Source organism: Mycobacterium sp. IDUB_17 (assembly GCF_055419465.1).
Window position 1 is genome coordinate 57,672 of sequence record NZ_JBVAXS010000009.1, and the last position, 90,839, is coordinate 148,510.

The 90,839-nt window shown below is 66.4% G+C and carries 94 protein-coding genes and 1 tRNA gene (1 of these 95 only partly in view); 55 read left to right on the plus strand and 40 right to left on the minus strand.

From position 1 onward, the window contains the following. Together ACZYZ7_RS29765 and cobF are read right to left on the minus strand one after the other, a co-directional pair. A protein-coding gene (locus ACZYZ7_RS29765; RefSeq protein WP_358025334.1) for a phage holin family protein crosses the window boundary here: on the minus strand, positions 1–118 show its start. The gene continues 266 nt to the left of window position 1, outside the view; 118 of the gene's 384 nt are visible here — the first part of the coding sequence; its start codon is at positions 116–118; the stop codon falls past the left edge of the window. Positions 119–124: 6 nt separating this feature from the next. Continuing rightward, positions 125–895 carry a precorrin-6A synthase (deacetylating) gene (gene cobF / locus ACZYZ7_RS29770; protein WP_450072676.1) on the minus strand — a complete coding sequence of 257 codons (771 nt, stop codon included), beginning with the start codon at positions 893–895 and terminating at the stop codon, positions 125–127. A 123-nt stretch (positions 896–1,018) separates the two neighbouring features. Between cobF and ACZYZ7_RS29775 the strand changes: the two genes are divergently transcribed. Further along, positions 1,019–2,299, plus strand: a complete 1,281-nt coding sequence (locus ACZYZ7_RS29775; RefSeq protein ID WP_450072675.1) for a diiron oxygenase — start codon at positions 1,019–1,021, stop codon at positions 2,297–2,299. Here the strand turns inward: ACZYZ7_RS29775 and ACZYZ7_RS29780 are convergent. Then, entirely contained in the window at positions 2,283–3,476 is a 1,194-nt protein-coding gene (locus ACZYZ7_RS29780) for an MFS transporter (RefSeq protein WP_450072674.1), read from the minus strand. The two genes, ACZYZ7_RS29775 and ACZYZ7_RS29780, sit on opposite strands and share 17 nt — an antisense overlap. 61 nt (positions 3,477–3,537) lie before the next feature. Here ACZYZ7_RS29780 and ACZYZ7_RS29785 point away from each other — a divergent pair, with 61 nt between their 5' ends. Beyond that, the gene (locus ACZYZ7_RS29785; protein ID WP_135458049.1) at positions 3,538–4,401 is read left to right on the plus strand and encodes an LLM class flavin-dependent oxidoreductase; all 864 of its coding nucleotides are present in this window, start codon (positions 3,538–3,540) and stop codon (positions 4,399–4,401) included. A 217-nt stretch (positions 4,402–4,618) separates the two neighbouring features. After that, positions 4,619–5,830, plus strand: a complete 1,212-nt coding sequence (locus tag ACZYZ7_RS29790) for an MFS transporter (protein WP_450072673.1) — start codon at positions 4,619–4,621, stop codon at positions 5,828–5,830. Here the strand turns inward: ACZYZ7_RS29790 and ACZYZ7_RS29795 are convergent. Continuing rightward, the gene (locus tag ACZYZ7_RS29795) at positions 5,804–6,208 is read right to left on the minus strand and encodes a DUF5709 domain-containing protein (RefSeq protein WP_450072672.1); all 405 of its coding nucleotides are present in this window, start codon (positions 6,206–6,208) and stop codon (positions 5,804–5,806) included. The genes ACZYZ7_RS29790 and ACZYZ7_RS29795 overlap by 27 nt on opposite strands. A 263-nt stretch (positions 6,209–6,471) precedes the next feature. On the opposite strand from ACZYZ7_RS29795, the gene ACZYZ7_RS29800 reads away from it, so the two are divergent. From ACZYZ7_RS29800 to rnhA, 4 genes are all read left to right on the plus strand, one after another. Continuing rightward, positions 6,472–6,765 carry a hypothetical protein gene (locus ACZYZ7_RS29800; RefSeq protein ID WP_450072671.1) on the plus strand — a complete coding sequence of 98 codons (294 nt, stop codon included), beginning with the start codon at positions 6,472–6,474 and terminating at the stop codon, positions 6,763–6,765. 171 nt (positions 6,766–6,936) lie between these two features. Then, positions 6,937–7,263: a hypothetical protein gene (locus ACZYZ7_RS29805; RefSeq protein ID WP_135458057.1), complete on the plus strand. Its 327-nt coding sequence runs from the start codon at positions 6,937–6,939 to the stop codon at positions 7,261–7,263. A gap of 42 nt (positions 7,264–7,305) precedes the next feature. Beyond that, a complete protein-coding gene (locus ACZYZ7_RS29810; RefSeq protein ID WP_450072670.1) occupies positions 7,306–7,953 on the plus strand; it encodes a glyoxalase in 648 nt (215 codons plus the stop codon). A gap of 66 nt (positions 7,954–8,019) precedes the next feature. Next, positions 8,020–8,478, plus strand: coding sequence for a ribonuclease HI (rnhA, locus tag ACZYZ7_RS29815; protein ID WP_450072708.1), 459 nt, complete (start codon positions 8,020–8,022; stop codon positions 8,476–8,478). A 42-nt stretch (positions 8,479–8,520) separates the two neighbouring features. Here rnhA and ACZYZ7_RS29820 read toward each other — a convergent pair whose 3' ends face one another. Beyond that, complete coding sequence (locus ACZYZ7_RS29820; protein WP_450072669.1) at positions 8,521–8,931, minus strand: hypothetical protein; 411 nt, start codon at positions 8,929–8,931, stop codon at positions 8,521–8,523. A 155-nt stretch (positions 8,932–9,086) separates the two neighbouring features. Between ACZYZ7_RS29820 and ACZYZ7_RS29825 the strand changes: the two genes are divergently transcribed. Then, entirely contained in the window at positions 9,087–9,878 is a 792-nt protein-coding gene (locus ACZYZ7_RS29825; RefSeq protein ID WP_450072668.1) for a helix-turn-helix domain-containing protein, read from the plus strand. A gap of 29 nt (positions 9,879–9,907) precedes the next feature. Here the strand turns inward: ACZYZ7_RS29825 and ACZYZ7_RS29830 are convergent, their stop codons facing one another. Continuing rightward, the gene (locus tag ACZYZ7_RS29830) at positions 9,908–12,178 is read right to left on the minus strand and encodes an ATP-dependent DNA ligase (protein WP_463742432.1); all 2,271 of its coding nucleotides are present in this window, start codon (positions 12,176–12,178) and stop codon (positions 9,908–9,910) included. 125 nt (positions 12,179–12,303) lie between these two features. Here ACZYZ7_RS29830 and ACZYZ7_RS29835 point away from each other — a divergent pair, with 125 nt between their 5' ends. Then, positions 12,304–12,921, plus strand: coding sequence for a cutinase family protein (locus ACZYZ7_RS29835; RefSeq protein ID WP_463742433.1), 618 nt, complete (start codon positions 12,304–12,306; stop codon positions 12,919–12,921). Between the two features lie 23 nt (positions 12,922–12,944). After that, on the plus strand, positions 12,945–13,868 hold the full coding sequence (locus tag ACZYZ7_RS29840) for a carbohydrate kinase family protein (RefSeq protein WP_450072667.1): 924 nt from the start codon (positions 12,945–12,947) through the stop codon (positions 13,866–13,868). A gap of 7 nt (positions 13,869–13,875) precedes the next feature. Here the strand turns inward: ACZYZ7_RS29840 and pdxR are convergent, their stop codons facing one another. Then, on the minus strand, positions 13,876–15,303 hold the full coding sequence (gene pdxR / locus ACZYZ7_RS29845; protein WP_450072666.1) for a MocR-like pyridoxine biosynthesis transcription factor PdxR: 1,428 nt from the start codon (positions 15,301–15,303) through the stop codon (positions 13,876–13,878). A gap of 79 nt (positions 15,304–15,382) precedes the next feature. Between pdxR and ACZYZ7_RS29850 the strand changes: the two genes are divergently transcribed. Both ACZYZ7_RS29850 and ku read left to right on the plus strand, forming a co-directional pair. Further along, positions 15,383–16,018, plus strand: a complete 636-nt coding sequence (locus ACZYZ7_RS29850) for a pyridoxamine 5'-phosphate oxidase family protein (RefSeq protein WP_463742389.1) — start codon at positions 15,383–15,385, stop codon at positions 16,016–16,018. A gap of 60 nt (positions 16,019–16,078) precedes the next feature. Beyond that, positions 16,079–16,957, plus strand: coding sequence for a non-homologous end joining protein Ku (gene ku, locus ACZYZ7_RS29855; protein WP_463742390.1), 879 nt, complete (start codon positions 16,079–16,081; stop codon positions 16,955–16,957). Position 16,958: 1 nt separating this feature from the next. Here the strand turns inward: ku and ACZYZ7_RS29860 are convergent, their stop codons facing one another. Beyond that, entirely contained in the window at positions 16,959–17,282 is a 324-nt protein-coding gene (locus ACZYZ7_RS29860; protein WP_450072663.1) for a hypothetical protein, read from the minus strand. A gap of 152 nt (positions 17,283–17,434) precedes the next feature. Next, a complete protein-coding gene (locus tag ACZYZ7_RS29865) occupies positions 17,435–17,914 on the minus strand; it encodes a glucose-6-phosphate dehydrogenase (protein ID WP_463742391.1) in 480 nt (159 codons plus the stop codon). Between the two features lie 142 nt (positions 17,915–18,056). On the opposite strand from ACZYZ7_RS29865, the gene ACZYZ7_RS29870 reads away from it, so the two are divergent. The 6 genes from ACZYZ7_RS29870 to ACZYZ7_RS29895 all read left to right on the plus strand — a co-directional run bounded on the left by ACZYZ7_RS29870 (position 18,057) and on the right by ACZYZ7_RS29895 (position 22,245). Further along, the gene (locus ACZYZ7_RS29870) at positions 18,057–18,338 is read left to right on the plus strand and encodes a hypothetical protein (RefSeq protein ID WP_135458077.1); all 282 of its coding nucleotides are present in this window, start codon (positions 18,057–18,059) and stop codon (positions 18,336–18,338) included. Positions 18,339–18,471: 133 nt separating this feature from the next. Then, complete coding sequence (locus tag ACZYZ7_RS29875; protein ID WP_450072662.1) at positions 18,472–19,263, plus strand: SDR family oxidoreductase; 792 nt, start codon at positions 18,472–18,474, stop codon at positions 19,261–19,263. An 8-nt stretch (positions 19,264–19,271) separates the two neighbouring features. Further along, on the plus strand, positions 19,272–20,348 hold the full coding sequence (locus tag ACZYZ7_RS29880) for an NAD(P)H-dependent amine dehydrogenase family protein (RefSeq protein WP_450072661.1): 1,077 nt from the start codon (positions 19,272–19,274) through the stop codon (positions 20,346–20,348). A gap of 24 nt (positions 20,349–20,372) precedes the next feature. After that, positions 20,373–20,639 carry a hypothetical protein gene (locus ACZYZ7_RS29885; RefSeq protein ID WP_450072660.1) on the plus strand — a complete coding sequence of 89 codons (267 nt, stop codon included), beginning with the start codon at positions 20,373–20,375 and terminating at the stop codon, positions 20,637–20,639. Positions 20,640–20,693: 54 nt separating this feature from the next. Beyond that, the gene (locus ACZYZ7_RS29890) at positions 20,694–20,924 is read left to right on the plus strand and encodes a hypothetical protein (RefSeq protein ID WP_167857974.1); all 231 of its coding nucleotides are present in this window, start codon (positions 20,694–20,696) and stop codon (positions 20,922–20,924) included. 94 nt (positions 20,925–21,018) lie between these two features. Further along, positions 21,019–22,245, plus strand: coding sequence for an Nramp family divalent metal transporter (locus ACZYZ7_RS29895; protein ID WP_450072659.1), 1,227 nt, complete (start codon positions 21,019–21,021; stop codon positions 22,243–22,245). 49 nt (positions 22,246–22,294) lie between these two features. On the opposite strand, the gene ACZYZ7_RS29900 is transcribed toward ACZYZ7_RS29895, so the two are convergent. Then, entirely contained in the window at positions 22,295–23,392 is a 1,098-nt protein-coding gene (locus tag ACZYZ7_RS29900) for a glutamate--cysteine ligase 2 (RefSeq protein ID WP_463742392.1), read from the minus strand. A 62-nt stretch (positions 23,393–23,454) separates the two neighbouring features. Here ACZYZ7_RS29900 and ACZYZ7_RS29905 point away from each other — a divergent pair, with 62 nt between their 5' ends. The 8 genes from ACZYZ7_RS29905 to hchA all read left to right on the plus strand — a co-directional run bounded on the left by ACZYZ7_RS29905 (position 23,455) and on the right by hchA (position 30,604). Next, positions 23,455–24,270 (plus strand): LLM class F420-dependent oxidoreductase, encoded by an 816-nt coding sequence (locus ACZYZ7_RS29905; RefSeq protein WP_450072657.1) that lies wholly within the window; start codon positions 23,455–23,457, stop codon positions 24,268–24,270. Positions 24,271–24,313: 43 nt separating this feature from the next. Next, positions 24,314–25,615 (plus strand): NAD(P)/FAD-dependent oxidoreductase, encoded by a 1,302-nt coding sequence (locus ACZYZ7_RS29910; RefSeq protein WP_463742393.1) that lies wholly within the window; start codon positions 24,314–24,316, stop codon positions 25,613–25,615. After that, complete coding sequence (locus ACZYZ7_RS29915; protein WP_450072655.1) at positions 25,609–26,316, plus strand: DUF1365 domain-containing protein; 708 nt, start codon at positions 25,609–25,611, stop codon at positions 26,314–26,316. Before ACZYZ7_RS29910 ends, ACZYZ7_RS29915 begins: the two co-directional genes overlap by 7 nt. A 2-nt stretch (positions 26,317–26,318) precedes the next feature. Further along, on the plus strand, positions 26,319–27,581 hold the full coding sequence (locus ACZYZ7_RS29920) for a class I SAM-dependent methyltransferase (protein ID WP_463742434.1): 1,263 nt from the start codon (positions 26,319–26,321) through the stop codon (positions 27,579–27,581). 8 nt (positions 27,582–27,589) lie between these two features. After that, a complete protein-coding gene (locus ACZYZ7_RS29925) occupies positions 27,590–28,357 on the plus strand; it encodes a DUF1295 domain-containing protein (protein WP_463742435.1) in 768 nt (255 codons plus the stop codon). A 2-nt stretch (positions 28,358–28,359) separates the two neighbouring features. Next, positions 28,360–28,941: a sigma-70 family RNA polymerase sigma factor gene (locus tag ACZYZ7_RS29930; protein ID WP_463742394.1), complete on the plus strand. Its 582-nt coding sequence runs from the start codon at positions 28,360–28,362 to the stop codon at positions 28,939–28,941. Continuing rightward, positions 28,938–29,642 (plus strand): anti-sigma factor, encoded by a 705-nt coding sequence (locus ACZYZ7_RS29935; protein ID WP_463742395.1) that lies wholly within the window; start codon positions 28,938–28,940, stop codon positions 29,640–29,642. The genes ACZYZ7_RS29930 and ACZYZ7_RS29935 overlap by 4 nt, the downstream gene beginning before the upstream one ends. A gap of 80 nt (positions 29,643–29,722) precedes the next feature. After that, a complete protein-coding gene (hchA, locus tag ACZYZ7_RS29940) occupies positions 29,723–30,604 on the plus strand; it encodes a glyoxalase III HchA (protein WP_463742396.1) in 882 nt (293 codons plus the stop codon). A gap of 82 nt (positions 30,605–30,686) precedes the next feature. Here the strand turns inward: hchA and ACZYZ7_RS29945 are convergent, their stop codons facing one another. Then, entirely contained in the window at positions 30,687–31,064 is a 378-nt protein-coding gene (locus tag ACZYZ7_RS29945; RefSeq protein WP_463742397.1) for a DoxX family protein, read from the minus strand. 134 nt (positions 31,065–31,198) lie between these two features. Between ACZYZ7_RS29945 and ACZYZ7_RS29950 the strand changes: the two genes are divergently transcribed. From ACZYZ7_RS29950 to ACZYZ7_RS29960, 3 genes are all read left to right on the plus strand, one after another. After that, entirely contained in the window at positions 31,199–31,714 is a 516-nt protein-coding gene (locus tag ACZYZ7_RS29950) for a MarR family winged helix-turn-helix transcriptional regulator (RefSeq protein ID WP_450072649.1), read from the plus strand. A gap of 75 nt (positions 31,715–31,789) precedes the next feature. Then, the gene (locus ACZYZ7_RS29955; protein ID WP_135458097.1) at positions 31,790–32,395 is read left to right on the plus strand and encodes an NADPH-dependent F420 reductase; all 606 of its coding nucleotides are present in this window, start codon (positions 31,790–31,792) and stop codon (positions 32,393–32,395) included. Between the two features lie 25 nt (positions 32,396–32,420). Next, a complete protein-coding gene (locus ACZYZ7_RS29960; protein WP_135458098.1) occupies positions 32,421–32,876 on the plus strand; it encodes a nuclear transport factor 2 family protein in 456 nt (151 codons plus the stop codon). 77 nt (positions 32,877–32,953) lie between these two features. Here the strand turns inward: ACZYZ7_RS29960 and ACZYZ7_RS29965 are convergent, their stop codons facing one another. Next, positions 32,954–33,463 (minus strand): DinB family protein, encoded by a 510-nt coding sequence (locus ACZYZ7_RS29965; RefSeq protein ID WP_450072646.1) that lies wholly within the window; start codon positions 33,461–33,463, stop codon positions 32,954–32,956. A gap of 130 nt (positions 33,464–33,593) precedes the next feature. On the opposite strand from ACZYZ7_RS29965, the gene ACZYZ7_RS29970 reads away from it, so the two are divergent. Both ACZYZ7_RS29970 and ACZYZ7_RS29975 read left to right on the plus strand, forming a co-directional pair. Continuing rightward, the gene (locus ACZYZ7_RS29970; RefSeq protein ID WP_135460264.1) at positions 33,594–34,055 is read left to right on the plus strand and encodes an SRPBCC family protein; all 462 of its coding nucleotides are present in this window, start codon (positions 33,594–33,596) and stop codon (positions 34,053–34,055) included. A 261-nt stretch (positions 34,056–34,316) separates the two neighbouring features. Then, positions 34,317–36,473 (plus strand): hypothetical protein, encoded by a 2,157-nt coding sequence (locus ACZYZ7_RS29975; RefSeq protein WP_463742398.1) that lies wholly within the window; start codon positions 34,317–34,319, stop codon positions 36,471–36,473. Positions 36,474–36,678: 205 nt separating this feature from the next. Here the strand turns inward: ACZYZ7_RS29975 and ACZYZ7_RS29980 are convergent, their stop codons facing one another. After that, a complete protein-coding gene (locus ACZYZ7_RS29980; protein ID WP_463742399.1) occupies positions 36,679–39,924 on the minus strand; it encodes an arabinosyltransferase domain-containing protein in 3,246 nt (1,081 codons plus the stop codon). A gap of 70 nt (positions 39,925–39,994) precedes the next feature. On the opposite strand from ACZYZ7_RS29980, the gene ACZYZ7_RS29985 reads away from it, so the two are divergent. The 5 genes from ACZYZ7_RS29985 (at position 39,995) to ACZYZ7_RS30005 (ending at position 43,561) form a co-directional block, all read left to right on the plus strand. After that, positions 39,995–40,597: a TetR/AcrR family transcriptional regulator gene (locus ACZYZ7_RS29985; protein WP_463742400.1), complete on the plus strand. Its 603-nt coding sequence runs from the start codon at positions 39,995–39,997 to the stop codon at positions 40,595–40,597. A 245-nt stretch (positions 40,598–40,842) separates the two neighbouring features. Then, a tRNA-Arg gene (locus tag ACZYZ7_RS29990) sits at positions 40,843–40,918 on the plus strand. 409 nt (positions 40,919–41,327) lie between these two features. After that, on the plus strand, positions 41,328–41,741 hold the full coding sequence (locus ACZYZ7_RS29995; RefSeq protein ID WP_463742401.1) for a hypothetical protein: 414 nt from the start codon (positions 41,328–41,330) through the stop codon (positions 41,739–41,741). A gap of 367 nt (positions 41,742–42,108) precedes the next feature. Next, positions 42,109–43,050, plus strand: a complete 942-nt coding sequence (locus ACZYZ7_RS30000; protein WP_463742402.1) for an oxidoreductase — start codon at positions 42,109–42,111, stop codon at positions 43,048–43,050. Further along, positions 43,037–43,561, plus strand: coding sequence for a hypothetical protein (locus tag ACZYZ7_RS30005; protein ID WP_463742403.1), 525 nt, complete (start codon positions 43,037–43,039; stop codon positions 43,559–43,561). Before ACZYZ7_RS30000 ends, ACZYZ7_RS30005 begins: the two co-directional genes overlap by 14 nt. 24 nt (positions 43,562–43,585) lie before the next feature. Here ACZYZ7_RS30005 and ACZYZ7_RS30010 read toward each other — a convergent pair whose 3' ends face one another. Beyond that, positions 43,586–44,023: a rhodanese-like domain-containing protein gene (locus ACZYZ7_RS30010; protein ID WP_463742404.1), complete on the minus strand. Its 438-nt coding sequence runs from the start codon at positions 44,021–44,023 to the stop codon at positions 43,586–43,588. A 105-nt stretch (positions 44,024–44,128) separates the two neighbouring features. Between ACZYZ7_RS30010 and ACZYZ7_RS30015 the strand changes: the two genes are divergently transcribed. Then, positions 44,129–44,848 (plus strand): DUF1326 domain-containing protein, encoded by a 720-nt coding sequence (locus ACZYZ7_RS30015; protein WP_463742405.1) that lies wholly within the window; start codon positions 44,129–44,131, stop codon positions 44,846–44,848. A gap of 56 nt (positions 44,849–44,904) precedes the next feature. On the opposite strand, the gene ACZYZ7_RS30020 is transcribed toward ACZYZ7_RS30015, so the two are convergent. After that, positions 44,905–45,723 carry a mycofactocin-coupled SDR family oxidoreductase gene (locus ACZYZ7_RS30020; RefSeq protein WP_463742406.1) on the minus strand — a complete coding sequence of 273 codons (819 nt, stop codon included), beginning with the start codon at positions 45,721–45,723 and terminating at the stop codon, positions 44,905–44,907. A gap of 650 nt (positions 45,724–46,373) precedes the next feature. Here ACZYZ7_RS30020 and ACZYZ7_RS30025 point away from each other — a divergent pair. From ACZYZ7_RS30025 to ACZYZ7_RS30035, 3 genes are read left to right on the plus strand one after another with little or no spacing between them, the layout of a single operon-like run. After that, complete coding sequence (locus ACZYZ7_RS30025) at positions 46,374–47,588, plus strand: acetyl-CoA acetyltransferase (protein WP_463742407.1); 1,215 nt, start codon at positions 46,374–46,376, stop codon at positions 47,586–47,588. Between the two features lie 2 nt (positions 47,589–47,590). Next, the gene (locus tag ACZYZ7_RS30030) at positions 47,591–49,042 is read left to right on the plus strand and encodes a carotenoid oxygenase family protein (protein ID WP_463742408.1); all 1,452 of its coding nucleotides are present in this window, start codon (positions 47,591–47,593) and stop codon (positions 49,040–49,042) included. 34 nt (positions 49,043–49,076) lie between these two features. Next, positions 49,077–49,946, plus strand: a complete 870-nt coding sequence (locus tag ACZYZ7_RS30035) for a winged helix-turn-helix transcriptional regulator (protein WP_463742436.1) — start codon at positions 49,077–49,079, stop codon at positions 49,944–49,946. Here the strand turns inward: ACZYZ7_RS30035 and ACZYZ7_RS30040 are convergent. Beyond that, on the minus strand, positions 49,912–51,084 hold the full coding sequence (locus ACZYZ7_RS30040) for a Cmx/CmrA family chloramphenicol efflux MFS transporter (RefSeq protein ID WP_463742409.1): 1,173 nt from the start codon (positions 51,082–51,084) through the stop codon (positions 49,912–49,914). The two genes, ACZYZ7_RS30035 and ACZYZ7_RS30040, sit on opposite strands and share 35 nt — an antisense overlap. A gap of 524 nt (positions 51,085–51,608) precedes the next feature. Between ACZYZ7_RS30040 and ACZYZ7_RS30045 the strand changes: the two genes are divergently transcribed. Further along, the gene (locus ACZYZ7_RS30045) at positions 51,609–52,055 is read left to right on the plus strand and encodes an Hsp20/alpha crystallin family protein (RefSeq protein WP_450072625.1); all 447 of its coding nucleotides are present in this window, start codon (positions 51,609–51,611) and stop codon (positions 52,053–52,055) included. Here ACZYZ7_RS30045 and ACZYZ7_RS30050 read toward each other — a convergent pair. Together ACZYZ7_RS30050 and ACZYZ7_RS30055 are read right to left on the minus strand one after the other, a co-directional pair. Continuing rightward, positions 52,052–52,657: a GNAT family N-acetyltransferase gene (locus tag ACZYZ7_RS30050; protein WP_450072624.1), complete on the minus strand. Its 606-nt coding sequence runs from the start codon at positions 52,655–52,657 to the stop codon at positions 52,052–52,054. The genes ACZYZ7_RS30045 and ACZYZ7_RS30050 overlap by 4 nt on opposite strands. Positions 52,658–52,660: 3 nt before the next feature. Then, positions 52,661–53,104, minus strand: a complete 444-nt coding sequence (locus ACZYZ7_RS30055; RefSeq protein WP_463742410.1) for a hypothetical protein — start codon at positions 53,102–53,104, stop codon at positions 52,661–52,663. A gap of 19 nt (positions 53,105–53,123) precedes the next feature. Here ACZYZ7_RS30055 and ACZYZ7_RS30060 point away from each other — a divergent pair, with 19 nt between their 5' ends. Continuing rightward, positions 53,124–53,567, plus strand: coding sequence for a cupin domain-containing protein (locus ACZYZ7_RS30060; protein WP_463742411.1), 444 nt, complete (start codon positions 53,124–53,126; stop codon positions 53,565–53,567). Continuing rightward, positions 53,564–54,427 carry a viomycin phosphotransferase gene (gene vph, locus ACZYZ7_RS30065; protein WP_463742412.1) on the plus strand — a complete coding sequence of 288 codons (864 nt, stop codon included), beginning with the start codon at positions 53,564–53,566 and terminating at the stop codon, positions 54,425–54,427. The genes ACZYZ7_RS30060 and vph overlap by 4 nt, the downstream gene beginning before the upstream one ends. A 38-nt stretch (positions 54,428–54,465) precedes the next feature. Here the strand turns inward: vph and ACZYZ7_RS30070 are convergent, their stop codons facing one another. From ACZYZ7_RS30070 to ACZYZ7_RS30130, 13 genes are all read right to left on the minus strand, one after another. Next, the gene (locus tag ACZYZ7_RS30070) at positions 54,466–55,239 is read right to left on the minus strand and encodes a VOC family protein (RefSeq protein WP_463742413.1); all 774 of its coding nucleotides are present in this window, start codon (positions 55,237–55,239) and stop codon (positions 54,466–54,468) included. Positions 55,240–55,311: 72 nt separating this feature from the next. Further along, positions 55,312–55,869 (minus strand): hypothetical protein, encoded by a 558-nt coding sequence (locus ACZYZ7_RS30075; RefSeq protein ID WP_463742414.1) that lies wholly within the window; start codon positions 55,867–55,869, stop codon positions 55,312–55,314. Between the two features lie 18 nt (positions 55,870–55,887). Continuing rightward, the gene (locus ACZYZ7_RS30080; RefSeq protein ID WP_463742415.1) at positions 55,888–56,922 is read right to left on the minus strand and encodes an acyl-CoA dehydrogenase family protein; all 1,035 of its coding nucleotides are present in this window, start codon (positions 56,920–56,922) and stop codon (positions 55,888–55,890) included. Continuing rightward, on the minus strand, positions 56,922–58,085 hold the full coding sequence (locus ACZYZ7_RS30085; protein ID WP_463742416.1) for an acyl-CoA dehydrogenase family protein: 1,164 nt from the start codon (positions 58,083–58,085) through the stop codon (positions 56,922–56,924). The genes ACZYZ7_RS30080 and ACZYZ7_RS30085 overlap by 1 nt, the downstream gene beginning before the upstream one ends. Beyond that, on the minus strand, positions 58,082–59,002 hold the full coding sequence (locus ACZYZ7_RS30090; RefSeq protein WP_463742437.1) for an acyl-CoA dehydrogenase family protein: 921 nt from the start codon (positions 59,000–59,002) through the stop codon (positions 58,082–58,084). The genes ACZYZ7_RS30085 and ACZYZ7_RS30090 overlap by 4 nt, the downstream gene beginning before the upstream one ends. 5 nt (positions 59,003–59,007) lie before the next feature. Continuing rightward, on the minus strand, positions 59,008–60,162 hold the full coding sequence (locus tag ACZYZ7_RS30095; RefSeq protein ID WP_135458146.1) for an acyl-CoA dehydrogenase family protein: 1,155 nt from the start codon (positions 60,160–60,162) through the stop codon (positions 59,008–59,010). Positions 60,163–60,195: 33 nt separating this feature from the next. Further along, the gene (locus ACZYZ7_RS30100; RefSeq protein ID WP_463742417.1) at positions 60,196–61,347 is read right to left on the minus strand and encodes a CaiB/BaiF CoA transferase family protein; all 1,152 of its coding nucleotides are present in this window, start codon (positions 61,345–61,347) and stop codon (positions 60,196–60,198) included. After that, positions 61,344–62,264: an SDR family NAD(P)-dependent oxidoreductase gene (locus ACZYZ7_RS30105; protein ID WP_463742418.1), complete on the minus strand. Its 921-nt coding sequence runs from the start codon at positions 62,262–62,264 to the stop codon at positions 61,344–61,346. The genes ACZYZ7_RS30100 and ACZYZ7_RS30105 overlap by 4 nt, the downstream gene beginning before the upstream one ends. Then, positions 62,261–63,103, minus strand: a complete 843-nt coding sequence (locus ACZYZ7_RS30110) for a TauD/TfdA dioxygenase family protein (protein ID WP_463742419.1) — start codon at positions 63,101–63,103, stop codon at positions 62,261–62,263. Before ACZYZ7_RS30110 ends, ACZYZ7_RS30105 begins: the two co-directional genes overlap by 4 nt. Continuing rightward, entirely contained in the window at positions 63,100–64,947 is a 1,848-nt protein-coding gene (locus tag ACZYZ7_RS30115) for a flavin-containing monooxygenase (RefSeq protein ID WP_463742420.1), read from the minus strand. The genes ACZYZ7_RS30110 and ACZYZ7_RS30115 overlap by 4 nt, the downstream gene beginning before the upstream one ends. Next, a complete protein-coding gene (locus tag ACZYZ7_RS30120) occupies positions 64,944–66,116 on the minus strand; it encodes an LLM class flavin-dependent oxidoreductase (RefSeq protein ID WP_450072611.1) in 1,173 nt (390 codons plus the stop codon). The genes ACZYZ7_RS30115 and ACZYZ7_RS30120 overlap by 4 nt, the downstream gene beginning before the upstream one ends. Positions 66,117–66,181: 65 nt before the next feature. Beyond that, positions 66,182–67,513, minus strand: coding sequence for an aromatic ring-hydroxylating oxygenase subunit alpha (locus ACZYZ7_RS30125; RefSeq protein WP_463742438.1), 1,332 nt, complete (start codon positions 67,511–67,513; stop codon positions 66,182–66,184). Between the two features lie 29 nt (positions 67,514–67,542). Beyond that, a complete protein-coding gene (locus ACZYZ7_RS30130) occupies positions 67,543–68,400 on the minus strand; it encodes an SDR family NAD(P)-dependent oxidoreductase (RefSeq protein WP_463742421.1) in 858 nt (285 codons plus the stop codon). A 162-nt stretch (positions 68,401–68,562) separates the two neighbouring features. On the opposite strand from ACZYZ7_RS30130, the gene ACZYZ7_RS30135 reads away from it, so the two are divergent. The 10 genes from ACZYZ7_RS30135 to frdD all read left to right on the plus strand — a co-directional run bounded on the left by ACZYZ7_RS30135 (position 68,563) and on the right by frdD (position 78,300). Further along, positions 68,563–70,176 carry a Vgb family protein gene (locus ACZYZ7_RS30135; protein ID WP_463742422.1) on the plus strand — a complete coding sequence of 538 codons (1,614 nt, stop codon included), beginning with the start codon at positions 68,563–68,565 and terminating at the stop codon, positions 70,174–70,176. A gap of 5 nt (positions 70,177–70,181) precedes the next feature. Next, positions 70,182–70,919 carry a GntR family transcriptional regulator gene (locus ACZYZ7_RS30140; RefSeq protein ID WP_135458163.1) on the plus strand — a complete coding sequence of 246 codons (738 nt, stop codon included), beginning with the start codon at positions 70,182–70,184 and terminating at the stop codon, positions 70,917–70,919. Between the two features lie 18 nt (positions 70,920–70,937). Next, complete coding sequence (locus tag ACZYZ7_RS30145; protein ID WP_463742439.1) at positions 70,938–72,491, plus strand: AMP-binding protein; 1,554 nt, start codon at positions 70,938–70,940, stop codon at positions 72,489–72,491. A 1-nt stretch (position 72,492) separates the two neighbouring features. Next, the gene (locus ACZYZ7_RS30150; RefSeq protein WP_450072608.1) at positions 72,493–73,278 is read left to right on the plus strand and encodes an SDR family NAD(P)-dependent oxidoreductase; all 786 of its coding nucleotides are present in this window, start codon (positions 72,493–72,495) and stop codon (positions 73,276–73,278) included. Then, positions 73,275–74,756 (plus strand): acyl-CoA synthetase, encoded by a 1,482-nt coding sequence (locus ACZYZ7_RS30155; RefSeq protein WP_463742423.1) that lies wholly within the window; start codon positions 73,275–73,277, stop codon positions 74,754–74,756. The genes ACZYZ7_RS30150 and ACZYZ7_RS30155 overlap by 4 nt, the downstream gene beginning before the upstream one ends. Positions 74,757–74,833: 77 nt before the next feature. After that, complete coding sequence (locus tag ACZYZ7_RS30160; RefSeq protein WP_135458169.1) at positions 74,834–75,076, plus strand: hypothetical protein; 243 nt, start codon at positions 74,834–74,836, stop codon at positions 75,074–75,076. A gap of 9 nt (positions 75,077–75,085) precedes the next feature. Beyond that, entirely contained in the window at positions 75,086–76,828 is a 1,743-nt protein-coding gene (frdA, locus tag ACZYZ7_RS30165; RefSeq protein WP_463742424.1) for a fumarate reductase (quinol) flavoprotein subunit, read from the plus strand. Between the two features lies 1 nt (position 76,829). Further along, a complete protein-coding gene (locus ACZYZ7_RS30170) occupies positions 76,830–77,573 on the plus strand; it encodes a succinate dehydrogenase/fumarate reductase iron-sulfur subunit (RefSeq protein WP_463742425.1) in 744 nt (247 codons plus the stop codon). Next, a complete protein-coding gene (locus tag ACZYZ7_RS30175; RefSeq protein ID WP_463742426.1) occupies positions 77,570–77,944 on the plus strand; it encodes a succinate dehydrogenase/fumarate reductase transmembrane subunit in 375 nt (124 codons plus the stop codon). The genes ACZYZ7_RS30170 and ACZYZ7_RS30175 overlap by 4 nt, the downstream gene beginning before the upstream one ends. Then, entirely contained in the window at positions 77,941–78,300 is a 360-nt protein-coding gene (gene frdD, locus ACZYZ7_RS30180) for a fumarate reductase subunit FrdD (protein WP_135458177.1), read from the plus strand. The genes ACZYZ7_RS30175 and frdD overlap by 4 nt, the downstream gene beginning before the upstream one ends. A 71-nt stretch (positions 78,301–78,371) precedes the next feature. On the opposite strand, the gene ACZYZ7_RS30185 is transcribed toward frdD, so the two are convergent. The 6 genes from ACZYZ7_RS30185 to ACZYZ7_RS30210 all read right to left on the minus strand — a co-directional run bounded on the left by ACZYZ7_RS30185 (position 78,372) and on the right by ACZYZ7_RS30210 (position 85,088). Further along, positions 78,372–78,821 carry a type II toxin-antitoxin system Rv0910 family toxin gene (locus ACZYZ7_RS30185; protein ID WP_135458179.1) on the minus strand — a complete coding sequence of 150 codons (450 nt, stop codon included), beginning with the start codon at positions 78,819–78,821 and terminating at the stop codon, positions 78,372–78,374. Between the two features lie 3 nt (positions 78,822–78,824). Continuing rightward, positions 78,825–79,004: an antitoxin gene (locus ACZYZ7_RS30190; RefSeq protein ID WP_135458181.1), complete on the minus strand. Its 180-nt coding sequence runs from the start codon at positions 79,002–79,004 to the stop codon at positions 78,825–78,827. A 68-nt stretch (positions 79,005–79,072) separates the two neighbouring features. Then, positions 79,073–81,565: a cation-translocating P-type ATPase gene (locus ACZYZ7_RS30195; protein ID WP_135458183.1), complete on the minus strand. Its 2,493-nt coding sequence runs from the start codon at positions 81,563–81,565 to the stop codon at positions 79,073–79,075. 28 nt (positions 81,566–81,593) lie between these two features. Next, the gene (locus ACZYZ7_RS30200; RefSeq protein ID WP_463742427.1) at positions 81,594–83,177 is read right to left on the minus strand and encodes a serine hydrolase; all 1,584 of its coding nucleotides are present in this window, start codon (positions 83,175–83,177) and stop codon (positions 81,594–81,596) included. 59 nt (positions 83,178–83,236) lie between these two features. Beyond that, complete coding sequence (locus tag ACZYZ7_RS30205; RefSeq protein ID WP_463742428.1) at positions 83,237–84,352, minus strand: MBL fold metallo-hydrolase; 1,116 nt, start codon at positions 84,350–84,352, stop codon at positions 83,237–83,239. Position 84,353: 1 nt separating this feature from the next. Beyond that, complete coding sequence (locus ACZYZ7_RS30210; protein WP_135458191.1) at positions 84,354–85,088, minus strand: enoyl-CoA hydratase; 735 nt, start codon at positions 85,086–85,088, stop codon at positions 84,354–84,356. A gap of 26 nt (positions 85,089–85,114) precedes the next feature. On the opposite strand from ACZYZ7_RS30210, the gene ACZYZ7_RS30215 reads away from it, so the two are divergent. Next, positions 85,115–86,584 (plus strand): carboxyl transferase domain-containing protein, encoded by a 1,470-nt coding sequence (locus tag ACZYZ7_RS30215; RefSeq protein WP_450072600.1) that lies wholly within the window; start codon positions 85,115–85,117, stop codon positions 86,582–86,584. 61 nt (positions 86,585–86,645) lie between these two features. Here ACZYZ7_RS30215 and ACZYZ7_RS30220 read toward each other — a convergent pair whose 3' ends face one another. Further along, a complete protein-coding gene (locus ACZYZ7_RS30220) occupies positions 86,646–88,640 on the minus strand; it encodes a YhgE/Pip family protein (protein ID WP_463742440.1) in 1,995 nt (664 codons plus the stop codon). 14 nt (positions 88,641–88,654) lie between these two features. Further along, entirely contained in the window at positions 88,655–89,395 is a 741-nt protein-coding gene (locus ACZYZ7_RS30225) for a P-loop NTPase family protein (RefSeq protein ID WP_463742429.1), read from the minus strand. A gap of 54 nt (positions 89,396–89,449) precedes the next feature. Here ACZYZ7_RS30225 and ACZYZ7_RS30230 point away from each other — a divergent pair, with 54 nt between their 5' ends. After that, positions 89,450–90,142 (plus strand): hypothetical protein, encoded by a 693-nt coding sequence (locus ACZYZ7_RS30230; protein WP_463742430.1) that lies wholly within the window; start codon positions 89,450–89,452, stop codon positions 90,140–90,142. On the opposite strand, the gene ACZYZ7_RS30235 is transcribed toward ACZYZ7_RS30230, so the two are convergent. After that, positions 90,143–90,640 carry a hypothetical protein gene (locus ACZYZ7_RS30235; RefSeq protein WP_463742431.1) on the minus strand — a complete coding sequence of 166 codons (498 nt, stop codon included), beginning with the start codon at positions 90,638–90,640 and terminating at the stop codon, positions 90,143–90,145. Positions 90,641–90,839 lie beyond the last annotated feature (199 nt).

A 90,839-nucleotide genomic window follows, 5' to 3' on the forward strand; every position in this document is an offset into this window, starting at 1 on the left:
TGATGCCGACCCTGGCGATGGTCGAGTCACCTCCGATGAAGTAGATCCCCGGCACGACGAGAGTGACCACCCAGAGCGCGAATCCGGTTATCGCGGCGCGCAGGAGAAATGAGCTCATGGCGGTCTAGTCTGCCGACCGCAGCAGGTATGTGTCCATGATCCAGCCGTGGCGCGTCCTCGCTTCGGCACGCGCAGCAACGATCTCGTCTCCGATCTCACCCACCGTGCCCGCATACAGCAACTCATCGGGCGTGCCCAGATAGGCACCCCACCAGATCCGGGTCTGCGGCGGGCACTGCTGAAACGAGCAGTCCGCGTCAAGCATCACCACGGCGCTACCGGTCAGCCCGTGCTCGCGCAACTGGCGCCCGGTGGTGATCAGCACCGGTTCGCCGACGTCGTTGAGCGGGATGCGATGCCGAGCCGTCAGGACCTGGATCGCAGTGATGCCGGGGATGACGTCATAGGTGAACTCGACGTGCTCGCCCACCATCTCCAGGATCCGCAGCGTGCTGTCGTACAGCGACGGATCCCCCCAGGCCAGAAAGGCTCCGACACCGTCGGGCCCGAGTTCGGATTCGATGGCCGCCGCCCAGATCCGGGCCCGCTCGGCATGCCAGTCCGCCACGACCTGGCGGTAGCCGGGTGCGTCGCCGGCCGCGGCGCGCGGCGGGTCGACCAATTCGACGAAGCGGTAGCCGGGCTTGCCGGGATCAGTACGAATGAAGCGATCGCAGATCAGCTTGCGCACCGCGACCAGATCGTCGGCCGCACCTCGGCGCGGCCCCTTGTCCATCGCGAAAAACACCTGCGTGTCATTGAGCGCGGAAATAGCCTGGGCCGTGACGAAGTCCGGATCACCGGCCCCGATTCCGATGACATGGATGCGACGCACTGTCGAAGGTTAACCGAACCGAAACCAGGTACCCCAAGTATCCGGTACCCGGGGTATTGACATCACGCATTGTCGGTACCTACCGTCGGGAAGAGGGGACCACAAACGAAGGGAACGTCAACGGTGACAACTTCGGCCAGACCCGGCGGAGGCTCGACCAACGCCGCGCGGCGGGATGCATTTTCCGAACGCCTGCTCAAGGGTTCGGTACGCAAGTCGTATGCGCCCGTGGTGGACATCGACTGGCACGCGCCGCTGGATCCGGACAAGTTCTTCCTACCGCCGAGGATCGTGTCGCTATACGGAACCCCGTTGTGGGACAGCATGTCCCGCGAGGAGCAGATCGAGCTGTCACGCCAGGAGCTGGCCAACACCCTCTCGGCGGGCATCTGGTTCGAGAACATCCTCAACCAGTCGCTGCTGCGCAAGATGATGCACCAGGACCCCACCTCGAACTCCACGCACTACGAACTCACCGAACTCGGCGACGAGACCCGCCACATGGTGATGTTCGGCAAGGCCATCGACAGGATCGGCGCGAAGCCGGTGCGCCCGCGGCTGTACCAGCGGATGATCATCAACTCGCTGCCGTTCTTCTTCCGCGGCTCGGTGCTGTGGGTGGCCGCGTTGGTCGGTGAGGAGATCTTCGATTCGCTGCAGCGGCAGATGATGGACGACCCCGACCTGCAGCCGATGGTGCAGCGCCTCATGCGTATTCACGTCACCGAGGAGGCCCGCCACATCCAGTTCGCCCGTGACGGCCTGCGTCAGCGCACGCCGTCGATGCGCTGGTACAAGCGGGTGTGGGTGGCCAACCTCAACGGTGTCGGCGGGTTCTTCTTCCGCTACCTGTTCACCAACAAGATCCAGTACGCGCGCGTCGGCCTGGACGCCCGCGTCGCGCGCCGGATGGCCCGGGCCAGCGCCCACCGTCACGAGGTGCAGATCTCCGGATTCGCCCCGCTGGCAGCCTTCCTCGAAGAGGTCGGACTGATGGGCCGAATCGGACGGCGCATGTGGCGGCGCTCCGGTTTCCTGCCGGCGAAGACGCCATCGCGCCTCACCGCGGCCGCGGTATCTGCCGCGAGTTCCGACGCCGGCGCCACCGACGAGGTGTACGACGGATTCGCCGTCCTCGACACCGGTGACGGCGATCGCCGGGTACACGTGCGGCTGGCCGGTCACCTGGATCCGATCGACGGCAAGTACCACTGGCGCGGAACGATTCTCGATGCGCCCAGCACCGTGGCCGCCGGGGCGGTGCGGCTGAGCATCGGCACCCGTACCGTCGACGCCCGCATCACCGAGCGCACCTCGCAGGGCACGCACTCGGTCTCCGGGATCGGTGAACCGCCCTTCGATCTGGACTCCGCCGACGGGCCCGAAGTCAGCGCCGCCGGCTGAACAGCGAGCGGCCGAGCAACCCGGTCGCGAACAGCGCCCCGCCGATCCCGGAGATCAGCAGCGGCAGTTGGCCGGGCTGACCTGGAACAGCAGTCCAGAGCAGCCCGGCCCATATCCCGGCGCCCAGCACGGCGAATCCGCTGAGGCCCTGGAAGACTCCCTGCGCACTGCCCTGCAGGTCGGAACCGACCAGCGAGGACACCCAGGCCTTGCTGACCCCATCGGTGCAGCCCGTGAACAGGCCGTAGGCCCCGATCAACAGCCAGGCGAGCAACGGATCGGTGGTCAACCCCAGCCCGACGTAGCCGATCGCGAAGAACACCAGGCCGATACCGAACACCGGCAACCGGCCGATCCGGTCAGCCAGCAACCCGGCCGGGAAACTGGAGATGGCGTAGACCGCGTTGTAGGTGACGTAGGCCAGGATCACCTCGACCACCGAGAAGCCGATCTCGTTGAGCCGCAACAACAACAGTGCATCGGGGAAATTCACCAGACCGAACGCCACCAGCACGGCCGTCACCCGCCAGTACTGCCCGGGCAGTTCCCGCACTCGGGCGAACACCGGCTGACGCTCTCTGACGGGCTGGAACTCCTCAGCGCGTTTCGCTGTGCCCTTTTCCGAGACCAGGAACACCAGCGCCACGCTGAGCACGGCGGGCACCACAGCCACCCACAGCAGTGGCGCGATCTGGTGGTCGAGCAGTTCATAGCCGGCCAAACCCAACAGTGGACCGACCACCGCGCCAAAAGTGTCCATGGCACGGTGGAATCCGAAAACCCGGCCGCGGGCGGCGGCGTCGGTGTCGGCGATCAGCAGGGCGTCACGTGGCGCGCCGCGGATGCCCTTGCCCAACCGGTCCACCACGCGACCCGCGAGCACGCCGGGCCACCCACCGGCGGCCGCGACCATGACCTTGCCCAGTGCCGCCATGCCGTAGCCGGTGGCGATCAAGGGCCGCTTGGAGAATCGGTCGCCGAGCGGGCCAGCGGCCAGCTTGGTCATCGCCGCCGCGCCCTCGGCGGCGCCCTCGACTGCGCCGACCACGGCGGGTGGGGCACCGAGCACGGCCGTCAGATAGATCGGCAGCAGCGGATAGAGAAGTTCACTCGCGGTGTCCTGTAGGAAGGACACCGCAGACAGCACCCGGACGTTGCGCGTCAGCCAGGCAGGCACTCGGTCATCATGCCTGCCCGATCGCCCCCATAGAACTAGAACACGTTCTAGTGTGTACGGCATGCGGTTCACCTACGCCGAAGCCATGACCGATCCCACCTACTACATCCCGCTCGCCCAGGCGGCCGAGGCGGCCGGTTATCACGCCATGACGATCGCCGACAGCGTCGCCTACCCCTTCGAATCCGACTCGAAGTACCCCTACACCCCGGACGGCAACCGCGAGTTCCTCGACGGTAAGGCATTCGTCGAGGCCTTCGTGATGGCCTCGGCCCTGTGTGCGGTGACCACCACGCTCAAGTTCAACTTCTTCGTGCTCAAGCTGCCGATCCGTCCGCCCGCTCTGGTGGCCAAGCAGGTCGGCTCGCTCAACGCGCTGTTCGACAACCGGCTGGGGCTCGGGGTCGGCACCAGCCCGTGGCCCGAGGATTACGAGTTGATGGGCGTTCCGTTCGCGCGGCGCGGTAAGCGCATGGACGAGTGCATCGACATCATCCGCGGCCTGACCAGCGGTGACTATTTCGAGTACCACGGCGAGTTCTACGACATCCCCAAGACCAAGATGACCCCGGCGCCGTCGAAGCCGGTGTCCATCCTCGTCGGCGGGCACGCCGAAGCCGCCTTGCGCCGCGCGGCCCGCAACGACGGCTGGATGCACGGCGGCGGCACCGACGACCTCGACGTCCTCCTCAAGCGCCTCAAGGAGATCAGGGCGGAGGAGGGCCAGACCGGGCCGTTTGAGATCCACGTGATCTCGGCCGACGCGTACACGCCCGACGGCATCAAACGACTTGAGGACAAGGGCGTCACCGATGTGATCGTGGGCTTCCGCCTGCCCTACGTCATGGGCGAGGACCCCGAGCCGCTGGATCGCAAGATCCGCCACCTGGAGAAGTTCGCCGAGAACGTCATCGCCAAGGTCTAGTCCCGCTTCGCGGGTAACTCCCTGCGCCGATTTCTACTCCTGGGTTGTGTCCGGCGACGACCGACAGCCCAGGTGTAGAAAACGGGGGCCGTCGATCCACGGTTTGAGGGAACACTCCCCGCCCCGTTAGCGTTGCACCCGCCGTTCTCGCCCAACGCTGCCCGAGAGCTCAGTCCGGCCACCCCGGAACAACTCAGAACACTCGGAAAGCCTGCGAATGACGACCTCTCTCGAACGCCCGCGTGCCGTTGTCGCACCTGACCCCACGGTGCGCTCGCTGGCGGTGTTCGCCCTGGCCCTCGGCGGCTTCGGTATCGGCACCACCGAATTCGTCGCGATGGGGCTGCTGCCCGACATCGCGACCGGCTTCGGCATCAGCGAACCCACTGCCGGCCACGTCATCTCCGCCTACGCGCTGGGCGTGGTGATCGGCGCGCCCGTCATCGCCGCACTCACCGCGCGCTGGCCGCGCAAGGCCCTGCTGCTCACGCTGATGGCGGTCTTCACCCTCGGCAACGTGGCCAGCATGCTGGCACCGACCTACCCGACCCTGGTCGTCGCCCGGTTCGTCGCCGGCCTGCCACACGGCGCGTTCTTCGGGATCGCCGCGCTGGCCGCCGCCCATCTGATGGGTCCGCAGAACCGGGCCAAGGCCGTCGCCTATGTGCTGTGCGGCCTGACCGTCGCGACCGTGCTGGGCGTTCCGCTGGCCTCCTGGCTCGGCCAGGCCCTCGGCTGGCGGAGCGCGTTCGGTCTGGTGGTCGGCGTCGGGCTGATCACGTTGGCTGCCCAGTGGCGGTGGCTGCCCAAGCATCTGAAGTCCATGCACGTCACCAGCCCGCTGACCGAACTGAGTGCGTTGCGCCGACCTCAGGTGTGGCTGGCGGTGCTGGTCGGCATGATCGGCTTCGGCGGCATGTTCGCGGTATACACCTACATCAGCACCACGATGACCGATGTGACCGGCCTACCCCGGTCCATGGTTCCGGTGGCGCTCATGGTGTTCGGCCTCGGCATGGTCGTCGGCAACCTGATCGGCGGCCGGTTCGCCGACACCTCGGTGATCCGCGCGCTGTACCTGTCCCTGGGCTCCCTGGCGGTGCTGCTGGCCGCGTTCTCGCTGGGGTCGCACAGCCCGTGGACCGCCCTGCCTCTGCTGTTCGGCGTCGGCGTGGCCGGCTCGGCCGTCGGTCCGGCGTTGCAGACCCGGCTGATGGATGTCGCCCACGACGCCCAGACCCTGGCCGCCGCGCTCAACCACTCCGCGCTCAACATCGGCAATGCCACGGGCGCCTGGGTGGGTGGCCTGGTGATCGCGGCCGGCCTCGGTTACACCGCGCCGGCCGCGGCCGGCGCACTGCTGGCCGTCGGCGGGCTGCTGGTCTTCACCGTGTCGGTGGCACTAGAACGACGGACCGCCATCCGGTGACGACGGCGGGATGATGTGGACGGCGGCTTCTTCAGCTGAGGCCGCACCACCGTCGATGCCGACATCGGTCCCGAGCAGCTCCGCCTCTTCGTCTGCACCGAAGCCCGCATTGGGGGCCACCAACCGGCCCGACCGTCGGTCTCCGACCTCGTCATCGCCGCCCTGCTCGTCGAGATAGTCGCGATCGTCGAGCTGCATCGCGGGATCAGGCTCTTCCTCGGCCAGCAGCTCATCGAGGGTCTCGTGGTCCCGCGGTTCCCGCCACCGATCCGGCGGCGAGTAACCCTCGTCGAGCAAGTCGTCGACACCCCGATCGATGAGGGTGTCCTCCTGAGTCAACTGGTCGTCGTCATCGACGCTGTACCCGTCACTACTCATTCTTCAACGATGGCACAGGTCGCGCCTACCTGAGCGCTGGCACCCCCGGTGGACGTGGTGTGGGATCGCGTCGACAGCTCCGACGCCGAGCACAAGCCGCCCCTGCGGATCACCGTCGAGGAGAGCTGAACCCCGATCCTGAGAAATTCCGCATTTTAAGCTGAGAATTCTGGAATTTTCGAACCCGATTCCTAATTAAACGTTGCAGGAAGCAACCGGAAGTAGAGGGACTCCCGGTGCAGCCTGCAACGGAGGGTTGGGAAATGAAGTCATATGCCATCGCCACATTAGCCGCCGGCACGCTGGCCGCAGGAACATTCCTCGGCGGCATCGCCGCCGCCGCCCCGACCGGACAGTCGGCCGAACAAACCGTGAAAAGCCTTCAGACCAGCGGCTATCACGTCATCGTCAACCGCACCGGCGCTGCACCACTGACCAACTGCACCGTGCTCGGCGTGCGCCAGGGACAGACCATTGCCACCAATGACTCCAGGGGCGGCAGCTCGATCAATACCACCGTCATTTCAAAGACGGCATATGTCGACGTCGCCTGCTGAGTTGGGAATAAAACAGGGCACACATTTGTTGGAGTCGCCAAACCGGATATAGCGGTTTGGTGAATATCGGATACCTGAAATCGGCCGCACACTTTGTGCGGCCGATTTTCTTTTGCCGCGGAGGTCGCGCGTCGACTCGGCTTGTCGGTGGGTCGGCGTACGGTACCGAACATGAGTTCGATATTGGCATCCGATAGGGATCTCGAGCGGACGATCGTCGGTGAGGCCCTCGATCACCTCAATGCCGCCTGCAAGGAAATAGACGCGTTGTCGGTGCACGCCCTGACACGGTCGGAACTCCACGAGGTCTTGAGCCGGCTCGACGCCGGGGAGAGACGGTTGGCGACCGCGCAACAACGGCTGCTCGGACGGATGGTGGCCACCCAGACCGCATCGCCGCCTCGGTTCGACCCGGCGGCCGTGCTGGCCCGGAGGCTGCGGATTTCGCCGGCCGAAGCACGCCAACGGATCGCGGCCGCCGGCCAAGACTCCGACTGAGGTCGACGCGACCGACCGGCGGGACGGATAGATTCGACGTCCATGACCGTCACCGTCGACGAGATCGAAGTCGCTGACCCACCGGACGCCTGGACGCGAGCGGGATTCAGTGTTGATCCCGGCGGAGACGCCGGGACGGTCTGCCGGGTCGGAGACGTTCGCATTCGACTGGTCGGCAGCGACCGCGGCACCGGCATCATCGGGTGGTCGTTGCGCGGCCTGCCATCTGATGGCCCGCTTGACGTCGACGGCATCCCGACAGCGCGGTCGACCACCGCCACCTCACCGCCGGCCAAACATCCGAACGGCGCCACCGCAATCGACCACCTCGTGATGTTGTCCCCCGACTTGGGGCGCACGATCTCATCGCTTACCGACATCGGCGTGGCCCCGCGCCGGGAACGTGACACCGAACTCGGCGGGCGACGAGTCCGTCAGGTCTTCTTCCGGTTCGGGGAGGTGATCCTCGAGGTCGTCGGTTCACCGGAGACGACGAGTGACGGTCCCTCGAGGCTGTGGGGAATCACGTACATCGTCGACGACATCGACGCGAGCGCCGCGTTCTTCGGCGACCACACCGCTCCGGTCAAGGACGCCGTGCAGCCGGGCCGCCGGATCACCACGGTCCGGCACAAGGACTTCGGTGTGTCGGTCCCGACGGCGGTGATCTCGGCTACTCGTGACGACTGACGTGTGTCGGGGCGCCGACCGCCCCGAGCGGTTGCCTATCCTCAGCGCATGACCGACGCCGGAGACCTGAGCAACGACGTTGTCGTCATCCATACCGACGGCGGGTGCCGACCGAACCCCGGCCCCGGCGGCTGGGGCGCGGTGCTGCGCCACCGTGAGCGCGTACGCGAGATGCACGGCGGGGATCCCGGAACCACGAGCAACAACCGGATGGAGCTGACGGCGCCCATCATGGCGCTCGAGGCGCTGACGAGGTCCATGGTGGTGCACCTCCACACCGACAGCACCTATGTCCGCAACGGCATCACCAAGTGGGTGCTCGGCTGGGAACGCAACGGCTGGCTGACCGCCGCCAAGCAGCCGGTGAAGAACGTCGACCTCTGGCAGCGGCTGCAGGCGGCCTGCGCGCGGCACCAGGTCGAGTGGTTCTGGGTGAAGGGACACGCAGGAGTGCCCGATAACGAGCTGGCCGACGAGCTGGCGACCCGGGGGCTGCAGGAAGCGGTCGACGGTTCCCGCGTCTAGTTCCCTGACTCCCCCACAACTGGCGGAGATGCACGTACGCCGTCATCCACGAGATTCAGAAAGACTCCTGGAACGGTGATCACTGCCGCGCTCCTCGTCCATCCGCGGAAATAGAGGCGCTCCCCGCAGTGGGCGGTAGTCAGCGGCTGCAAAAGCTGCTGCGGCTGCCGACATCAACGCCAAGATGAGGGCCGGCTGGTGGCCGGCCTGAGCGGGGAAATCGCCAAACAGCAGCCAGGCCAGCGTCAGTGTGGTGATCACCCCCAGACCATCAGTCGCGCCGACAATCGAAACATCCGGCCGGTTCAGGCCGATCCGCCCGCCCGTGATCGCCGTGGTCAACGCACACGCGGCCAAGACCACGCAGAGCGGAAAAGTGAGCTTCCATAACCCCCACGCGGCGCGATCGGCGTCCTGAACCTGATCCCACGGCAGAAACAATGCGACCACCATCAAGGCGCCGGCTGCGCCGCAGACCAGCCGTCGAAGCAAGTTAGTCATTTCGTCCTCCTGACCGTCATACCAGTGATGGTTGAGGTCAGAGGTCGTGCTGTCGATTACCTAGAGGTAATGGAGCAGCGAACCCGATGCAGCTACAGTCGGTGCGAATGGCGACCACCAGCTCCGCTCCTCAGGTCGGGCCGCTGCTGCGGGAGTGGCGGCAACGGCGTCGACTGACCCAGCTCGAGCTTGCACTCGACGCAGGCGTGTCGGCGCGCCATCTGAGCTTCGTCGAGACCGGCCGTTCCAAGCCCGGGCGAGACATGCTGCTGCGCCTTGGAGAACGACTCGAAATCCCGTTCCGCGAACGCAACCGGCTACTGCTCGCCTCTGGGCATGCTCCCGCATTCCCCGAGCATCCTTTCGGCGCACCCGAACTCGCTCCGATCCGCGAAGCGCTGGAGCGGATTCTGAAAAGTCACGAGCCGTATCCGGCGGTCGTCTTCGACCGCAATTGGAACCTGGTCGCCGCAAACGCCGCCATACAGCCGCTGATCGCGACCATCGACCCTGCCCTGCTGAACCCACCTGTCAACGTCCACCGCGTCGGCCTGGAATTGATGTCGCAGATCATCAACGCCCACGAGGTCATGTCCTACTTTCGTGATCGGATTCAGCGCCAGCTCGCCGCCACCGCCGACCACCAGCTCGCGCAGCTCCTGGAGGAGTTCGAGAACTACCTGCCCGACGAAGACCAGGGTGCGGCAAGCGAATCCGACTTCACGCAGAATCTCGGTCCGGTCAGGGTCCGGGCACCCGACGGTGGCGAGTGGTCGTTCTTCGGCATGTTCGGCACCTTCGACATGCCGTTCGAAGTCACGATCTCCGAATTGGCCATCGAGTTGCTCTTTCCCGCCGATCGCGCGACTGCCGATGCGTTTGAATCGCTAGCTCGATAACGCAAAGAGAGTCTGCGTTGCGTCTGTTCCTATGATTCCCAGACCACGTCATCCGGCGACTTGTCCGGCCGCAGACCGCGCCAACTCGGCTGGCGCAGCCGGTGATCCGAGGTGCGCTCGCTGTAGCGGACCTCCCCCACCAACTCGGGCCGCACGTACGTGACCCCTTTGGCGTCGAGCTTCGGCAACGGCTTGTCGAAGGGTGACTCGTCGGCGTGCAGCGGGGTCAGCATGCCTTTGAGCTTGGTCAGTTCCTTCTCGGTGAACCCGGTGCCGACGCGCCCGGCGAACTGCAGGCCGTCGGGGCCGGGCACGCCGAGCAGCAGCGCGCCGATGCCGCTGCTGCGCCCGCCCTCCCCCTGGCGCCAGCCGCCGATCACCGCTTCCTGCGTGTTCCAGATCTTGTCCTTGATCCAGGAGGCCGACCGCCGGCCCGGCTGATATGTCGAGTCCCGTTTCTTGGCCACCACGCCCTCGAACCGGTGCTCGCGGGCATGGTCCATGGCCTCCGGTCCGTCGCCGGGCAGCGGCTCGGGAACGATCAGACCGCCGCCGGCGGCCAACGCGTCCAACACCTTTCGGCGATCAGAGTATTTGGCGCGTAGCAAGGAGCGGCCGTCGAGCCACAGGATGTCGAAGGCCCAGAACTCGACCCGGGTGGAGCGGGCCCGGTTCTGCATTTCACCAAAACTGGGCACCCCGGATTCGTCGAGCGCCACCACCTCGCCGTCGAGCACCAGGTGGTGGTCGGCGAGATCGGCGGCCAGCGCCTGTAATTGCGGGTACTCGGCGGTGACATCACGTCCGCGGCGTGAACGCAGTTGCAGGCGGCCATGTTCGGCCTCGACCAGCAGCCGGTAGCCGTCCCATTTGCCCTCGAACGCCCATTGCGTGGCCTTGAGTTTCGCGACGGACCCCTCGGTGGCGAGCATCGGCGCGAAATCCCGGGGTTCTGGTGTGGCAGACTTCTGGTCCTTCATCCGGTGTGCCAGCCAGTTCTTGCCCTCGGTCTGGATCAGGGCATAACGGCCATCGATGCGGTTGCCGCTCAGGGTGAAGATCACCTCGCCGTTGCGTGCCTCCGGATCGTCGGTCACCCGGAACTTCTCGGCCTCATAGGTGCCCGAGTCCCAGATCTCCATATGCCCGGCGCCGTACTCCCCCTTGGGAATCGAGCCGTGGAAGGTGAGGTATTCGATCGGGTGGTCTTCGGTGTGCACCGCAAGGTGATTCACCGCGGTGGTCTCAGGTAGGTTCTTCGGAACGGCCCAGCTGACCAGCACGCCATCGCGTTCCAGTCGCAGGTCGTAGTGCAACCGTCGGGCGTGATGCTCCTGGATCACGAACCGGTCATTGTTGCCGGTCGCCGGAATGTCCTGCGGCACCGGCTCGGGAGTCTTGGCTGCATCGCGCATGCTGCGGTAGGCGGTGAGCTTGTCGGGGCGCGGGGCATCCTCGTCCAGCCCCGCCAGCAGGTCGCCTTCCTCGGAAACCCGTTGCAGCACTTCATCGAATCGCAGATGCCGCAGATCCGGGTCGTCGATCTCGTCCCATGTCCGGGGTGCCGCGACGGTCGGAAACTCCCGCCCGCGCAGCGAGTACGGCGCAATCGTGGTCTTGGACCCGCTGTTCTGGCTCCAGTCCAGAAAGATCTTCTGAGCACGGACACTGCGGGTCATGGTGGCGGTGACCAATGTGGGCATCGACTGTTCGAGTTGCTGGGCCACCCGCTTGGCCAGCACCGAGGCACCACGGGAGCTGATCGGCTCGGCCAGAGGCACATACAGGTGCAGGCCCTTGCTACCGCTGGTCAGCGGATACGTCGTCAGCCCGATGTCGCCCATCAGGTCGCGCACCGCCTGGGCCACCTCACACAACTGCGACATGGTGACGCCCTCGCCCGGATCGAGATCGAACACGATGCGGGTGGCCGGGCCCGGATTCCCGTCGGCGCCGAAACGCCATTGCGGCACATGCACTTCGAGTGCGGCCTGTTGCGCGATCCAGGCCAGACCCTCGCGGCTGTTGATGATCGGGTACGTGGTGGTGCCCGACTTGTGCGCGATGGTGCCGCGCTCGAGCCAGCCCGGAGCCGACGACGCGAGCTGCTTTTCGAAGAACGATGCCTCCGAGACGCCGTTCGGCCAACGCTTTCGGGTCACCGGCCGCCCGGCAATGTGCGGAAGCATCACCTCGGCGATGCTCAGGTAATAGTCGAAGACCTCAGCCTTCGTGGTACCGGTGGCGGGATAGAGCACCTTGTCTGGATTCGTCAGCCGAACCCGCTCATAGCGCTCCATGACGCCTGCCATGAGGCAAACGTATACCCACATCTGAGACACAGACCGTGTCAACGTGTGAGCATGGGCGGATGGCACTGAATCGCGTGCGCAGTTTGCTCCCCCGATTGGCCGTGGTCGTATTGATGCCCGTGGCGGTCGTTTTCACCGGCCCGACGCCTGCGGCGACGGCCGACCCCTGCTCGGACGTCGAGGTGGTGTTCGCCCGCGGCACCGGTGAGCCGCCCGGGATCGGCCGGGTGGGGCAGGCGATGGTCGACCGGCTGGGAGCTCTGATCGCACCACGCAGCCTCGACGTGTACGCGGTCAACTATCCGGCCGGGCTCAACTTCCTGACCACCGCAGACGCCGCGAACGACGCGGCCGGGCATATCGCCTGGCTGGCCGACCAGTGTCCCGACACCCGGGTGGTGCTCGGCGGATTCTCGCAAGGAGCCGCGGCAGTGTCGATGCTGGCGGGCGTGCCGCCGATCGGTGACCGGATCGGCACCATCGGCTCGGCTCCCGCGCTGCCGCCACCCAGCGCCGACCGGGTGGCGGCTGTCGCGGTATTCGGCAATCCCGGCAACCGATTCGGCACCCCGCTGTCGAGCACCGGGCAATTCGCCGGACGCGCCATCGACCTGTGCAGCCCCGGCGATCCGATCTGTGTCGAGGGCGGCCGCGTCCGCGCGGCGCACAGCGCATACGAACTCCCGCCGTATCCCGACCAGGCGGCCGGCTTCATCGCCGGACGGGTCTAGCCGATGCCACCTACCATGGAGCCATGAGCCGGGCCCTGGTCATCGGCGAGGCGCTGATCGACGTCGTCGAAAGCGACGGCAGGATCAGTGGCGAGTACGTCGGCGGCAGCCCACTCAACGTGGCCGTCGGCCTCGGCCGGCTGGGCCGCGGCGTCGACTTCCTCACCCACATCGCCGAGGACGACCGCGGCAAGCGCATTGCCAAGTACGTGGAACACTCTGGGGTGCAACTGGTTTCAGGCAGCACGACTGCCACCCGAACACCGACCGCAATGGCCACCCTGGACGCCGCAGGATCGGCCCACTATCGATTCGACATCGACTGGCAGTTGACCGGCACGCCCGAGGTGGCCACGCCGCTGCTGGTCCACACCGGCTCGATCGCCACCGTGCTGGAGCCGGGGTGTCGTGCGACCGCCGCGCTGCTGGATGCCTACCGGATGTCGGCGACCATCACGTTCGATCCGAATGTCCGGCCGGACGTGATCCAGGACGACGACATCGCCCGCGGGCGCATCGACCGACTCGTCGAGCGCGCCGACATCGTCAAAGCCTCCGAGGACGACCTGCGCTGGATGGACCCCCGGCACTCCCCCGAACAGATCGCCCGGGCCTGGCTGGAGGTCGGCCCGTCGATCGTCGCGGTGACGTCCGGTGACCGGGGAGCCTTCGCGGTATGCCGGGCCGGCACGGTGTCGGTTACGGCGCGGCCGGTGCAGGTGGCGGACACCGTCGGTGCCGGCGACGCATTCATGGCGGGCCTACTCGATGCGGTGTGGACGTTGGGGTTGCTCGGCGCGGACCGCCGCCGCGATCTCGGGCGGATCAGCATCGAGGCCCTCGAACGTGCCCTGAAATCCGCGGCGCTGTCGGCGGCGTTGACAGTGGCCCGCCCCGGCGCCGACCTGCCGGATCTCGCCGCACGAGATGCCGCCGCACAGGCCTGAGCACCACTCAGGGTTGACTGATCGCATCCGCGACGAGCTCGGCCACCGTGTCAGCCTGGGTCTCGGGCAGGCGCGCATATCCGCACACCAGTCCCCGGGCGCCGGCGACGCCCGCGAAGAACGTGGACAGAGGCGACACGGTGACACCCCGATCACGCAGCGTCGCAGCGATCGCGATGTCGTCTCTCCCGTCAGCCAGCCGCACCACCATGTGCAGACCCGCCTCGACCCCCTCCAGTTGGAGGCCCGCGCACCGTCGTCCAAGCGCACCGACGAGCGCCGACCGCCGAGCCGAGTACGTGCGTGCCGCCCTGGCGAGGTGGCGAGTCAACGCACCCGACTCGATGAAACGCGCCAGCGCGAGAGTGGTCACCCCACAGACTGATTCACCGCTGTTCTCCAATGCGTCGGCAACCGCGTCCCGCAGCCCCGGCGGTGGCAGCAGCCAGGCCACCCGCAGCGCGGGCGTGAGGATCTTCGACGCCGTCCCGATGTAGGCCACGCAATCGCGGCCGCCCTCGATGCCACGCAACGCTGGCAGCGCAGACACGTCGTACCGGAACTCGCCGTCGTAGTCGTCCTCGATCAGCAGGCTGCCGGTCCGAGCTGCCCACTGCACGAGACGCGCACGACGCGCCACCGGTAGCCGCGCCCCGAGCGGATACTGATGTGCCGGAGTGCAATACACGGCTGCATCAGAAGCGCGCAGCGATCCCGGATCGAGGCCGTCGCCGTCGACCGCTACCGCACGCGTTCGGGCGCCGGACATTTCGAAGGCCCGCCGCGCCTCGTCGTAGCCGGGTTCCTCCAACGCGATATCGCGGCCGACCAGTCCGGCCGCGGCGGTGACGGTGCGCAACGCCGAGGCCACGCCGGGCACGATGATCAGTTCGCCCGGGTCGGCGACGATGCCACGGGTGCGACGCAGATGACCGGCCAGGGCCAGGCGGAGCTCAGCATGCCCATCGGGCCCTGCCGCGGTGGCGGGCACGGGTGCGGCCGCGGCGGCTCGCCAGGCACGCCGCCAGTCGGTGGTCGGGATCAGTCCAGGATCAGGGTGCCCGGGGGTGAGATCCCACGCGGGCGGCTGTTGACGGGGAGCGATCGGTGCCACTGTGGTGACGCCGCCCAAGGTGACGTGGGACGCTGCGCCCGCGTGGGCCGCGGTGTCTGCACCGGCGGCGATCCGTGTGCCCGATCCGGGCCGAGAGGTGATGTAGCCGGCCGCGGCAAGCTCGTCGTACGCGTCGACCACGGATGAGCGGGCCACCGCGAGTTCGGCAGCCAGGCTGCGGGTCGACGGCAGCGCGTCGCCGGGACCGAGCCGGCCGAGGCGGATCTGCTCGATGATGGCCGTTGCGATGCGCTGCCGCAGCGGCGCCTCGTCGGCGGGGAGCTGCAATGCCAAGTGCAGCTCGGGTGCATGGCGCGCCATGCCGCCACAATAGTGGTCTGGACTTCCCTGCCAGTTCTGGACCTTCTGGACATGCCGGAATTCCCCCAGAATTCGTTCCGTGAAGCAGATCAGGAGAGAACGCGAGCTCGCCCGCACCGACCGTCCCGACCTCGACTCGGTACTCGACGCCGCGGCGGTGGGCACGCTCGCGACGGTGGTGGACGGACAGCCGTGGGTCGTGCCAATGCTCTATGCCCGCGATGGCGACCGGATCCTCCTGCACGGGTCGACGGGCGCGGGTGCACTGCGGCATGTCGCGGCCGGGGCCCCTGCCGCGTTCTGCGTCACGCTGCTGGACGGAATCGTGGTGGCGGACACGCTTTTCGACTCCACGGCCAACTACCGATCCGCCGTCGTACGTGGACACCTGACCGTCATCGACCCGGCCGACGCGGCATACGCACTGGATCTGTTGAGTGACTCACTGATCCCTGGCCGCAGTTCCGAGGTGCGGTCCAGCACGAAAAGAGAGCTCGCCGCGACACTCGCGATCGCGCTGCCGATCACGCCCGACGGCTGGACGGTCAAGGTGCGCAATGCCCCGCCGGCGCCGCCGGACGACGCGGCCGACTCCGGCGGATGGGCCGGCGTGGTGCCCCTTCGGACCGTGGCCGGCGAGCCGATCGCGGCGCCGTGGGTGGCCGCCGACGTCGACACACCCGAGTCGGTGCACCGCCTCGTCAAGGGCAGCTGACCCGACGCACCGATCCGGTGGTTCTTCGCGCACTCGCCGATATCAAGCCATACTGGGCAAATGCGATCCATCTGGAAGGGTTCGATCGCCTTCGGCCTGGTGAACGTGCCGGTCAAGGTCTACAGCGCCACCGAGGACCACGACATCAAGTTCCATCAGGTCCACGCCAAGGACAACGGGCGCATCCGCTACAAGCGCGTCTGCGAGGTGTGCGGCGAAGTGGTCGAGTTCCGCGACATCAACAAGGCGTTCGAATCCGACGACGGACAGATGGTGGTGATCACCGACGAGGACATCGCCACCCTGCCCGAAGAACGCAGCCGCGAGATCGAAGTCGTCGAGTTCATCCCGGCCGACCAACTCGACCCGTTGATGTACGACAAGAGCTACTTCCTGGAGCCCGACTCGAAGTCATCGAAGTCCTATGTGCTGTTGGCCAAGACGCTTGCGGAAACCGAACGCGTGGCCATCGTGCACTTCTCGCTGCGCAACAAGACGCGCCTGGCCGCCTTGCGGGTCAAAGACTTCAGCAAGCGCAACGTCATGGTGATCCACACCCTGCTGTGGCCCGACGAGATCCGCGATCCGGATTTCCCGGTGCTGGACAAGGAAGTCGAGATCAAACCGGCCGAGTTGAAGATGGCCGGTCAGGTGGTGGAGTCGATGACCGATGACTTCAAGCCGGACCAGTTCCGCGACGACTACCAGGAACAGCTGCACGAGCTGGTCCAGGCCAAACTCGAAGGCGGAGAGGCCTTCTCGGTCGAAGAACAGCCGACCGAGCTCGACGAGACCGAGGACGTGTCCGACCTGCTGGCCAAACTTGAGGCCAGCGTGAAGGCGCGCGGCGGCGCGGCGCAAGAGCCCGCCAAGCAGGCACCCGCGAAGAAAGCCCCGGCCAAAAAGGCCCCCGCCAAGAAAGCGGCGGCCAAGAAGTAACTCAGCGGCGGCAGTCCAGGTCCACGTACACCGTCGTGTACTGCAGATTCTGTCCGGGGTTGAACGACGTGATGCTTGCCGCGCCCGGCGGCACCTGCGGTGCGGTGACCGAACGACCTTGACGAACGGCACTCACGGTGCAGTCGTCGATGGCCCTGGTGCCCACCTTGCTCAAGATCACCCGGTAGCCCTGACTTTCCAGGTCACTGATGGTTTGACTCGCGGTCGACTCAGTGGGCGCGGCAACAGCAGGCGGGGCCAACGCCGCCCCCAGCCCACACAGCCCGGCGCCGGCGACACACACGCTTCTCAAGTTCCGTTTCACTGGGTCCAGCCCGTCCTCTCGGTTTCGGTAAGTGGGCTAAACCTAAAACGCCGAAATCCGTTGTCGGACAATCTCATACCGAATCCACACCGGTTCACACGCAGAGAACGCCGCCGAAATACGGCGTTAACATGAGCGCTCTCGGAGCGCCGTCAAGCAGGCACGTCGACGCGCAGGGCCTCGTGTTCGTCCAGGATCCGGCGCAGTGCGGCATCCATGGGATGAGCGGATTCGAGGTCATGGCTGCAGCGACGATCCACCACGACCACCGAGCCCAGGCTCAGCGGTGTGTGCTCGATCTGGTCGACGAACGCGTCGAACACCGTGCGCGGGGTCGCCAGGTAGTACAGACCGTGACGGGCGTCGGCGAAACGCGCGCCGTATATCAGGCCGCACTGGGTGATGACGAAAAATTCCGATGCCGGGTGCACGCGATGGCCGGGGTGACCCAATTCCTCCTCACCCCACACCTCCGCTGCCAGACGGGCCTGAGCCAATCGGTCCTGCAGGTCGTCGGTACAGGCCAGCAGGCGGTGGACAAGGGTGCCCGCCGCCGACGGGTACTGATCGATCGCGGGCCTGAAGTACCGCGCGAAAAGATCGCCGAAGAAGTCATATCGCTGCTGGGTCATCGCGGCTCCCACCTTGAACTGACTCCTCCAGTGTGCGCCCGTCACCGCCGCGGCGGAGGTCCTTTGACGCGCTGGGTCAGATGCGCATCGTCGTGCGCCCGTTCGGCCCCGACCTCCCAGGCCACCACCTCATACTTGGGGAATGTTGCCGAGGGCCAGGGCCGTCGCGGTCGTATTCGCCCTAGCCGGCACCGCCTATGCCGGCGCCGCTGCGCCGCCCGCGGGCGCCGACGGAGCGGATGCCGTCGTCAGGGATCTGGAGGCGGAGGGATACACCGTCAACATCAACTGGCTCAGCGGGTTCAACACGCAGCAGCTGTCGGATTGCACCGTGGTCCGGGTCAACAACCCCTCGTCAAGTCCCGAGCCGATGCCGGGTGACACCGTCTATGTCGATGTCACCTGCCCGAACAACTTGTACTAGCGTTCCCCGCCCCCAGGGAGATTCCGATTCGCGCGGGCGAGCGCCACAGGACAACTAGAACGTGTTTCAGAAACCACCCACGGACGCTGTCGTGCCCTGCTAGCGTGGCGCCGAGCTAGGGAACGGAGCGCACGTGATTCTGGATAGATTCCGACTCGACGACAAGGTTGCGATCGTCACCGGGGCAGGGCGTGGACTGGGCGCGGCAACCGCGCTGGCATTCGCGGAAGCGGGCGCCGACGTGCTCATCGCGGCCCGCACGCAAGCCCAACTCGACGAGGTGGCAAGTCAGATCGCCGAGACCGGGCGGCGGGCGCATGTGGTCGTCGCCGACCTGGCGCACCCTGAGGCCACCGCCGAGCTCGCGGCCGCCGCGGTGGAGGCGTTCGGCAAACTAGACATCGTCGTCAACAACGTCGGCGGCACCATGCCGGCGCCGCTGTTGAACACGTCCACGAAGGATCTGCGCGACGCGTTCACGTTCAACGTGTCGACCGCGCACGCGCTGACGTGTGCGGCCGTGCCGTTGATGCTCGAACACTCCGGCGGCGGCAGCATCATCAACATCACCTCCACGGTGGGGCGCCTGGCCGGGCGGGGATTCGCCGCCTATGGCACCGCGAAAGCCGCCCTCGCGCACTACACCCGGTTGTCCGCACTGGACTTGAGCCCCCGCATCCGCGTCAACGCGATCGCGCCCGGTTCGATCCTCACCTCGGCCCTCGACATCGTCGCCTCCAACGACGCCCTTCGCGACCCGATGGAGAAGGCCACCCCGTTGCGCCGGCTCGGCGATCCGACCGACATCGCCGCCGCCGCGGTGTACCTGTCCTCCCCGGCGGGTAGCTATCTGACCGGCAAGGTGCTCGAAGTCGACGGCGGCCTGAACATGCCCAACCTCGACCTGCCCATCCCTGACCTCTGAGGAGAAGAATGCCCATTCGCGTAGCGGCAGTCGGCACCGGAAACGTCGGCAAGCACGCACTCAAGCAGCTCGTCACCAATCCGGACTACGAACTCACCGGCGTGTGGGTGTCCTCATCGGCCAAGGCCGGCAAGGATGCCGGAGAGCTTGCCGGCCTTGATGTTTCGACAGGCATCCTGGCCACCGACGACCTGGACGCGATCCTGGCCGACAAACCGGACTGCGTGGTGTACACCGCCCTTGCCGACAACCGGCTGCCCGAGGCCCTTGAGGACTACCGGCGCATCCTGTCGGCCGGGGTCAACGTGGTGGCCAGCTCCGCGGTGTTCCTGCAGTACCCGTGGCAGGTGCTGCCGGCTGAGCTGATCGAGCCCATCGAGACGGCGGCGCAAGAGGGATCTTCGACCCTGTTTGTTAATGGCATCGACCCCGGCTTCGCGAATGACCTTCTGCCCCTTGCCCTTGCCGGCACCTGCCAACAGATCGAACAGATCCGCTGCATGGAGATCGTCGATTACGCGACCTACGACAGCGCGGCGGTGATGTTCGACGTGATGGGCTTCGGCAAGCCGATCGACGAAACTCCGATGCTGCTGCAGCCAGGTGTGTTGACCCTGGCCTGGGGTTCGGTGGTCCGTCAGCTGGCCGCCGGCCTGGGTATCGAACTCGACGAGGTGACCGAGGAGCACACCCGGGTACCGGCGCCGGAGGACTTCGACATCGCGGCCGGCCATATCCCGGCGGGCACCACTGCCGCATTGCGTTTCGAGGTGCGCGGTATGCGCGACGGCAAGGCAGCCGTGGTGCTGGAGCACGTGACACGGCTGCGCGACGACCTGTGCCCCGAGTGGCCGCAGCCCGCGCAGGAGGGCGGCTCATACCGGGTCGTGGTGACCGGTGAACCGTCCTACCACCTGGACCTGCGCCTGAGCAGCCCCAACGGCGACCACAACCACGCGGGGCTGGTCGCCACGGCGGCGCGGGTGGTCAACGCGATCCCGGCGGTGGTGGACGCCAAGCCGGGTATCCGGACCACTCTCGATCTGCCGTTGATCACCGGCCGGGGTCTGTACGCTGCCGGATAGATCCCCGCTGGAAGGAGCGCCGCGATGAAAAATCTCCTCAGCACGGTTACCGGTTGTCTGATGGTTGGCGGCGCTTCCGCGGCGATCGCCCTGGCCCCGCTGGCCTCGGCCGAACCCAGCGCTCCCAGCGAGCCCCGCCTGCTGCCGCAGTGCGAGGTGACCGGCGGCAGCTCGGTCGAGGGTGGACAGACCACCGAATGCGCAACCGAGGGCAACGTCCAGATCGACTCGACTCCGCCGCAGCCCGGCTACGGGATGTTCCCCTGGGACGACGATTTTTTCGTGCTCTGACCAGCGCTGACAGCGCCGTTCAGACGTAGACTTGCTCCAGGATCGGAGTAGGTCATGACGAACATAGTTCGGTACCTGGCTGCGCTGCTGGCGGTGCCGTGTTTGGCGATTCTGACTGCTCCGGCCGGCTCGGCCGCACCGAAGTGCACCAACACCTCACCCAACACCACGCTGTGCCAGACCAATGGCAGCACTCAGATCGTGACCTCCCCGCCCGCCATGAGGAACTACGGCCCCGGGTACGGCTGGATGTTCGGCTTCGGCGGCATCGTCGTCGGTTGGTGACACCCCTGGTGACCACCCCCCCGACGTGGCTTCGCCGGAAAGTTTCGGCTACCCTAACTTTTCTATTCGCATACCCGGATAGAAAGCGGAGCCGTTGTTAGAGGACACCAAGGCGCGCACGACGCCGAGCTGGATGCTGCTCGGGCCGGCCTTCGTCGCCGCGATCGCCTACGTCGACCCCGGGAACGTCGCCGCGAATGTCAGCGCGGGCGCGCAGTTCGGCTACCTGCTGGTCTGGGTCATCGTGGTGGCCAACGCCATGGCCGGCCTGGTGCAGTACCTCTCGGCCAAGCTGGGCCTGGTCACCGGCCGCTCGCTGCCCGAGGTGATCGCCGACCACACGCGCACCCCGTCCCGTATCGCCTACTGGATACAGGCCGAATTGGTAGCCGTCGCAACCGATCTCGCCGAAGTCGTGGGCGGGGCGATCGCCCTGCACCTCCTGTTCGACCTGCCGCTGCTACTCGGCGGAGTCATCACCGGGGTGGTGTCGCTACTGCTGCTGAGCGTGCAGAACCGCCGGGGTCAGCAGGTGTTCGAGCGGGTGATCACCGGACTGCTGATGATCATCGCGATCGGCTTTCTGACCAGCCTGTTCGTCGAGACTCCCCCGGCGGCCGAGGTCGCGGCCGGGCTGATCCCCCGGTTCCAGGGCACCGAAAGCCTGCTGCTGGCCACCGCGATGCTCGGCGCCACGGTGATGCCGCACGCGGTCTATCTGCACTCCGGCCTGGCCCGTGATCGGCACGGCCACCCCGAACCGGGCCCCCGGCGACGACGTCTGCTGCGGGTGACGCGCTACGACGTCGGGCTCGCGATGCTGCTGGCAGGCGCGGTGAACCTGGCCATGCTGCTGGTCGCGGCAATCAACCTGCAGGGGCGCGACAACACCGACTCCATCGAGGGAGCCCACGCCGCGGTCCGCGACACCCTGGGCCCGACGGTCGCCCTGCTGTTCGCGATCGGACTGCTGGCCTCCGGCCTCGCGTCGACCTCGGTCGGCGCGTATGCGGGCGCGATGATCATGCAGGGGCTGCTACGTCGCTCCTACCCGCTGCTGTTGCGTCGCGTGGTCACCCTGATCCCGGCTCTCGCCGTCCTGGCCATCGGCGTCGACCCCAGTCGCGCCCTGGTGCTGTCCCAGGTCGTGCTCTCGTTCGGCATACCGCTGGCGCTGATCCCGCTGGTGCGGTTGACCAGTAACACGACCCTGATGGGCGACGACGTCAACCACCGCGTCACCACGGCCCTCGGCTGGGGTGTGGCCGGATTGATAAGTGTGCTCAACGTGGTGTTGATCTATCTGACCGTGAGGGGCTGAATGCTTGCTTCCGCACGCCTGGATCGAGTTCCTGCGGCGCTGGGCAGCGCTAATCGCTGATCACAGCAGCCGCCAATTCGCCTATCACATCAGCGATTTCACCACGACGCCGCCAGGCCCGACGCTGCCGCATCGCACCGTTGCCCTCGGCGACGACGCGGCCTAGCTCGCCACGGACCATGTCGTAGTCGCCCAACTGCAACAGGGCCGGCCGCACCGTTTCGACGAACCGGCCGAGCAACTCCCGCGCCGGGACGGGCGACTGGTCTCCGAGCAGATCGATACAGTCGCCGTTCAGGCCGTCGTGAGCGGCTTCCCAATGTGCCGCACGGATTTGGTAGTCCGCCAGGTGCGGAACCGATTCGCCCGCGTCGTACGCGTGCAGCGCCGTCATCACCCCGGCGCGGATCAGCGTGGCGACCAACACGGTCTCAGCGACGGTGGCCGGCACATCGCACACCCGCACTTCCACGGTCGGGAAATTCGCCGACGGCCGGACATCCCAATAGATCATGCCGTCGTCCAGCGCAACGCCCGCTCGTTCCAGCATGCTGACGGCGGCGTCGTACTGCGCGGCCGAATCGAAATGCGGCGGAGGTCCCGAGTTCGGCCACCGCGTCCACAGCACGTTGCGGAAGCTGGCATACCCGCTGTCGGTGTTGCGGTAGATCGCCGAGTTGGCGGTCAGCGCCAACAACACATGCAGCCACGGCCGTAGCCAGTTGCTGACGTGAATCGCGGCCTCGCGGTCGGGCACTGCGACATGAACGTGACAGCCGCAGATGCCCTGCTCGTGGGCGAGCATGCCGAACCGGTGGGCGATCCTGCGGTAGCGCGCGGTCGGCGTCACCGGGAATTTGTGCGGCACGGTCGGCGGCAGCGCAACGGCCAACAGCTGCGCCCCATTGGCGGCGGCGGCCTCGGTGGCAATCCGGCGCAACCTGGTCAGTTCGCAGCGCAGCGCGCCGCTGTTATCCATCACATCCGTAGTGGTTTCAACCTGGCAGCTGGTCAGCTCCAGTTGCAGGTCGACCCCGTGCAGGGCGGCGCGTGCGGCGACCTGTTTGTTGCGGGCGATCGGTTCGCCGCTCTGTGGGTCGATGAGCAGGAACTCCTCCTCCACGCCCACCGTCGGATGACTCGTCACGGCTCAGAATTGCCCACAGCAGACGCCCCCAAACCTGCAACCGCCGTGCCTAAGATCGGGTGATGCCCAACGATTTCCGCTTTGGTGTCAGCCTGCGAACCGTCGAATCCCAATCACAGATTGCCGACGAGGCCCGGCGTGCCGAAGACCTCGGCTTCGACGTGCTCAACGTGCCCGACCATCTCGGCGCGCCCGCCCCGTTCCCGACCCTGACCGCGATCGCCGCGGCGACCAGCACACTGCGCGTCGGGACGTTCGTGCTCAACGCGGGCTTCTACAAGCCGGCGCTGCTGGCGCGTGACGCCACCGCCCTGCGGGATCTGTCCGGTGGCCGGTTCGACCTCGGTCTCGGCGCGGGGTACGTGCGCGAGGAGTTCGACGCCGCGGAGCTACCGTTCCCCAGCGCGCGCGACCGTATCGACTATCTGCGCCACACCACCGAGTATCTACGCGAGCATGCACCCGACATTCCGATCCTCATCGCGGGCAACGGCGACCGGCTGCTGACGGTGGCTGCCCAGACCGCCGACATCATCGGCCTCACCGGTGGCGCTCATGTCGACGGCGACCCGCTGGCCGACCGAATTTCGTTCCTGCGCAACACCGCCGGCGATCGGTTCGACGAGCTGGAGCTCAATATCGCGGTCACCGCGATGCCCGCTCCCGGCAGTGAAATGCCCATCCTCAACGTTCCTCGTCATTTCCTGCCGGGGCTCAGCGACGAAGAGCTGCTGCGGCACCCCGGAGTGCTGTCGGGATCGGTCAGCGCGATGGCCGACCACATTCGTGGGCTGCGCGAGAAGTACGGCATCACCTATGTCATCGTGCAGATCGCCCACGCCGAGACGTTCGCGAAGGTGATCGCCGAACTCCGGTAGAACTTCTCTCCATCCGAACCCCATCCGGCTCCGAATACCGGGTGTGGAGCACATTCATCCTGGTGCGCGTTCGGTAGCGGTGATCGGCAGCGGCGTCGCCGGCCTGACCGCCGCGTATGTCCTGTCGGCCCGCGACCGGGTCACCCTCCTGGAGTGCGACGACCGCTTCGGCGGACATGCGCATACACAGCATGTCGCCGAGGACGGCCGCACGGTCGCCCTGGACACCGCTTTCCTGGTGCACAACGACCGCACGTATCCGACTCTGTGCCGGCTGTTCGACGAACTCGGAGTCCGTACGCAGAACACCGACATGTCGATGTCGGTGCGCGACGACGGCAGCGGTTTGGAGTACGCGGGCGCACGTGGCCTTGGCGGCCTGTTCCCGGCCTGGTCCAACCTGACGCGGCCTCGTTATCTGCTGATGCTTGGCGAGATCACCCGATTCCACCGCCTGGCAACCCGGCTACTGAGCCGGCCCGCCGGCCGGGACGAGGAGACCCTGGACGAGTTCGTCCGGCGCCACGAGTTCTCCCAATACTTCATCGACCGGTTCATGACCCCACTGGTAGCCGCGGTCTGGTCGTGCCCGCCGGGTGACGCGCTGGGTTATCCGGCCCGCTACCTGTTCGTCTTCCTGCAGCACCACGGCATGCTGTCGACCTTCGGCTCACCGACGTGGCGCACGGTGCAGGGCGGGTCGGGCACCTACGTCGACGCCATCGTGTCCAGAGTGCATGAGGCCGTCACCGGCGCACACGTGCGATCCGTGCGGCGATGCACCGACGGCGTCTCGGTCACTGTGGACGGCCACGAGCCCCGGCAGTTCGACGCCGTCGTGATCGCCGCACACCCCAGCGAGGCTCTGCTGATGCTGGCCGAACCCACCGTTGCCGAACGATCCGTCCTCGGCGCCATCCCCTACCACCTCAACCAGGCGCAACTGCACACCGACGAGTCCCTGCTGCCACGCCTACCGCGGGCGCGAGCGTCATGGAACTACCTGATCGATCCCTTCAATCGCGCAGTCACCGTCACCTACGACATCACCAGGCTGATGCGGTTGGGCGGCCCCCGCCGTTACCTGGTCACGCTCGGCGCGGCCGATCGGGTCGACCCCTCGGCTGTGCTGTGCGAGATGCTCTACAGCCATCCGGCCTACACAGCTGAATCTGTTGCCGCTCAACAGCTCCTGCCTTCCCTCAACGATGACCGGGTGGTGTTCGCCGGCGCCTATCACGGCTGGGGGTTTCACGAGGACGGCGCCCTGTCGGGGTGGCGGGCCGCCCAACGACTGGGAGCCCGGTGGGCCGGCCAGTCGGCACCGGAGCCGCTGGCATGCTGACTCCCGCCATCTACCGCACCCGGATCACCCATCTCCGCCAGGCACCGGTGCGTCATCGTTTCACCTACCGTGGGTACAGCTGGTACGTCGATCTGGACCGGATGCCGCGCCTACCTCGCTGGCTGGGTCCGTTCGCCCGGTTCGAGGTCGGCGACCACTTCGCCGGTACCCCGAAAGACTCACTGCGTCAACGCGTTGACGCGTTTCTGCAGTCGCACGATGTGGACCTCGAGGGCGGCAGCGTGACCGCACTTCTGCAGGCGAGGGTGCTGGGATATGTGTTCAACCCACTGAGCCTGTACTGGTGTCACGATGCCGGCGGCACGTTGCGTTTCGTGGTGGCCGAGGTGCACAACACCTACGGCCAGCGTCACGCCTATCTGCTGCCCGCCCACGGTCGCGCCCGAGTAGCCAAGCGCATGTACGTCTCACCGTTCAATGCCGTCGACGGGCACTACCGGGTCCTGGCTCCCGAACCCGCTGAGCATGTAGACGTGACGATTTCCCTTCACCGTCAGGGCCATCCGGCCTTTGTCGCCACATTGCGGGGTGACCGCAGGGCGGCGACCACCGCGGAGGTCCTCCGCCTTCAACTGGCCGCGCCGCTGGCCCCGCTGGCAGGCGCCATCGCCATCCGGATCGAAGGGATCAAGTTGTGGCTGCGCCGGGTTCCCGTGATACCCCGAGAAAGGTCGCTGTGAGCATCCAGATCGAGACGCGCTCCACCATCGACGCGACGCGCTGGCCCGACGTGGCGCGGCCGCCGGGCGGACCGGCCGCCGCCATCGCCGGCGCGGTGGCCGCACGGCTGCTGGAGCGGGCCGCCGCCACATTGCCGGTGCGTTTGACGCTGCCCGGCGGAACCGTCATCGGGGCGGCCGACCCGACGTTACCCACCATGGTCATCGACCGACCGGACGCTCTCACCCGCAGGATCGGCCGGTACGGCCTGATCGGGTTCGGTGAGTCGTACATGGCCGGTGAGTGGCATTCCACCGACCTCGTCGGATTGCTCACCGAGTTCGGAAGATCGATGAGCGATCTGATTCCCGCTGCACTGCAACGGTTCCGGACTGTGGCCCTGCCTCGGCCACCACGTTCCCAGCACAATGAGCCCGCGCAGGCCCGGCGGAATGTCTCGGCCCACTACGACCTGTCCAATGAGCTCTTCTCGGAGTTCCTCGACGAGACGATGACGTACTCCAGCGCACTGTTCGAGCACCTGCCTGCGACTCGGTCCGAGCTGGCAGATGCCCAGCGCCGCAAGGTCGACCGACTGCTCGACGGGGCCGGGGTCGGGCCGGGCAGTCGGGTCCTGGAGATCGGGACCGGCTGGGGCGAACTCTGCATCCGTGCCGCCGCGCGCGGCGCCCAGGTCCGGTCGATCACCCTCTCGTCCGAGCAGCAACGGCTGGCCCGGCACCGAGTGGCGGCCGCGGGCCTGTCCGACCACGTCGACATCGACCTGCTCGACTACCGCGATGTCGACGGCTGCTACGACGCCGTGCTTTCCGTCGAGATGGTCGAAGCGGTCGGACACCGATTCTGGCCCACCTACTTTCAAGCCCTCGACCGTCTGGTTCTGCCGGGCGGCCGGATCACGATCCAGGCGATCACGATGCCGCACGATCGCATGCTGGCCTCCCGCGACACCTACACCTGGATACAGAAGTACATCTTCCCGGGCGGACTGCTGCCCTCGACCGAGGCGATCATCGGCCTGACCGAACGCGGTACCCGGCTGCGCACGGTCGACATGATGTCGCTGCGCCCGCACTACGCCGAGACCCTCCGGTTGTGGCGTGAGAGCTTCCTCGCGCGCCACGACGCGCTGGCGCCACAGGGATTCGACGATGTATTCCAGCGGATGTGGGAGCTGTACCTGGCCTACTCCGAGGCGGGATTCAACGCCGGTTATCTCGACGTCTATCAGTGGACATTCGCACCGACAGGAGGACACCGGTGAACTTTCTCGTGATCGCCGCGGTTTCGCTGGCCGCGCTGGGCGTCGTGCACGGATCCACTTTTCTGATCGGCCGGAGACTCGGCCGGTACAACGTGGTCGACGTCGCGTGGGGTGTCGGGTTCATCGTGGTCGCCGCGATCAGCGCTGCGCTGGGCGCCGGCGATCCCTTCCGCCGCATCCTGCTGCTCGTCCTGGTCGGGCTCTGGGCGGGACGGTTGTCCTGGCACATGGTGCTCAAATCGGCGGGAAAGGGTGAGGATCCGCGCTACCGGCAGCTGCTCGGCGGCGACTTTTCGGCCGGTCACGCGCTGCGCAAGATCTTCGTGATCCAGGCGGCCGCAACGTGGTTCGTCTCGCTACCGGTGCAGCTGTCGGCCGCCCTCGAACCGACGCCCACGGCCCTGCGGCCGGTTCTGATTGCCGGCGTGACGGTCTGGGCGGTCGGGCTGGCCTTCGAGGCGATCGGCGACCACCAGCTGCGCCGGTTCAAATCCGACCCGGCCAACAAAGGCGCGATCATGGACCGCGGCCTGTGGGCCTGGACGCGCCATCCGAACTACTTCGGGGACAGCTGCGTGTGGTGGGGCCTGTGGTTGGTGAGCATCTGCGGCTGGGGATCGCTGGTGACAGTGCTGTCCCCGGTGTTGATGACGTACTTCCTGGTGTATGCGACCGGTGCGCGACTCGCCGAGAAACACATGGCCGGACGACCGGGATTCCCTGAATACTGCTCGCGCACTTCATTTTTCATTCCCACCCCGCCGAGATCCGGATAAGCATGACGATGCCGGCCCCAGTGGCTAGGCTGCTGTGGGTGACCGCCGAACTCGACGCGTTGCTACGCCGGGTGGCCCGACACGACGTCGACGCCTTCGCGGCCCTGTACGACCAGACGAGGTCAAGGGTGTTCGGTCTGGTCACCCGGGTTCTTCGGGATCCGGGATACAGCGAGGAAACCACCCAGGACATCTACCTTCAGGTCTGGCACGCCGCGGACACCTACAACCCGGCTGCCGGTTCCCCGATGGCCTGGCTGATGACGCTGGCACACCGGCGCGCGGTGGACCGGGTGCGCGCCGAACAAGCCGCCAGCCGGCGTGAGTCCCGCTACGGCGCGAGCAACGTCGAGCCGCCCGTCGACCACGTCGCCGACTCGGTGATCACCCAAGACGAGCAACGCAGGGTGGCCGACTGCCTGTCCTCGCTGACCGAGGACCAGCGCGAGTGCATCCACCTCGCCTACTACGACGGGCTGACCTACAGCCAAGTGTCCCAACGGCTGGCAGCCAATCTCTCCACCATCAAATCCCGGATGCGGGACGCGATCCGCGGCCTTCGCAATTGCCTGGGGGCCGCATGACCGAACCGATGGACCCCGAGCTGACCACGCTCGCCACCCCGTACGCACTGCACGCGGTATCCGACGCCGAGCGCACCGATATCGAGCAGCGCCTGGTGGCGGCACCGCCGGAGGTCACCGTGCAGTTCGCGAATGAAGTACGGGACGTGCGCGAGACCATGGCCACCGTGGCGGCGAGCACCGCGCTTGAGCCGCCCGCCGATCTGCGGGACCGGCTGCTGGCGGCGGTGTCGGCAGGTGAGCTGCGGCCCACCCGGCACCGCTGGCGCACCGCTGCACTGGCCGCGGCGGCCGCCGCCGTGGTCGCCATCGCGGGCATAGGGATAGGCATCGCGATGCGGCCGGCCCCGACACCATCGACTGCCGAGCAGATCTTTGCCGCCCCCGATGTGCGGACCGTCTCCGGCGCCATTCCCACCGGCGGCACCGCAACGGTGGTGTTCTCCCGCGAACGCAACGCCGGCGTGCTGGTGATGAACGGTGTCACGCCCCCGGAATCCGGCACGGTCTATCAGATGTGGCTGCTACGCGAGGGCGGGCCGGAATCGGCGGGCACCATGGACTCGGATGCCGTCGCGCCGTCGACCACGGCGGTGTTGCCGAACCTCGGTGACGCGTCGGCATTGGCCTTCACCGTCGAGCCGGGTCGTGGTTCGACGGCACCGACCACGCCGATCTTCGCCGAGTTGCCCCTGCGGTGATGTGGCATGCATGGGGCGGGCGGAACCGGGGTATTGCTGAGACGACCGCGAGAATTGCTTACGGAAGTAGGTGACACGAGATGTCACAAGACTCAGACAACCTCAGCAAGGTGCCCAGCCCCGATCTGGCCGAGGACAACGCCTACTTCCCGTCGCCCTACTCGTTGAGTCAGTACACCTCAGCCAAGACCGACTTCGCCGGCGTCGAACACAAGGGCGCCTACACCGAGGGCCGGTGGAAGGTGCTGATGATCGCCACCGAAGAGCGATATGTGTTGTGCCAGAACGGGAAGATGTTCTCCACCGGTAATCATCCGGTGGAGATGCTGCTGCCGCTGCACCACCTGATGCAGACCGGATTCGACGTCGACGTCGCGACCATCTCCGGGTACCCGGCCAAGCTGGAGTTGTGGGCTCTGCCCCACGAGGACCCAACCGTGATGTCGACCTATGAGGCCCTCAAACCCAAGCTCAAACAACCTCTCAAGCTGTCCGACCTGGTCGACAATCTCAGAGCCTCCGACTACCTGGCGGTCTTCATTCCCGGCGGCCACGGTGCCGTCGTCGGGTTGCCGGGCAGCGAACCGGTGGGCCAGACGCTGAACTGGGCCCTGGACCACGGCCGGTTCATCATCACCCTGTGCCACGGTCCGGCGGCACTGCTGGCCGCCGGCCTCGGCAAGTCCCCGTCACCGCTGGCTGGATATTCGGTGTGCGTGTTCCCCGACTCGCTCGACGAGGGTCCCAACATCGACATCGGGTACCTGCCCGGGCACCTGCAGTGGCTCGTCGCCGATCTGCTGGCCAAGCAGGGGCTCACCATCGTCAACGACAAGATGGCCGGCACCGTGTATCAAGACCGCCGACTGCTCACCGGTGACAGCCCGCTGGCATCCGACGCACTGGGCAAACTGGCCGTCAACTGCCTGCTCGATGCGCTCGGGCTGGAGCGTCAGGCCTGATCAGCAGGCGCTCGCGACGATGATCCTGGTCGGCGTGACGCGCCCGGCCTTGACCTGGCCGTCACGCCCCGGGTCAGTGTCATCAGCCGAGCGGGAAAGACCCGAACCGGCCCCAGGCAACGAACACCGCCAAAACGAACAGCACGACGTTGACGACGATGTTTGCCCATTCCTTCCTGCGGGCGTGAACGGAGGCCGCGCCGACCATGACGAGTGCCAGGCCGACGGCTGCCAGCGGAACGAGCACCGGGGCGATATGTGTTACTGCCGGCACGATCAACCCGACCGCGCCGAGGATCTCGACAGATCCAATGGCACGAATGGCGGCCGGGCTCACATCCTGCGCCCAGCCCTGCCCGGAACTGACCAGCTTGTCTTTGGGCACAGCCAGTTTCATCAACCCGCTTCCCACAAAGCCCGCAGCCAGGACGATGGCGGCGGTCCACAAGGCGATGTTCATGGTGCTCTCCTCAATTGTCGGGTGGAGCTCAGTGCCAATAACAGCCCCACCTCGTCAGCAATGACTTGAAGTTTCACATTATTCCGCCCGTCTGCGCACAGGAAACATCAAGTAAAGGGATTACCCTCAATCCCGTGACCGACACGTCCGACCGAGCGGATACGCACTGGCTCAGCGAGGCGGAGCTCGCGGCATGGCTACCGTTCAGCGCGACGATGATGGCCCTGGCGAGCGCCCTTGAGACGCAGTTGCGCCGCGACTCGAAACTGTCGCTCTTCGGCTATTTCGTGCTTGCGGCCCTGAGCGAGGCACCCGATCGCACCCTGGCAATGAGCCACCTGGCGCTACTCGCCAGCGGATCGTTGTCACGGGCCTCGCACGCCGTATCGGCTCTGGAAAATCGGGGCTGGGTAACCCGTGCCCCAGACCCCGACAACGGCCGCGTCACGCTGGTGACACTCACCGACGAAGGCCACGACAAAGTGGTGGCGAGCGCACCGGGACACGTGGATGCCGTGCGGCGGCTGGTGATCGACCCACTCACCTCACAACAGTTGCGCCAGCTCGGGCGCGCGTCGGAAGTCATCCTCGAACAGCTCAACACGACCGGCGAGCGCCCGCCGTGGGAGGACCGGGCACGTCGCGGCTGACGATGCCGTCGGAAATACTGGGCGCCCCGCCACGGTTACGTGAGTTGAATCTTCAATCGTCACCAGGAGGAGACCATGCGATTCGGAACAATCGGCGCGGGGAATATCGGACTCGCACTCGCCCGGCATGTCGTCAAGGCCGGATACCCGGTGACCATATCCAATAGCCGTGGGCCGCAATCGCTTGCCGCCGTCGTCGACGATCTCGGTCCGTTGGCCACGGCCGGGACCGCGGCCGAAGCGGCGCAGGCCGACATCGTCTTCCTGGCAACACATTGGTCCGTGGCGACCGACGTCCTCGACTCCCTGCCGAACTGGGATGGTCGCATCCTGGTCGACACCACCAACATTTTCGAGGTTGTCGACGGCGCACTGGTTCCCGCCGAACTCGGCGACCAGACCGGCAGCGAGATCATCGCCGCCCACGCGCCGGGCGCGCGGGTCGTCAAGGCATTCAACACGTTGTACGCCGCCTACATCGACGCAGATCCCCGCCACGAAGCCGGCCGCCAAGTTGTCTTCTACGCCGGCGATGACGACGACGCCAAGGCCACCGTCGGTGCTCTCATCGATGAATTCGGGTTCGCCGCAGTCGATATCGGGCCCCTCCGCGACGGCGGTCGGCTCATGCAGATCGACGGAGGACCCCTGTCCGGCCTGCATCTGCTGAAGCAGGACTGACCCCCTCGACCCAGGGAGAAATTCAGTGATCGACGACATCGAAGACTTCCGTGCACTCGATCCGTTCTTTCGGATCATCGAGCAGGGCCTCGCGGGATTGGTCGACGGCGAGCACTTCTTCGACCTACTGGCCGAGGACGTCGTTTTCGATTTCATCATCACGGTCCCCGGCTACCCACGCCATGTCGTGGGCCGCGACAACCTGGTCGAGCTGTACCGGGGCTACGGCGACACCTTCTTCCTCGACCGCTGTTACGACCTGCGGACGCATCACTCACCATCGACGTCCACGGTCGTACTCGAATACTCATCGGCAGGCCGCGTGGTGGCGACCGGCAAGCCGTACGGCAACAGGTACATCTCGGTGGCCACGGTCAAAGACCGGAAAGTCACCCACTGGCGTGACTACCTCGACCCGCTCCGGGTCTCCGCAGCACTTGAGGGACGCACCTTCGAACCTGACGCCACCGACCCGAGCTGATCTGGGTTGACATGTCCGGATGCCTCCGGGAGCCGTTCTCGGTACTCGCAGGGCAACTCCGCCAGCAGGCGCCGTTCTCAGACCCCCGCCTGCCCGTCGATACGTTCGCGGATCAGATCCGCGTGCCCACAATGGCGGGCGTACTCGGCGATCATGTGCGTGTAGATCCAACGCAAACTGACCTCGCCGTCCATGAATGCGGCGGTGTCATCGAGCCGACGCTCGGCACAGTTGAGACGTGCCTGCTCGACCTCGTCGTTCCAGATCTGGGCGGCAGAGCGGAATGACGATTGCGCGGATACCTCAAAGCCACCGTCATGGCCGTTCGGATCCCGGGGTCCGAAGATCGGTGGCGCGTCTTCACCGGTGAGCACTCTGCGGAACCAGTTACGTTCGACTTCCGCCGCGTGCTGCACCAGCCCCAGCAAGGTCAGCCCGGACGGCGGCACCGACGCCGAACGCAGCTGCGCATCATCCAGGCCGTCGCATTTCAACATCAACGTGGCGCGATAGAAGTCCAACCAGCTCTCCAGCGTCATGCGCTCATCAGCATTCAGTGGCGGCATCGGCCGCTGGATCGACGTCATGCCCCGTGATGCTGCCATCGCACTCCGACATCGCCACCGCCGCCGGGACGGTAGGCCTTGTGCTGACGCCGGTGCATATGTTGCGCTGGATCGAACGCGTTCAGGGTGTCCGGGAGGGGAAACCATGGCCATGGAAGGCTCGGTCACGGTGCGGATGTCCGCGCCGGCGGACCGCATCTGGGACCTCATCTCCGACGTCCGCAACACCGGGAAGTTCTCGCCCGAGGTAATGGAAGCCGAGTGGCTCGGCGGGGCGACCGGGCCCGCACTCGGCGCGCGGTTCCGCGGCCACGTGAAGCGCAATGAGATCGGACCCGTCTACTGGACCACCTGCAAAGTGACGGCCTGCGATCCCGGGCGTGAATTCGGCTTCGCGGTGATGATGGGTGACCGGGCAGTCAACACCTGGCACTACCAGTTGGCACCGGCCGGAACGGACACCGATGTCACCGAGTCCTTCCGGATGCCGCCGGGAGCGTTCACCGCCGTGTTCTCGGTTCTCGGCGGTCAACTCCGCCAGCGCCGCAACGTCCGCGACATGCGCAAGACGCTGGAACGGATCAAGGCCGTCGTGGAGGGCTCGGGGCAGTAGGCGCCAAAGCCCGGTGCCCCTGTCGATCGACCTCCCCCAAGCCGGCCAGACGCAACTTCCTGTGCGCACCTTTGCGCAAGCTGTGTATTGATGAGAATTCCGCCAGGGCCCTGGTCCGTGTAGCGGCCCGGCGTGACATTTAGTTATGCTTAATATTGCGTAGGCATACATCTTGGCGCCCACCATTGGCACTTGTACATCTGGAAATCACGCGGTCGGGAGTGATGTGACCAGGCACCGGTCATCATCGAGGAGGTCGGAATGACTGCTCTCAGCCCCCCACCCGTCGACTTGAGAACTTTGCGGCCCGTCGAGCCGCTGCCGCCGCGCCGCCGGCTCATCCCCCGGTCACGCCGAGGCAAAGCCGCCATCGCCGGTGGATTAGTCGTGTTGCTGGTCGCCGGGCTACTCGGCGCGACCTACACGACCTCGCCGGGAGGCACCTTGTGGGGTGTCCAGAAGGCGATCTTCCCCGAGCACGCGCAAGGCGTTGCCCTGACCGCCGTCGTCGATGATCTGAAGACGGCGCAGGACATCCTCGGAAGCGGACAGCAGCCGACCGCCGATCAGCTGACCGACGCGCGCACGGCACTCAATGAGGCCAAGCAAGGCCTGGACTACGTCTCCCCGTCTCCGCAGCGCACCAGTCTGCAGAACCTCTATCTGCAACTGACACAACAACTTCTGCAGTACACCCCAGATTCGGTGCAACAACTGGTGGCTCTGCCCGCACCAGCTGCGGCACCGCAAATTCCCGACGCGACACTGACAAGCGGGGCCGCGCCGACAAGCGGGGCCGCGCCGACATGGGGGTACACGGGCGCTGGTGGCGACGACTTCATCCCACCGCCGCCCGGCGTTCCGGTCGAGCCTGTAGCCGGCTGGGCCCAGCCCGCGGATCCTCCGCTGACTCCGAACCTCGGGTACCTCGGTTACTACGACCCGTCCTGGGGACAGCTATACGGCTACAACCAAACTGGCTGGTACAACTACGACCTCAGCGGCTACAACCAGTACGGCTTCGATTTCCTCGGCTACGACCGCTGGGGCTACGACCGCTGGGGTTATGACCGGTGGGGCTATGACCACTGGGGGTACAACTGGGGCGGCTACAACTGGGCCGGCTACGACCGCCACGGCTGGGACCGCAACGGCTGCAACGAATGGGGCCAGCGCCGCGACCATCCCGGTGACCCCCGCAAGCAAGACTGGTACGACCGCCACCACCCGTACAAGCAGTACTACCAGTGGAAGTTCCAGAACCACGATCCGGTGTACCGCCGGGCGCAGTGGAACCGGGCCCACGGATTCAACCCGGACAGGTACCAAAACTGGAACAGGAACCGGGATTGGCACAATCCGCGTAACCGCGACTGGGCACGGCCGGCCACCCCCAATCCAGTCATCAAGGTGGACATCCGCGTCTCATCTCCGGTGGTGAACCTGAATGCCTCACTGGCGCAGTTCATCTCAAACGACAAGACGACCCGCAGCTCCGCGGCGCTGATGAAGAACCTCGCGGACAAATCCACCCGTGACTTCACCAGAGAACTCGCGCCGCGGCCGACCATCCTCACCGAGCAGGCGCCGGCGTCCCCCCTGAAAAACTGGCCCGCCGCACCCAAGGCGAGCCACGAAACAACGTTCGCACCACCGGCATTGACGGCAGCCACGCCGGCTACGCCACCGTCCAAGGTGTCACCCGAGTTTTCCGCACCCAAACTCCCGCCGGCGCCCGCCGACACACCGCCGACGATCGACAAACCGCGGGAGAAGCCAGAGCCCGCACCGGACAACATGGCGCCGAAAACGGACCCCGATCGTTCCGCTGAGCAGATGCCGACACCCCCGAAGGGGGACGCACCAGACCGTGCCGGGGCTCCGCCGGCCGAGCCGAGACCGGACACCTCATCCAAACCTGAGTTGACACCTCCGGCCGAACCGAAAACGGACAGCCCGTCAGACCCTGTGGTGACACCGCCCCGCGATGACTCAACACCGCACCGGGACAACCCTGTTCGTGAGGCACCCGCACCGGAAGCGCCAGCACAGGAAGCTCCGGTACAGGAGGCGCCGACGCGGCAAGAGCCACCGCAAGAGCGCACCGCACCGGAACGACCTACCCAGGCTCCGGAGCCGCCGCGGCAGAAGCCCGCACCAGAACCACCGGCCCAAGCACCTGTTCCTGAGACCCCGGTCCAACAAGCGCCAGTCCGGGAGGCACCGGTCCAACAAGCACCAGTCCGGGAGGCACCGGTCCGGGAGGCACCGCCCGAGCGTGAGGCGCCCGTTCGGCAGAAGCCCGAGCGGCAGGCACCGCCGGAACGTGAGGCTCCGCGATCCGATCCGGGCCCACGTCAGTCGCCCGAACAGCCAAGGACAAAGGGACCCAAGTGTTCATCATTTCCGATGTGCTGAACATCGGTGTCCCGCACGGTCACTGACGCCTGCGCCACAACAGCAGGTAGACCGGGCGCCCGACCAATCCGAGCGTCGTCATCACGACCATCAAAGCCGCCACGACCGGGCAAACGTACCTGACGCTGCCAGCTTCACCCGGCGGCACATTCGTCAATCGCATGAGGCTCGTGGGCCCGCGCATGGACCCCTGACCTCGCGCTCGCTATGGTCCGATGCGGATCGGCGCCGGGTTCCACAGGCCGCTGCGGGTGGCGGTGCCGAGGTCCAGGTGGGCCTCGGAAGCCTGCACGATGGGGTCGAATCGGCGCAGCGAGCCCCAGTCGCGTCCCCAGTCCCGGGACAGGTAGGTGGGCATGACGTGGGCGCGCAGCAGGAGGTCGGTGATGCCCAGCGGCCCGCCGTTCTCGCCGCTCTGCCAGGTGTCGGGCATCTCGATCTTGGCCGGATAGTCCGGGGAGATCCGGTATTCGGGGACTTGGGCGACGCCGTTGGCATGCAGCATGGGCTGTTGACAGGGGAACACCAATCCCACGGCCCAGTCGAGCAGAACCGGCTGCGTGGAGCCCAGATACTCTTGCACCGAACGTAATTCGGGCATCCGGGGCGGAGTGACGGCCACCCAGTCACCAACGTTGAGCGAACGGTCTTCGGCAACTACCCGGACGAAGCGGGCATCGGCGGGGATCTCGGCGCGAGGGAAACGGAGGTTGCGCCAAGCAGGTTGGGGGCCGATGTCGTAGGGGGTGAGCCGGCCACCGGGCACGGGGGTGCCGTCGGGGCTCGGTGTGCCGTATTCGAGGGCGACGGTCTGGGCTGCGGTGTGCCCAGACAGCACACTGTTCCCGGTGATGGTGCCGGCAGCGGTGATCACCACGAGCGGGTGGTCGTTGTCCGCAGCAGGGAGTCGATACCACGCCGAGGTCAATGTGCTGACTTGTTGAGGCCCGGCGGTGAAGCTACCCGCCATCGGCACCCGCGCGGGGTCCAGGCCGTAGGGCAGCGCGACGCTGGAACCGTTGGCCCCAGGTTGGTCCAGGGCGGTGGCAGCTTCCCAGTCGTAATCGGTTCCGGATTTGGGTTGGCTCTGCCAGATCGCCTCGGCCAGAGTGTGTTCGGGCACTCCGTTGGTGCCGAAGCCGACGGATTCACTGCCACCCAATGGGCCCAGCGGACCGTAGCCTCCGGGTAGCGGGGCCAGGAATCCGGTGTTCGGGTCGGGTTCGACGAGGACATCGTCGGCCAGCCCGCACCCGCCGGCCAGCTCGCGCAGGTTGGCCCAGCCGTTGGAGTAGCTGGGGTACTCCTTGATCACTCCGGTCAGCATCGAGCCGGCGCACACCACCACCATGAACCCCGCCGCCACCGGCACGGGTGCGGCAGTCAGCACGCGGGTCAATCGAGGCTCCGGCCGCGTCGGTGAGGCCAGGTGCAGCCAACCGGCGTAGCCGGCAGTCAGCAGGCACAACGCGAAGAGGATGGCGCTGGCGGTGACCGGCCCCCAGTGCGGGCTACTGTCGTTGAACGGTACCCCGTAGCTGGAGACGTACCAATAGCCGTTGGTCGACGCGAAACACAAAGCGAGAACAAAGAATACGGTCGCCAAGAAAGCGACCCGGTTGCGTGCCGACTGCAATACCGTCGGGCCGAGCAGCACGGTGGCCACCGCGGCCATCGCCGCCCCGGCTGCGGCGAACAGCCCGAAATGGTGGATCCACTTCGTCGGCGCGAACGTCAGCAGGAACAAGGTCGCGAAGATGACACCCATCAGCCGCCACACCGGGCCGGTGGCAATCCCCGGAATCCGCTTGCGCCGCAACAACACCAGCATCGACGGGAACAGACACGCCATCGTGATCAGAATTCCGAAACGACGCGACAGGGCAGCGTCGGTCGTCGACAGAACCAGGTAGAAGTAGCGCAGGTTCTCGGTGTACCAGGGCTGAGCGGGTCCGATGGCCGTGCGGACCTCGGTGGCCTCGCGCACCGCGGCGATGGTCTGATCGGCGAAGATCACCGTCAGCACCACGACCCCGGCCGCCGCCAGCGGCAACAGCACCGGCCAGATCCCCACCGTTTTCGCGCGGGCGACGATGATGCGCAGGATCGGGCGCCCGCCTGCCAGCAGCACGGCTACCGCGATGATCCCGGTCGGCTGGATACCCAGCGTGAATGCGGCCACGACGATCGCCAGCCCCACCGGGGTGACGCGGCGGGTGACGATGGCGCGTTCGACCAGGACGTAGGTGATCAGGGCGCCGGTGGCGATCTGACCTTCGGGACGCAGCCCGTTGTTGAACGGCATCCACGCCGCGATGAACACCAGCGCCGCCGCCCACACCGCGGCGCGGTTACCAGCCACTGCCGGACCGAGCCGGGGCAACACCTCACGTGAGAGCAGCAGCCAACACACCAACGCGCAGATCAGGTCCGGCAAGCGCAGCCACAGGCTGGCGTGGCTGACATGGGTCATGGCCGCGATGAGCTCGTAGTACCAGCCGAACGGGTCCTCGGGGCTGCCGAACCAGCGGAAGTAGTTCGCCATGTAGCCGGCATGGCTGGCGGTGTTGGCCATGCCGAACTGATAGCCGTCATCGGAAGATCCCGCGCCGGCGATGAACCAGAACACCGACACCACGACGACGGTCGCGTCCACCCCGGTGAAGTAGCGCCACCGGGCCGGAATGCGCCGTTGCGCGCGGCGGCCATCGAGGCGGTCCAGCCGCCACAATGCCAGCAGCCCAACGACGGTGCCCAGGATTCCGGCCAGCATCGCCGCCATTTTCAGCGGTGACGGGGAGCTGGTGAAGCGCGTGTCGATCGTCGCCGACAACGACAGCCCGGGCGGCGCCGGACCCGTCAGATCGGTGAACACTCCGACGATCTGTGGCCGCAAGTTCGGGTCGGCGAACCCACTCCGCAGCGCGGTGCCGGTATCGGGATCGATCAGGCCGGAGACCGAGGCGAACGTGCCCGCCGTCGATGAGGACACCTCCAGCTGCCGGCATGCCGGGTCGTCCATCCGGGCGCGGGGCACGCTGAGGACAACCACGTTGCGGGCGATCACGTCGACGCGCTGCGCGGTGGCCGTCACGAACAATCCGTTGAGCATCGCCTGCTTGCCGGCCGCGGGCGCCGTCCCCAGCACCAGCTCAGCCGCAGTTGGCATCTCACGGATCACCGTGCACGGCACCGACGCCGTCAACGAAATCGGTGTCAGCGAGACCAGCGGCGCGGTGACACTGCCCAACTGCCCGTTTTGAGGCCAGTTCAGTGTCGCCGTGGTCTGCACCACCGGCAACACCGGAATGAGCACACTGGCCACGAACCCCACCAGGCCCGCGATGATCGCAACGAGCCGGGTCACCCGCAACGGGCGGTCCGACCGCGCCACCGATTCCTCAGCGGGAGCGCCGCCGGTAAGAGGGGCGGTGTCGCGCACCAAGCTCACCGGGTCTCCCCGACCGTCGTGTTCGCGCGCATCGCATCATCAGTATCCGAAGCAACTGTTACAGTCAAGCGTGCCACGGCCGGTCGACCACGCTAAACGCGAGGAACTACTGGCCACTGCGGGCGCGATCTTGGCGCGCACCGGGGTGGTCGATACGTCGCTGCGCGAGCTTGCCTCCCAGATGGGAACCAGCGCTCGGATGCTGGTCTACTACTTCGGCGGCAAAGAACAACTCATTCTCGAAGTCCTGAACCGTCAGCAGCGTGCTGCGATACCCCGGACCGAGGAGTTGGATCTTCCGGAGTCGATTGCGGCACATCGTGAATGGTGCTTCGACGACTGGCATGACTGCACCCGAGGGGAACGCCAGCAGAGCCTGCGTATCGTGCTGCAAGTCTTCGGTGCGGCATGCGGGCTCGACAGCCCCTATCGCGAGTACACCTGGGACACCCTGTCCTTACTGACCCGCAACTCCAAGGCCCGCCTGCAAGCGCTCGGCATGCCCGAGCACGTCGCCGAAACCCGTTCGCGCATCGCGCTGGCAGCCTTCCAGGGCTTCATCATCGAGTACTTCACCGCTCCCGACCCCACCTTCGTCGACGACACCTTCGCCAGGTTCGTCGATGAGTTCCTGCTCGCACCGTTCGCTCCCGCCGACCCCGGGCGGCTTTGAGGAAACGCGTTGACGGCCAACAACACCGATCCCGAGCCGGCACCGCCACAGTGCCCGACCGAGGCGGTCGGACCTCACTCCCCGCCATGTATCCGTCGGAAAGTCACTCGCAACCCGCGCAGCACGTCAGACGCGCCCGCAACACAAACACCACGTCGCGACGGCCCCGATGCGACCGATTGACGGTTGGCCAACTACCATGAGTCGTCCCTATGGGTTCTCAACACCTATGTCGATAGGTTCCCGCCCCCGTAGCTCAGGGGATAGAGCACGGCTCTCCTAAAGCCGGTGTCGCAGGTTCGAATCCTGCCGGGGGCACCACATCTTTGTATTACCTCGGTTGATGCTCGCAATATCTGTGTCGGTTGATGCCTGACGGTGTTTCGGCTGATGCTTTACACCTACTTCGGTTGATCCTCGACACGACGTGAGGGAGTTGAGCGTGGTCGAGCAGAGGTATCAGGCCGTGCTGGCGGTGATCATTGACGATCGGCAGCGTTCCAGCGTTTTTTTCATCGCTAATGGCCCGGTCCAGCAGATCCGCGGCAGCGGTGTGGACCCGGGCCGCAGGCCAAGTACTTGTTCCTAGGTCATCGAGATCCTCGAACGCCAGTCGAGACGGTCGGCGGCAATACATGCCGACAGGCCCGGTGCGCAGAGCTCGACGACGATTTGTGAATGCACGAAGATTGCTGTTTCCAATCACAACAATGCAGGGAAGGAGAGACGGATGAGCTTTATCCACGCCCAGTTTCTTCCTGAATTCATGCTGGGCGATGACGTTGTCATGCTGGCAATGGATACCGCAGGTGCGGCTGTCATCCATGCCACGTTGAATGATGCGGTGCAGCACGGGTGGTCGCAGTTGGAACACGACGGAGTCACCCACGAGTTCCGCATGGAGTCCGGTGCAGCCGATATCGAACTGGGTGATGGCCGCATCGAATGGCGCCTAGATCGGGCAACTGCGGTTGAAATCCTCGATGACCTGGCGGAGCCCGCCGACCACGCTGGACATCAGTACGTCGACATCCACACGCCTGCATCCACCCTGGTTCTGTCGTATGACGAGTACACGCCCGAGTATTTCGAGCAGCTCCCCGACGGATTGCGGTACGCCAAGCCAGGCGAAGGCTCCGCCTAGATACGTCCGGTCTAATCAGCAACGGACGCCAACGATGGAGTCCAGACGACCCAAACGACAAACGACGCCCGACTGGAGCCTAGGGCTGGCTTGGGTCTGCTGAATGAGCTTGCGACTCGAGCTCGCGGACTCCGTTCGGGCAGTGTTTCGGCGCCAGAATCATCCACCGGTCATCGGTTGTGCGGAGCAGATCATCGATTTTGCACATCTACCAATCACTACCGCCCCAAAGCCGGTGTCGCAGGTTCGAATCCCGCCGGGGGCACTCAGTTCTTGTTTGACCTCGGGTGACGATGCGGGGGTCCCCGATCTTGTCGGCCGGCGCCAGTAACGTCAGCGGCAGATCGACATTCAGGGGGATGACAGGGTGAACCGCACGGTGCAGTACTGGCGGCTTTTGCAGCCGGACGGTGCTCCGCTGCCCGGTGAGTTTCCGGCCGAGCAGGTGGTTCGGCGGCTCACGCGAGCTGAGGCCGACGGCCTCAACCGCTACCGCCGCTGCCCCGACGGGATGCTGCTGATCGCACACGGCACGCGTGATGATCGGATGCTGATCCTCGACAAGGTGCGCCGGGAGAACCTGCCCAGCATCGGCAGCGCCGCCGGCGCCCGGCGTGCGATCGGGCTGACTCCCGATGAGGGTCTGCTGGAACCGACGTATTGCCTGTTCGGTGAGCGCAACATCGTTGCCATGCTGACAAGCGGTGACGGTCCCAGGTCCCGGCGGCTGGTCGACTATCTCGAGCACAAGCTCGAGATCGAAGTGGGCATCGAGCCAGTGCTTACCCAGAACCTCGACCAGGCACTTGACGAGATGAGCGTGTCGAGGGTGGACGTCGCAATCCCGGCCAATCGCATCAATCGGGAACTCGTGGGTGGTGACTGGGTCCAAGCGCTCGACGGCGCCCGCGCGCTGGCCCAGGACGGCGTCGTCCGCATCGGTATCTCGGTCGGCCGTCGCGGCACCGGAACACAGAAGGATGCGATCCGCCGGCGGATCCGCGAACTGATCGACACCCTGCGAGGTTCCGGCGCGCTGTCGGAGTTCGAGAGCGCCCGCGTCGTCGGATCGATCAGCGGCACCCCACAATCGGTCGACCTACTCGAAGACCGGTTCGTCGAGAAGACCCAGGTCGATGCCGACCGGTTGAACGATCCGGATCGATCGACCGCATATGCGCGAGAGCTGTTGCTGCAGTCGCTGACTCGCAACCGCGATTATCTGTTCTCGGCCGTGGCTGAGGTTCCCGGCAACCCAGCGCCGTATTCCGACGCATTCATAGAGATACCCGACGATGAACGCGAATAAGCGCCCGGTGATGCAGTTCAGCCTGCGGGAAAGGCTGCAGCACAACTGGGTTCGTCATCAATGGACGGACTGGTTGCTCGCCCTGATCGTCGTCGGCGTATGGCTGGCACTGGGCAGGGCCGGTTGGCTGCCGTGGGGCCTGACCGAAGTTCCCCACGACACCCGCCGAACCGCCTACCAGATTCTGGCGACGGTGGCGGCCACGATGGGCGGGTTCACCCTGACCAGCGTCTCGATCCTGGTCAACCTGCTGCGGGCGCCGATGACCACCGTGGACAAGCTGTTACCCGCCGACGACAAACGCCGGGTGGGCACCGCATTCGTGTCGGTGCTCCCGGCCCTGTTCACGTTGTTCGTGGTGGCGATTGTCGGGCTGATGACCGACGCCAATCTTGATACCGGTTACTGGTGGCTGCAGGCGGCGATCGTCGGGGCAGCCGTCGCGGCCGTCGCGTCGCTCGCGCGGGTCGTGTGGATCCTGCGGCGCCTGCTCACCCTGTCCTCGGACTGATACGTCAGTTCAATTGCTGGAGGCTCAGTTTCCGACGAGGGGACGACCACTGGCCTGCCAGGCCTTCATTCCACCCTCGAGTTCGACCACGTCGGTATAGCCCAACGACCTCAACGTCTCGGCGGCAGTCGCGCTCATGGGTCCGGTTCGGCAGTAGATCGCAATCGTGGCATCGCGATCGCCAGGTAGCCGGTCGGATTGCTCGGCGACCCAATCGAATGGAATCGACAGGTCGGTGCCGGGGATGTCGCCTTGGTAAGGCACGTGGACGTTGACGGTCAGCGTGTCGGATCTTCCTATAACGGTGGCGAATTCGTCAGCACCGACCAGCCGATGATGCTCAACGTTCACCGTGCCGGATTCGATGGTGGCGGCTGACGGCGGGCCGGTTGATGCGCCACATGAGGCCAGAGACATCGAGGCGACGACGGTCAACACTCCTACGCACATCCGCTTGAGCATGGCCACAATAATACCCCTAGGGGGTACTTGCGCACCGCACTTCACCACTGCTACGGTCGCCTGGTCACATACCCCCTAGGGGTATCAACAGAAGGAGCGAGATCGATGACAACTTCGTCGACGCAGGTCGATTGGCATTTGCGCGGAGAATGGTTCGACGTGTGCAGCTGCAAGCTGCCTTGCCCGTGCAGCTTCGCCCAGGAGCCGACGCACGGAGATTGCTTGTTCACCCTGGTGTGGCACGTCCGCGAAGGACACTACGGCGACACCGATTTGGCGGGCCTGAGCGTGATCGCACTCGGTGAGTTCGCCGGCAACATGTGGATCGGCGACCCGAACGCGACGATGAAGTTGATGTTCTACATCGACGAAAAGGGCGACGCCGCTCAGCGTGATGCACTCGAGCGCATCTTCACCGGCAAGGAAGGCGGCTGGCCGGCCGAATTCGGCAGCCTGATCGAGGAACTGCGCGGCATCGAATACGCCCCGATCAGTTTCGAGGCCGCCGATGACCTCGCCTACTGGCGCGCCGAGATTCCCGGCAAGGTCGACCTGAAGGTGGAGGCGCTGACCGGTCCGACAGCTGACCCGAACCGCCGCGTGACCACAACCAATGCGCCGGGCGCGGAGGTCGGTCCGGGCCAGGTTGCCACGTGGGGAGTGGTCAAAGAGGACCACGCCGTCGGCTTCGACTGGTCCCATGAGCACAGCGGTGGCTCAAGCAAGCACTTCCCGTTCGACTGGCGTCCCGGGTCCGAGGGCTCGGAGTCCGGTGAGGCCACCGAGGACGCGGAACTTTCGTCGTCCTGCAGCTGCGGCTGCTGAGTCGGTCGCCGACGCCGGGCGGAAGCATCTGAGCCTCCGCCCGGCGTCGGCCCGGGTCAGTTCAACCCGTTGGACAAGATCATCGACTCCCCGGTCTGCAGCCGGCCCCGATCCGACACCAGGTACAGCACGGCATCGGCGACGTCTTGTGGCTCCAGCAGCCCCGGACGGGGCCGCCCTTGGGCGAACATCTCCTCGACGTCAGCCAGGCCCGGGTTCTCCAGGTCCGGCCGGATCACCTTGTACGTCGCCGGGTTGTGGATCATCGGCGTGTTCACCCCGGACGGCAGCACCGCGTTGACCGTGATGCCGTACTCGGCGACCTCGTATGCCACCGACTTGACCAGGGCCACCACCCCGGCCTTGGCCGCGGCATAGTGACCGGAGTTGGTGGCGCCCGTGCCCGCCACGATCGACGACGTGGCCACGATGCGCCCGGCCCGGCGCTCGACCAGATGGGGCAGCACGGCCCGGAATGTGTTGAACACGCCGGTCAGGTTGATGTCGATCATGGTCTGCCACCGCTGCTCGGACATGGTCGCGATCGGCTCGCTGCTGGCGATCCCGGCGTTGGCCAGCACCACGTCGATACCTCCGAACTGGGCGACCGCGGTGTCCACCACCGACTGCATGGCCGCCAGGTCGCGGACATCGGCGATCACCGCCAGACAGCGCCGGCCGAGCGCGGACACCTCCTCCACCGTCCGCTGCAGGTCGGCCGGCGTGGGCAACGGATAGTCGACCGATTCGACCGGCGCCGCGATGTCACACACCACGATGTCGGCGCCTTCCCGCGCCAACGTCGTGGCGTGCGCACGCCCCTGCCCGCGCGCCCCTCCGGTCACCAGAGCCGTCTTGCCGTCCAGCGCTCCCACGAATACCCCTCCTGTAGTTCGGTCCTTGAATGGAGACCACCGGCCTCGGCAAAACTCGTCGAAGGCCCCTGCCACACCACGCGACCCAGGCGTCACAGCAGGTGGCTGGCAACACCCCGAGAAGCCATCCGACACCCCTATTTCCCTTGGCAAATGAATTCAACGCCGTGACCGGGGAGAGCTTCCGGAGAGCAAATTGGCTGCATGGCAGGCTCCCAGGCAATTCCCGGGAACATCGTGAGATGCACTAATGTTATCTACAGTCGGGGGTTCTGAGCTCCACCACAGCAAACAACCCGGAGGTGAAAATGATCCGTTCGAAACTAATGAGGGCCGCTGCAGTCGGGCTGGGTGCGTTGGCGGTGCCGGTCGGAGTGGCAGTCGCTGGGGCCGCTCCCGCATCGGCCGGTCCCAATATCTGCGCGACCGGACCGTACGGCTACGTACAGGCTTGCGTGGAGGGTCCCGGTTGGGGCTGGTACGACAACGGTTGGCACGGCCGCGGCCGCGGGCATGGCCACGGTCACGACGACTAAGTCGGCTTAACCACGGGGTAACGCCGTGGCGGGAATCCAGGCATGGATTTTCGCCACGGCGTTATTTGTTTCAATCGCCCGAGTCACTCTCTTAGTTGTAGTAGCTTCGGCTTCATGGAGGACGTCTGGATTCTCGGCGGTTACCAGAGCGACTTCGCGCGCAATCTCTCCCGCCAGGGAATCGACTTCGCCGAGCTCACCCGCGAGGTCGTCGACCACACCTTGAGCAGCGCCAGAGTCGACGCCACCGGCGTCGGCGTCGTTCATGTCGCAAACGCCTTCGGTGAACTGTTCGCCGGCCAGGCCCACCTGGGGGCGATGCCGGCCACGGTGCACCCGGATCTGTGGGGCACCCCGGCCTCCCGTCACGAGGCCGCATGCGCGTCAGGCAGCATCGCGATCCTCGCGGCCATCGCCGACCTGCGCTCGGGCGCCTACGACAGCGCCCTGGTCCTCGGGGTGGAGCTGGAGAAGACAGTGCCCGGCGATACCGCCGCGGCCCACCTCGGCGCCGCCGCCTGGACCGGTCATGAAGCCGACGACGCCAAGTTCGTCTGGCCATCGATGTTCTCCGAGGTGGCCGACGCCTACGACCAGCGCTATGGCCTGGATGCCGAGCACCTCCGCGCCATCGCCGCGCTGAACTTCCGTAACGCCCGGGCCAACCCGAACGCCCAGACCCGCGACTGGACGGTGCCCGATCCGATCGGGGACGACGATGCCACCAATCCGGTGGTGGAAGGCCGGCTGCGCCGCCTCGACTGCAGCCAGATGACCGATGGCGGAGCAGGGCTGGTGCTGGTCAGCGACACCTATCTGCGCGCGTACCCGGACGCCCGGCCGATCGCCCGCATCGACGGCTGGGGCCACCGCACCGTCGGGCTCGGCCTGCGGCAGAAGCTCGACCACAGCGCCACAGATCCGTACCTGCTGCCGCACGTACGCCACGCCGTGCTGGATGCCTTCGGCCGTGCCGGCGTGGGGCTCGACGATCTCGACGGGTTCGAGGTCCACGACTGCTTCACTCCCAGCGAGTACCTGGCCATCGACCACATCGGGCTGACCGGCCCCGGTGAATCCTGGAAGGCCGTCGAGAACGGCGAGATCGAGATCGGCGGGCGGCTGCCGATCAACCCCAGCGGTGGGCTGATCGGCGGCGGCCACCCGGTCGGCGCGACCGGGGTCCGCATGCTGCTCGACGCCGCCAAACAGGTCAGCGCCACCGCCGGGCCGTACCAGGTCGAGAACGCAAAGAACTTCGGCACCTTGAACTTTGGCGGCAGCACCGCAACCACCGTCAGCTTTGTCGTGTCGGCGAGCAAGGAGTAGACATGCACACCGAGATCGTGACCAAGTTCCTGTCCACCCTGCCCGAGGACGACAGCCACCCCTACCGCACCGGGGCGTGGCGCCCGCAGACCACCGAATTCGATGCCGACGATCTGCGGGTCGTCGACGGCGAGATCCCGACCGACCTCGACGGTGTCTACCTCCGCAACACCGAGAACCCGCTGCATCCGGCGTTTCAGACCTACCACCCCTTCGACGGGGACGGGATGCTGCACATCGTCGGCTTCCGCGACGGAAAAGCGTTCTACCGCAACAGGTTCATCCGTACCGACGGCTTCCTGGCCGAAAACGAGGCGGGCGGGCCACTGTGGCCTGGTATCGCCGAGCCCGTCGAACTGGCTCGGCGCGACCACGGCTGGGGCGCCCGCACCCTGATGAAGGACGCCTCGAGCACGGACGTGACGGTGCACCGCGGGGTCGCGCTCACCAGCTTCTACCAGTGTGGCGACCTGTACCGCGTCGACCCGTACACCGGCGACACCCTGGGCAAGGAGGACTGGGGTGGGGCCTTCCCCGCTGATTGGGGTGTGTCGGCACATCCCAAGGCCGACAATGCCACCGGTGAACTGCTGTTCTTCAACTACGGCAAGCAGGCGCCGTACATGCACTACGGCGTGGTGGACGCTGACAACCGCCTGGTGCACTACGTCGACGTCGAACTGCCCGGGCCCCGGTTGCCCCACGACATGGCGTTCACCGAGAATTACGTGATTCTCAACGACTTTCCGTTGTTCTGGGATGCCGAGTTCCTCAAGAACAACGTGCACCTGCCAAAACTGCACCGCGACATGCCATCCCGGTTCGCAGTCCTCCCCCGCCGCGGCGCCGCCGGCGACGTCAAGTGGTTCGAGGCCGACACCACTTACGTCCTGCACTTCACCAACGCCTACGAGGACGGCGACGACATCGTGCTCGACGGGTTCTTCCAGGGCAACGCGGCACCGGCCCTGGCGCTCGACAAGATGCAGACCAGACTGCACCGCTGGCGGTTCAACCTCGTCACCGGGCAGACCCGCGAGGAGCAATTGTCCGACAGCATCACCGAATTCGGCATGATCAACCCCGGTTATGCCGGACGCGACTACCGCTACGCCTATGCCGCCACGGGTAAACCGGGGTGGTTCCTGTTCGACGGATTGGTCCGCCACGACCTGCACACCGGATCCGAACAACGCTATGCCTTCGAGGACGGGGTGTACGGCAGTGAAACCGCGATGGCGCCCCGGGTGGGCAGCCGCGGCGAGGACGATGGCTACCTGGTCACCATCACCACGGACATGAACGACGACGCGTCTTACTGCCTGGTGTTCGAGGCGGCCCGGGTGGTCGATGGGCCGGTGTGCAAACTCGCTCTGCCGGAACGGGTTTCCAGCGGAACCCACTCCACCTGGGCTCCGGGTGACGAGCTGCGCCGATGGCTGGTGCGTGACTGACACACCCGCCGGGGGCACCAACGCCGTCGGGCAGATGCTGGGCCTGGTCGGCGACGAGTGGACGCTGCTGGTGATGCAGCAGGCCCTGTTGGGTGCCACCCGCTACGGACAGTTCCAAACCCGGCTCCCCATCTCCAACTCGGTACTGACCCGCCGCCTGGGTTCCCTGACTGAAGACGGTCTGCTGCAACGTCACCGGTATCAGGAGCGGCCGCCACGCGACGAATACCTGATCACCGCACGTGGGCGGGCACTGTGGCCGGTGCTCGTGTCGATCTGGGAATGGGAACGCCACTGGGTGTCCGAACATCGTGAGCCACTACCTCGGATGCGGCACTTGGCCTGCGGTGCCGATTTCACGCCGGTGCTCAGTTGCGGCGTGTGCGGGACTCCCACGGCTGCCGGCGAGGTGGCCGCCGCGTGGGGGCCGAGCGGGGGCTGGTCGCGGTCGCTGCCGGAGGTGACGACCCGCCGCCGATCCGTTGACGATCGGCGTGACTCTCCCTCCGGCCTGTTCCCGCAGACCATGAGCGTGCTCGGCAACCGCTGGGCGTTCGCGATTCTGGTCGCCGCCTTCACCGGCACCACCAGGTTCTCCGCCTTCCAACGGATACTGTCCGCCCCGCCCGCATCGATCGCCGACCGCTTGCAGACCTTCCGGGCCAACGGCATTCTCACCACCGCCGACGAGGACCCGCAGTACCGGCTGACGCCGAAGGGCGCCGCATTCCTGCCTGTGCTGGTGACGGCGCTGGCCTGGGCGCAGCGGTCATTCCCCGGCGTCGAAGGCCCCGCGGTGATCCTCACGCACACCGACCGCGGGCACGGTTTCTCCTCGGTGCTGAGGTGCGATCACTGCGGCGATCGGCTCACCGGGGCAGCGGTGTCCGCCGTCGAATCGTGATGGCCAGCACCGTCAGTAGGGCAATCCCGGTGAGCGCGACAGCGACCCACACCGGCCCGAGATTTCCGGCCGGGCCGACGAGCGCCGCGGCGGCCAGCGCCGGTCCGCAGGTGGCTCCGATGTTCAGCGCCGCCGTCGCGTACGAGCCGCCCATTGTCGGAGCCCCGGAGGCCGCGTAGAGCACCCGCGCGATGAGGGTGCTCCCCACCGCGAACGCCGAGATTCCTTGCACCAGGACCAGAATCAGCAGCACCACTGGATGAGCCGCCAAGGCGGCCAACGCAATCCAGCCGGCGAACAACAACGGGCCGCCCACTCCGATGACGAGGCGGGGACGATGATCAGAATACCGGCCGGCCACCGTCACACCGATGAACGACCCGAACCCGAAGAGCACCAGCACCACCGGCACCCACAGCTCCGGCAAGCCGGCGATGTCGGTGACGATGGGCGCCAAGAACGTGAAAGCGGCGAACGTGCCCGCATTGACCAGGGCGGCGAGGAGCAGGGCCGATGCCAGTCTCGGCGATTTGAGTTGAGCGAGCTCATCACGCAGCGGAGGGCCATCGCCCGCGGGGGCCGAATTCCCTTCAGAGCGAACGGGAATCCCGTGCAGGATCCCGACTGCGGCGGGAATACACAGGAGTGCGATCGCCCAGAACGCTGACCGCCATCCCAGCAGTGCACCCAGCACTGCTCCGCCCGGCACACCCGCGATGGTCGCCACTGTCGTCCCGCCGAGCAACACCGACAGCGCGCGCCCCTTCTGGTCCGCCGCCACCAGCGCGGCGGCCGCGCTGAGCGCGACCGCCAAGAATCCGGCGTTGGCGAGTGCGGCGACGACACGGGTGCCGAAGAGGACCGGGAAGTTCGGTGTCAGCGCGCCGACCACGTGGCAGAGCGCAAAGACGACCACACAGCCGAGCAGGCTCCTGCGGCCCGGCCACCGGCGCGCGAGCACGGCCATGGCCGGCGCACCGATTACCATTCCGACCGCAAAGGCGGAGGTCAGTAGGCCGGCAGCGCCGACCGTGACGCCGAGACTGGCAGCGATATCCGGGACGAGCCCGGCAAGCATGAATTCCGAGGTGCCCATGGCGAAAACCGCCAGGGCAAGAAGATAAAGAGCGAGAGGCATCGAGTACTCCGAGGCAAGAGAACGAACAGGAGACGTCTCGTCACCACGGCCAGCACCCCGAGAAAGGAAGCTGAAGTGTCAGTGATTCAGGGGGCTGACGGCGTGACCGAAAGCCCCCAACTTGTGCGCTTCAGGACTCGACATGCCGCCACCCTACTAAAGGCCCGCACCCTGAACGCAACCGAATTCACCCGGCACAGGCTACCGCGACCTCCCGGGAAGAGATTGCTGATGGCTGGGTCAGTCTCCCCCGCCTATCGACAGAGACGCCGGCGTCATGCCCCCTGTCAGGGGCGCGCGGCATTCCCGCTCGAGTCTGCAGCGCTACGGAAGCGCCATGCCGCCTCAACCGCCGCTATGAAAACCTCCCACCGAATCCCACGTCTTTGACATGCAACAATCATCGAAAAATGGCCAGAAAATGTCTGGCACTCATCCTGGTCGAGTGCTAATATCGGCGGTGCACAGTGATTGGCTGCCTGCCAGGGTGGCGGGCTCTGAGACGTTACGGGAGGTGAATTACTGTGCTTCGTTTTGATCCGTTCAGCGATCTTGATGTTTTGACCAGGAGTTTGCTGTCAGGTGATTCCGGGTCAACTCGCACACCGCGGTTCATGCCGATGGACCTCTGCAAGATCGGTGACCACTATGTTCTGACGGCCGACCTTCCGGGCATCGATCCGGGCTCGGTGGACGTCAACGTCGATAACGGCACCCTGACCATCTCGGCGCGTCGAACCGCACGCACCGAGGAGTCCGTCCAATGGCTGGCGAATGAGCGGTTCTTCGGCAGCTACCGACGCCAGTTGTCGCTCGGCGACGGGATCGATACGTCGGCCATCTCCGCCACGTACGAGAACGGTGTCCTCACCGTCACCATCCCGGTGGCCGAGCGCGCACGGCCTCGTAAGATCGAGGTCGCGCACGGCGCCGACCGCAAGTCGATCGAAACCACTGTCGACGCGGATTAGCCGGTCTCGCCACGGCGGTCCAGCCTGAACTTCAGGCTGGACCGCGCCGCGGGCCATTCGATATCCAGGATCGAATAGACGACGGTGTCACGACGGGAGCCGTCGGGCGCCAACTGGTGGCTGCGCAGCACACCGTCGAGCTTGGCACCGAGCCGTTCGATGGCCGCACGGCTGGCGAAATTGAAGAAGTGGGTGCGGAATTCCACTGCCACACAATTCAACTCGTCGAAGGCATGGCCGAGCATCAACAGCTTGGTCTCGGCGTTGACCCCGGTGCGCCGCGCTGCAGCGGTGTACCACGTGTGCCCGATCTCCAACCTTCGGTTCGGGCCGTCGACATGCAGGTAGCTGGAAGACCCCACCAGTTTGCCGTCGAGGTTGCGCACCACGAAGGTCACGCCGTGATCGGCAGCTCGCAGCTCGAACATGCGCTGCACCCACTCGGCGGCACCGCCGGGCCGCGGCGTCATCGTGTACCAGAGCGTCCCCAGCTCACCGTCCGCAGCGGCAGCGTCGATCTCCGGGATGTGCCGGGTCGTCAATGGCTCCAACGTCACCCATCGTTGCCCGGCCATCTCCAACGGCGTCACGAATTCACTCACGAGCTATCCCATTCTCTTCGCGCGAGCGCTCATCGGACCGAACGTCGACAACAGCGACCACACCGAACACAACCCGGCCAACACCGCCATGGCGCCCCCGACGTACAGGCCGTAGCCCGCCGCCACCGGCCCCTTCACGTTGAGCGTGTAGTACCACACCGTCACCGCTACCAGCGCCAGCGAAATCACCAGTCCCGCAGCCGAAGCCCACCGCTGCGACAGGCCACGCCCGGCCATCGCCCCGGCCACGATCAGGCCGGCCCCCAGCAAAACGATCAGCTGCCCGGCACCAAAACCACGAGGCAACACGATGCTGCCCACCGCCCCGCCGATCGCATTGGCCCGGCCCCCGCCGTTGGCACTGGTGGTCAGCCACGGCAACCAGGCGACGACCACCAGGACCGCGGCACACAGTGCCACGAGCCAACCTGGACGCAGACGAACCATAGCGACGAGACTATCGGGTGTGACCGAACTACCCGACTGGGCCAGAGAGCTCGATCTCGCGCCGCACCCCGAGGGCGGCTGGTACCGCGAGACCTGGCGTAGCGAACTGACGATCAGCCAGGCCTCGCTGCCGACGGGCTACTCGGGGCCGCGCGACGCCGGCACCGCGATCCTGTTCCTGCTGATGCCCGGCCAACAGTCTGCCTGGCACACCGTGCGCAGCGCCGAGCTGTGGTTCCACCACCGGGGCAGCCCTCTGGTCCTGGAGATCGGCGAGGAAAAAGACACCGCGACAAGCCTCCTGCTGGGCCCGGACATCGCCGCCGGGCAGCACCCGCAACTACTGGTGCCGCCCGGTCACTGGCAACGCGCCAAGCCTCGCGACGACGAGCCCGCGCTGGTCAGTTGTGTGGTGGTGCCGGGATTCGATTTCGCCGACTTCGCACTCGGTACAAGTAAGTGAGCATCGTTGCCACACACCGCACTTTGCTGAACCGCCTGCTACCCGACGACAAACCCGACGACCTTTCAGTACGTCACGGGCAATTCCACGTCGTGGTCATCGGATCAGATCGCATGGTGTGTCTTCCCCGCACTCCGGCAGCAGCTGAGCGGTTGCCCGGACGGGTGACCTCACTACGCGCACTCGCGGGCCTCAACCTCGGCTTCCGCACACCCGAGCCGCTCCTGCAGGGCGGTGCCCACGGCACTGATGAGACACCATTCCTACTGCTCACCCGGATCCCCGGCGAACCGCTGGAAAACGACGCACTCAACGATGACCGAGTGGTCGAAACCGTGGCGGCCCAGTACACCACGCTGCTGTCTGATCTGGCCCGAGCCGGCACCGACGAGACGGTACGAGCAGTGTTCCCTCAGGCCCTGGAAGACCGGTGGCACCAGTTCGCACGGAGCGTACGTGCGGAGCTGTTCCAGCTCATGTCCCACAACGGGCGCCTACGAGCGGAGCGAGAACTCGCAGCACTCGACAACCTCCCCCATCTCACCCATGCAGTGGTGCACGGCGACCTCGGAGCTGAAAACGTGTTGTGGGAGTGGCGCGACGGCCTGCCGCACCTCGCTGGGGTCCTCGACTGGGACGATGTCACCCTCAGCGACCCCGCCGAGGACCTCGCAGCGATCAGTGCCAGCTATAGCCCCGAATTCCTGGAGCGAGTACTCGCTCCAGGTAACTGGTCAAGCCACGCACTCCCTGCACGCATCGCCACGATCCGCGACACATTCGCTCTGCAGCAAGCCCTCTACGCAATCCGCGACGGCGACGAGGAAGAACTCGCTGATGGCCTAACCAACTACCGCTGAAGATCCGGGGTACGCCGCGCACCCCGGATCACACGCGATCAGCCCTGCAACGACGACAGATTGAACCCGGCACCGGTCGGATCGGCCACCGCGGCCAACCGCCCGTAGGGGGTGTCCTCGGCCGCACGCACCACCGAGCCACCGTTGGCCACGACCAGCTCGATCGTCTTGTCCACGTCATCGGCACCGAAGAAGGTGGTCCACGCCGACGGCGCGCCCTCGGGGATGAACGCTGAACCGTCCATCACGCCCACCAGTTCCTCGCCGTCGAATGATGCTGTGCTGTACCGGAATTCGTCGGTGTCCGAAACGGTCTGGGTGGTCCAGCCGAACACCGTCCGGTAGAAGTCCAACGCTTTGGCGTAGTCGCTGGTGGTCAGCTGGTGATACACCGGCGCGCCGGCCTCGTTGAACACTGCGAAGCCCTCGTGCCCGCCCGGCTGCCAGATCCCGAAGAACCCGTTGGCGGTGTCGGTCATCATCGCCATCCGGCCCTTGGCCGGAATGTCCATCACGCCGCCGCAGTTGCTCCCGCCGGCCGCGATGGTCGCCGCCACCGTGGCATCGGCATCGGCGGTGTGCAGGTAGGTGGTCCACGCATCCGGGGCGTTCCACTGCGGGTCATTGCGCATCAGACCGGCGACCACATTGCCGTCGACTGATGCGGTCACGTAGCCGCCGTACTCGGGGCCGCCGGTCTCATACGTCCAGCCGAACACCGCACCGTAGAACTGCTGGGCGCGCTCGACGTCGGACGTGGTCAGGTCGATCCAGTTGGGGGCGCCCAGCGGCGCGCTCTGACGGGTAACCACGATATTTCTCCTTAGCGGTGAGTGGTCGGTCATTCGTATCGACCGGCGCCGTGACGGAAACTCATCGCCGATTCAGCAGCTGGTCGTCTGGTCCGGCCGCCCGGCGTCATCCAGCACGATGGTGATCGTCCCGCCGCGCGACAATTCGATGCGCACCGTCCGCGGACCCGTCCATTCGACTTCTTTGAGCCCGTCGCGTTTACCGTTGAAGCAGCCCAGATAGTTCTGCCGCGACAGCAGACCGTTGTTGGTGTACACCCGCACCGACGTCATCGGGTCGATCGTGAACCCGCCGCCACTGAACACGACCAGCTCCATGCCGCCGTCCGGTGACGGGAGCCGTTTCACCTCGCTCTCGTGTCCGCCGGCAAGCAACAGCGCAAACAACACGGTGCCGCCCCAGCCCAGGCCTGCCAGGACCACCAGAACGACGGCCAGCATCTTGAGCACCCGATGGCCGATCAACAAACCGAGTGCCGCGGCCAGTGCCAGACTGCCCGCCACACCGAATATCACGGGATGAAACAGAAACGGACGCAACCGGTAATAGTCGGACAACCAGAACCCCGCCGCCACCAGGAGCCACAGGCAAACACCGATCGCGGCGGCAACGCCACCCATCCCCCGCACGCGGCTACTGTACGCAGCTCACCGGTAGCGCTGCGCGATCCTTCTGCGGTGTTCGGCGGGCGAGCCGAACAGCGAACGGTTGAGCGCGGCCCGCTTGAGATACACGTGCACGCCGCTCTCCCAGGTGTAGCCGATGCCGCCGTGCAACTGCATGGCCTTGCCCGCCACCTCGACGGCCGCCTCGGTGGCGTTGGCCTTGGCCATGGACACCATGAGCGGTGCCGGCGCCGTGATCGCCGCATTCACCAGCTGACGGGCGACCGAGATTCGCACGAGCATGTCGGCACAGGCGTGCTTGACGGCCTGGAACGAGCCGATAGGACGGCCGAACTGCTGGCGAACCCCGGTGTAGGACACCGTCGCGTCGAGCATGGCCTGCGCGACGCCCAGGCTGTCGCAGGCCACCGCGAGCGCGGCACGTTCGGTGAGCGCACCCAGCACCACTTCTGGGTCCCCGTCGAACCGCCACACCGCGTCCTCGTCGACCTCCACCCCCTCGGCCGTCACGGTGGCGAGCCTGCGGGTCTCGTCGAGCACGGGCTGCTCGGTGACCGTCAGCCCCGGTGCCTCCGCGGCCACGTCCACCAGCACCGGGACGCCGTCGGCGTCGCGGGCGGGCAGCAGCAGCCGCTGAGCTCCGGCCGCATCGGACACAAAGGCGGCCCGGCCGTGGACACGCCAGCCCAGCCTGGTGGTGGCCAATTCGAAAGGCGCCGGCTCGCCTGCCCCGGGCAGGGCCAGTGCGGCACGGGAGTTCCCGGCCACCACCGCCTGCAACAATGCGTCACGGCACTCGTTGGGTTGCAACGCGTTCAGCGCACCGATGGCCAGCACCGCACCGCCCAGGTAGCTGGTGGGTGCCGCAGCTCGACCGATCTCCTCGCAGATCACCGCCACTTCGGCGAATGTCGCGCCGGCACCGCCGACCTCCTCGGGGGCGTCCAGTCCGACCCACCCCGCCGAGACCAGCAGTGGCCAGTCGATGGTGTCCTTGGTCAGCAGATCAGCTGCTACCGAACGCAGTTCGTCGTGCAGCTCGGAAAACTCGCTCATCACACCGCACTCGGTTCTCGGGGCAGGCCCAGACCACGCTCACCGATGATGGTGCGCTGGATCTCGCTGGCACCGCCAGGGATGGTCCATTCCCACGATCCGATGAAATCGAGCATCCAGGCACCCGACTCCCACCCGCTGGAGGCCGGTTTGGCCAGCACGGTGTGGGCGTTCAGGCCACCGATCTCGGCGCCGAATCCGGTCATCCGCTGCAACAACTCGCTGTAGTACAGCTTGACGATCGAGGCGTCGGCCGGGCCGGCCTGCCCTGCCTCGGTGCGTTCCACCAGATCCCGGCACAGCCCACGCAGGCCGGTCAGTTCGATCTCGAACTGCGCCAACCGATCCGCCACCACCGGATCCTCGCCCGGCGCGGCTTCGAGCAGCCAGTTGAAGCCCGCATTGCCCAGCCGTTCGGACAACTCCAGCATGGTCATGCCGCGCTCGGCGCCGAGCGTGGCCTGGGCCACTTGCCAACCCTTGTTCACCGGGCCGATCAGATTGGCCGCGGGGACCGTGACGTCGTTGAGGAAGATCTCGCAGAAATGCGAATCCCCCACCGCATTGCGGATGGGCCGCACGTCGATGCCGGGTGTGGCCATGTCCATCAGGAAGTAGGAGATCCCGTGCCGTTTCGGCGCTTCCGGATCGGTCCGGGCCAGCAGCAGACACCAGTCGGCGTGCAGAGCGCCACTGGCCCAGAGCTTCTGCCCGTTGACGATGAAATTGTCACCGTCGGCGCGGGCAGTCGTGCGCAGCGCGGCCAGATCGGATCCGGCCTCCGGTTCGGAGAACCCCTGCACCCAGATCTCACCGTCGAGGATCGCGGGCAGGTGACGGCGCTGCTGTTCCTCGGTACCCGCGGCGAGCAGGGTGGAGGCGGCGTGATGGATGCCGACGAAGGCCAGCACCAGCCGGGGCGCATCGTGCGCGGCCAGTTCCTGATACAGCACGATCTGCTGGGCCACCGACATGCCGCCGCCCCATTCCGCGGGCCAATGCGGCACGGCGTATCCGGCAGTGTGCAACTGCGCGAACCAGGACTTCTGGAAGGAGACGAACTCGTCGTCGCCGACGCCGGTCTGGTTGGCGCGCCAGTCTTTCGGGACGTGCTGTGCACACCAGTCCCGCACGGTGGCCCGGAACTCGTCGAGGTCGCTCACGAGAACAACCCGGCGAGTCCACGCCGGCCGAGCCGGGCGGTCAGGGTGTCACGGGTCTTGGACACCCCGAATGGCAAGCGGCGCAACGGCTGGCTGTAGCGCGACAGCCAGGACAGCGTGGTCTCATCGCAGAAGCCGACGGCCCCGTGCAGCTGATGACACACCCGGAACACCACCTCGGCCGCCTCGATCGCGGCCAGGCGCAATGCCAGCGCATCGTTGATCGCCTCATCGGCTGGGTTTGTGACCACGCTCCACAACGCGTACTTGGCCAGTATGTCGGCGCCGCTGCGCTCCACCTCGGCATCGGTCAGCTGGAACTGCACGCCCTGGAACGACGACAGCGGCTGACCGAACTGCTTGCGCAGGCTGACGTGTGCGACCGTCAGATCGATGGCCCGGTCCAGCATGCCGAGCAAGGTCCACGACGGCAGCGCCAGGGCCAGCGCCACGTCAGCCAGGCCGGCACCGTCCACGTCGGAAAGCTCCAGTGCGGTGGCGAACGACGGACCAGAGGCACCGGTGGCGGTCACGGTGCTGCGTGTGCCATCCAATGTGACCGCGGCCCAACGGTTGTCCAGCCCCTGCAGCGCGGCCTCGGGCGCGGCGGCGTCGATGACGACCAGCCCGTCGACGTCGAGATCCGCCGGGCGCGCCAATCGCTCGGCCACCGGATACGGCAGCGCCCAATATCCGGCACTGCGGCACACCGCGGCCGCGGCCTCCAGTGAGTCCGCATCGCTGCGTGGTTCGAGCTCGAACACACCAAGGCCTTCCAGCACAGGCATGACCAGCCCGGCCCGGGTGCCCGGCTTTGCGTCGGCCTGGGCCAGCAGCTGATCGCCACCGGCGGACTCGAACGCCTTCAGGGCCTCGCGGCCATACTCCTTGGCGTCATCGCTGAGATCCAGAATCATCGCCGTCACGCCTTTCCGGCCAGCATGGTCCGCGACAGCAGGATCCGCTGCATCTCGATGCTGCCCGAGGACACCGTGGAGGCCTGCGAGTACCGCCAGTGGTCTTCGACCTCGGCGCGGAAGTACTCGGCTCGGCTGTCGCCGCCACGCGGCAGGGCTGCGGCCATCTCCATCAGCACCTCGGCGCTCTCCTGATCCAACCGCGTCACCGCGATCCGATATGCCGCGGAGTCACCGGGATTCACCCGCCCGGTGGCCTGCATCGACACCACCCGGTAGGCCATCAGCCGGGCCCGGCGGCAATGCGTGAGCATCCGCGTCCACCGGCCCCGCAGTTCGGCGGGCAGTTGCTCCCACTTGTCTCCGAGCACCTCTGGCGCGGCCTGCAGCAGTCGCTCGCAGCGCGCGTAACGGGCGATGCCGACGCGCTCGAAGGACACCACGTCCTGCACGATCGACCAGCCCTGGTCCACGGTGCCGAGCACATCGGCCTCGGTCACCTTGAGGTCATCGAAGAACACCTCGTTGAGGTGATGCGGGCCCATCATGGTGCGGATCGGGCGCACCTGGATTCCCGGGGAATCCATCGGCACCAGGAAGATGGTCATGCCCTGCTGTTTCTTCTCGCCCTTTGAGGTGCGCGCCAGCAGGAAGATCCACTGCGCCATGGTGGCGTAGGAAGTCCAGATCTTCTGACCGTTGACCCGCCAGCCGTCGTCCTCCCGGCGGGCGAACGTGCGCAGCGAGGCCAGGTCGGACCCGGCCTCAGGTTCAGAAAAGCCCTGGCACCAGATCACTTCACCATTGGCGATCGGCGGCAGGTGCTTACGCTGCTGTTCCTCGGTGCCGTGCCGCATGATGATCGGCCCGACCCAGTTGACGCCCATGTACTGGGCACCGCGCGGCTCGTGGTGCGCCCACATCTCCTCACGCACCACGGTCTGCTCCCAGACCGATGCGTCGCCGCCGCCGAACTCCTTCGGCCACGACATGCACAGCAGGTGCTGCTGTGCCAGCGTCCGGCAGAACTGCTGCGCCACCGCCAGATCGGCGGGGTCATCGGTGAACGCGCCGAGGAAATCGGCGGGCACCTGGTCGGCGATCAGCGCGCGCAACTCACCCCGCAGTGTGTCGGCCGCCTCGCCAAAATCGAAATCCACTCCTGGCCTTCCTGTTCCTGCTGTGTCCGCCCGTTATCCGGCGATGTCGCGTGGGCCGAGCTCGGCAAGCACCGAGGCGGTGTCGGCGCCCAGTTCCGGTGCGTACCCGGCGACGTGGCCCGGGGTACGGGAGAACCAGGTGGGCACACCAGGCATCCGGACCGGGCCGTGCGGGGTGTCGATGGTCTCGAACAGTCCGACGGCGTTGAGGTGCTCGTTCTCGAACAGCGCGTCCGGAGTGAGCATGGGGGCCGCGGGAATCTCCAACTCCGCGAACAGATCCAGCCACTCCGCGGTGGTGCGTTCCTTGAGGGTCTGGGCCACGAGCCCGTATACCGTGTCGATCTGCCTGGCCCGCTGCTCGAGGGACGCGAACTGTTCGGTGTTCCAAGCGGGTTGCACCCGGTCGATGAAGGCGTTCCAGTGCTTGTCGTTGTAGATCAGCGCCGCGATGTGACCGTCCTTGGTCTCGTACGGCTTGCGGTTGGGGGTGACCGCCCGCGGGTACACCGCCGGGCCCAGCGGGGGGTCGAACATGGCGCCGTTGGCATGTTCGACCAGCATGAAGGAGGCCATGGTCTCGAACATGCTGACCTCGACCTCCTGGCCCTCGCCGGTGCGCTCCCGGTGGAACAGCGCCATCGTGGTCGCGTAGAGCGCGGTCAGCCCGGCCACCTTGTCGGCCATGATCGTGCCGACGTAGGACGCCTCACCGGTCAATTGCTGTTGCACCGCGGGCAATCCGCATTCGGCCTGGATGGTGTCGTCGTAGGCGGGCCGGTCGGCGTCCGGTCCGCGCCGGCCATAGCCGTAGCAGTTCGTGTAGACGATGCCCGGGTTGATCGCGGCCACGTGGTCATAGCCGAAGCCGAGTTTGGTGACGGCCTTGGCCCGCATCGAGTGGATGAACACATCGGCGTCGGCGATCAGGGCGCGCAGGTCGGCCTTGCCCTGCTCCGATCGCAGATCCAGCACCACGCTGCGCTTGCCGCGGTTGACGTTGATGAACACGCCGCTCATGCCCGGGGCGGGTCCGACCGAGATGTAGCGGGTGTTGTCGCCCGCCGGTGTCTCGACCTTGATGACGTCGGCGCCCATGTCGGCCATGATCTGCGTGCAGTACGGCCCCATCACCATGGCGGTGAGGTCGATGACCCGCACGCCCTGCAGTGGACCGGATGTCATGAGTTGACCTCTTCCGCTGCTCGTCCGAAGCTGTACCGGATGTGATCGGCGTGACCGTCGGGAACCACCGGGAAGATCACCGGTTCGCTGACATCGCGGATGCGGTCCATCTGCTCACCGACCTCCTCCACAGTCCACGACGGCTGATAGACCCCCGGCGATTCGGCGACGACGGCGCGGGCAATGCGCCCGGCGATCGCCACGAAGAATTCGCCGGTCACCGAACAGGATTCATGTGACAGCCAGCCCACCGCCGGGGCCACCAGGTCCGCGCCCATCGGCGGATACGCCGAAGTGTCCAGTCCTTCGGCCATCCGGGTCACCGCGCCCGGCACGATCGCATTGCACAACACGCCGTCGGCGGCGCCCTCCAGCGCCACCACATTGCACAGCCCGAGGATCCCGGCCTTGGCCGCCGCGTAGTTGGCCACCTCATGGTTCCCGTACAACCCGCCGATCGACGAGGTCAGCACCACCCGGCCGTATCCGGCTTCACTCATGAGTGGAAATGCCGGGCGCACAACGTGAAACGCGCCGCGCAGATGCACGTCGAGCACGGCTTCAAAATCGTCGTAGCTCATCTCCTTGAGCGATGCGCGCCGGACGGTGCCCGCGTTGTGAATCACGATGTCGACGCGACCGAAGCGCTCGATCGCGGTGTCGATGATGGCCTGGCCGCCTTCGGGTGTCGCCACCGAATCGGTGACCGCGACGGCTTGCCCACCGGCTGAGACGATTTCGTCGACGACATCCTGCGCGGGCGCCGAGTCGATGCCGTCCCCGGTGAGAGCGCCACCGGGATCGTTGACAACGACCTTCGCGCCCCTCGACGCGAGCAGCAGGGCGTACTCGCGGCCCAGTCCCCGGCCGGCGCCGGTGATGACTGCGACGCGCTCGTCGAATCTGAGGGTGCTCAAGCGAAGGGCTCCTCGCCCTCGAGCTTGGTGCGCTGCAACAGCCGCCCCGACGTCGGGTCATACGGCGTGGCCCGGTGCATGGTCCCGGTGTTGTCCCAGATCACCAGGTCGCCGACAGTCCACTTGTGCCGGTAGGTGAAGTCCGGCTGGGTGGCCCAATCCCGCAGCCGTACCAGCAGTTCGGCGCTCTTACGGAAGTCGATCGGGCCGTCGGCGTCGACGATGTGGCGCGCGGTGGCACCGAGAACCAGTGATTTACGGCCGGACCGGTGGGTCCACACCAACGGCAGTTCACGGTCACCGATCGCCATCATGCGGCGTAGGGCCTTCGCGCTGGGCTCCGGGTCGTAGTAGAACAGCGTGTTCCACGCCGAGTGCATCGCCCGCAGACCCTCGATCTCGGCCTTGTCCTCGTCGGACAGGTCGTCGTATGCGGCGTAGGTGTTGCAGAACTCGGTGTCGCCTTCCTCCGGGTTGCCCAGCGCCACGCTCTGCAGCAGCGAGGCCAGGATCGGCACCTCGTTCATCGTTCCGTCGATGTGCCAGTACAGCGAACCCTTGAGATAGTCGGCCTGCTTGTTCACCTCGGTGTCGAGGGAGACCTTGTAGAGCTTCTCGCCGTGGCGCTCCGGGGCGAACGTGCCGAGGGTCTCGGTGAACGCGATCTGCTCGTCGTCGGTGAACCCGATCTGCGGGAACACCAGCACCCCGCGCTGCTCAAGCAGTTCACGGATCCGCCCGGAGTGTTCACCCGAGAGCAGCGTGGCCTTGTCGGCCCGGATCTCGGTTCCGATGCGCGGCTTGATATCCCGGGTCTGCAGGGCAGTTGTCGTCGTCATGTGGTGAGCTCTAATCCATCCAGGTCGCCATTCGCCCGCCACTGCGCGATCAGATCGTCGAAGGCATAGAACCCTGGCGAGTAGAAATCTCCGAGGAACGCGCCGTTGCGCTCTGCGCCACCGCGTCCCTCGTTGTTGTAATACCCGGGCGTGCACGACAGTTCGAAAGCCGAGTTGTCGATCGAGAGTTCGCGCACCGTCGAGACCCAGGAGTCCTGGCCATCCTGTGTGGGTTCGACCGTGGTGGCACCCCGGTTCTGCGCCTCGGCGATGATGTAGGCGATGTGCTTGGCCTGCTGTTCGAACATCGCAGTGGTATTGGCCGAGACGCCACCCTGGATGAAGCCCATGAAGAACTGATTGGGGAATCCGCGGCTGGTCATCCCGTGCAGGGTCTTGTAGTCGTTCTGCCAGTAGTCGAACAACGACAATCCGTCGCGGCCCACGATGCGCTCGATCGCGAACCGGCGGCTGATCTCGGTGGAGATCTCGAAGCCGCTCGCAAAGATCACGCAGTCGACCTCGTACTCGACACCGTCGGCAACGATCCCCTTCTCGGTCAGCCTTTCCACACCCTTGGATGCCGACACGTCGACGAGTTTCACGTTGGGACGGTTGAAGGTAGCCAGATACTGCTCGCTTGAAGTCGGCCGCTTGCACATGAATCGGTAGTACGGCTTCAGCGCCTCGGCGGTCGCGGGGTCCTCGACGATGTCGGCCACCAGACGCCGCAGCCGCTCCATGATCTTGAAGTCTTCTTCTTCACGGAACGCCATGATCTGCTCGATGGTCACCGATGCCGGGTCACCGCTGGCCGCGATCCGCGCCGTCAGATTGCGCCCGAGCTCGGTCCAGAAGTCACAGACCAAATCCGGCTCGCCGAACACCACCCCGACGAACGGCGACCAGTTGTGGAAGTTTCGCTTGCGCTCTTCCTGCCATCCCGGCTGCAAGGTCGCGGCCCAGGCCGGATCGGTGGCTGGATTGGAACGCTGGTCGACCGACGACGGGGTGCGCTGGAAGACAAAGAGCTGCTTGGCGTCACGGCCCAGATGGGGCACGAGCTGGATACCCGTCGCGCCGGTGCCCACGAGGGCGACCCGTTTATCGGCCAACTTGTGCAGGCCGCCGTCGGCGTCCCCGCCGGTGTAGTCGTAATCCCAGCGCGCCGAGTGGAACACGTGGCCACCAAAGTCCTTGATGCCCGGGATACCCGGCAGCTTCGGACGGTTGTAGGAACCTTGGGCCATGACGACGAACCGGGCCCGGATGTCGTCGCCCCGGTCGGTGCTGATCCGCCAGCGCTGAGTGTCATCCTCCCAACGCAGTTCGCGCACCTGGGTGGAGAACAGCGCACCGTCGTAGAGGCCGAAGTGTTTACCGATGTTGCGGCAGTGCTGGAAGATCTCGGCGCCGTCGGCGAACTTCTTCGACGGCATGAAGTCGAGCTCTTCGAGCAACGGGATGTAGCAGTAGGCGTCGTTGTCGCACTGGATTCCCGGGAAACGATTCCAGTACCACACCCCACCGAAGTCACCGGCCATCTCGATGAAGCGGATCCCCTCGACACCGGCTTTCTTCAAATACGCTCCGGCCAGCAGGCCGGCGAAGCCACCGCCGAGGATGACGACGTCCGCGTCTTCGACGATCGGGTCTCGCTCGGTCACCGTCGTGTACGGGTCGACCTCGTAGAACTCCGCGAAATCACCTTCCAGTTCCAGGTACTGGTCGGCACCCTCGGGCCGCAGCCGCTTGGCCCGCTCGGCGGCGTAACGCTCCCGGATTGCGTCGATGTCGAAATCGGCGGGAGTGTCGGTGGGGCCACAGGTGTTCGGCTGGCTCATACGTTGGCCTTCTCCGGAAGCGCGGCGGCGTGCAGCGGGGCGGGCATGTCGTGCACCGCGGGAAGAACCTCGGCGGCGAACAGCTTGACCGATTCCATGGCCTTCTCGTACGGCATGGTGCCGAACTGAGGAACGATGGTGACCTCGGAGAACGAGCAGGCCTCCTGCGCGGCCTTGAGCTTGGTGAACACCGTCTCGGGCGTGCCGATCAACAGGTTCGACGCGTGGTATCCGGGCGGGCCGCCCTTCTTCTGGTTGCCGACCTCGGATGCCAGCACGGCCGTCGCACTGGCCTCCCGCGCGGCGTACGCCTCGTACCCCTTGACACCCTGGAAGTTGGATGCGTCGGCAAAACCGTAGTGCACGTTGACATCCCGGTTGGCGGTCCAGATCCATTCCTCGGTCTGGGGAACCTCATCCTCGGAGCCCACGCAGTACATGAACATCACGTTCTTGGGCTGACAGGGACCCAGGCCCTCCTCGGCGCGGAAGGTGTTGACCTTGCGCACCTCTTCACCGGCATCGGTGATCGGCTTGTTGCCCACGAACAGCGGCACCATGCCGCGCCGGGACAGGATCTCCAGCGACTCAGCCGTCGAGGACGAGCTGTAGATGCGGTCGAACAGGTCGGTGCTGATCGGTTCCGGGCGCAGCGACATCTCGGGGAACGAGAAGATCTTGCCCTCGTAGGAGAACCGCTCACCGGAGAAGGCCAGCTTGAGGATGTCGAGCGTCTCGTTGAAGCGGTCGCGGCTCTCCTCCCGCGGAACGCCCACCGCGGCGAACTCGCCCTTGGACACCCCGCGGCCCAGGCCGATCGTGGTGTAGCGACCGTTGGAGACGATGTCGAGGTAGGCGATCTGGGTGGCCAGTCGGATCGGGTTCCACCACGGCACCACCGCCACGAAGGTACCCAGGCTGACCCGCTCGGTGCGTCCGGCGAAATAGGTGAGGGCCTGAATCGGGTTGGGCGTCATGCCATATGGCGTGCCGTGGTGCTCCGGGAACCAGATCCCGTCGAAGCCGAGCGGCTCGGCGAGATCGCCGAGGGCGAGCGCGGCTTGCACGCACTTGTAGTCCGGGGTGGCCGGCGGGGTGCTGAAGTCACCGGCGAGCACACGCTCCCAGTCGTGGGAGTTCTGCGCCCCCGTGCCCAGATTGACCTTCATGTTGTCTCCTTACTCGGTGATTTGTGTGCGTTTAGCGGCGCTGACCGCCGCTGGATGCACCCAAATCACTGGATGTCGCGGGGTTCTCCGGTGCCCATGTACTTGGAAAGTTGGTAGTGCAGGTTGACGGTGCTGCGTTCGCGGTACGGGTTCGGCTTTGTCCCGGGGAATCCTGCGGACTTCATGCCCTGCTGTACTGCGGCCATGTTGGAGAAGTCCTGCGGCAGCACCGAGCGCCAGTTCGGGCTGTCGGACGGGGTGTATTCCCATTCGGTCTGCGGCTCTTCGCCTTTGGGATAGAGCTCGAACACGCTCACCTCGAAGATGCACTTGTCCGGGTCGTAGCTCGGATCGGGCCGGGCGCTGTAGCACAGCGCGCTGGTCAGGCCCTGGCCGATCTGGAAGTTCGGGAAGATCTGCCAGGCGGTGCCGCTCTGCCCGAGGATGTCGGGCGGGATCGTCGGCCAGACCACGCCGCGGGCCTCGTCGTCGCGGCGGGCCGAGGACAGCCAGTGCTCGAGCACCTTGTCGGCGGGCGTGCCCTCGGGCAGCTCGTCGACGAGCCGCTTGGCCGCGTTGACCAGTGTCTGCGTGGTCGTCGCGTTGGTCTCTTCCATGGTGTAGACCTGCATCTCGGCCGTGGAGATGCGCGGATCACCGGTGCCGAGCCGGATCTTGGACTTGGTCTCCTCCATGTCCTTCGGTGCGTCATAACCGATGTTGGAATGCCTGCCCTGCGCCTTGGCCCAGCCCTTGAACTCACCGAACTGGTTGAACTCGGGGTGCGTGGTGAACACGTGGTAGGTCTCGTTGAAGGCCTCCATCGCGACTTTCCAATTGCAGTCGAAGTTCAGCCATTTGCGCCACTTGTAGCGCATGTTCTCCAGACCGAACGGGTCGAGGATCTTGGCGGCCGGAAACAGGAAGTCCGCCAACGGTTCACAGTCGGGGTCCATGTTGATGAACAGCCAGCCACCCCAGGTGTCGACCCGGACTCCGGACAGGTGGGTGTTCTCCGGTGTCAGTGCGCCCTGCCAATCGTCCTGCTCCCGGATGTGGGTGCAGGTCCCCTTGAGGTCATAGGTCCAGCCGTGGAACCCGCACATGAACGACTTGCGGGTGCGCGCGCAGGCATTCTTGGCGCCGGCCGGGGTGTCGACGAGCCGCCGCCCGCGGTGCATGCACACGTTGTGATGGGCGGCGAAGGATCCCGCCGACGAGCCGGGCGCGGTGCGTACCACCAGGACCGAATCGTCGAGGATGTCGTAGGTGAGGTAGCTGCCCACCTCCGGCAGATCCTCGATCCGGCCGACCTGCTGCCACACCTTGCGCCACAGCCGATCCCGTTCATTGCGTGCGTATTCCGGTGAGATGTAGGCATCGACCGCGATGGTCATCGGGTCGGACAGTTCTTCTGGTTCGGTCACTAATGCCTCCTTATGGCCGCGCGGAAGTCGTCGTCCTTGAGGAACAGCGAGGTGTTGTCGGCGCCGAGATGGGTCCAGCGCAGGTTGAGCCCGCCGTCGACCAGGATGGTCTGGCCGGTGATGTAGCTCGACAGATCCGAGAGCAGGAACAGGATGGCCCCGGCCTGCTCCTCGGGAGTACCGCGCCGGCCCATCGCGATCGCCCGCTGGTCACGGTCGGGGTCGGCATCGACATAAGTTGCCGAGGCGGCGGTTTCGGTCACCCCGGGAGCAACGGCATTGACCCGGATACCTTCGGCGGCAAGCTCTGCGGCCATGGTGCGGGTGGCCGCCACGATCGCGGCCTTCGCCGTGCCGTAGGCGACGTGATAGGGCGCGGTGTTCATCCCGCTGATCGAGGACACTGACACGATCGAGCCCGGGGTCCCCTGGCCGCGAATCTCTTCGGCCACGGCCTGACTCATGAAGAACATGGTCTCCAGGTTCGCGGTGAACAATTCGCGCCAGTCGGCCCGTGACACCCGGGTGGCGGGCATCCAGGTGGACGGCGCCGCGCCGCCGGCGACATTCACCAGCCCGTACAGCGTCCCCCGCCCGTCAGATTGAACGCGACGCACCGCATTCAGCACCGTCGCGATGCCCTCATCGGTGGAGGCGTCGGCGGCCACCGCCACCACGTTCAGTCCCTTGTCGGCCAGCGGTGCGACGTGCGTGTCGAGGTTGTCCCGCGATCGGCTCACCGCCACCACCGTGGCCCCGGCCTCGGCCGCCATCCGCGTGACGGTGGTGCCGATGCCGCCACCACCGGCGCCCGACACCACCACAACGCGGCCGTCCAAGCTCAGGGAACTGTCCATTCGCAACCCTTGCCGACTCGATTATCTTAATTGTCCGGACAACAAATGACGATCTTCATATTGGAGAACACTATTCCGCAGCAGTTATTCAACCGTCAAGGGTGGATCTGAGGTTTCGATGGCTATTGTCTGGACTACGACAAGTTGCTAACGTCCGAGGTCATGAGCGCCCTATCGGCAAATCCCGGCATCGCCAACGCGAGGTACACCGCAAACCCGTCCGTGGCCGAGAACTGGACGCTGGAGCAGGTCACGGGTCCCAGCCGGCTTTTCGGCGCGAACGGCCTGCGCACCGGCCCGGACGGCCGTATCTACGTCGCCCAGGTCACCGGCAGCCAGATCAGCGCGCTCGATCTGGGAACCGGCCGGCTGGAAACCGTCAGTGCCAAGGGCGGCGACATCATCGCCCCTGACGACGTGGCGTTCGACTCGAGCGGCAACCTCTACGCCACCGAGGTGATGGACGGCCGGGTCAGCGTGCGCGCAGCCGACGGCACCACCCGCGTGCTGCGCGACGACATCCCCTCGGCCAACGGCATCACCGTCCATCAGGGTCGGCTGTTCGTCGGAGAATGCCGCGAGGGCGGCCGGCTGATGGAGTTCGACCTATCCGGCGGCGCCCCGCGCATCCTGCTGGAGAACGTGCCCTCGCCCAATGCCATGGAGGTGGGCCCCGACGGGCTGCTGTATTTCCCGGTGATGGGCGCGAACGAGATCTGGCGTATCGATCCTGACGGGGGCTACCCCCAGGTGGTGGCCGGCGGGCTCGGAGTACCGGACTCGGTCAAGTTCGACGCCGACGGCTTGATCGTCTCCACCCAGGTGGCCAGCGGCCAGGTGCTGCGCATCGACCCGCGCAACGGCGAGCAGACGCTGCTCGCCCAGCTGAACCCCGGCCTGGACAACTGCACCTTTGTCGACGGCCGGCTGTTCGTCTCGAACTTCACCGGCGAGATCACCGAGATCCTGTCGGGCGGCGGCACCGAGGCCCTGCTGCCGGGCGGGCTCAACTGGCCGCTGGATCTGGCCGTCGGCTCCGACGGCGATCTCTACGTCGCCGACGGCACCTACTTCTACCGGGTGGGCCCCGACGGTGGCCTGCAGACCGTCGCAATGCTGTTTTCCCCCGGCTATCCAGGTTTCCTGCGCGGGGTGATCGCCTCGGGACCAGGAGAATTCATCGTCACCACCGCCGCGGATACGGTGGCTCGGTTCCGCCCGGGCGGCGCCGAAGATGAGGTGAGCCAGGTACTCGCCAGCGGTATCGACCAGCCCTACGGCGTGGCACAGGCGCCCGATGGCTCGGTGGTCGTCGTCGAACAGGGTGCGGGACGGCTGCTTTCGGTGCGCGACGGCTCGGTGAGCGTGCTGGCTTCCGGCCTGGACACCCCGGTCGGGGTGGTGATCGGACCCGACGGTGCACCGCTGGTGTCGGTGGCCGGTGCCGTTCTCCGGGTGAGCGGTGGGAGTGCCGCCCCGCTCGTCGACGGATTGCACACGCCGCACGGCATTCTCGTGCGCGACGGCGTGCTCTACATCGTCGATTCGGGCAGCAAAGAACTGATCGGTTACGACCTGAACGATGCGGGCCGCACCACGATCGCCACCGGGCTGCCGGTCGGCCCGCCGCCCGGAGTGACCCCCAAGCCACTCAAGGGCATGCCCCCCTTCTCCGGCCCGCAGGGCCCGTTCGCCGGGATCACCGCCGGAGGCGATGGAACCCTGTACATCTCGGCCGACGGCGACGGCAGCGTGCTGGCGCTGCGCAGGAGCTGACACCCATGACCGTCACCCCCGCCGACCACCGTTATCTCCAGGTCGCACGCACCCTCCGCAAGGAGATCGTCGACGGGGTGTACCCGGTCGGCTCACAATTGCCCACCGAACACGAACTGTGCGAGCGCTTCGAAGTCAGCCGCTACACGGTGCGCGAGGCGCTGCGGCGTCTGCGCGACGACAACCTCGTCACGTCGCGGCCGCGGGCCGGCACCACGGTGGCCCAGCGGGCCGCGACCAATACCTATGCCCAGGACGTGGTCTCGATCAACGACCTGCTGGCCTTCGCCACCGGCGCCCAGTTCACCATCGAGTCCAACGCCATGGTCACGATCGACGGCGAGTTGGCCGAACGCACCGGACTCCCGCTCGGCGAGCAATGGCTGGCGGTCCGTGGCTACCGGCAAGCCGATGGTGATCCGGCACCGGTGTGCCGCACCGAGTACTTCATCAACCGCAGCTTCGCCGCCGTCGGGCGGCTGTTGCAGCGACATTCCGGTCCGATCTTCCCGCTGATCGAGGATCTGTTCGGGGTCAGCATCGTCCAAGTGCACCAGGAGATCTCAGCGATCGTCACGTCGCCGGAGCTCGCCGCGGGCCTCAAGGTCGCCGCAGGCACCGCGGCCCTGCAGATGCAACGCACCTACACCACCTCCGACGGGGAGATCGCCCAGGTCACCGTCAACACCCACCCGTCGGACCGGTTCCGCCACTCCATGACGATGCGCCGGGTCAAGGGCTGAGGCACCGTGCGGAATCTGGTGCGACGGGACGAGGCGCGTGCGGCGGACGCCTACGCCCGAGGGTTGTGGGTGTCCACCACGTTGGCCGACGCCCTCGCCGACGCGGCGCGTGACACCCCCGACCGGGTACTGGTGGTCGACGGTGACGTCACCCTGACGGCCCGCGAATTGCACGACCGGGCACGGGCACTGGCACTGCAGCTCACCGATTGGATGCCGGTGGGCAGCGTGGTGTCCTTCATGCTGCCCAACTGGCACGAGGCCGCGACCATCTACCTGGGCGCCACACTCGCCGGCATGACGGTCAACCCGATCCTGCCCTCACTACGCGACCGGGAACTGTGCTTCATCCTCGACGATGCGCACAGTCGCGCAATCTTCATCCCCGCCCAGTTCGGTAACCACGACTACGCCGCGATGCTCACCCGGGTGTGCAGTCAGATGGACGCACCTCCGGAAGTGGTGGTGCTGCGCGGGGATCCGGGCCCGCACCGCGCATTCGACACCCTGCCCGCCGCGCCCGACCGGGACCTGCCCAGGCTCGACCCGGACGACGTCCGGATGATCATGTACACCTCAGGCACCACCGGACGCCCCAAAGGCGTGCTGCACAGCCACAACTCGATCAACGCACTGATCCTGCAGCTGCGCGAGCACTGGATGATCGATCCCGGGGACACCTTCCTGGTGCCGTCCCCCATCGCCCACATCGGTGGCTCCATCTACGCCTTCGAATGCCCCTTGTTACTGGGCAGCACCGCCGTGCTGATGCAGCGCTGGAACGCCGAGGACGGCGTGGCCCTGCTGACCGAACGCAAGTGCACCCACATGGCCGGGGCCACACCGTTTCTGGAGCAGCTCCTGGGGGCCGCCGAACGATCCGGCACCCGGCTGCCCGATCTCAAGGTGTTCATCTGCGGTGGCGCATCGGTGCCGCCCTCGCTCATCCGGCGGGCCTCGGACTACTTCGAGCGGGCTGCGGTCAGCCGGGTGTACGGCTCCACCGAGGTTCCGGTCACCACTGTCGGCTCATTGATCCCCGGGGGCACCGAGCACGCCGCGGAGACCGACGGCCGTCCCGGCATCGCCGAGATCCGGCTGGTCTCCGGCGAGATCCGGGCCCGAGGCCCGCAGATGCTGCTCGGGTACCTGCACCCAGAGGACGAGATCGAGTCCTTTGACGAGGACGGCTTCTTCCGCACCGGGGACCTCGGGCGATGGGTCGACGGCGACTACCTTCAAGTGACCGGTCGGACCAAGGACCTCATCATCCGCAACGGCGAGAACATCTCCCCCAAGGAAGTCGAGGACCTTCTGATCGGTCACCTCGGCATCATCGAGGTAGCCGTGGTCGGCCTGCCCGACGACCGCACCGGGGAACGTGCCTGCGCGGTGCTGGTGACCGCCGACGTTCCGCGCCCCGACGTGACCGACCTGGGCCGGGTCCTGGCCGAGCATGGTCTGGCCCGGTTCAAAACACCCGAGCAGGTGGAGATCTGGGATGCTCTGCCGAAGAACGACGCGGGCAAAGTACTGAAGCATCAGATCCGAGCACGGTTGAAGGGCGAATAGAATGCAGGTCGCGATCGTCACCGGAGCCAGCAGCGGCATCGGATTCGGCTGTGCCACCACGCTTGCCGACGCGGGCATGGCCGTGCTCGGAACCGGCCGAGACCAGGACCGGCTCGCCGAACTCGAACGAGCGGTGGGTGACCCGGACCGGATCGCGACCCTGGCCGTCGACCTCACCGAGGATGACGCACCACAGCGCATCGTCGAGGCGGCGTTGTCCCGCTGGGGCCGCATCGACTTCCTGATCAACAACGCCGGCATCGGCAGCCCCAAACCCCTGCACGAGACCGATGACGAAACCTTGGACCGCTTCCTGGGGATCATGTTGCGGGCGCCCTTTCGGTTGGCGCGAGATGTGCTGCCCCACATGGGACCTGGCTCGGCCATCATCAACGTGACCTCTACCTTCGCCATCGTCGGTGGGCTGCGCGGCGGAGCGTACTCGGCCGCCAAGGGCGGATTGACCGCACTGACCACCCACATCGCGTGCCAATACGGCGCGCAGGGCATCCGGTGCAACGCGGTGGCCCCCGGCGTCACCGTCACCCCAATGGTCGAGCGACGTCTCGACGATCCGGGCTTCCGCAAGATGCAGACCGAGATGACCCCGCACACCCGGCTGGGCCGGGTCGAGGACATCGCCGCCACCGTGGCGTTCCTGTGCTCCGACGGCGGCAGCTTCATCAACGGGCAGACCATCGTCGTCGACGGCGGCTGGAGCTCGACGAAGTATCTCTCCGATTTCGCGCTGCGCGCCAAATGGATTGAGGATGGGTCTCAGTCATGAACGTTTTCGCGGTGCTCGATCAGGCCGCCGCCCGGTTCGGTGACCGGGGCGCGGTCTTTCTGGGCGAACGTCAGCTGCTCACCTGGGCACAGTTGCGCGACCGCGTGCTGCGGCTGGCCACCTCGCTGAAGTCGCTCGGCGATCTCGGCACCCGCGTCGCCGTCGCCAGCGAGAACCGGCCCGAGATCGTCGAGCTGATGTTCGCCATCTGGGCGGCCGAGTGCGTGTTCGTGCCGATCAACTACAAGCTGCATCCCCGCGAGATGGCCGACATCCTGGCCGATTCCGGTGCGGCGCAGGTGTTCGCGTCGGCCAAGATCGCCGACGGCCTGGCCACGGTAGCCGACGTACCCGTCGAGACCATCGGCACCGACAGCTACTCGGGCCGGTTCGGCGCTGAGCCGGCAGACCCGCCGACCACTGCCCCGAGCTCCCTTGCCTGGCTGTTCTACACCAGTGGTACCACCGGAAAGTCCAAGGGCGCCATGCTGTCCCACCGCAACCTGATGGCGATGACGGTGGCGCACCTGGCCGATTTCGACGACCCGGACGAGAACTGCAGCCTGATCCACGGCGCCCCGATGTCGCACGGCTCCGGCCTGTACATCCCGCCCTACGTGCTGCGCGGCGCCCGCCAGGTGGTGCCCGAATCCGCGGCGTTCGAACCCGACGAGTTTCTGGATCTGTGCGGCCACCACCCCGGCAGTAGCGCCTTTCTGGCACCGACCATGGTGCAGCGCCTGATCCAGACCGGCCGGCCCCGGCCCGAGAACCTGAAAACCGTGGTGTACGGGGGCGGACCGATGTACGTCGACAGCCTCAAGAAATCGCTGGCGGCCTACGGCCCGATCTTCGTGCAGCTCTACGGGCAGGGCGAAGCGCCGATGACGATCACCGGGCTGCGCCGTCGCGACCACATTGATGCCGACGATGCGACGCTGGGCTCGGTGGGGTATCCGCGTTCCGGCGTCGAGGTCGCCGTGCTCACCGCAGACGGCACCCCAGCTGCCGTCGACGAGATCGGCGAGATCGTCTGCCGCGGGGACGTCGTCATGTCGGGTTACTGGAACAACCCGGTCGCCACCGCCGCCACGCTCAAGGACGGCTGGTTGCACACCGGCGACATGGGTTCCTTCGATGCGCGCGGCTACCTCACCCTGCGCGATCGCTCCAAGGACGTGGTGATCAGCGGGGGCAGCAACATCTATCCCCGCGAGGTGGAAGAAGCACTGCTGGAACACCCCTGCGTGGTCGAGGCCGGCGTGGTGGGGGCACCAGATGCGGACTGGGGTGAGGTGGTGGTGGCGTTCGTGGTCGCCGCCGGAACCGGCGAGATCGACGCGGCAGCGCTCGACGCTCACCTGCTGGAACGCATCGCCCGGTTCAAACGGCCCAAGCGCTACGAGTTCATCGACGCGCTGCCCAAGAACAGCTACGGCAAGGTGCTCAAGCGGGAACTCCGGGACCAGTTGAAGTAGCCATGGACGGGTGGGTTGCGACAGGCATACCCTGAGGTGATCTGGATCACTTACGCCGGACCCGAGGAGGCGGGACGATGACCGCCACAACGACGCATTTCCCCAGCCAGAAGGCACCCTGTGGACGAACCACACAGGGCGACCACCACATCGAGAATGACGACGACGGCCTGAGCTTCGACGACTTCACGTTCGCCTGCGGCTGCCGCGATATTCGGCACACCTACCACGACGGCTGCGTCAGCATCCGCACCATCAGGCACGACGGCAAAGTCCTGAGAGACGAGCGCTGCGGCGAACATGAGGCTTTCGAAGTCTGAGAACCGCCGATGACGGCCTCACACGACATAGTGGTGATCGGAGGGGGCGGCGCCGGTCTGCGCGCCGCGATCGCCATCGCCGAGGCGAACCCGCGTCTGTCCGTTGCGATCGTGTCGAAGGTGTACCCGATGCGCAGCCACACGGTGTCGGCAGAAGGCGGTGCGGCCGCCGTGGCCGGAGCCGACGACAGCATCGACGAGCATGCCTACGACACGATTTCCGGCGGGGACTGGCTCTGCGATCAGGATGCGGTCGAGGCGTTCGTCGCCGAGGCACCCCGTGAGCTCATGCAGCTCGAGCATTGGGGTTGTCCGTGGAGCCGTACCCCGGACGGGCACATCGCCGTCCGCGCCTTCGGCGGCATGAAGAACCTGCGCACCTGGTTCGCCGCCGACAAGACCGGATTCCACCTGCTGCACACCTTGTTCCAGCGGGTGCTTTCTTATCCGGGCATCGCACGTTACGACGAATGGTTCGCCACCACATTGCTGGTCGACGACGGCGCGGTACGCGGTCTGGTCGCGATCGAGTTGGCCACCGGACGCATCGAGACCATCCTGGCCGACGCGGTGATCATGTGCACCGGCGGATGCGGCCGGGTGTTCCCGTTCACCACCAACGCCAACATCAAGACCGGCGACGGAATGGCGTTGGCGTTCCGGGCCGGAGCACCGCTCAAGGACATGGAATTCGTGCAGTATCACCCCACCGGGTTGCCGTTCACCGGCATCCTGATCACCGAGGCCGCCCGCGCCGAGGGGGGATGGCTGCTCAACAAGGACGGCTACCGGTACCTGCAGGATTACGACCTGGGCACGCCCACACCCGAACCCAAGCTGCGCAGCATGGAGCTCGGTCCGCGCGACCGGCTGTCGCAGGCGTTCATCCACGAGCTGGAGAAAGGCCGTACTGACGAAACCCCTTACGGTCCGGTTGTTTACCTGGACCTACGACACCTGGGGGCCAAGCTCATCGACGCCAAGCTTCCGTTCGTCCGGGAACTGTGCCGCGACTATCAGCACATCGACCCGGTATCCGAACTGGTGCCGGTGCGACCCGTCGTGCACTACATGATGGGCGGGGTCCACACCGACATCAGCGGCGCCACAACACTTCCCGGTCTCTATGCGGCCGGTGAGACCGCGTGCGTCAGCATCAACGGGGCCAACCGGCTGGGTTCGAACTCACTGCCCGAGCTGCTGGTGTTCGGCGCCCGGGCCGGATGCGCCGCAGCCGAGTACGTGTCCCGGGCCGGTGCCGCCTCCGCCTCGGTGCAGACCCAAGCCCGCACCGAGGAGCAGCGCCTGGAACACGACCTGAGCCGGCGCGCCGAAAGCGGCGGTGAACGCATCGCCGACATTCGCACCGACATGCAGAGCGTGCTGGAGACCGCGGCCGGTATCTACCGCGACGGCCCCACCCTGACCAAGGCGGCCGAGCAGGTGCGGGAACTGCAGGCGCGCTTCGCCAATGCCGGCATCGACGATCACAGCCACACGTTCAACACGGAGCTGCTGGCATTTCTGGAGCTGTCGGGAATGCTCGACATCGCCCAGACGATCATCGAATCGGCCTCACACCGCACGGAATCCCGCGGCGCTCACCAGCGGACCGACTTCCCCAGCCGCGACGACGAGCAGTTCCTCGCCCACACCATGGCCCATCGAGAGCCCGACGGCTCAGCGCGGATCGCCTATATGCCGGTCAAAATCACCCGCTGGCCACCGGGCGAACGCGTCTACGGGAGATGAGATGGCAGACCGAATTGTCATGGAGGTGGCTCGATATCGACCCGAAACCGATACCGAGCCGGTGCTGCAGTCCTACGATGTTCCGCTCACCCGGGAGTGGGCGGTCCTGGACGGACTGAACTACATCAAGGACCGGCTCGACGGCACGCTGAGCTTCCGGTGGTCCTGCCGGATGGGGATCTGCGGCAGCTGCGGCATGACCATCAACGGTGACCCGAAACTGGCCTGCGCCACCTTTCTCGTCGACTATCTGCCCGGGCCGGTGCGGGTGGAGCCGATGCGCAACTTCCCGGTGATCCGCGATCTCGTCGTCGACATCAGCGACTTCATGACCAAACTCCCCCGGGTCAAGCCGTGGATCATCCGCGACGGCGACACCCCGGCCGAGGATGCCGAATACCTCCAAACCCCAGCCGAAATGGAGGAGTTCAAGAAGTTCAGCATGTGCATCAACTGCATGCTGTGCTACTCGGCGTGTCCGGTCTACGCGCTGGACCCGGACTTCCTGGGGCCGGCGGCGATCGCGTTGGCCCAGCGGTACAACCTGGATTCCCGCGACGAAGGCGAGGAGGACCGGCGCGATGTGCTGGCCGCCGCGGACGGAGCCTGGGCGTGCACCTATGTCGGTGAATGCTCGGTGGCCTGCCCGAAGGGTGTCGATCCGGCCGGCGCGATCCAGCGCTACAAGCTCACGGCCGCAACACATTCGGTGAAGAGCCTGCTTCTCCCGAGGGCCGCGCGATGACGACGTATCGACAGCCGGTGCCCGTGTTGTGGTGGGTCAAACGACCGTCCTACCTGCGGTACATGCTCCGCGAGGCCAGCTGCAAGGCCGTGGCCTGGTCGGTGGTGTATCTGGGATTGCTGGTGTGGGCGCTCGGCACGGGCCGCTATGACTGGTTTCAGGACTTCAGCAGCCACCCGCTGGTGATCGCACTGAACCTGGTGACGCTGGCATTGCTGTTGTTGCACACCGTGACCTGGTTCAGCCTGGCGCCACGCGCGATGATCGTGCACCTGCGGGGCCGGCAGGTGCCCGCGGGCGCGGTGCTCGCCGGCCATCACCTCGCATGGCTCGTCGTCTCGGCGGTGATCGCATGGGTGGTGCTGACATGAGCACGCCGGCCCGTCGGACGCCGGAACCGTACTTCTGGCTGTTGTTCTCGGCCGGCGGTATGGTGACCGCGCTGACGCTACCGGTGCTGATGTTGCTGTTCGGCGTGGTGTTCCCACTCGGCCTTCTCGACGCCCCAGATCCAACACATCTGCTGGCCGTGGTGCGCAATCCGCTGACCAGGATCGTGCTCGCCGGCATCTTTGTGCTGGGACTCTTCCACTGGGCCCACAGGTTCCGCTTCATGCTCGAGCACGGCCTGAAACTCGGTCGCTTCGACCGGGCGATCGCGGTCTGCAGTTACGGCGCGGCCGCTTTGGGCTCGATCGCAGCGATCTGGGTGTTGCTCACCCTCTAACGGCGAACAGACGCAAAACTGCCTGTTTTCCCTAGAGAAAGGGCAGTTTTGCGTCTGCTCGGCGAGAGAAATTACGACGACGCGTAGAGCGCCTTGAACTTGTTGAGTGACTGCTGGATATCGCCCTTGAGCGCGGCCGCGACCACCATGCCGATCGGCCCGAACAGCGCAGGTCCGCCGAGGTGGACATCGAAGGACACTTTCGCGCCCTCTCCCCCATCAACGGCGGCCGGCGTGATCTTTCCGATCAGCTTGACCTTTACCCCGCCACGGCCCTCGCCGTTGAGGGTCAAGGACTGCGGCGGCTTGTAATTCACCAGCGTCCACTTCACGCGGTTCAGCATGCCCTTGACCTCGACGATCGAGTCGATGACCGTGCCCTTTTCCAGGGTTTCGGGCAACTTCGACCGCCATGCCCGGTGGATGCTGAGCCACTCGTCGTATCGGGACAGATCAGAGGCGTACTCCCACGCCTTCTCCGGCGGCAACGGAACATCGACGGAGACAGACAATTTGGCCATAAGCTACTGCTGCGGTTCTTCCTTGTCGAGGGCGTTCTTCGCCGCTTCTTGCGCCTTGTCGACCACGCTGGAGTACTTGCCCTGCGTCTTCTCGTCGACGATGTCGCCGGCCTTGTCGATGGCCTGCTCGACCTTGTCAGCATTCTGCGACAGAAGGTCCTTGGCCTTGTCCAGGAATCCCATCATCCCACCCTATCTTCTCGATACCTTCTCGGTGTCTACCGAACGCTCCGCATTCTCCCCGCTGCCAGCTATCTCCACAACCGGCGCTTCTCCCCCAGGACCATGCCCTGGACCCACCACAGCGCCTCGATCAACGCGGCCCCGACCAGGCCGATGCCCAGCGCGATTGCGGTGACCTTGAGATTCGACGGATCCAGCATGAACAGGCGTTGAGCCAGCGGCAAACAGAAGATCAGCACATACGCCAGCCCGGAGACCGCGACCAGCGCCACGCGCCACCACTCGTACGGGCGGGCCACCACCGACAGCACCCACAACGAAGACACCAACAAGGTGATGAGTGCCGCCGTCGAGGCCTGCGTCTGCCCCACCAGGCCGGCCGCCCGGCCCTCATAGGCCACCAGGTAGGAGACGAACGTGGCAGTACCCACCACCACGCCCGAGGGCAGCGCCGCCGTCATCACCCGGCGCACGAAACCCGAATGGGCCTGTTCATTGTTCGGGGCCAGCGACAGGATGAATGCCGGGATGCCGATGGTGAACCAGGCCGCGATGGTGACGTGGATCGGCTGGAACGGGAACAACAGCGGATCGGTGCCGAACAACTTGGACGACAACCCGGCCAACCCGACCAGGATCGCCAGCAGCACCGAGTAGACGGTCTTGGTGAGGAACAGGTTCGAGACCCGCTCGATGTTGCCGATCACCCGCCGGCCCTCGCCGACCACGTAGGGCAGCGTGGCGAACTTGTTGTCCAGCAACACGATCTGAGCCACCGCGCGCGAGGCCGAACTGCCCGAACCCATCGCGACACCGATGTCGGCGTCCTTGAGGGCCAGCACGTCGTTGACGCCGTCCCCGGTCATGGCCACCGTGTGCCCGCGCGACTGCAAGGCATGCACCATGGCCCGCTTCTGATCCGGGCGCACCCGGCCGAACGTGGTGTACTCCTCCAGCGCGTCGGCCAGCTGCTCCGGCTCGTGGGGCAACTGCCTGGCGTCCATCGTCTCGCCGTGCAGGCCCAGTTTGCCCGCCACCGCGCCCACCGACACCGCGTTGTCACCCGAGATCACCTTGACCGAGACATGCTGGGAAGCAAAGTAATCGAGCGTTTCACCGGCATCCGGCCGGATCCGCTGCTCCAGCACCACCAACGCGACGGGAGTGACGGTTCCGGGGGCCCGCGGCGCGTCGACCGCCAGATCGGAGGACCCGACCAGCAGCACCCGCAGCCCCTTGGCACCGATCTCCTCGGCTTGCTCGGCCACCGGTGAGCTGGAGTCCAACAACACATCCGGGGCGCCGATCACCCAGTTGCCGTGCTCGCCGTAAGACGCGCCGCTCCACTTGGTGGCCGACTTGAACGGGGCCGTCGCGGTGGCCGTCCAGCCCGGCGGCGTGCCGTAGGCCTCGGCGATCGCCACCATGCTGGCGTTGGGCCGGGCGTCATCGGAGGCCAGCTGCGCCAGTACCTGCGCAACAGCATCTTCGCGGCCCTGCTGGCAGAGCTTGAGATCACTTACCCGCATACCGTTTTCGGTCAGCGTTCCGGTCTTGTCGGCACACACCACGTCGACGCGGGCCAGGCCCTCGATCGCGGGAAGCTCATTGACCAGGCACTGGCGCCGGCCCAGCCGCACCACCCCGACCGCGAACGCGAGTGAGGTCATCAGCACCAGGCCTTCGGGCACCATCGGCACCAACGCACCCACCATGCGTAGCACCGGTTCATGCCACACCGCATCGGTGGTGAAGATCTGACTCATGATGATTGCCAGTGACTCTCGCCAACCACCCTCGTTGTCGACGATGTCGTGGTAGGTCTGCTTGAGCGAATCCAGCATCTCGGGGTCGGTGGTGAACAGCTGGCTGTAGATGATCAGCAGCCCCGCCGGCACCAGCATGTACGTGATGACCTGGAGAATCTTGTTGATGCCGTTGCGCAGTTCGGATTTCACCAGGGTGAACTTGGAGGCCTCTTCGGCCAGCTTGGCGGCGTAGGCCTCGTGTCCCACCTTGGTGGCCCGGTAGGCGCCGGAGCCCGCGACCACGAAACTGCCCGACATCACCGCCTCGCCCAGTTCCTTGACGATCGGGTCGGCCTCACCGGTCAGCAACGACTCGTCGACCTCAAGGTTGGATTCCTCGATAACCTCACCGTCCACCACGATCTGATCGCCGGGCCCGAGTTCGATGATGTCGTCGAGCACCACCTCGCTGGGCAGCACTGCGCGACTACCGGATTCGCGGCGCACGGTGGGCTTGGCCTGGCCCACGATGGCCAGCTTGTCCAGGGTCTGCTTGGCCCGGATCTCCTGAATGATGCCGATCGCGCTGTTGGCGATGATCAGGAGGCCGAAGGCGCCGTTGATCACCGACCCCGTCGATATCACAATCAGGAACAGCACACCCAGAATCGCATTGATCCGGGTGAACACGTTGCCGCGGATGATCTCGGAGATGGTCCGCGCGGCACGCGTCGGGACATCGTTGGACTTACCCTCGGCAACCCGCTGGGCCACCTCGGCTTCGCTCAGACCGGCTGCTGTGGTCATGGTCATCGGGGCTGCCTCTCTTCGCGCAAGCTGCTCATCGGGCGAAAGCCCCCGTCCCGTCCTCGTCGAAATACTCCAGCGTCAGTCTGTCACCGGAAAACGTCGCCTTGGAGATGGTTCCCGGCGGGGCGTTTTCGGTGACGAACCTGAAGGTGAACACGTCACCGTCCCAATGCTCAAGCGGCACGCTGAGCTTCTGCCCCAGCGCCAGGTTCAGCTTCCCGTCCTTTTCGGTCACGGTGGCCGGCCCCCAGTAATCGTTGCGATACACCCCGGTGTAGCCCGAAAGAGGCTTGGCAGGTGCCGGATCCGCGGGCGGCTGCTTGCCCACCAATTCGCCCTCCGGCGCATCCATCTCGGCGAACGCGTCGGCGAATCGCTTGCGCCAGTCCTCGCGCACCTCGCCGAACTGCACCAGGTCGGCGAACTCCGCGGTCAGCGTTTCCGGTACGCCCGTCGGTGTGGCGTTGGTGAGCGCCACGATGGCCACATCGGCCGACGGCAGGACGACGAAATTGGCTGCCGCCCCAAGCTCGAAAGCCCCAGAATGGCTGAGTTGCATTCGGGCGGCCGAGGTCGACCCGACGTTGAACCCGTAACCGTAGAACTCGGACCGCATCGCGGGCTCCGTCGCACGGCTCGACACCGCCTGCGGGGTGAGGGCGGGAAGCAGCGCCTTCTCGTCGACGATCTGCCGGTCCGCATACTTGCCGTTGGCCAGCACCATGGCCAGCCAGCGGGCGACATCGTTGACCGAGGAGCTCGCCCCGCCGGCAGGCGATTGTGGGTCGGGATCCCGCACGTACTGCGGCTCGTATCGGTCGTCGATCCGGATGTGCCCGACGGCCCGGTTGGCCCTGACCTGGAAATCGGCGAAACGCGAACTCGTCGAGCTCATCCCGAGCGGCCGGTACAGCACCTCCCGGGACAGGTCCGCCCAGTCCTTCCCGGCACCCGCCGCCACCGCCTCGGCCCCTGCGGTGAGCCCGAAGTTGGTGTAGGCGTAGGAGATCCGGAACGGTTCCAGAGGGAGTCGGCGCAGATGCTCCAGCACGTAGCGCCGGTCATAGCCGAGATCCTCGAGCTTGTCCCCGGCATGGTCGGGCAGACCCGACCGGTGCGCGAACATGTCTCCCACAGTCACCAGCCGGGTGGTCGTGGGGTCCGACAGTGCGAACCATGGCAGCTTGGAAACCACCGGGGTATCCCATTCGACAGCACCCGCGCCGACCTGTTGGGCAACCACGGTGGCCGACAGCGATTTCGACAGCGAGGCCAGCTGGAACACCGTGTCAGCGTCCACCCGGTTGCCGTCGGCATCGCCGTCACGCACATCGCGGACGCCGAAACCTTTCGCGTACACCGTCTTTCCGCCATGCACCACGGCAACGGCCATACCGGGGATCTTCGCATCGCGCACCAGCTCCTCGGCGATACCGTCCAGCCTGGCGACAGCGTTGTGCACGGCGTTCTCCGGCAACGGCATCGCGGGCACCAGCGGCGGCGGCTGGTCGGCGATCGGCTGGGCGGGTTGGGTGGAGTTGACGCAGCCCGTCAGGGCGATACCCACCGCGAGGCCCACTGCGGCGGTACGCGCCACGACGCGAAGGTTCGACACAGGACGCGAGTATGCCCGCAAACCCGCCCGGGCTCGGTGCAATGCGGTTACAAGTGGGGCTACATCTGCCACCACGGGTCCACCACAGGAGATTCCCGGTCGACCCGCTGGCCGGGCTTCGGCACCACGACAGGCACCCCGGCCGGGTCGGCCGCCGCCAGCAACCGCCGCACCGGATCCACCCAGGGGTGCGGGGCCAGCCGGAACGTGCCCCAGTGAACCGGCACCAGCAGACCGGAATCGGTGACGTCCAGGTGGGCGCGCACCGCTTCCTCGGGATTCATGTGAATGTCGGGCCAGGCCGGGTGGTAAGCACCGACCGGTAGCAGGGTCAGATCGAAAGGCCCGTATTCCGAACCGATTTCGGAGAAGCTCTTGGTGTAGCCGGTATCGCCGCCGAAGAACGCCCGATGTTGCGGCCCGATGAAAGCCCACGAGGCCCACAGCGTGGTGTTGCGCTGGAACAGCCGCCCCGAGAAGTGGCGGGCCGGCGTGCACACCAGGGTCAGCTCGCCGATCCGGTGGCTCTCGTTCCAGTCCAGCTCGATGATGCGGTCTTCGGGAATCCGCCACTTACGCAGATGCGCGCCGATCCCCAGCGGCACCACGAATGGCGCCCGCTGCGTGCGGACCAACCCCAGGATCGTCTCGATGTCGAGATGGTCGTAGTGATCATGACTGATCACCACGGCGTCGACGGCAGGCAGCGCCTCCAGCGGCAGCGGCGGCTCGTGCAGCCGTTGCGGTCCCACCACCCGCGACGGCGAGCAGCGCTGACTCCAGACCGGATCCGTCAGCACCCGGTAGCCATCGATCTCGACCAGCGCGGTGGAGTGCCCGTACCAGGACACCGCGCAGGCCGCGGCTTCCCCGTCGGCATTTTCGGACGGCTCGGCCAGCGGGATCGGCCCGGGCGGCCGGCTGGCCGAGCGCGGGGCGAACATCTCGGCGATCAGCATGCGCCACTCTTCGGAGCTCATGCTGATCCCGGGCGATGCCGGCTCGACGTTGACGAACACACCGTCGGCGTACTGCGTGGACCGCTGCGCCGCCGGGCGGATGTCGCGAGGCAGGGCCCCCACCGAGGCATAGGTCCCGTTCAGCGCGCGCACCAACCACCCGCCGGCCAGCACTGAAGCCGACCTGGTGCCCAACCGCAGCGCAGCGCGCAGCACGTCAGGCCCCGTTGAAGTTCGGCGGGCGCTTCTCGATCCGGGCCACCTGGGCTTCGATGACGTCCTGGCTGCCCCACGCCTTGTCGAACAGCTCCTTGTGGGCCGGCCACGACTCCTCGTAAGCACCGTCGTCATTGAGCACCCGCTTGGCGTGCTGCAGCGCCAGCGGGGCGAACCCGGCAAGCTCGGCGGCCCACTTCTGCGCGTCGGCCAGCGTGCCGATGCGGTTGGCCATCCCGGTCTGAAGCGCGGTCTCCGCGGTGAGCTTCTCGGCGCCGAGCAGCATTCCCCGCGCCCGGCCGTGGCCGACCAGCGAGGTCAGCCGGCGGATACTCCAGTTGTCGAGGGCCAGGCCGTACCGGGCGACGGGGAACTGGAAGTAGGCGTCAGGGGCGACGACCCGCAGATCGCAGATCATCGAAAGGATGACGCCCGCGCCGATCGCCGGGCCGTTGATCGCGCCGATCACCGGAACCGGGGTCCTGTCGATCGCCAAGTTCAGCGCCAGCGCCTTGTCTGGGAGCTTTTCGGCCATGCCCGCGGCATCGGTCAGGTCCGCGCCTGAGCTGAACACCGAGCCGGCCCCAGTCAGCACGATTGCCCGGACGTCCTGCTCGGCAGCATTCTCGACCGCTTCCCGCAGGCTGTCGACAAGCTCGCAGTTCAGCGCGTTGCGCCGCTCTTCGCGTTGCAGTTCCAGGGTCAGGACATTGCCGTCTCTGGTCACACCAATCATGTGGCCAGCCTATATAGGCTGGCGCCGTGAGTCGGATCGGCGCCCGCGCGCTTCGTGATGCAGTGCTCGACGAAGGCTCGTTCCGCAGTTGGGACGCACCGCCCGTCGAGGTCGCCCGCTCTGCGGATTACCAGCGCGAACTGGCCGATGCGTCGGCGAAGACCGGGCTCGACGAGTCGGTGCTGACCGGGGAAGGCACCATCTTCGGCCGCCGGGTGGCCGTGGTGGCGTGCGAGTTCGACTTCCTCGCCGGGTCGATCGGGGTGGCCGCCGCCGAGCGGATCACCGCCGCGGTGACGAGAGCCACAGCCGAGCGGCTGCCGCTGCTGGCCTCACCGAGCTCCGGCGGCACCCGTATGCAGGAAGGCACGGTGGCGTTCCTGCAGATGGTCAAGATCGCCGCGGCCGTCGAACTGCACAAGCAGGCCCACCTGCCCTACCTGGTGTATCTGCGCCACCCCACCACCGGCGGCGTGTTCGCCTCCTGGGGTTCGCTGGGGCACGTCACCGCCGCCGAGCCGGGTGCGCTGATCGGCTTTCTCGGCCCACGGGTTTATGAGCACCTGTACGGCGAACCCTTCCCGTCCGGCGTGCAGACCGCCGAGAACCTGCACGCCCACGGTGTGATCGACGGGGTGGTGCCGCTCGCGCTGCTGCGCGACACCCTGGACCGCACGCTGCGCGTGGTCGCCGACCCGCCTGGCCCGCCCCCCGCCGCCGCGGCCCCCGAGCCTCTGCCCGATGTGCCGGCCTGGGAGTCGGTACTGGCTTCGCGGCGCCCGGACCGGCCCGGGGTCGGCTACCTGCTGCGGCACGGCGCGACCGACCGGGTGCTGCTGTCCGGTACCGAACGCGGCGAGGCCGCGACGATGCTGCTGGCCCTGGCCCGTTTTGGTGGGCAGCCCGCGGTGGTGCTCGGCCAGCGCCACAGCGAGGGTGGGCTGGTCGGGCCCGGCGCACTGCGGGAGGCACGACGTGGCATGGCCTTGGCGGCCGGACTGCAACTGCCGCTGGTACTGGTGATCGACACCCCGGGCCCGGCCCTGTCTATCGAGGCCGAGCAGGGCGGGCTGGCCGGCGAGATCGCCCGCTGCCTGGCCGAATTGGTCACGCTGAACACGCCCACGGTGTCGGTGCTGATGGGCCAGGGCAGCGGCGGTCCCGCACTGGCGATGGTGCCCGCCGACCGGGTGCTGGCCGCCGCGAACGGCTGGCTGGCCCCGCTGCCGCCCGAGGGCGCCAGCGCGATCGTGTACCGCGATACCGCACATGCCGCGGAACTGGCTGCCGGACAAGGGGTTCGCTCTGTCGACCTGCTACGCAACGGCATTGCCGACGCGATCGTGCCCGAACATCCCGATGCCGCCGACGAACCGCGGGCCTTCACCGAGCGGCTGTCGACGGCCATCGCCAACGAGCTGGCCCAACTGCGCGCGGTGCCCGACGAGCAGCGATTGCAGACCCGGCTTGACCGCTACCGGCGGATCGGGCTCTGACTCCAGCGATTTGTGGAGTTTCAGCCGTCCACGGCGCGGCTAGAACTCCACAAATCACCTGTCACACTTCGATCGGCGGGTGCAACCTGTCCATGGTGTACTGCCGGTCTCTTCGCGCGGCCCAGGAACTGCCGGCCAGCGACACCACCAGCACACCGAACAGCACCACGATCGCGATCCACAACCGCGAATCGATCCCGCCCACGATCAACTGCCGAAGGCCGTTGACCGCGTACGTCATCGGATCGACCGGGTGCAGTATCTGGAAGGGTTTCGCGGTGGTCTCCACCGGATAGATACCGCCGGCCGAGACCAGTTGCAGCATCAGGAAGGCCAGCGTCACCACCCGGCCCACCGACACCCCGAACAGTGCGTTGAACGCCTGGATCAGGGCCAGGAACGTGCCCGCGACCAGCAGCAGGAACGCCACGGTGGCCAGCGGGTATCTCGCTTGCAGACCCACCCCGAAATGCACGACCACGTACATCACGACGACCTGGCAGAACACGATCAGCAGGGCGGGCCAGTAGGAGGCCAGCACCACCCGCAGTGCCCCCAGCCCGTTGACCACCGGGCGGGACTGCAACGGCTTCAACAACATCCAGATGATGAGTGCACCGATGAACAACGCCAGAGGCAGGAAGAACGGCGCGAATCCGGTGCCGAACGTGGCGGCCGGATTGTGTGTCTGGATGTCCAGCGCCACGGGGGCGGCCAGGGTCCGCGCCACCTCGGTGCGCTGCTGCGGGGTCCAGGACGGCACCTGGGTCGAGCCCTGCTTGAGCGCGGTGGCCAGCTGCTGGTTGCCGGCCTGCAGCTTTTCCGTGCCCGCGGCGAGTTCGCGTGCCCCACTGGATAGTTGGCGCCCTCCGCTGGAAAGCTGCACCAGTCCGCTGTTGAGCCGCTGGGCGCCGTCGTTGAGTTGGTGTGCGCCGTCGCGCAATTTGACGACGTCGGAGCGCAACCCGCCGGTGACCGCCTTGGTGATGAATACCCGCAGCTTGCTGTTCGGGTCACCCAGCTCGTTCTCCAGCTGGGTGGCGTTGTCGCGCAGGCGGATCAGACCCTCATCGGTGGTGGGGTCGAGGCCGCGGGCGACAAGCAGCCGTTGTGCGCCGGCCAGGAACTCCCCGGTGTCGCGCACCGCGGGATCGGGGCTGTTGCGCAGGATGCCGACCGCCTGGTCGACGATCGCCGCGGCCTGGGCCTGGTCGATGTTCAACGCCGCGATCCGGTCGGTGGTCGAGCGCACCGCACCCGAGAGCCGCTGTGCGGCCATGCCAACCTCGTTGGGGTCCAGACCGAGTCCACTGACCCGGTCCAGCACCGTCAGCAGTGGATCGGTTGCCTTGTCGACCGCCGTCGACAGCTGCCTGGTGCCCGCGGCCAGCTGCGCGGACCCGTCACGCGCGGTGACCAGGCCCGCGGAAAGGGCGTCGGCCCCGGCGGAGAGGCGGTGCGCACCGTCATTGGCCGCGGCGCCCCCGGTGGCCAACTGCTGCGCACCGTCGGATGCCTTGACCAGGCCGGCTCCGGCGTCGGTCAATCCGGTCAGAACGGTGCCGACCGTGCGTTCACCGATGTTCGCGTTGATCTGGTTGATCACCTCACGAGCCGCATTCTGGCCGATGATCGAGCCGAGATAGTTGTTGGCGTCGTTGAACGTGAAGCGGACGTCGGCCTGGTGCGGTGAGCCGCCCGACGGTGACGAGATGCTGGTGCTGAAATCCTCGGGCAGCGTGATCGAGAAGTAGTACTTGCCGCTCGCCAACCCGTCGGCCGCCTCTTGCGCCGAAACCCGGTGCAGCTGAAGCTGACCCGAATCCACCAGCGCATCGGCGACCTCGTCCCCGGCCCTGACCTGCTGTCCCTGCGTGACGGTGCCCCGGTCCTCGTTGACCAGCGCCACCGGAACCTTGTTCACCTCACCGAACGGGTTCCAGAAGGCCCACAGGTACATCGCACCGTAGAGCAGCGGCAACAGGATGACCGTCACCAGCGCGACACGGGGCAACGTGCCGCGCGAGAAACGCTTGAGGTCGGTGCCCAGCGACATTCCGGCAAGCACGGCTACTCGCCACCTTTCTGCGAACCGGCCAGCTCGGCCGGCGTGGTGTTGGGCACTGTCAGTTGATCTCGCACCGCCAAGGCCAGATCGCCGGGCACCCCGTTGACCGTCGCGGTGATCACGGTCTGCTTCTCCCCCAACGCGATCAGACGCCCCAGCACGACGTCGCGATTGCGGTCATCGGTGAGATGGTCGAGGTTGCCGACCACCAGCAGCGGTGGCGTTTTGGTATTGGCCAGCGCGATACGCAGCAGCAGCTGGTCGAGCTCGGTGAGCCCGTCGAAATACTGCGTCAACGACGGCAGCGGCAGATCACCGAACACCGGGGCGCACATCGTCGCCAGGTCGTCGGCGTCGGACCGACCGACCAGCGTGTACCAGGGTGCGTCCCAACGACGTTGCTCGGTCACCAGGTCGCGCACGGTCACCGACTCCGACACCGTGTCGAGCTCATCGATCCCGGCCAGCGCGGCAGACCGGAAGATGTCGGACACCCGGGTATGTCCGAACACGGTCAGCTTTCCGCGCACCGTTTTCATCCGCCCGGCCAATGTCATCAGCAGCGCGGTCCGGCCGGTACCGGCTGGTGCCGCCAACACCGTCACCCCGCCCTCGGCGATATCGAGATCGATTGGGCCGTAAACCGGACCCCACGGCCCACGCATCGTGATCCCGCGGGCGGTGATGGCTGGAGGCTTTTGCTCGTCCGCGCCGGGATCAGGCTCTGGACTTTGCTCAGGCATGGGCCAATCACAACACATCCGATGGGCCCGCACCGGGAATGGCATTCTGGATTTGTGGAGCCTCTGTGGCACTTCGCCGGAAATTTCTGGTGGCTGATCTTTCCACTGGGAGGAATCGTCGGCGGCGGTATTCGGGCCGTCGCCGCTGCCAACGAGCGCCGGGCCCAACGCCGACTCGAGCGGTACCGCATCAAGCAGCAGACGAAGGTCGAGATCGCCAGGGCCGCCGGGGCGGCCAAATCGGCTGACACGAAGCACCAACGGGAGCTGACCAAGGTGCTGGAACAGCATGACCGCACCGATGCCCGGTGGCTCGATTACGAGATCGACCTCGCCAAACTGCTGGACTTCCCGCTGATGACCGACATGCGGGACCCGTTGACGATCGCGTTTCACCGGGCGCGCGGCCGCGCCGATCTGATCCGGCCCGAGAAACCCGAGGATCTGCTCGGCGACCGCAACGCCCAACTCGAATACCGCGACGCGGTGCATGACTACGTGACGGCCTTCGACATCGCCGAGGCCGAGGCGATCCGTCGGCGACGCAGTGACTTCTCGGAAGCCGCCCAGGACCGCATCGCCCGGGCCCAACAACTGCTGCGACTCGCCTCCGACGACGGCGCCACACCGGACGAACGCCGCAGCGCCTACGTGCGAGCCCAGAAGGAGCTCGAAGGGCTCATCGTGCTGCCGGCCAGCACCCGGGCGAGCATCGAGCGCAGGATCGTCGGAGAGCTGGAGGCCTGATCAGATGACCGAGGTATGGCGGGTGCGGTAATACAGCACCACTGCGGCGATGGTGGCTTCGGTCAGCGCCAGCACCACTGCCAATGTCATCACCGCCGCCATCGCTGAAGCCGGCGCCGGCATCGCAGCTCCGGCCAGAACCACGCCATGATCGTGCGAAGGCATCGGCATGTGTAAAGCAACCATCGCCAGGTTCATCAACGCGATCGTGCACCAGATTGCAGAAGTACCGCGCTGCCACAGATGAGCCGCACAGAACAGACAACCCACGATCATGACGGCCAGCACCGCCCCGGCCGCCGGGTTGGCAGACGAGCCGAGCATCACCGCATGCAGGAGTGCCGAGCCGGCACCCAAGAGCGCACACGTCCGCCGCCCCAGAACAGTGCAGACGTGCGCGGCGGCCGACATACCCTCATCGTCGCAGCCATCGGCGTCCGCCGCTGTCTTAACGGCACGCAAACACTTCACACTTGGGTAGAGCAGCCACGCCGCCAAAACTCATCGCCCGAGCACAACATCGACTGCGACTCGCCCGCGACGACGACGCGACAACGGACGAATGCCACAGCGCCGGCGCAATTAATACTTGCGAATATCGGAAATGGAATTGTGGGTTAAAAAGCGAATCGCCCCCCACTAAAAAGTGGGGGGCGATTCTTAATTTGTGTTCGGCGGTGTCCTACTTTTCCACCCG

Coding starts and splice junctions, on each gene's coding strand:
- ACZYZ7_RS29785 (WP_135458049.1), top strand. CDS start 3,538: ATGCGGTTCACCTACGCCGAAGCCATGACCGATCCCACCTACTACATC.
- ACZYZ7_RS29790 (WP_450072673.1), top strand. CDS start 4,619: ATGACGACCTCTCTCGAACGCCCGCGTGCCGTTGTCGCACCTGACCCC.
- ACZYZ7_RS29795 (WP_450072672.1), bottom strand. CDS start 6,208: ATGAGTAGTGACGGGTACAGCGTCGATGACGACGACCAGTTGACTCAG.
- ACZYZ7_RS29800 (WP_450072671.1), top strand. CDS start 6,472: ATGAAGTCATATGCCATCGCCACATTAGCCGCCGGCACGCTGGCCGCA.
- ACZYZ7_RS29805 (WP_135458057.1), top strand. CDS start 6,937: ATGAGTTCGATATTGGCATCCGATAGGGATCTCGAGCGGACGATCGTC.
- ACZYZ7_RS29810 (WP_450072670.1), top strand. CDS start 7,306: ATGACCGTCACCGTCGACGAGATCGAAGTCGCTGACCCACCGGACGCC.
- ACZYZ7_RS29820 (WP_450072669.1), bottom strand. CDS start 8,931: ATGGTGGTCGCATTGTTTCTGCCGTGGGATCAGGTTCAGGACGCCGAT.
- ACZYZ7_RS29825 (WP_450072668.1), top strand. CDS start 9,087: ATGGCGACCACCAGCTCCGCTCCTCAGGTCGGGCCGCTGCTGCGGGAG.
- ACZYZ7_RS29830 (WP_463742432.1), bottom strand. CDS start 12,178: ATGGAGCGCTATGAGCGGGTTCGGCTGACGAATCCAGACAAGGTGCTC.
- ACZYZ7_RS29835 (WP_463742433.1), top strand. CDS start 12,304: ATGCCCGTGGCGGTCGTTTTCACCGGCCCGACGCCTGCGGCGACGGCC.
- ACZYZ7_RS29840 (WP_450072667.1), top strand. CDS start 12,945: ATGAGCCGGGCCCTGGTCATCGGCGAGGCGCTGATCGACGTCGTCGAA.
- pdxR (WP_450072666.1), bottom strand. CDS start 15,303: ATGGCGCGCCATGCACCCGAGCTGCACTTGGCATTGCAGCTCCCCGCC.
- ku (WP_463742390.1), top strand. CDS start 16,079: ATGCGATCCATCTGGAAGGGTTCGATCGCCTTCGGCCTGGTGAACGTG.
- ACZYZ7_RS29865 (WP_463742391.1), bottom strand. CDS start 17,914: ATGACCCAGCAGCGATATGACTTCTTCGGCGATCTTTTCGCGCGGTAC.
- ACZYZ7_RS29870 (WP_135458077.1), top strand. CDS start 18,057: ATGTTGCCGAGGGCCAGGGCCGTCGCGGTCGTATTCGCCCTAGCCGGC.
- ACZYZ7_RS29880 (WP_450072661.1), top strand. CDS start 19,272: ATGCCCATTCGCGTAGCGGCAGTCGGCACCGGAAACGTCGGCAAGCAC.
- ACZYZ7_RS29885 (WP_450072660.1), top strand. CDS start 20,373: ATGAAAAATCTCCTCAGCACGGTTACCGGTTGTCTGATGGTTGGCGGC.
- ACZYZ7_RS29890 (WP_167857974.1), top strand. CDS start 20,694: ATGACGAACATAGTTCGGTACCTGGCTGCGCTGCTGGCGGTGCCGTGT.
- ACZYZ7_RS29905 (WP_450072657.1), top strand. CDS start 23,455: ATGCCCAACGATTTCCGCTTTGGTGTCAGCCTGCGAACCGTCGAATCC.
- ACZYZ7_RS29915 (WP_450072655.1), top strand. CDS start 25,609: ATGCTGACTCCCGCCATCTACCGCACCCGGATCACCCATCTCCGCCAG.
- ACZYZ7_RS29930 (WP_463742394.1), top strand. CDS start 28,360: ATGACGATGCCGGCCCCAGTGGCTAGGCTGCTGTGGGTGACCGCCGAA.
- ACZYZ7_RS29935 (WP_463742395.1), top strand. CDS start 28,938: ATGACCGAACCGATGGACCCCGAGCTGACCACGCTCGCCACCCCGTAC.
- hchA (WP_463742396.1), top strand. CDS start 29,723: ATGTCACAAGACTCAGACAACCTCAGCAAGGTGCCCAGCCCCGATCTG.
- ACZYZ7_RS29945 (WP_463742397.1), bottom strand. CDS start 31,064: ATGAACATCGCCTTGTGGACCGCCGCCATCGTCCTGGCTGCGGGCTTT.
- ACZYZ7_RS29955 (WP_135458097.1), top strand. CDS start 31,790: ATGCGATTCGGAACAATCGGCGCGGGGAATATCGGACTCGCACTCGCC.
- ACZYZ7_RS29965 (WP_450072646.1), bottom strand. CDS start 33,463: ATGACGTCGATCCAGCGGCCGATGCCGCCACTGAATGCTGATGAGCGC.
- ACZYZ7_RS29970 (WP_135460264.1), top strand. CDS start 33,594: ATGGAAGGCTCGGTCACGGTGCGGATGTCCGCGCCGGCGGACCGCATC.
- ACZYZ7_RS29975 (WP_463742398.1), top strand. CDS start 34,317: ATGACTGCTCTCAGCCCCCCACCCGTCGACTTGAGAACTTTGCGGCCC.
- ACZYZ7_RS29995 (WP_463742401.1), top strand. CDS start 41,328: ATGAGCTTTATCCACGCCCAGTTTCTTCCTGAATTCATGCTGGGCGAT.
- ACZYZ7_RS30005 (WP_463742403.1), top strand. CDS start 43,037: ATGAACGCGAATAAGCGCCCGGTGATGCAGTTCAGCCTGCGGGAAAGG.
- ACZYZ7_RS30010 (WP_463742404.1), bottom strand. CDS start 44,023: ATGCTCAAGCGGATGTGCGTAGGAGTGTTGACCGTCGTCGCCTCGATG.
- ACZYZ7_RS30015 (WP_463742405.1), top strand. CDS start 44,129: ATGACAACTTCGTCGACGCAGGTCGATTGGCATTTGCGCGGAGAATGG.
- ACZYZ7_RS30025 (WP_463742407.1), top strand. CDS start 46,374: ATGGAGGACGTCTGGATTCTCGGCGGTTACCAGAGCGACTTCGCGCGC.
- ACZYZ7_RS30030 (WP_463742408.1), top strand. CDS start 47,591: ATGCACACCGAGATCGTGACCAAGTTCCTGTCCACCCTGCCCGAGGAC.
- ACZYZ7_RS30035 (WP_463742436.1), top strand. CDS start 49,077: ATGCTGGGCCTGGTCGGCGACGAGTGGACGCTGCTGGTGATGCAGCAG.
- ACZYZ7_RS30040 (WP_463742409.1), bottom strand. CDS start 51,084: ATGCCTCTCGCTCTTTATCTTCTTGCCCTGGCGGTTTTCGCCATGGGC.
- ACZYZ7_RS30055 (WP_463742410.1), bottom strand. CDS start 53,104: ATGGTTCGTCTGCGTCCAGGTTGGCTCGTGGCACTGTGTGCCGCGGTC.
- ACZYZ7_RS30080 (WP_463742415.1), bottom strand. CDS start 56,922: ATGAGCGAGTTTTCCGAGCTGCACGACGAACTGCGTTCGGTAGCAGCT.
- ACZYZ7_RS30090 (WP_463742437.1), bottom strand. CDS start 59,002: ATGATTCTGGATCTCAGCGATGACGCCAAGGAGTATGGCCGCGAGGCC.
- ACZYZ7_RS30100 (WP_463742417.1), bottom strand. CDS start 61,347: ATGACATCCGGTCCACTGCAGGGCGTGCGGGTCATCGACCTCACCGCC.
- ACZYZ7_RS30110 (WP_463742419.1), bottom strand. CDS start 63,103: ATGACGACGACAACTGCCCTGCAGACCCGGGATATCAAGCCGCGCATC.
- ACZYZ7_RS30115 (WP_463742420.1), bottom strand. CDS start 64,947: ATGAGCCAGCCGAACACCTGTGGCCCCACCGACACTCCCGCCGATTTC.
- ACZYZ7_RS30120 (WP_450072611.1), bottom strand. CDS start 66,116: ATGAAGGTCAATCTGGGCACGGGGGCGCAGAACTCCCACGACTGGGAG.
- ACZYZ7_RS30125 (WP_463742438.1), bottom strand. CDS start 67,513: ATGACCATCGCGGTCGATGCCTACATCTCACCGGAATACGCACGCAAT.
- ACZYZ7_RS30130 (WP_463742421.1), bottom strand. CDS start 68,400: ATGGACAGTTCCCTGAGCTTGGACGGCCGCGTTGTGGTGGTGTCGGGC.
- ACZYZ7_RS30135 (WP_463742422.1), top strand. CDS start 68,563: ATGAGCGCCCTATCGGCAAATCCCGGCATCGCCAACGCGAGGTACACC.
- ACZYZ7_RS30140 (WP_135458163.1), top strand. CDS start 70,182: ATGACCGTCACCCCCGCCGACCACCGTTATCTCCAGGTCGCACGCACC.
- ACZYZ7_RS30150 (WP_450072608.1), top strand. CDS start 72,493: ATGCAGGTCGCGATCGTCACCGGAGCCAGCAGCGGCATCGGATTCGGC.
- ACZYZ7_RS30155 (WP_463742423.1), top strand. CDS start 73,275: ATGAACGTTTTCGCGGTGCTCGATCAGGCCGCCGCCCGGTTCGGTGAC.
- ACZYZ7_RS30160 (WP_135458169.1), top strand. CDS start 74,834: ATGACCGCCACAACGACGCATTTCCCCAGCCAGAAGGCACCCTGTGGA.
- frdA (WP_463742424.1), top strand. CDS start 75,086: ATGACGGCCTCACACGACATAGTGGTGATCGGAGGGGGCGGCGCCGGT.
- ACZYZ7_RS30170 (WP_463742425.1), top strand. CDS start 76,830: ATGGCAGACCGAATTGTCATGGAGGTGGCTCGATATCGACCCGAAACC.
- ACZYZ7_RS30175 (WP_463742426.1), top strand. CDS start 77,570: ATGACGACGTATCGACAGCCGGTGCCCGTGTTGTGGTGGGTCAAACGA.
- frdD (WP_135458177.1), top strand. CDS start 77,941: ATGAGCACGCCGGCCCGTCGGACGCCGGAACCGTACTTCTGGCTGTTG.
- ACZYZ7_RS30185 (WP_135458179.1), bottom strand. CDS start 78,821: ATGGCCAAATTGTCTGTCTCCGTCGATGTTCCGTTGCCGCCGGAGAAG.
- ACZYZ7_RS30190 (WP_135458181.1), bottom strand. CDS start 79,004: ATGGGATTCCTGGACAAGGCCAAGGACCTTCTGTCGCAGAATGCTGAC.
- ACZYZ7_RS30195 (WP_135458183.1), bottom strand. CDS start 81,565: ATGACCATGACCACAGCAGCCGGTCTGAGCGAAGCCGAGGTGGCCCAG.
- ACZYZ7_RS30210 (WP_135458191.1), bottom strand. CDS start 85,088: ATGATTGGTGTGACCAGAGACGGCAATGTCCTGACCCTGGAACTGCAA.
- ACZYZ7_RS30220 (WP_463742440.1), bottom strand. CDS start 88,640: ATGTCGCTGGGCACCGACCTCAAGCGTTTCTCGCGCGGCACGTTGCCC.
- ACZYZ7_RS30225 (WP_463742429.1), bottom strand. CDS start 89,395: ATGCCTGAGCAAAGTCCAGAGCCTGATCCCGGCGCGGACGAGCAAAAG.